This window comes from Acinetobacter sp. B-6, assembly GCF_056930735.1.
The window spans coordinates 1-101,031 of sequence record NZ_JBXPBY010000018.1; the positions used below are offsets into that span (position 1 = coordinate 1).

The window sequence follows — 101,031 nt, forward strand, 5'->3', positions numbered from 1 at the left end:
AACAGGTCAGAAAACCATTATTGAATACTTGCTGAAACCATTCAATAAAGCCAAAGAAGCATTAAGAGAGCGTTAATTTTTAGATCATCAAGCATGGGTTGAAATACATCAATGGAAATAAAAAACCAATCTACGGATTGGTTTTTTATTGGGGTTTATATTAGGCATTGGTGTTGAATAGCGTCGATTTTAGAAAGTTGAAACAAATAAAATTAGGTGTATTCCTTTAACACATTAAACTTTCCTTGTTGGAAAATTTAATGTGTTTGAGCCATGCTTTAAACTATTTCACATCTTTTAAATCAATGCCTTTGGATTCTTTTAGGCTTGCTACAGCAAGTACTGAAATGAATGAAACGATCGCGATATAAATTTCGATAGGCAATGTTGCATCATAAGTCTTAAATAAATATGCACAAATAATCGGTGCCATTGAACCTGCTAAGATTGATGCAAATTGATAAGAAAAAGATACACCTAAATAGCGCATTTTGGTTGGGAATAATTCCGCCAATGTTGCAGATTCAGGGGCGTATGCCATCGCTTGGAACAATAGACCAATACACATCATCACAAAAATCGTGCCGTAATTGCCTGTGCTAATTGCTGAGAAATAGAAGAATACCCAGATGATTAACCCGATATTTCCAGCCATCATGGTTGGCTTACGTCCAATTTTGTCAGATAAATAGCCACTGAAAAGCATGGTGAAGAAGTGGAAAACATTGGCTGCCAGCAGAATCATCAGCACTGTTTTATATTCAATACCGACTTTCAGGGTGAGGAAAGTGATGGTGAATACCACGATCATATAGTAAGAGGTATTTTCACCTAAACGGAGTAATAATCCAGACGCTAAACGTTTTGGATAAGTGGTGACCAATTCTTTAAAATTAGAAGAATTATCTTGTTTTTCCTCAGCTTGTTTCAGTGCTTCTTGGAAAATAGGGGCATCTTCCACACTACGACGAATCCAATAACCAATAAAAATAATAATGGTTGAAAGCCAAAACGCGACGCGCCATCCCCAGCTCAAGAAATCCTCATTGGAGAGAATCATCGATAGTGCCAAAATCACCAAGCTTGCTAAAATATTTCCAGCGCTTACGGCAGACTGTGGAAAGCTCGCCCAAAATCCACGTTGATGATTTGGACTATGCTCACCCACCAATAAGATTGCACCACCCCATTCTCCACCGACTGCAAAGCCTTGGATAAAACGTAGGACAATCAATAACACAGGTGCCATATAGCCAATGCTGTTATAACCAGGTAAGCATCCCATCAAAAATGTGGAAGCACCCACTAAAAATAGACTCAGTTGTAACAGCTTTTTACGTCCATATTTATCACCAAAATGACCAAATACCAGACCACCTAAAGGACGTGCAATAAAACCAATCGCATAGGTTGCAAAGGCAGCAATAATTCCATCTAGCGTGGTTCCTGCATTTGGGAAAAATAAATGACCAAACACTAAAGTACTGGCAATACCATAAATATAAAATTCATACCATTCAGCGACAGTCCCTGCCATGGAGGCACCGACCACCTTTTTAATATTCGGTGGAGCGCTGTCACTTGCAAGCGGTGTAGAAGTATTTCCTGATACTTGTTCCATTCCATCATGTCCTTATTTAATTAAAGTTAAGCTTTAAAATTACCCAAGCATAAATATTTCAATTCGGTATATTCATCCAAACCATGTTTCGAGCCTTCGCGTCCAAGCCCAGAAGCTTTAACTCCTCCAAAAGGGGCTTCTGTGGTAGAAATTAAACCAGTATTAATTCCAACCATGCCATATTGCAGCGCTTCGGCAACGCTAAATGTGCGTTGAAGATTTTCAGTAAAAATATAGGCAGCCAGACCAAATTCAGTGTTATTGGCACGCTGAATTACGTCTTGTTCATTTTCAAATTTAAAAATTGGAGCGAGAGGGGCAAAAGTCTCTTCCCTAAAACACAGCATGTTGTCTTGCGCATTGGCGATAATGGTTGGCTCAAAGTATTGCGCCCCTAATGCGGAAACTTGACCGCCATAAACCAGTTCACCACCTAAGCTGATTGCATCTTCAATATGTTGTTGAATTTTTTCTACCGCTTTTTGATTGATGAGTGGTCCTAGATCTGTATCAGAATCTAACCCATTACCAAGTTTTAACTGAGAGACTTTATCTTTGAGTTTGAGAATAAATTGATCGTAAATACTGCTATGTACAAAGATGCGATTACTACAAACACAGGTTTGCCCTGCATTTCGAAATTTACTGTCAATGGTTCCCTGTACGGCATTGTCTAAATCTGCATCTGCAAAGACGATGAGAGGTGCATTGCCACCTAATTCCAGTGAGAGTTTTTTAATGGTTGGTGCGCATTGTTCCATCAATAAAGCACCGACAGGGGTAGATCCTGTAAAACTTAATTTTTGTACAATTGGACTCTGTGTCAATGGGGCAACAATTTCTTTTGAATGACCTGTCACAACATTTAAAACACCTTTGGGAATACCAGCTTGCTCAGCAAGATAAGCGAGCGCAAGTGCAGTTAAAGGTGTTTCTTGAGCAGGTTTGACAATGATACTGCAACCCGCAGCCAATGCTGGTGCTACTTTACGTGTGATCATGGCAGCAGGGAAGTTCCATGGTGTAATGGCGACACATACCCCCACAGGTTCACGGAAAGTGAGTAAACGCTTGTCTTGACTAGGTGCAGGAATCGTTTCGCCATACATACGACGACCTTCTTCAGCAAACCATTCAATAAAACTCGCAGCATAAACAATCTCGCCTTCAGCTTCTTTGAGCGGCTTACCTTGCTCAAGCGTCATGATGCTGGCAAGTTCTTGTTTGTGTTCAATGATGAGTGCAAACCATTTTTTTAAGAGATCAGAACGGTATTTGACGGACTGCTTTTTCCAATCCAGATATGCTTCTTGAGCAAAAATAATCGTTTGCTCAACCTGTGCCACAGTAAGCGCAGGAATTTGTGCAATCACCTGACCTGTCGCTGGATTTTGTACATCGATATGACGTTGATCAGTTGAGTTGATCCAATCACCATTGACATAGGCCTGTTGTTTAAAGGTTGATAAAGAAGCAATATCCATATTGGTTTACTCTTGATAAAGTTGCTGATAACGCTGTCGTTTTTTAACCAATGTTGATTGGTCAATACCTAAAGCTTGGGCTGCCTTTTGTGTGGTTTTAAACACGGCAAGGGCGTGAGAAATAATCTTGAACTCAAAATCATCTACTTGTTTTTTAAGGGTTTCTGCTGAGTTCGAAAGGGGCGTATTGAACTGGGATTCACCATGTAAAGCGCACTGTATATCTTCAGGAATGTCTTGGGGCAAAATGGTGGACGACTCGCTCAGTACAACAGTTTGCTCAACAAAATTAGTCAGCTCTCGAATGTTTCCTGGCCATGAATAGGCTTTTACCAAGTCGATTACTTCTGCCGAGTAGCGTTTGTTGGTGTGATATTTCTTATTGAAATTTGCCAAATACAGTTCTAACAATGGTTCAATTTCAGAGATACGATTTTTTAAATCTTCTAATTTTAATGAGGTGACGCAAAGGCGGTAATAAAGATCTCGTCTAAATTTACCTTGCTCAACCAGTTTTAATAAATCGTGATGCGTTGCAGAGATAATACGAACATCAGTATAGACATATTCAAAACCACCAACTGGAATAAAACGATTATCTTCAATGACTTTGAGTAATTTTGCTTGCAGTGCTAAAGGCAAGTCGCCAACTTCATCCAAAAATAAAGTACCGCCGTTGACGACTTCAAATAAACCTTTTTTACCTTTTTGCAAGGCACCTGTAAAAGCACCAGGCACATAGCCAAATAATTCAGATTCCAGTAAACCATCTGGCATGGTGGCACAGTTAATTTCTAAGAAGGGCTGATCTTTTCGTGGGCTGTTTTTATGAATAAAACGTGCCAGTACAGTTTTCCCTGTACCTGTGTTGCCCTGAATGAGAATTTTAATATCTGAATGTGCGATACGTTTCGCTCGATTGAAGGTCTTATTGGTACTGTCGCTTAAGTTGGTCAGATAGTTGTCATTCAGCTTGCGTGTTGAATATTTCTTTTGTGTATTGCGAATATCTTCGAGTTCTTTTTGATCTTTTTGTGCTTGAAGTAGAACAGTAATATCACGAACCGATGTGATGACTGCAATGAGTTGATTTTCCTGATCAAATACAGGATGCCCTGTGACCAGCAGTTCAGTATGATTTTGTAAGGACTGTAAAATGGTGGTTTTTTGATGAGTTTGAATCACGTCCATAGAGACTGAACGTGAAAAAACCCCTTGATTGACCAAGTCTTGGATCGGATGATCGATTAAATCTTCTCGATTTAAATGTGTCAGCTTTAAATAAGCATCATTGACAAATAAAGTTGTGCCCAGATGATCGGTGATATATACACCGTCATCTAAGGCATTCATGATCGATGTTAATATTTGATAAGAAATATCCGCATCTTTAGAATTGTTTGCAAGAAGATTGACCCAAGTCATAGCAAGAAACTCATTCATTATTAATAAGCTTCATAATAAATGTTTTCGATTTCTTGCTGTGTTAAACGTCGAGGATTATTGCGGAGTAATCTTTCGACTTTAATCGCTTCCGCAGCCAGTTCTGGAATCACTGACTCAGGAATATTGAAATTTCGAAGACCTTTTGGAATATTGACTATCTCACAAATATTATGTAAACGGCTAATCACACGATCGGCAATTTGAAGATCATTCAGTCCTGTTGTCGGTTCATTAAAGCATTCAGCAATCACTTTAAATTTGTCCAAACAGGCGATGCGGTTGTATTCCATGACGAAAGGCAACAATAAGGCATTACTGACACCATGTGCCATATGGAAACGCCCACCTAAAGGATATGCGAGTGCATGCACTGCACCAACGCCAGCATTACCAAAGGACAAACCTGCCATTAAGCTGGCATTTGCCATATCTTCATGGGCTTGTAAGTCATCTGGATTGGCATATGCTTTGGGTAAGGCATTGATAATTAATTTCATTGCCTGAATCGCTAAAGCATCTGTTAAGGGTGAAGCATTGACAGAAATAAATGATTCAATTGCATGAACCAAAGCATCCACACCACTGGCAGCCGTAATATGTGCTGGACAGCTTAACGTCATTTCAGGTGCGACAATTGCAACATCTGGGAGTAAAAAGTCACTCACGATGCCTTTTTTAATTTGGTTTTTAGAGTCAGAAAGAATGGCAATATTCGTGACTTCTGAACCTGTTCCTGCGGTAGTCGGCAATACAATCAGAGGAAGACCTTTTTGACTGACTTTGTTTTCGCCAAAAAAGCTTTCCAAAGGCTCATGATTGTTGCCATAAATTGCAATACATTTTGCGGTATCAATAACACTTCCACCGCCAATTGCGATCACGCCATTATATTGATCTTGCTCAAAGAATTTTTTGGATTGCAAAACCACTTCAATTTCAGGCTCAGGCGTAATGTCCGCATAAATCGAAAATTCAATATGCTGTTGTTGTAAAAGATCGGTAATGGGTGTTAATGAACCTGAATTTAAGATGCCATGATCAGTCAGTATTAAAACTTTAGACATATTTAAATCATGGCAGTATTTGGCTAACTGTTTGGATGCATTAAAGCCAGTCACTAATTTATGCGCAGACTTGAATGTATGAATCGGCATCTTTATTCCATTAAGAAGTACAATTTTTGTGTTTTAAGCAATTGCTGTGCCAATTATTTTTAATTATATAAATCAATATCTTAAATTTTTTATAAAAGATTTTATATGATATTTTTCATTATTTATGAAAAATATCATAAATTGATCATCAATTTTTCTGTCATCGCATTTGTTGGGTAATTACATCGCTAGATGTAGACCAGAGTCTCCATCGAATTCGTAAAGAAAAAAATTTACCCAGATAACGCTGAATTAGTTTGACTAAATAAGTCGACGCTTGTCATACAGTTGCTGTAGTGCGCCCCTTGTTTCTTGCTGTAACTGTAACAATACATGCTCTCCGAGCAAAATGCGCAATTGGCTCTCACCTTTGAGCTAAAAGTAATTCTCGGTTTTTTGTATAAAAGAAAGGACATCGTTGACTGAGTGAACTATTGTCAAGTATTTGGTGTGACCAAAATTAGGTCGGTAAAATTGACGGCGAGACTAAGATTATTTGAGTACACTTAAAACAAAAGTTTTGGCAGCAAGAGGTCTAAAACTATTAACTATTGCAGGGAGAAATATAAAAAAGATTCCAACTCACATAGAACAAAAAACAATTTCTGAGTAAAAGAGGTTTGATTGAAACAGTGAATGATCAGTTAAAAACTCGCATCAGATTGAACATTCACAGTACAACTCTATGGTAAATATGCCGAACTCAAGTGAATCGGCTTAGCCTACAATCCATCATATTTGACACCAGGAAATACACACAGCATCTCAAATGCCAAATTAGCTGCCAGTACTGCCGTTGAACCAAATGGATCATAGGGAGGAGAGACTTCCACTAAATCAGCTCCAACCAGCTGGCAACCTTTCAAACCACGAATAATTTCCAATGATTGTGGAACGGTTAGTCCTGCAATTTCAACAGTTCCTGTACCTGGGGCATATGCAGGATCAATACCATCTATATCGAAGCTTAAATACAATGGACTATCACCAATTTTGGCACGAATCTTTTCCATTACTGGTGCTAATGATTTATACCAGCATTGATCAGCTGGAATAACAGTAAAGCCTTGATCAATAGACCACTTGAATTCATCAGCGCTATAGCCAGTGCCACGTAATCCAATCTGAAATACTTTGTCGTTGATTAACAAGCCTTCTTCCACGGCGCGCCTAAATGGTGTGCCATGTGCAATTTTTTCACCAAACATTTCGTCATTCACATCAGCATGTGCATCGATATGTACAACTGCCACTGGTCCATACTTTTTGCTAATAGCACGCAAGATAGGCAATACAATGGTATGATCACCACCCAAGGTAATTGGCTTACAGTCGTATTTTAAAATGTTTTCTTGATAAAATGACTCAATGATATCTATGCTTTTCAGCAGGTTAAACGTATTGATTGGCACATCACCAATATCTGCTACTTGTAAACTTTCAAAAGGTGCAGCAAAGGTATTAACGTTATAAGGACGCAACATTCGTGACTCATCACGAATTTGTCGTGGTCCTAGACGGGAGCCAGGACGATTAGAGGTGCCTATATCAAACGGAATACCGACGAAAGCCACATCTAGCCCTTCACCATTCACTTGCATAGGCAAACGCATCATTGTGGCTATCCCGCCACAACGCGGCATTTCATTGCCACTTAAGGGCTGGTTAAATGGTTTATTGCTCATTTTTTACTCCAATGATGATTTTTAATATGGTGGCAATGCTCAATGCTTTTGTTCTACTTTTATTGATTCTGTTGCATTCATTAGATCATCTGAAATAGCAATCTCTCGACCTGATAATCGGTCTTGCCATGTATTCAGCACCTCAGCAGGGGTAGGCTTGCTCATCAGGCTCACTACCACATAGGTCACTAAACTCGACAGCAGACCAAAATAGATGGGTTCATTGGCCAATATATTGGTAAAGATCATTGTCGCAAGTGTCACTACCGTACCTACAGCCATAGAAGCCAAGGCGCCAATCCCAGTCGCTCTTTGCCATATAAACCCACCAAGAATTGCAACGAGCAAACCACCCACAAGAATATCATAGGCAATGGTTAATGCAGTCACCACATCACTTACCATCATTGAAATAATAGTCGCAATCATGCCAAGTCCAATGATATATAACCGATTAGCACGTATATCATGTTCAGGATTAACTCTGCTAGAATCAGTTTTGCGGCCCATCAAATGACCAAAAAATGGCATCACATCGGCTCTAGATACTGTGGCACAGGCAATTAAGGCGCCAGAAGCTGTAGACATCATCGCAGCGAGAGCTGCAGCGAGTACAATTCCCGATAACCCTACAGGCAATACCTTCTCAGCAACAGCTGCAAAAACATCGCTCTTCGCGGAAATATCTGGCAACAAAACAGACGCTGCAACCCCAATCAAAGCCCCAGCAACCCCATACAATAAGCAATAAATCCCCGCTACAGTACCACCCCAACGAGCGACTTTAGGTGACTGGGCTGTGAACACACGCTGCCAAATATCCTGACCAATCAACATACCAAACGAATAAATCACAAAATATGTGATGATTGTGTCGATACCTATGGTACCTATATCAAAATGTGCCGCACCAGTTGTTGGACCTAGCTTTGCCATAATGCCATCGTAACCCCCAGCCTGAGTCCAAGCAAATGGCAGCAATAAAACAAATATGCCAATCGTCTTAAGTACGAACTGCACCATGTCAGTTAATGTGATTGACCACATCCCGCCAATCGAAGAGTAAAGCATGACAATGACTGCACCGATCATCACAGAAATCCACTGTGGTGTACCGAATAGCACATTAAAGATGGTTGCATATGCAATTGTTGAGGTGACTGTCAGCATTAGTGTGTATAACACCATCACAATACCAGATGCCGCAGTCCCATTAATGCCATATCGTAATTGTAGCATCTGGGCAACCGTAAACACGCGCAATCGTTGGATTGGGCTGGCAAAAAACAGGCTGAGCAAAATTATGCCAATAGCAATGGCGACCACGAGCCACATACCAGAAATACCAAACTTGTAACCAAGACCAACTCCACCCACGGTGGATGCACCGCCAAGTACGACCGCCGCCATAGTACCTGTATATAGCCCAAAACCAAGACGACGACCTGCGACCAAAAAATCACTACTGTTCTTGGTCCTTGCTTTTCCTAAAAAGCCAAATATCAGCATTACAACAAGATAAAAAACAACAATCGCAATATCAATACCCATAGAAATTTTCCTTTTCTTTTTTTATTCAAATATTTGCTGTAGATTTTCAACAGCAAGCATGACATAAGCTAGTTCAGTTTCTTTACTAAAAAAAGCTGAATGGGGTGTTACCACAATCCTTGGTTCATGCAGTACAGGGTCATCTGCTTCAGGAGGCTCCAGATCAACGACATCAAGAAATGCGCCACGCAGTTTTCCAGACTGAACAGCTGCAATGAGTGCTTGGGTATCCACCAATTCACCACGTGCAACATTGATGATCGACGCACCTTGAGGCATTAACTCAATCGTGCGCGTATTCACAAGATGATGATTCTCCAATGTAGCTGGCGCATGTAAGGTCAGCACATCTGCAATCTGAAAAAGATCATTGAGTGAATCAACACGTCCAACCGTTTTAGGCCATGCCTCAGTGGATATATATGGATCATAGGCAACAACACGTCCAAATAATGGCAGGGCAAGTGTGACCAATGCTCTAGCAATACGCCCCATACCGTAAACAGCAAGTGTGAGTTCACTGATTCGTGGAGGTGCTGGAATTTTTTTAAAATCCCAACACTTTGATGCCTCACGTGCAGCAGGAATTTCTCTCAACAACGTCAGTATGCCTGCCAATGCATGTGTTGCGACCTCCTCAGTGGCTGGACTAGGCAGTGAAAAAATAGCAATGCCCGCTGCTTTTGCAGCATGTATGTCAATTTGGTCTAGCCCTGTCGTGGTGGTCACAATTACTTTCAACAATGGGGCTGCTGCAATTACACTTGCATCAATACGGCAAAAACTGACAATCAGCCCTTCCAAATCAGCCAAGTGTGTAAGCAAACCTTCTCCTTCATGAAGCAAAATCGTGTCATGTCCAGCCGCATCCAACACAGCAATAGCTGGGCTAAAGTCAAGTCCCCCTGTATCGGTAATAGCAATTCTTGCCATGTTCGATTAATCCTTATATGACGGATCTATACGATCTAGTTTACGTAACCACGCCTGCCAAACAATTTGACGCTCATGTTCTACACCTTGAAATTGCTGACTCACATGTTGACATAAAGCAGGTTCGACCTGTCGCACCTGCCCAAGTATTGCCAATTGACTTGCGGCCAATTGTATTTCACAAGCACGGTTCAGGTAGTACATGATCTGAAAAGCATCAGCAACGGTTGCTCCAACTGATAACAAACCGTGACTACGTAGAATCAATGCACTATTATTGCCTAGTGATGTCTGGAGGCGACTACGCTCATGTAGATTAAAAGCGACGCCTTCATAATCGTGATAACCAACCCGATTGTAATATTCAAGACTGATCTGATTGAGTGGCAACAACCCCTGTTCACTGGCAGCCACTGCCATACCTGCTAATGTATGCGTATGGATAACACAATGTGCATCTTCTCTTGCCATGTGTACGGCACTATGAATAGTAAATCCTGCTGGATTATATGGAGAGTGTCCTGATATGACTTTACCTTGTAAATCAACCACAATCAGATCACTGGCACACACCTCATCAAACATTAGACCAAATGGATTAATCAGAAAGCGTGGTTCCCCTTCACCAGGGAGGCGGGCTGAAAAATGAGTATATAAAGTGTCCTCCCAACCAAACATGGCAGCCAAACGATAGGCAGCAGCCAAATTACGCCGTAACGTGCTTTCATCATCAATGATTTTAGCTGGGTCACTGATCATTTTTATTCCTTCAATTTGTCTTTATTTTTCGAACACTAGAGCGCTTTTGAAAGTAGTGTTGTGGTCATTCAGGCTTTATGCAATACCTTATAAATCCAAGCTTATCCGTGCTCAAATTTTAACCAATGCAAGAGGTCTAATATAAATATCACCTCTAATGTAATAACTACTGTGCCGGTTATATTAAATCCAGCTCGCGCTCTACACGAATTTCCTGTTTCTACTATGTCGCGTAGATGAATGACAAACGAGAGCCAATTTGATAAAACTCAAAGGAGCCAATCAGACTACTTGTTAAAAAATAATTATTGGCTTGCTTAGTCTGCATATGACAGTATTTAGAGAAAAAATAGAGCTTGAAAAATAAGACTAACATTGTTGATGCAGGTGACTGCAAAGATGTCATCTCAACATCTATCTGGTTGATTGACACTTGGAAACCAATCAACTTTGACAATGAAATGTAGTCAAACAGGTAAAATCTAAGACCTTAGGTTTTATACGTTATTCAGAACATTTTAGACGGACAGTTTTAGCCAAGTGTGATGGAAGTTTTTCTATTCGAGTCGTTGTTGCTTAATTTGAAATTCATAAAAAATACTATTTTAAGCTTGAGAAAACGTATTGGAATTAAAAACGTACATGTCCTCGTAGACCCCCAAAAATTCATGATCGAGCTTTAATTGAGATAGTCTTGATTTAAACCAATAGAGAATCGTAGATAAGGGTTAAACGTAAGCGTTGGGAATATTAGTAGATTCTATGGTTTGCTTATTTCAAATATTCTTTCATCGCTGTATGAGAAATTAAACGTTTTGACGATATAACTTTATAAACCTTGAATAGAATCAATAAAAAAGCCCCGATCTTTCGATCAGGGCTTTTTGAATTTGATAGAAAAAAACATGGATTGGGATAACGGGTGGTAAGAAATTTATAGATATAGATTGTATTGAAATCCTATTGTTAGATGTTAACTATTCATTTGAATTTTTTAGTGATTTTAATTTTATCTCCGCATCAAATGTTTTTAAAAGTGTTGACTTTGCTTTTTATTTAACCAACAATCATTACATAGTTCTGGAATGGATTCCAATATGTTGGAAAAATCAAAAACTCCTGGTTTGACACGGGCACTAGACATCTTAAATTTTATTTCTACACATGGCGCTTGTTCAGTACTTCAAATTCAAGACGCACTGAATATTCCTAAAAGCTCTATTTACAATATCCTAGAGGAATTATGTCGTCAGAATTATTTGATCAAAAGTAATGATGGTTCTTATTCCTTATGGTTAAAAGTAGTCGAGCTCTCTAATCAAGTTCTCGTACAAATGGATTTGCGTGCAATTGCAAAACCTTATTTGACTGACTTAATGCTAGCAACAGGTCTAATGTGTCATTTAGGCGTTTTAGATCAAAAAGCCGCTTATTATGTCTTAAAAATAGAAAGTAATTCTTCTATTCGCGTGCATTCTTATGAAGGTAAGCGTTTAGCTTTAGAACGCTCAGGAATTGGTAAATGCCTTTTAGCATTTCAGCCTGAGGATTTAATTCAACAAACCATACAAAATCTTAATTTTATTGCTAAGACCGAAAATTCTATTATGAGTATCGAGGCTTATATACAAGAATTAGATCTTATTAGAAAAAAAGGATGGAGCTTCGATAATAGCGAAGATGTTGAAGGAGTTCGTTGTATAGCAGCTCCAATTTTTAATTCACATAATACTTTAGAGGCGGCGATTTCAATCGTGGGTGCCTCAATACAAATCAATGAAAATAATCAGGAAGAATTAGTGAGATTAACTACGGAATGCGCTCGAAAAATTTCACTAAAAATCGGTGCAAAAATAAATCAATACTAAGGAGCTTAAAGATGACAAGGACGTTACCAAAAATAAAAGAGATTCGTGCTTATTTTATGGGTGGGGCGACTGCGGATAAGAGCAAAGGTGAAGGTGGTGCGGATTACCATGATCAAGGAGGAAGCCATTGGATTGATGATCATATTGCAACACCGATGAGTAAATATAAATCTTATGAGCAATCACGCCAATCTTTTGGAATTAATGTTTTAGGCACATTAATTGTTGAAGTTGAAGCAGATAACGGACAAATGGGATTTGCAGTATCTACTGGCGGTGAAATGGGATGTTTCATTGTAGAAAAACATCTTAACCGTTTTATTGAAGGGCGTTGTGTTTCAGATATCAAACTTATTCATGATCAAATGATGAATGCTACGATGTACTATAGTGGTTCAGGTGGTTTGGTGATGAATACCATTTCCTGTGTCGATTTAGCCCTATGGGATTTATTCGGTAAAGTGATTGATCTCCCAGTTTATAAGTTGCTGGGTGGAGCAGTTCGTGACGAAATCCAATTCTATGCAACAGGTGCGCGACCAGATTTAGCCAAAGAAATGGGCTTTATTGGTGGCAAAATGCCAACGCATTGGGGGCCACATGATGGCGATGTGGGAATTCGTAAAGATGCTGAGATGGTGAAACACTACCGTGAAAAATGTGGTGATGATTTCTGGTTGATGCTTGATTGTTGGATGAGTCAGGACGTTAATTACGCTGTAAAATTGGCATATGCATGTGCACCTTATAACTTGAAGTGGATCGAAGAATGTTTGCCACCACAACAATACGAAGGTTATCGTGAATTAAAACGCCAAGCTCCTCCAGGTATGATGGTAACGACAGGTGAACATCACGGTACAGTTCAATCATTCCGTACATTGTCAGAAACAGGCATTGATATCATGCAACCTGATGTAGGCTGGTGTGGCGGCTTAACGACTTTAATTGAAATTGCAGCAATTGCAAAATCACGTGGTCAATTGGTTGTACCACATGGTTCATCGGTATATTCACACCATGCAGTAGTTACCTTTACCAATACACCATTCAGCGAATTCTTAATGACTAGCCCAGACTGCTCAGATTTACGTCCACAATTTGACCCAGTCTTGGTGAATGAACCTGTACCTGTCAACGGTAAGATTCATAAATCAGTATTGGATAAACCAGGCTTTGGTGTGGAATTGAATAAAAATTTGGAATTAACCCGCCCTTATCTACATTAATCGCTCTATAACAAAACCTGCTCTTAAGGAAAAGGGTACGTATAAATAAAAACATGCAGGAGTACAAATAAATGAATCATATTTTGTGAGATCTAGGTGCAATTTTAAAAGCTAAATTTCGCTTAGTGCCATTGAGGTAGGGTTTATATGTCTTGGTTTTTTTAGACCGTACCAATATTGGTTTTGCTAAAAAATAGGCATATCAATTAGATACAGGTTTAAGAAATGAAGTTTTTACTTTTGGTGGTTTTCTTGCGCCAATCATATATATCAAAGCAGCAACGCTAATCAATCGTGATTTGCGGGTTTGATTTTACTTGGTAGCGTTGCGTTTGTTGGTGCAGTTGCAGCGTTCCTATTGGCAAATACGCATAAAAATAACTTTTCATTTCTCTCATTTAAACAAGGAAATTGAACTCAATGAACTTACCAAACAACTTTAAGAAGAATATTGCGGCTAAGCAAACCCAATATGGAATGTGGTTAAGTACAGCATCGCCATATGTGGCAGAGATTGCAGCTACATCGGAATACGATTGGTATTTAATTGACGGAGAACATGCTCCAAATACAATCCAAAGCTTACATGGACAATTGCAAGCTATCGCACCGTACAAAGGTCATCCTGTGGTACGTGTAGTAGAAGGGACCAAAGCCAATATCAAGCAAGCTTTAGATATTGGCGCACAAACTCTACTGATTCCAATGGTGGATACTGCTGAACAAGCACAAGAAGTTGTTGATGCAACACGCTATGCGCCACAAGGGACACGTGGTGTTGGGGCTGGTGTTGCACGTGCTGCACGCTGGGGGCGTGTAGAAAACTACATGGCAAAAGCCAATGAAGATATCTGCATACTTATTCAAGTTGAAAGTCAAACAGCTGTTGAAAACTTAAATGAAATTTTAAAAGTTGAAGGTATCGATGGCGTATTTATTGGTCCTGCAGACTTATCAGCATCGTTAGGCTATCCAGATCAAGCAGAACATGAAAATGTACAAGCGGTTATCAAAAATACGATTGATAAAATTCTTGCATCAGGCAAAGCAGTCGGCTTTTTAGCACCAGATCCTGCTGTGGCCAAACGAGCAATTGAATGGGGTGTGACCTTTATTGCAGTGGGTGTAGACACCATGCTGTATACCCAAGCACTTGATGACCGCCTAAATTTGTTTAAACAAAGCAATAGTAACCTTGAAGTGAAATCTAGTTACTAAAACAGATAATTCAAAACGTAAAAGGAATGACACGATGATATTAGAAAGCTATCAAAATTATATTAATGGTCAGTTTGTCACATCTACCGATCATTTTACCGTGGAAAATCCAGCTAATCAGGATGTATTGGCTTATATTCCAAGTGCGACCCAATCAGATATAGACGCAGCAATTGATGCAGCACGTCAAGCGCAAAAATCATGGGCAAAAAAAACAGCAATTGAACGTGCACAATATTTAAAAAAAATTGCCAATAAAATTCGTGAGAATGTGCCACGTTTAGCACGCATTATCGTAGAAGAGCAAAGTAAAGTCGCTTCACTTGCAGAAGTAGAAGTGAACTTCACAGCTGATTACTTAGATTATATGGCGGAATGGGCGCGTCGTTTAGAAGGTGAAATTATTCAAAGTGATCGTGCGAATGAACAGATCTTCTTGTTTCGTAAACCACTTGGTGTAGTTGCAGGGATTCTGCCTTGGAACTTCCCATTCTTCTTAATCGCACGCAAAATGGCACCAGCATTACTCACTGGTAATACTATAGTCATTAAACCAAGTGAAGAAACCCCAATTAACTGTTTTGAATTTGCAAAATTAGTTGCAGAAACTGATTTACCAGCAGGCGTATTTAATGTTTTGGGTGGAAAAGGCGAAGTGGGTGGTTTACTTTCTTCAAGTAGCGAAGTCGATATGATTAGCTTCACTGGGAGTATTGCAACAGGTAGTCGCATTCAGGCAGCCTCAGCACCCAATATCACTAAATTAAATCTAGAGCTCGGTGGTAAAGCACCTGCGATTGTATTGAATGATGCCAATCTTGATTTAGCAGCCAATGCTATTTGGAATTCTCGAGTCATTAACACCGGGCAAGTCTGTAACTGTATAGAACGTGTTTATGTACAACGTGATATTGCAGACCAATTTATTGAAAAAGTAACAGCGTTGATGCAAAGCACAAAATATGGCGATCCAAGTAAAATGAATGATCTACATATGGGTTCATTAATTAACCAGCAAGGCTTAAATAAGATTGATACACATGTTAAACAGGCGATTGAACAAGGTGCGAAAGTTGTAACAGGTGGAAATATTGCTGATCTTGGACAAGGGTATCACTACCAACCAACAGTACTGATTAACTGTAACAACAGCATGGATATCTTACATAAAGAAATCTTTGGGCCTGTGTTACCAATTGCGATTGTAGATGATTTAGATCAAGCAATTGAATACTCAAATGACTGTGAATACGGTTTAACGTCATCGATCTTTAGCCAAAACATTAACTCAGTAATGCAAGCATGCCGAGAATTGTCATTTGGTGAAACCTATGTAAATCGCGAGCACTTTGAGGCGATGCAAGGTTTTCATGCGGGTGTTAGAAAGTCAGGTGTAGGTGGTGCAGATGGGAAACATGGATTATATGAATATATGCATACCCACGTAGTTTATATGCAGAACTAATCAACTCAACCTAATCATCTAGACTAAAGGTTTATAGCGTAATTGACAGGGAAGTCAGCGCTATAAATTGATTAAAAAATACAACACCTTGCTGTGTTTACGGGATTGCTTTGCGATAAGGAAATCGAACATGCTTCAACCACATTATATTTTAGACAGTCATATTCATCTATTTGATGCTTCACGTGCTGAAGGTATCCCTTGGCCTGTTGCAGGCGATTTAATTTATCAAACTTACCTTGCTGATGACGTTGAAAAAGCTTTGACGCCTTTAATGATCAATAAAGCAATTGCAATCGAAGCAAGTGCTTGGTTTTCTGATAACCAATGGTTACTCAATCAAGTGAATCAATCAGATTTTTATGTAGGCTGTGTGGGCAATTTAGATATCAATAGCCCTGAGTTTATCAAGCAATTTGAACAGTTTAAATATCAAGAGAAATATCTTGGAATTCGTTACGGTAATTTGTGGGGGCGTAACTTAAAACACATTTGTACTCAGCAATCGGTATTACAGCATCTTAAACAATTGGCACAAGCGAATAAATCATTAGATGTTGCCAATCCTGATATTGAGTTACTTGAAGCAGTCCTGAGCATTAAGCAACAACTGCCTGAATTGAGTGTCATCATTGACCATTTACCGAATATTCAATTGATTGATAAGCAATCACAATACTTAAAGTTAATTCAACAACTCGCTCGGATGGAAAATACATACGTTAAATTTTCTGAAATTATTCAGCTGGAACATGCTCAACGACGCTTTGATGTGGAGTTATACCATCAAGGATTAGATCGAATTGTTGAGTGTTTTGGGGTATCGAGAATCATGTTTGGTAGTGATTACCCTAATAGTGAGTATTTAGGACCTGTCACTAGCATTATGCAATTGGTACAGGACTATTGTGAAGGAATGTCACAAACAGAAGTTGATCAATTGTTTTATCAAACAGCAATAAAAGCCTATTCATTAACAATTGAAGTAGAGGCGAAATAATGAAAATTATAGCGAATAGAATGCAAGTGAATGTGGGGCAGGAAGCCGAATATAAGCGACGTCATGATGAAATTTGGCCCGAATTATCGCAGTTATTAAAAGAACATGGCATTCATGAATATCGCATATTTTTAGATGAAGAAACATGTGCATTATTTGCCATATTAATGGTGGAAAATCCTGAGCGTTTAATTGATCTTCCATCGAATCCAATCATGCAAAAGTGGTGGGAATATATGAAAGATATCATGCCATCAAATTCAGACTTTTCACCTGTCAGTACCGAGTTAAAAGAAGTGTTTTACCTTCCATAAATTAATAAGGAGATTAACATGGAATTAATTGTTTTAGGTGTGTTCTTACACTTTGTTGGCGGCTTCGCATCAGGAAGTTTTTATATTCCGTATAATAAAGTTAGTGGGTGGAGTTGGGAAAGCTATTGGATCATGGGAGGGATATTCTCATGGCTAATCGTTCCTGCGATTGCTGCATACTTAACCGTTCCCCATTTTTTTGACATCATTTTAACAGCAAACTCTAAAACCTTATTTTGGACATATATTTTGGGGGTTCTATGGGGAATCGGTGGTTTAACATTTGGCTTAACTATGCGTTACTTAGGTTTATCACTTGGTATGACCATTGTTTTGGGACTATGTTCCGTATTTGGAGCAATTATCCCACCGATTTACAAAGATTTATTTACTACGCAAACAGAAAATACGTTCACTGCATTAATACATAGTAATGGCGGTAATTTGATTATCTTGGGTGTAATCATCACGATTATCGGGATTTCAATTTGTGGTAAAGCAGGCATGATCAAAGAACGAGAGGTGCCTGATGAAACTAAAAAAGAATCAGTAAAAGAGTTTTCATTACCTAAAGGTTTAACGGTTGCGATTATTTCTGGTGTGCTTAGTGCATGCTTCAGCTTTGGTATTTCAGCAGGTAAACCACTTGCAGATATGGCTTTAACGTATGGCGCGAATAGTTTATTCCAAAATAACGTTACGTTCATTTTAATTATGTGGGGTGGTTTAACGACCAATGCAATTTACTGCGTATTCTTGAACCTTAAAAATAAGAGCTATACCGATTATACCAATACATCTACCCCATTATTATTGAACTATATACTGGTCGCGCTTGCAGGAACATTGTGGTATCTACAATTTTTCTTCTACGGTATGGGGGAAAGTCGTTTAAATAATGAGGCAAGTTCATGGATTTTACATATGTCATTTATTATTTTGACATCGAATTTATGGGGCTTTTACTTTGGTGAGTGGAAAGGTACATCAAGCAAAAACCGTAAAGTGATTTATTTAGGAATACTTGTGATTCTGATTTCCGTATGTCTTGTTGGATACGGTAACTATCTTAATCATACCGAATAAGGAATAAAAAATGTTATTAAAAGATAAAGTTGTAGTGATTACAGGTGCATCACGTGGGATTGGACGTGCTGCGGCTTTAGAGTGTGCCAAACAAGGTGCCGATGTAGTGATTGCCCATAGCGGTCGTCCAACAGGTAACGATGCAGCCCAAAGTCTAATTATAGAAATCCAAGCTATTGGTCGTCGTGCGATTGATGTTGGTGCAGATTCAGCAAGTCTGGATACAGGCGAGCTGATTATTCATGAAGCAGTAAAAGTTTTTGATAAAATTAATGTTTTTGTAAATAATGCAGGTATTTGCCCATTTCATTCATTTTTAGATATGCCAAAAGATCTATATATGCAAACGGTAAATACTAATTTAAATGGTGCTTATTTCGCAGTACAAGCAGCGGCAAATCAAATGAAAAAGCAGGGTAACGGTGGTTCTATCATTGCTGTTAGTTCAATCAGTGCATTAGTTGGTGGAGGAATGCAAACACATTACACCCCAACCAAAGCGGGCTTGCTGTCTTTGATGCAATCATGTGCTGTGGCTTTAGGTCACTATGGCATTCGTTGTAATGCGATTTTGCCAGGAACAATTGCAACAGATATTAATAAAGAAGACTTAGCAGACAAAGAAAAATTTAACTACATGTCAAGTCGTACTTGCTTAGGGCGTTTAGGTGTTCCTGAAGATATTGCAGGTCCAATCGTATTTTTAGCCTCTGATATGGCGAGTTATGTTACTGGCGCATCATTATTGGTTGATGGCGGTTTATTCGTAAATCTACAGTAATTTTGAATTGGGAAGATACTGAAGCGCGCATTAACATCACAAAACGTGGTGGTAATGCATTGCAAAACGAATCTGATGCATTAAATGGTCAGATCTCGCAAGTACAAGAAATTCCTTTCAGGCGCTAGTATTGTTTTTTCTTTTGTAAAGCAATAATTTAAGGGGCTAAATATTTCAAATGATGTATCAGTAAAAATGCATAATAAAAATTATCTCTGATGATAGATAAGCTTTTTTATAAATAATTAAATCATAAGCTTATGATTGTTGTTGATGGAAGGCTTTTGATTCAGGTGTAATGGGGTTGGATAAGTTAAAAAAGAGAATGAGATTGAAAAGATGTCTAATGAATGTTGTCGAAAACCTGTAAACTGAAAAGTTTTTTAGGCAAAAAAAAGCCCCGATCTTTCGATCAGGGCTTTTTGAATTTGGAGCGGGAAAGGAGACTCGAACTCCCGACCCCAACCTTGGCAAGGTTATGCTCTACCAACTGAGCTATTCCCGCGGAGTCTGTCCAATTTTTTAAATAAAAAACTGAATAAAAAAATTTTGGAGCGGGAAAGGAGACTCGAACTCCCGACCCCAACCTTGGCAAGGTTATGCTCTACCAACTGAGCTATTCCCGCGGAGTCTGTCCAATTTTTTAAATAAAAAACTGAATAAAAAAAATTTGAGCGGGAAAGGAGACTCGAACTCCCGACCCCAACCTTGGCAAGGTTATGCTCTACCAACTGAGCTATTCCCGCATGCGGTGTATAATACATCAACAAATGATAGGGTCAAGATTTTTCTGCAAGGTTCAGGGTTAATTGCATAAAATAAAGACATTTTTATGAAAAAAATTCAAAATTCAATTTAAAACATTCTAATCTGGTTGTAAAAGTCTAGCTTTAGTCACGGAGAAGTATCAAGAATCCGTTATACTATGGAATCTACCCGTTGGCATCTCTAAAAGGAAAGCGCATGAGTTTAGAACAGCAATTGATTGAACAGTTAAATCAACTTGAGCCATCTCATTTAGAAGTGATCAATGAGTCTTCAGGTCATGGTGGATATTTTCCGGGTAAAGAATCACATTTTAAAGTGGTGATCGTCAGTGAGCAATTTGCTGGATTACGTTTGGTACAGCGACATCAAAAGGTCTATGCAGTCGCTCAAGAACTCCTTAGCCCTGGAAAAATTCATGCTTTGGCGATTCATGCCTACATCCCAAGTGAATGGCAAGGTCAAGCACCTGCAAGCCCTGAATGTGCACATGCACCTAAGTCATAACACTTAGGATGATTTAAGATGGATATACATCTATTAGTTAAAATTATTCACATGAGCAGTGTGGTCTTACTCATACTGGTTTTTGTGTTACGTGCAGTGACTTTATTTGTAGGTACGCAAGGTCAACAGCCAAGTCCAAAAGGACGTGTTGCCTTGGTTGCCTTACAGCATCTTTCATTGACAGTCATTGTGCTCACGGGTATCACTTTATTAATCATCAATGATTTCAAAGTACAGCCGTGGTTCTATGCCAAAGTCATGCTGTTTATTGTCTTTCTTTCCTCACAAATTAAAGCCTATAAAAAAGATGATTCGGTGCTTTTGGTTCAACGCCGTGCAGGTATGGTGATTGGAGCAGTAGCGTTGATTGCAACCTTAAGCTTGGTGATGATTAAACCAGTTTTTAGCTGATTGTCAGACATGAATTTCACACTTGGATAAGGTCTAGGTTAAACTGTATACACGTTTAAAAATAATGAGATATTGGGGGATTGATATGTTGACTCGTGTGGTGTTTAACCAAAAGGGCGGTGTAGGGAAATCAAGTATTACCGTAAATCTCGCAGCCATTAGTGCCTATCAAGGTTTTAAAACACTGGTGATCGACTTAGATCCTCAAGCAAACTCAAGCCAATATTTGTTAGGCGACGATGCAACCTATTCTGCGGAAAAGACAGCTTTAGAACCCAATATTGAAAACTTCTTTAATGATGTGCTGGGAAATAATCAGCAAAAAGGTCTGATTGGTAATGCATTGGGCACACTTCTCAAAACAAAGAATAAGGGCTTTGAACAATACATTCATCGCTCACCATTTAAAGATTTAGATGTATTGCCAGCGAGTCCGAGTTTGGGTGAATTAGAGCATGCTTTAGAATCAAAGCATAAGATTTATAAACTGCGTGATGCTATTCAAACTTTGTCTGATCAATATGAGCGTATTTATATTGATACACCTCCAGCATTTAACTTCTTTACCTTGTCTGCGTTGATTTCGGCAGATCGCGTATTGATTCCATTTGATTGTGATGTGTTCTCAAAACGAGCATTACAAACTTTGATTGAAAATGTTATTGAAACACAAGATGACCATAATGATCGCCTTGAAATTGAAGGTATTGTGGTGAATCAATATCAGGCACAAGCCAAATTACCGCGTGAAGTGGTCCAGCAACTCAAAGATGAAGGCTTGCCTGTTTTAGAAAATATGTTGCCACCATCCGTGTTAATGAAAGAGTCACATCATAAAAATCTACCATTAATTCATTTGGCTACAGATCATAAATTGACTCAAGCCTATCAATCATTGTTCAATGAGATTGATAAAAAATAATTTCGAGATTGTAATGAAATCATTGAAAATGACTTCTGCTAAATTAACCGTTGTTGCCTTAACGACGGTACTTGTATCTGCATGTGCGACGACGGTGAAGCCGACCTATGTGTCACCAACGCAGTATCAATCCATGAACTGTATGCAACTGGCAACAGAATTTAACCGCATTCAACAATATATCAATAATGGTGTTCAACCAGCAAAACGCACAGGTGTTGGAGTTGGTTTAGGTGTTGGTGGTGGTTGGGGCAGCGGTGGCTGGGGTTGGGGAATTGGTCCAAGTATCTCGGTGAATTTAGGACAATCTTCAAACACTAAGAACACTGAACTATCTCGCCTCTATGGTGAGCAAGATGCGCTTTCACAAGCAGCTCAATTTAAAAACTGTCCTTATGTACCTAAACGTCAGCAAGTAAAAAAATAAACACTTTAAACAGAAACAACACAGCCGATTTTAAAATCGGCTGTGTTGTTATATGAATCTTTTGCGAGTCATTTATTCATTGTCTGGCAGTTTATGTTTGTTAAAAAACTTATGACGGATATAGCCAATGATGCCAGGGAGTACGCTTAAAATAATAATACCAAATACTAAATGGGTGAAATTATCTTTCACGATTGGCATATTACCGAATAAATAACCTAAAATAATAAAAGAACCCACCCAGCAAATTCCACCTACCGCATTATAAGTGAGAAAGTATTTATAATTCATACTTCCTGCACCTGCCACAAAGGGCGCAAATGTACGGGCAAAAGGAATAAAACGAGCAAAAATAATCGTTTTTCCACCATGCTTTTCAAAAAACTGTGAGGTTTTAAGCAAATGTTCTTTATTGATAAATTTTGAATCAATTTCGAAAACACGTGGACCAATATACTTGCCAATATGGTAATTTAAAGTATCACCAAGAACGGCGGCAATAAATAACAGTACAATTAAAACGGTTGGATCCATTGCACCTGTAGATGCAGCTAAAGCACCCGCTGCAAAGAGTAAGCTGTCCCCAGGTAAAAAGGGCATGACCACTAGACCTGTTTCAACGAAAATAATCAGGAATAAGATTCCATATACCCAAACACCGTAATTTTTAATAAATTCAAAAAGGTGCTCATCTATATGCAAAATAAAATCAATCAGATCCATAAGGCAAAAACTATGCGAATTGGTGCACAAATCCTAGCAGTGTGAGTTATGAAAGTCAGTATTAAAAAGTAAATATTTAAATTTATCATTGTTCTTAATTTGAAACGATAAGTTTAAAATTTAGGTATCGATCTGAAAATTTTTACTGACTAATATATATCCATCTTCAAAACGAAATACAAATTTAGGTGTTCTCATGTTTAATCCAAATGTTGTAGTTAAAAATATTGTAAATCAGCCAAGTACGAATGCATTCATTGCATTGGTTGCTCGAATCTTAATGGCTTATATTTTCCTTGTGGCAGGTTGGGGAAAAATCACAGCATATAGTGCAACAGTCGGTTATATGGAATCTATGGGTGTACCGGGTGCAATGTTGCCTTTAACAATTTTGGTTGAGTTTGGTGGTGGTTTAGCGTTGTTATTTGGTTTTCAAGCACGATTTGCTGCATTTGGTTTAGGTGTTTTTAGTTTGATTACGGCTTTCTTATTCCACGGTGGTGAAACAGATGCAATTAACTTTATGAAAAACTTTGCAATGGCGGGTGGTCTATTTTTCTTAATGCTTCATGGAGCAGGGCGTTTCAGTATTGATCATGCCATTGAAAAATAAAACTGAACATGCAAACAAGCCAGATCAATCTCTGGCTTTTTTGTGTTTTGATTTTGGTTTATTCAAACAGATGAATCGGTTTATGCTATGTCAAAGACCTTATTTAAGCTTGCACAATGAAAAAAGAAATCTTAGAAAGAATACAGGCGCTTGGTGGTAATATTGACCAGATCAAAGGAGTATCGTGGATAGATGACTTATGCGCTATTCGTTTCAATAGCGTTTTATATGAACGACCTCAAGATACGCCTTGGGCAACAGCGGATGATCAAGAACCTATTTATGGTCTAGGTGAATATATCGATCAACATCAAGCCGAACTCGATAAAAATCCTGATGCCTTTTTCACTCAACTGATTCAAGAATATTATCAACTGACTGAAGAAGGACGAGGGCAAAGCTTTTGGCAACCCATACTCTTTACTCCTTATAAAGAAGGCACGGCTGATTTTAAAGAATGGAATGATGACTTTTTAGACGATGATGTTGATCTCAACGCAATCATCCAACTGACTCAAAATCCAAAACCTGAGCTTTTACAACTATTTTACCGCTATAGTTTTCCTGATCATTTATATATTTGTGCCTCAGATCCCTGTCCTGAAAATCCGACCCTATTTGGCACAGATCATGAGGTTTTTTTTAGAGAAGTGACGAATGAAGGTTGTTTAGAAAGTTTTTTAAATCGGTGTATGACACCAACCGAATTGATCGAAATCATTAAACAGAAAATGAATCTATAAGTTGATTATTTAAAATGATTTTTTAGAAAGATTGCGAACTTGCTTGAATGGAGTGCGTACAGCTTATAAAAATGATAGAATATGGCGCTTATATTCGTTTGCCTGCATAGTTGTTGACTCATGACTACCAATACTCAAATTACTGAAGATCGTATCCTTATCTTGGATTTCGGTTCTCAATATAGCCAGCTTATTGCACGCCGTGTACGTGAAGCTGGTGTATATTCTGAAATGTATGCTTTTGATATGTCTGAAGAAGACATTCGTGCCTTTAATCCAAATGGTATCATCTTGTCGGGTGGTCCAGAGAGTGTGCATGAGGAAGGTAGTCCACGTGCGCCAAAATGTGTATTCGAATTAGGCGTACCAGTATTGGGTATTTGCTATGGTTTACAAACCATGTCTGAACAGCTTGGCGGTAAAGTAGAACCAGGTACAGTACATGAGTTTGGTTATGCTGCCGTTGATGTCTTGGTTCGTGACCAACTGCTTGGCGATTTAAACGATGGCGAAGACAAACTCAATGTTTGGATGAGCCATGGCGATAAAGTTTCAGCAATCCCTGAAGGCTTTAAAGTGACTGCAAGTACACCAAGTTGCCCGTTTGCAGCAGTGAGTGATGAAACTCGTCGTTTTTATGGTGTGCAATTCCACCCAGAAGTTACTCATACCGCTAAAGGTGCAGAGTTATTGTCTAACTTCGTACATGGAATCTGTGGTTGCCGTAATCTTTGGAACTCTGAAAATATCATCGACTTACGTGTTGAACAATTACGTGAGCAAATTGGTGATCAAAAAGTTCTTTTAGGTCTTTCTGGTGGTGTGGATTCTTCAGTTGTTGCTGCATTGCTTCATAAAGCAATTGGTGATCAATTGACATGTGTATTTGTTGACAACGGTTTACTTCGTTTAAACGAAGGTCAGCAAGTGATGGATATGTTCGCGAAAAACATGGGTATTCGTGTGATTCGTGCGGATGCTGAAAATCGCTTCTTATCTGCACTTGCAGGTGAAGTTGATCCAGAGAAAAAACGTAAAATTATTGGTCGTGAATTCATCGAAGTATTTGCAGAAGAAGCACGTAAACTTGATGGTGTAAACTTCCTTGCGCAAGGTACGATTTACCCTGACGTGATTGAGTCTGCGGCAACTAAAAATGGTAAGGCGCATGTGATTAAATCACACCATAATGTGGGTGGTTTACCTGAAGATTTGGCATTCGAGTTGGTTGAGCCAATTCGTGATTTGTTTAAAGATGAAGTGCGTCGTTTAGGGACAACTTTAGGCTTACCACATGAAATGCTGTATCGTCACCCATTCCCAGGTCCAGGTTTAGGTGTTCGTATTTTGGGTGAAGTGAAGAAAGAATATGCTGATATTCTTCGCCTTGCAGATGACATCTTTATGCAAGAGCTTCGTGCAAGTGGTTGGTATGATAAAACTGCGCAAGCTTTCGCTGTATTCCAACCTGTCAAATCAGTGGGTGTGGTGGGTGACGGTCGTCGTTATGCTTGGGTCATTGCGCTGCGTGCGGTTGAAACTGTTGACTTTATGACGGCTCGTTTTGCTCACTTGCCGTATGAGTTGGTGGATAAAATCTCGACACGTATCATGAATGAAATTAAAGATGTTTCTCGTGTGGTATATGACGTATCTTCTAAGCCACCAGCAACAATTGAATGGGAGTAATTCAGGGGTTTCAAGAAGCGAAGCTTCTTGCCTGAATTACGCCAAGGGCTGTGCCCGCGGCAGCAGGAGCTTTCTAAAAGCAACGCTTCTTGCCTGAATTACGCCAAGGGCTGTGCCCGCGGCAGCAGGAGCTTTCTAAAAGCAACGCTTCTTGCCTGAATTACGCCAAGGGCTGTGCCCGCGGCAGTAGGAGCTTTCTAAAAGCAACGCTTCTTGCCTGAATTACGCCAAGGGCTGTGCCCGCGGCAGTGGGGGCTTTCTAAAAGCAACGCTTCTTGCTGATTTTACGCCAAGAGTTATGCTCACGGCAGCAGTAGTTTAGAAAAAATTAATGACTAAATTAAAGGACGCATAAGCGTCCTTTTTTAATGTATAGTTGAAAAATAGAATAATTAGAGATGCTTATGGATTTTTATCATTGGTTGATAGAAGAAAGAAGATTATCAACCGCAACAGCGTCCAAATATGTTTTGGTGATTCAAAATAGAATCGGTGAATGGCTTCCAAGTTATCAGTTGCCAAAAAATAGTATTGAGTTTGACGCTCTAAAAAAGATGATCTTCACTCTAGATATTTATAAAGAGCGCAATCATGTTGGGAATAATATGTACTCTTCTGCGCTCAACCATTATGGAAATTATTTAAAAGAATTTGATATTCGAGATCGAAATATATTCACGGCAAATCAAAATTTTACCTCAGAAGCTGAAAGATTGGTGATGATACGTCTTACGCAATACAAGTTTCGAAAAAAATTATTTGATTTGCATCCCTACTGTGCTGTAACTGGCTACAAGAATCCGCAGTTATTGACAGCATCTCATATAAAACCTTGGGCAAAATCTGAGGATGAAGAAAGAAGTGATGAATATAATGGATTATTGCTCGTCCCAAATTTTGACAGATTATTTGATCAAGGTTTAATTTCTTTTGATCAGAGCGGAAATACTTTATTGAGTTCTCAATTAACTGATGTCGATAAAGAATTTTTTAAAATACCTTCAAAAGCATATTTTGAATTTCATTCGAAACATCAATATTATTTAGAATTTCATCGAGATACAATTTTTGGTAAATAATTTACGCTGCAAAATTAGCGACATTATAAATTGTTATAAAAAACAAAAAAGCCAGTCAAGTGACTGGCTTTTAATGTCATCTTGGATTTTAACTTAGAAACGGTATCCAGCACGAACGCCATAAGTGTTGTAGTCATCACCGAAACCAACACGACCTTCTAAGCTTACGTTTTGATTGAAGAATTTCTTCGCAGAAATACCCCATTCATCACGTTTCGTAAGATCATTGTTATAGTAATCAGCACCAACACTTAAAGTTTTATCTAAATATAAGTCACCACGTACTTTATATTCGTCTAAATCACCGAATGCGCCAAATGCTTCAAAGTTAGCATCATATTGACCCACTTTAGTCACATATTTAGCACGTACAGTTGGGTCTGCGCCGTCATCACCGTTTTTAACGTCATAACCCGTTACACCCAAAGCAAGTAATAAACCTGGTGCAGGTAAATAACCCACTTCAGCACCGTAAGTTGTTACTTTATTGTCGATGTCTGTACGATCGACTTCATGTTCGTCACGACCAATACGACCACTTACATAGAAGTCAGAGTTTGGTACGAAGTATTCAAGACCAGCACCGTATTGGCTGTCTTTTACACCGCTGTTTTTTGCATATTCTACATTGGCTTTTACATTACTTGCACGATCTAAAAATGCAGCTTCATTCAACGGTGAGTTACGTGTTTGTACTGGTTTAAAGTAATAAGTACCATCTACACCGAAGTTATGAGTAGCATCAGAGTTGTCCCAATCATTATAAGTATAAGAACCACCTACTTCTGCTTGGTAAGCATGTGCAGTGCCAGTTAAAGCGGCTACGGAAAAGATTGCAGATGCAATTGCTAATTTTTTCATGGAATTTGCCCCCTATGAAGAAGAATTGATTTATACATGTTTAGTTACAATTTTGAGTTTAGGTGAAATTCAAAAATCGTCAACCATGTGATGGTAACGAGACTGTAACAATAGTGAGTATATGTAAATAATTAATATTAAATATATGATAAATATAATTTAAATATTGTGTTTTGTTTTATTAAAACTGTGTGGATAATGTGGATATTAGTAGGCTTTGGGTAAGTGATGGACATACTTTGTAATAAAAAAGTATGTAGGCGTTAACGAGCTCTTAATTAATTTATCAGTAGTATCATTTTTGAACACCATAATCGACGGTTACAAAGTGATTAAAGAGATTGTGAAGATTAATTTATTTCCCTCATGTTTGAAGAGCATTACTGAGCTTTATATGGAACTATAAAAAGCCATATCTCAACTTTTTGTACTCTGTGGTAGAATGCCTGCGAATTAAAAGACGTCAAATGTGAGATTAAAACTCGTGGAAATTAATCCTTATCTAGTTCAGCTAAAAGACTTAAATGACCGTGGTCTAACACTACGGGGGTATCTTTGACTACGATCTAAAGAAAGAGCGTTTAGAAGAGGTTCTCCGCGAGTTAGAAGATCCTGCGATCTGGAATGATCAAAGCCGTGCACAAGCTATGGCGAAAGAAAAAGGCGAGCTTGAAAACGTCATCAATGTATTAGAAGGTTTGGCAACGCAGTTAGATGACGCCCAAGCTATGCTTGATCTAGCAGTTGAAGCAGATGATGAAAGCTTATTGGCTGATGTACAAGCTGAATTGAGCTCGGCTGAAGAAGAGTTGGCAAAACTTGAATTCCGTCGTATGTTTAGTAATCCAATGGATCCGAATCCTTGCTATGTAGAAATCCAAGCAGGTTCTGGTGGTACCGAAGCGCAAGATTGGGCTTCTATGCTGTTACGTATGTATATGCGTTGGATTGAACGTCATGGCTTTAAAGCAGAGTTGATGGAAGAATCTGATGGTGATGTTGCGGGTATCAAATCTGCAACAATCCGTGTAGAAGGTGAGTATGCATATGGTTGGTTACGTACCGAATCAGGTGTGCACCGTTTAGTCCGTAAGTCACCCTTTGACTCTGGTAACCGCCGTCACACCTCATTCTCAGCGGTATTTGTTTCACCTGAAGTTGACGATAATATTGAAATTGATATTAATCCTGCTGACGTGCGTACAGATACCTACCGTGCATCAGGTGCGGGTGGTCAGCACATTAACAAAACAGACTCAGCCGTCCGTTTAACTCATGCACCAACAGGAATTGTGGTGGCTTGTCAGAACCAACGTTCACAACATGCCAACCGTGACCATGCTTGGAAACAATTACGTGCCAAATTATACGAATTGGAAATGAGTAAACGTAATGAGGCAGCTCAAGCGCTTGAAGATTCCAAATCGGATATCGGTTGGGGAAGTCAGATTCGTTCATATGTATTGGATGACTCTCGTATTAAAGACTTACGTACAGGCGTAGAAAACTCAAATACCGGTGCAGTATTGGATGGTGATCTGGATAAATTTATTGAAGCCAGTTTAAAACAAGGTCTTTAATTTAAAATTTTAACAAAAGCAAAGCTTTATCTGTATTTTTGCAATATATCTAAAAAAATCGATATTAAAATCGGGAAAATGCGATATATTAAATGCAAAGATGCTGAATGGAGCTTTGCTCTGAATTGAATGTGTCTAAGATGGATATTGATTTAATTTCTAAAGCATTGGCGAATCCGACTCGACGTCAGATTTTGGAGTGGCTTAAAAACCCACAACAATATTTGTCAGAAGAGCAGTGCGGTGGCTTTGGGCGTGGTGTGTGTGCAGGGAATATCGAAAGACTCGGTAATGTCTCTCAATCTACCATGTCAAATCATTTGTCTGTTTTACAACAGTCAGGATTAATTCAGGCAGAAAAATATGGTCAGTGGTCATACTTTTCACGCAATGAAGCGCTCATTCAGCAATATATTGATTATCTACAAAACTCGCTTTAAGGTCTCAAATTCGGGACAGCGAGTGATGAGGCAAATATGGCTGAACTCAATTCTCCCCTTGTACTTGGCGATTTACATCTCAAAAATCGTGTGGTGATGGCTCCATTAACGCGTAGCCGTGCCACCGCTGATCGTGTACCTACAGCAATGATGGTTGAATACTATGCACAACGTGCTAGTGCAGGTTTAATCATTTCTGAAGCTACTGTCATTTCAGAAGAAGCCAATGGCTATCTCAATACCCCTGGATTATTTACTGAAGCACAGGTAGCAGGATGGAAACCTGTGACTCAAGCAGTGCATGATCGAGGTGGGTTAATTGTGGCGCAGTTATGGCATGTTGGTCGTGTTTCACATCCAGATTTACTTAATGGTGAAACCCCTGTATCTGCGAGTTCGATTCAGCAAGCAGGTCAGGTCAGTCTACTACGTCCTAAACGTGACTATGTGATTCCACGTACTTTAGAAATTTCTGAAATTCACAGCATTACGGAACAATATAAACAAGCTGCAATCAAAGCCAAACAAGCAGGTTTTGATGGTGTGGAATTACATGCAGCCAATGGTTATTTGATCGATCAATTCTTACAAAGTTCAACCAATCATCGTGAGGATGAATATGGTGGTTCGGTAGAAAATCGCGTCCGCTTTTTACTCGAAGTAGTAGATGCTTTAATCGAAGTATGGGGCGCAGGTCGTGTTGGTGTACATCTCGCACCGCGTGGCGATGAACATGATATGGGTGACGCTGATCCACGTGAAACTTTTGGTTATGCACTTGAGCAACTTGGTCAGCGTAAAATTGCATTTTTCTTTACCCGTGAGTATTTGGCTGAAGACAGTATCAGTCAATATATGAAGCAGCGTTCAGGTGGCGTACCGTATATTGCCAATATGCGTTTAAGTCGTGAAGATGCGATTCAATTACTAGCATCTGGTCAGGCAGATGCTGTGTCATTTGGTAAGGCGTATATTGCCAATCCTGATTTGTTTGAGCGCCTGGTTCAGGATGCACCTTTGAATGAATTGGTGTTTGAAAATATGATTGGTTCGCAAACAGCAGAAGGCTATATTGATTATCCAGCTTTAGCTTAATCACATTGTTGTTTTATGAGCTAAAACGATTTTTTACTAGAGCGTATGTAGCTGACTTCATATAGCTAAAATATGCAAAGCTTTGCATCATAGGATCTCGTTCATATCGCAATCGCAAAAGATCAGATTGGGTTGTAGTATAAATATCTATGCTTCAACCCATAAAATTCCGATTAGATTTCATTTCTGATCAGCTAAACAAAGCATGCTTTTGTACTAATGGATTACATGTCTTGGCTTTAGTAAAAAGTTTTCCAGTGCCGTGACAACAAATCGTTAAATATTATTCATTAACAACTGAATAATGCTCTGTTATATTTGCCCATTGATTTGTATAGAGGCATTCTGTTTGGCTACTCCTTTCTGGTATAACGCAGCACTTGTAATCGTCAAACCTTTGTATCGTTGGCGAATTAAAAAACGTGCACAAAATATGGCGGAATACCAACAAGAATGTCTTGAACGTTTTGGTCCATTTCAATCAGTAAAAAATCAACATGCAATTTGGTTTCACTGTGTCTCTGTAGGTGAAACCAATGCAGCACAACCTTTAATTGAGCATTATCTAAAAGCAGGTCATGCTGTTTTAGTGACCAATACAACAAAAACAGGGCAAGCGCGCTCAAAATCATTATTTTTAAAAGCACCGTATCAGCCGCTTTTTCAAGCGGTATACTTGCCTGCGGATCAGAAGCATCTGATTGCTGATTTTTATCAAAAATACCAGCCAAAACTGCTGATTTTGGTTGAAACAGAACTTTGGCCTAATCTAATTGATCAAAGCCAACAATTTAAAGTGCCGTGTATTTTGGTCAATGCCAGACTTTCAGAAAAGTCAGCCAAAGGTTATGCCAAAGCACCCAGTCTGACTTTACCGATGCTACAAAAAATGGATTATTTATTGGCACAGGATCAAGCGACACAGCAGCGTTTTGTTGATTTAGGTATTCAGCAAGTTAAAACAGAAGTGGTTGGAAGTATTAAATTCGATATTTCTGCACCAGTGCAATTTTTACAGCAGGCTGAACAGCTTCAACATGATTGGCACTTGAGTGATCGAAAAATTATAACCATCGCCAGTACGCACGCACCTGAAGAAGAAAAACTACTGATGGCATTTAAGCCATACTTAGAACGTTATCCAGACTGGGTATTGATCGTTGTACCCCGTCATCCCGAACGCTTTGATGATGTTTTTTCGACAGCACAAAGCTTAGATTTAATCACTCATCGCCGTAGTTTAGAACAGACAATCCAAACGGATACGCAAGTTTATTTAGCCGATAGCATGGGCGAAATGTGGTTGTGGTATGCCTTGAGCCAAGCATGTTTTGTTGGTGGCTCATTAAATGAACCGGGGGGTGGTCATAATATTTTGGAACCAATCGTTTTAGATATTCCTACTGTGATTGGACCACGTTATTTTAATTTCCAAGCAATCGTAGATGAATTCTTACAGGCAGATGCTGTGAAAGTTGGACAAACAGTCGATGAGGTTATTGAGCTATTGGTTCGTTGCGTGGAAGATCAGGATTTTTCCCAACAGTTGAGTCAGCATGCAGTTGAAGTATTGAATCGTAATAAAGGTTCTTTACAGAAGCATATTGCCGTGATTGATCGCTATCTATAATTCGGTATTGTTGTGAAATCCGTTGTTGTAAAAAATTGCAATGCATCAAGCCAAATGAACCAGACTTTATTATGAATATTGTTCTTCTCGATCCTCGTCAAACGCAGTCCGATATTTGGAAAATCAGTTCCAATCGACAACTTGAACATTTACATCGTCATCTCGCGGTCAAGGTTGGCGATACATTGAAAGTAGGTGTCCGAGATGGAGATCGCTATTTAACGGAAATTATAGACGTTTCTGAACAAGAGATTTTAATTAGACCGATTCAAAAAGAAGTCATTCCTGCAAAACTACCCATGACTTTGATTGTCGCTCTACCACGTCCGAAAGTATTGCGGCGTTTGATCATGGATGCAGTCACAATGGGTGTGCAGCAGATTATACTTATACATAGTTATCGTGTTGATAAAAGCTATTGGCAAACGCCTTTTTTACAACAAATTGAACACTACATAACGTTGGGGTTGGAACAAGCTGGGGATACCATTGCCCCAAAAATAGAATTATATAAACGCTTTAAGCCCTTTGTGGAAGATGTTTTACCACAGTTGATTCACGCACACAGCCCAGCTTATGTGGCACATCCTTATATCGAACAACAGATGCCTTTTGCGATTGACCATGCATGTACTGTAATTATTGGTCCAGAGGGTGGTTTTATTCCTTATGAGATTGATTTGCTCATTAAAAACGGCTGCCAAGCTGTCAGCTTAGGCAACCGTATTCTACGCACTGAAACTGCGATTCCTTATGTAATTGGACGCTTATTTAGCACGAGCTGATTCAAGATCATCGCTAGATGGATCACCACGATATACTTTGACTTCCTGAACTGGGTAAGGGATGGAAATATTATTTTCTGCAAAGGCTTCAAGTACATTTTCTTGAATTTGACTGATCGATGCAGCAGTGACAACTTGAGTGGTATCTACCCACCAACGAACTGTTAAATTGACTGAGAAATCAGCTAAAGCAGTTACGTTTACAGTAAAGCCCGGTTGGCTCAGGATACGCTGATCTTTATCCAGTAATTTAAGGATAATATCCTTCGCCTTTTGTACATCATCTTCATAGCCAATACCAACTACAAATTCACATCGACGACGCTGATAAGCCGTATTGACCGTGACTGCGCTGGTATAAACCGTTGCGTTTGGAATCACAATACGGCGACCGTCAGGTGAACGTAAGAAGGTCGCACGGATTTGAATATCTTCAACCGTACCTTCCATGTTATTCACAATGATGTCATCACCAATTTTAAACGGTTCACCTAAAAGAATTAAAATACCTGAAAGTAGATTTTGGAAAATATCTTTAAAGGCAAAACCAATCGCAACCGAACCAATCCCCAAGGCACTCATCAATTGACCGGGCGTAAAACCTGGAATTGCAATGACCATCGCAATTAAAAAACCAAAAAATATAATCGCTGTACTGCCTACACGGTTCAATACTAAAACTAAATTTTGGCGTGTGTAGGTGCGATTTTCGAGTGTTCGACGAACAAAGAATTTAAACAGCTTAGACAATAACCAAAAAATAGTGATGACAATCAACGCAATACATAAATAAGGCATACGCTCCCAAAAACCATCTACAAATTTATCAATGGTTGTATATGCATCTTTATATTTTTCGGTATGTTGAATTACCGTTTGCGCAGTTTTTTCACCTGCAGAACTAATCAATTGAGTCGTGTCTTGCGCAACGGTACTCAATGCATTTGCATCTTCAGCCACAATGATGTCCAATAAAATAATTGGCATATTTTGCCTGAAATTTTAAAGAAGTTAAGCCTTGATTACAGTTTTTCGTATAACCGAAAAATAAAATAATATTGATGAGAATTTTACCAGCATTGATAAAGTTGATTGCGAAGTCAATCCGCTTTAAAAATATTCAGTACTCTTTTGAATGATCGTAGTGGGACTGCCAATTTCTCCTGTACCTACCATAAAAGACACGATACTGGTGGATGCAAATAATCCAATCACAAAACTAATGATCATCAACCAAGCGAGTAATTTTTCAATGAATGCAGATGGGCGGGGATGACCGAAACGGTTGGCTTTGCTGCAACCACGTGCAAAGAGCAAATAAAATGCCATAAAAAACTGCATGATTGGAATCAAACACAGCACTATCCACCAACCTGATTTATTGCGATCATGAAGTCGACGAATCACCACCACGAACATGAAATATAAATATGCGCAGCTCAATAAGATATAACTCATTTGACTGAGTGTAGAAAGAGAATGGATGGCATGTTGGCTGAAATGCATTGAATCCAAATTCAAAATTCCCAACATCACACTTAGACTCAACAGTGCAAAAGTAAAAAACAGCTGTAAGATCCCGAACCAAGCAATATAACTCAAACGATTAAAACGACCGTGTATCGATAGTGGATGATCAGTTTGTGGTATGACCTGTTTTGAGAAAAATGAAGAGGATTCTTGTGTTTGCATGATGATTGTGTCCAGTTGAAGAAATTCAGTAAGGAAATGTTTTTTTCTGAAAAAAACCATATGCACTTATCACCACAAATTATAAGATCAAAAAAGCGACATAGATATTGAAAATTCGAATGTTTTGGCAAATGACTTAACATTTTCCGATGGTTAAAGTGACCCCCGTGTCTACGACCAAAGCACAATTGTTAATCAAATTGCGCTATCGTAATACTGAACACATGCAGCAAATAAAATCAATAACGTAGGCATACATCTCGTGATGAGATGACAGATCAAGGAAGCAGAATATGAACGAAATATATCCAGTTCCAGAACAATTTGTAAAAACCGCAAGAACCAATGAACAAGAGTATTTTGACCGTTATCAACAGTCAGTGGAGCATCCAGACGAGTTTTGGGCAGAAGCAGCAAGAAAACTGGATTGGATCAAACCATTTACTCAAGTTAAAAATACCAATTTTGACAAAGATCATTTTAAGATTGAATGGTTTGCGGATGGTGAATTGAATGTCAGTGCCAACTGTTTAGATCGTCACCTCAAAGAGCATCCACTTAAACCTGCAATCATCTGGGAAGGTGACCATCCATCACGACATAAAATTATTTCTTTTGAAGAGCTGCATGATGAAGTCTGTCGTTTTGCCAATGTATTGAAAAAAAATGGGATAACCAAAGGTGATCGGGTCATTTTGTATATGCCGATGATTCCTGAAGCTGCAATCGCGATGTTGGCATGTGCACGTATAGGGGCGGTGCATTGTGTGGTTTTTGGAGGATTCTCTCCTGACTCTCTTGCCAGCCGAATTGATGACAGTCAAGCCAAATTAGTCATTACCGCTGATCAGGGAATGCGTGGCGGAAAAACTATTCCATTGAAAGAAAATGTGGATGCTGCATTGACTTTTGCGGGGACCAGTTCTGTTGAAAAAATGATTGTCGTCCATCGTACTGGGCACCCTATTCAGATGAAAGAGGGACGTGATTTGTGGTATCACATGGAAATTATGACGGTGACAGACATCTGCCCGCCAGAAACCATGAACGCCGAAGATCCTTTATTTATCTTATATACTTCAGGTTCCACAGGAAAACCGAAAGGTGTTTTACATACTACAGGGGGTTACCTGACTTATGTGAATTCAACCTTTAGAGAAGTATTTGATATTAAGCAAGATGATGTGTTTTGGTGCACTGCTGATGTTGGATGGATTACAGGGCATTCTTATGTGCTTTATGGACCACTCTCTAACGGTACTACCACAGTAATGTCTGAAGGGATTCCACAATATCCAACTTGGGCACGTACTGGACATATTGTCGATAAGCATAATATTACGATTCTTTATACAGCACCGACAGCAATTCGCGCCATGATGCGTGAGGGTGATGCATTCGTTCGTGAGAGTGACCGCAGTAGTTTGCGTTTATTGGGCTCAGTAGGTGAACCAATAAATCCTGAAGCTTGGAATTGGTATTATACCGTAGTGGGTGAAAGCCGTTGTCCGATTGTCGATACATGGTGGCAAACCGAAACAGGCGGAATTTTAATTTCACCATTGCCAGGCGCAACTGCACTAAAACCAGGTTCTGCAACACGTCCTTTATTTGGAATACAACCTGCGCTGGTTGATACAGAAGGTCAGGAACTGCAAGGAGAAGCTGAAGGGAACTTGATTATCAAGGATTCTTGGCCGGGGCAAATGCGCACCATTTGGGGAGATCCTGAGCGATTTATTGAAGCCTATTTCTCAACCTATCCTGGAAGTTATTTCACAGGTGATGGTGCACGACGGGATAAAGATGGTTATTACTGGATTACTGGGCGCGTCGATGATGTATTGAATGTTTCAGGTCATCGTTTAGGTACGGCTGAGATTGAAAGTGCATTGGTAGCGCATGAAAAAGTTGCTGAATCTGCCGTAGTGGGTATGCCTCATGAGATCAAGGGGCAAGGAATTGCAGCTTATGTCACCTTACAAGCGGGCGAGGCTGAAACAGAAGAATTGCGTAAAGAACTGGTCAATTGGGTTCGTAAAGTATTGGGACCTGTCGCAACACCAGATGCCATTTATTGGGCACCAGCTTTACCGAAGACCCGTTCAGGTAAGATTATGCGTCGGATTCTAAGAAAAATTGCTGCCAATGAATTAGACAGTTTAGGCGATACCTCGACTTTGGCTGATCCAAGTGTAGTGGATCAATTGATTGCAGAAGTGAAGGCAAATACCTAATGGTTTGACTAAAGTCGACTACCGCTGGCTAAATGCTGGCGGTATTTTTTTAAGCATTATTTGCAATGAATAGAATAAGTAACGCAAGCATTGTGATAAGGTCATCTTGCTTGATCTGCTAAGCTCGTTAGATTAGATACAAGAGTTAAAATGATGAATGCACCACAATCGACTTTGAGTTCCTCTGCTTTAACTGTTGCCAAAGAACTGGCAAAGCAATTTGCACAAACGGCAGCTGAGCGAGACAAAGCAGGAGGCAATCCGAAGTTTGAGCGTGATTTGATTCGGAAAAGCGGTTTATTGAGCCTGTCTATCCCACAACAATATGGCGGGCAAGGTGCAGATTGGAAGACGATTTTTCAGACGGTTCAAACCATCGCACAAGTCGATAGTTCCTTAGCACATGTCTATGCTTTTCATCATTTATTAATCGCCACCGTTCAACTCTTTGCCCAACCTGAGCAATATCAGCAATGGTTTGAGCAAACTGCGCAGCAGCATTTGTTTTGGGGTAACACGCTCAATCCTTTAGATAAACGAACCACTGTTCAACAAGTGTCTGAACAGGAATTTATTTTTCATGGTGATAAAAGTTTCTGTTCAGGTTCTATAGATTCAGATATTTTACTGTGTTCTGGTTTTAATGCTGCTGATCAGTTACTGATTGCTGTGATTCCAACCCAACGAGAAGGAGTAAGCTTTTTAGGGGATTGGAACAATATGGGACAACGTCAGACAGACAGTGGAACTAGCCATTTTGAACAAGTGAAAGTATATAAAGATGAGTTGCTTTTAAATCCTGGACCATTAAGTACGCCGTATTCAAGTTTACGCCCACTGATTGCTCAATTGATTTTTGTGCATCTTTTCCTAGGTGTCGCAGAAGGTGCATTTGAAGTCGCTCGACAATCGATACAAACACAAAAAGCATGGTCAAAATCTTTGGCTGAGCAAGCGATACATGATCCGTATATCCAAAAGCATTTTGCTGATTTTTATGTCCAGCTACAAAGCGTACGCTTACTGATAGAGCAGGCAGTTGAAGCATTGCAAGCGGCTTGGAATATTGGTGAAGATTTAACTGAACAGCAACGGGGTCAGGTGTCAATCGCGATTGCGACTGCAAAAATTGCTGCTACGAATAGCTCACTATTCGTGACCCAAAATATTTTTCAAGTTTTGGGTGCGCGTGCAACCACAGCACAATTGAATTTAGACCGTTTTTGGCGAAATGTACGCACACAAACTTTACATGATCCAATCGACTATAAATATCAAGAGGTTGGGGACTGGGTGTTGACAGGAAAAGTCCCTAATCCTAGTTTTTATTCTTGAGCAAGCTCAGCCATTTCATTTGTCTATGTGACCAAACTTAGATATAGTCAAACCACCTGATTATTCATACAAGTGATTTATCTTCAAACAAGCATATGCTTTTTATATGGATTTTTGAAAGTTTTGTATAAACAGTTTTTTGTATTTTTGATTCTCAGACAGTCTTGCTATCGTGAGGCGACATGGATGTCGCCATGTTGAGCGGGGGTATATGAGCAAAAACAAAGCACTGCTTTGTTTGCAGCGCAAGAACCCTTTTAAACGAAAGATTTTTGTCATCTTTTTATCTCTGAAAAGTGAAGCATCGCCTACGCAAACCGATTTAAACTATAGATCTAAAGCGTGGCATTGCAAGCTTTAGATTATCAAACAATATATTTATCATATTGAATTTATTGGTCTAAAAATTATATTTACTGTATTTTTTTTCAAAAAATTGACTACAGGTAAGAAGCTGAGACAGCATAAGCTTTGAATCGCTGAGAGGTACATGGCGTACCTCACTTCGACAATCAACAAAGGTTAAGGATGAGATGTCTGTTTCAAGGTATTCAATACTTCATAAGCGGCTTGAATACGTTCGGCATTTGCAATTCTTTTATTCATCAGCATGACCAAGCCAAATTTTTCCGCAGGAATATAAATCAGATAGGTTCCAAAACCATTTGTTGATCCTGTTTTATGGAATACTCTTGCCCCTGATTTGACCAGTGTTTTTTCAACTGGGTTTGATTGCATCACCACACGGTCAGAGTTGCTTTCTAATAATGTTTCTAAGCTTGCTGGATAGTCGAAAGTTTCCCATCCAAGTGCTTGGGTCATCCCTCCCATTTTAAAGTAACCGATATGCGTTCCTTGAATTGCAGGTCGAATGGATGCCTTCGCTTGATCTGGATTTAAGTTCAATTTTAAGAACTGTAGTAGATCAGGAAGGTTTGATTTCACCCCATAGGCTTGAGCATCGAAAGGTCCCGGATTAACTCGAATTGGGCGATTGTTTTGATCATAGCCAAAAGCATAATTAGTTTGCTGCGCTTTTGGGACGTTGACATAACTATGTTGGAGCTGAAGTTGAGGAAAGAGAACTCGCTCTAATAATGTGCTAAACGGCATGTTCATGGCTTTTGCTGTAGCTTCGCCAAATAGCCCTATACTGGGGTTTGAATATTGTCTAAATTGACCAACGGGTTGATTGACCTTCCAATCTTGAAAGTATTTAAGCGTTTGTGCATCGGTTTTGATTTGATCAGGAAATTGTAATGGCAGATTACCCGTGGTGTAGGTTGCCAACTGCAAAAGTGTGACTTTATTAATTTCTGAATTTTTTAATGCAGATAAATATTTTCCTGGATGGTCTTGAAGTGATAGTTTAGATAAACTTTGCGCATAACTGCCAGCCGTTGCAGTAAACAGTTTACTCACAGAGCCTAATTCAAACAGGGTACTTTTATTGACTGATTTCTTGTCAGCAAGTGATTGTACACCATAGTATTTTTCATAACTTTTGCCTTGGTACAGTACTCCAATTGCCATCCCGGGTACTGCATATTTTTGCATTAAGGGCTGAAATGCCTGAGTCATTGCATTTTCAACCTTCGCAGTGGTTATTTGCTGATTGGCATTTACATAAGTCGTCAGTCCCATGCTACTGATCAGGACGTAAAAGATCGTTTTTGTTTTCTTTAAAAGAGCCATAACCACTTATTCCAATCTATACAGGCAAAAAAAGATTATTTTAATGTGGATTAGAGATTTTCCAAGATCAAGCTTGTTGAGTATATGTATGTCGATATAGATACTTGAAGCAAAATAGATGATTAAAACAAATCAATCGGTGAAGAACGATATTTTATAGCTGATTGGGCTGTTCATACTGAACGACCATGAAACTTTAGCGATGTCAAAAAAAATCCCTCAAGCCGAGTCATGAGGGATAAGCTGCAAAAATTTGTTTTAGTTGTTTATTGTTGTTTTCTACGGCACAAACTCTGGCGCTAGAAATGATCAGGCTGATTTCGCAGTAATTTGCGCTTTTTGAGTTTCTTCTAGTTGACGTACCAAAGGTAGCACTTTTTCTCCAAAATATTCAACTTCCTCAATAAAATGTAAGAAGCCCGAAAGAACGAGGTCGACGCCCACACTTTTTAACTCAACGATTCGTTCAGCAATCTGTTGCGGTGTGCCAATCAAATTGGTCTTAAAGCCATCGTTATATTGCACCAAGTCTTCAAAAGTTGATTTTGCCCAGTTACCTTCGCCCTCTTTAGAGGCGGCACCTGCTTCACGTGTTGCATCACCAAAAGCATTGACTGCTTCAACATTGGCTTGATCAATAATTTCTTGTAACACTGCTTTGGCTTCTTGCTCTGTATCACGGGCAATAATAAAAGCATTCACCCCAATTTTTACTGAATGACCATTCAGCTTGGCTTTTTCTCGAATATCATCAATTTGCTTTTTTAATTCTTCAGGAGTATTGCCATTGGTAAAATACCAATCAGATACACGAGATGCCATATCACGTGCTGCACGAGAACTTCCTCCCTGAAACACTTCAATATGCGGTTTTTGCAAAGGTTTTGGTTTTAAAGTGTAGTCTTTAAACTGATAATATTTGCCATCGAAACTATAGTTATCTGTAGTCCATATTCCTTTTAAAGTTCGAATAAATTCTTCAGAACGGACATAGCGCTCATCATGTTCAGGCCATGGTTCACCGATGGCATCAAACTCACCACGAAACCAACCACTCACCACATTAATGGCAATACGACCATTGGTCAGATAGTCGATCGTTGCCAATTGTTTGGCCGCCAAAACAGGCTTCCAAGGACCAGGCAGGATGGCTGCAATCACTTTTAACTTATCTGTCTTCGCCAATAAAGCATGGCTAAAACTTACAGACTCATGTTGATTTTCAGCGCCATAGCCTGCGGTGAAACGAATTTGGGTGAGGGCATATTCGAAACCACTTTTTTCAGCCGCTTGTGCTAAGCGGACATTATAGTCATAGCTCCAGTCGGTACGTTGTTCAATATTACTGACCACTAAACCACCGCTGACATTGGGCACCCAATATGCAAACTTAATGGCTGGATTATGGTGTGATGAAAACTGTGACATAACATGACCCTCTATTTTTTATTATCTGCGACTACGAGGTTGCAATTAAGCAACCTGTGATTGTGGTGATTTGGATTTTGCATGAAGACGGTTTTCTGCTGCATCCAAGTTTGGGATTGCAGCTGAAGGCAGTACCTCATCTTGCTCGATTTGTTTGTTAATCCCTAAGTTTTGATTGGCTTGTTCCGTCTTAGCTTTGACAACCTCAGCACGTTGCCCTTTTGCAGGAGCCCATTCCAAAATTGGCAATGCGCGTGCAACAGCCAAAGTAATACGATCTTGAATATGTTCACTCTTGATGGTGTATTCAGGCGTGAAATCACGATCGGTTGCATAGACGCCAATCGGTAGGGTTTGGGCTTGGAAAAAGCTAAATAATGGACGAAGCTGATGTTCCAATACCAATGCATGGCGATCGCTTCCGCCTGAAGCAGCCAGTAATACCGGCACATCCACCAGTGCTGTTTGTTCAACAAAGTCAAAGAAATGTTTAAATAAACCTGTGAATGACGCACGGTATACAGGCGTACCCACGATCAAGGCATCTGCTGCTTCGACGGCTGCTAAATCATCTTGTACACGTTGTGGAAGCTGGTTACGGTAAATTGCACCACCCAGTAAATGACCAATTTCACTGAATTTAATAAAATGCACATTGATCGGAGTTGCTTGACCGAGCTCATCTAAAATGGCTTGAACTAAACTTTCTGTTTTTGAAGGGTTATTTAAGCCCCCTGATACAGCAACAATATTTAAGGGTTTTTGTTGAGTATAAATAGACATGTTGGCAACCTAATAAATTGAATCTCGGAATGCCATTTATTTATCTATATTCAGTGAGATTGGTAAAATAATGAAAAACAGATTGGTTATCAGTTTTTGAGATATACAGAAAAACGCTTCATTTTAAGGGGAAGATATAGTCTAAATTGCTGAACTTATTTGATATTATTTATTTGGATAAGCAATTCATTTTTAGATGTTTATTTTATATTTAAAAGTGATATTTAAATCTGTATTTTGAGAAATAACCGAAAAAGAGTAGGGAATTCTCATTAAAGCACACAAATAATTCAAAAATTCGTTAATATTAACGTATCTTAAATAGCAATAGTGCGGTTAGAATAAAAGAACTGTGCTAGAGATCTCTCACTTCGCTTATGAATATTTTAATCGTTGATGATCATCCACTGTTTCGCCATGCGTTAATTCAGGCGGTTCGTTATAGTTTGCCACAAGCTCAAATCAGTGAAACTGCGGCTGTTAATGAGTTCTACGAGCGTTTGGAAAATGGTCCTGAACCAGATTTAGTCTTATTGGATTTAAATTTACCTGGCGCATCGGGTTTCTCTGCATTGGTCCATGTTCGTGCACAGTATCCTGCGATTCCAATTATTGTGGTATCAGCCCACGAAGAAGCATCGATTATTCAGCGTGCGATTGCGCACGGTGCAATGGGTTATATTCCGAAGTCTGCGCATCCAAGCCATATTGGGGAAGCAATTCGCCAAGTATTAGAAGGCGAAATTTGGTTGCCGCCAAATTTACCGACTGCGAATATGAATTTTGACCCTCGTGCTGCAGATGAAACAGCTTTGGCAGAGCGTATCCAATCTCTAACGCCACAGCAATTCCGTGTCTTAATGATGGTTGCCGAAGGTTTGCTGAATAAACAAATCGCATATGAACTGGATGTTTCTGAAGCGACGATTAAAGCGCATGTGACTGCAATATTCCGTAAGTTGGGCGTACAAAATCGTACTCAAGCTGTCTTGGCAATCAATGCACTGAACATCGAAGAGAAAAAAGTTTAAGGTTGTTCTGATGATTCAGTGAACATTAGAAAAGTCTCTAAAATTATGAGAAGAGTGTATTAAAAATATGCTCTTTTTTATATTTTAAAATTCATTTTTAAGTTTTATTTTTATAAAATTTAGTTTGTTATAGGTATTTTATTCTTTGCTAAGCAAGGAATGAATCTCCGATAATTTTTTCACTTTTATCAATTATTCAAAATAGGCGTATACTGATCAGACATGAGGAAAAACTATGTCTGATGCATCTGAATCTACAGCGTATATTGAGTATGGCACTCGTCCCTTTCTGGCGATTTTGCTGTCACTATTTCTAGCAGGGTTTGCGGTATTTTCATCATTGTATTGTGTTCAGCCGATGATGCCTTTTTTGGCAAAATTCTTTCATGTGACCCCTACACATAGCAGTTTCCCACTTTCATTTTCCACCATTACATTGGCTTTGGGGCTTTTGTTTGCAGGGTTAATCTCAGATCGTTATGGTCGTAAACAGATCATGGCGATTTCTTTGTTTTCAACAGCCACTCTATTATTAATTAGCTCATTACTACCGTATTGGGAAATCTTCCTTGCCACACGAATGCTGATTGGTCTGGCGGTGAGTGGAGTTGCATCAGTAGCGATGACCTATATTGGCGAAGAAATCGCACAAAAAGATGTTGGCTTTGCAATGGGTTTGTATATTTCAGGTACTGCGATTGGTGGTATGAGTGGGCGCTTAATCGCAGGCGTTTTACTGGATTATATTTCATGGCAAACAGCTACTATGATTATTGGCATACTCAATTTATTGATCGCCATCACTTTCTATGTTGCACTCCCTGCGTCCAAACACTTTAAATCTTATCCGATTCAATTCTCTCGCTTTATCGAATCGTTCAAGAAAAACCTCTCTGATGCAAAATTAAGATTCCTATTTATCGAAGGTTTCATTTTGATGGGTTGCTTTGTCACTGTGTTTAATTACATGAGCTATCATCTTTTAGAAAAACCTTTTGAGTTGTCTCAGACGTGGATTGGCTTGATTTCGATCGCTTATTTATCAGGTATTTATAGCTCACCACGTGCAGCTGGCTGGAGCCGTCGATTTGGACGTGCAAAAGTTTTGATTGCCATGTTTTGTAGTATGGCGCTAGGTTTGTGGATAATGTTCATTCCATCTTTATGGACTGTGTTAATTGGGTTATTTATTTTCACCTTTTCATTTTTTGCGGCACATTCCACCTCAAGCAGTTGGGTATCTATACAGTCTTTACAATATCGTGCAGTCGGTTCTTCGCTGTATTTATTCTGCTACTATCTCGGTTCAAGCCTGTTGGGCAGTGGTAGTGGCTTGATTTGGGAAAAATATGGCTGGTCGGGTTTAACCGTAAGCATAACTGTTGTACTGGGTATTGGGTTATTGGTCGCGCTAAAATTAAATCAAATGCAGAAGCAAACTGACTCAGATTCGACAAAGCTTGAATCGAACTAAATTGCCCTGAGCTTTTATTGATTGATTCACGATCCTCATTTAAAACAGTTTATTCATTTCATTTCGACATTTGAATGAAATGAAAATAGAGAAATCACTGCTAAAAATAAAATGTTTACTTTTTAATCAAGCAACATGAGCAAAATTCATGGTAAAATGATTGGCTTTCATCTTAGATCTCTCCCGATCGCCAACCGCCAATCGAGAAAACTTACCATGTCGACCGCTTATACTGCTCAGACAGCGCCTGTTGCGTTGTTTGATTATGACAAATATTGGGCATCGTGCTTTGAACCAGCACCTTTTTTGCCTATGTCTCGCGAAGAAATGGATCAACTCGGTTGGGACAGTTGTGACTTTATTTTAGTGTGTGGGGATGCATATATTGACCATCCTTCATTCTGCTCAGGGATTATTGGTCGAACACTTGAAGCGCAAGGTTTCCGTGTTGGCATTATTGCTCAACCCGATTGGACATCTGCCGAAGCCTTTAAAGTTCTAGGTAAACCAAATATTGCTTGGGGTGTTACAGCAGGCAATATGGACTCGATGATCAATCGCTATACAGCAGATCGTAAGATTCGTTCAGATGATGCTTATTCTCCAGACAATGTGCCGAATAAACGTCCCGATCGTGCTGCAACGGTGTATTGCCAACGTTGTCGTGAAGCATTTCCGGATGTACCAGTATTATTGGGCGGCATCGAAGCGTCTTTACGCCGTATCGCCCATTATGATTATTGGTCAGACAAAGTCCGCCGTTCAGTGTTGATGGACTCCAAAGCGGATTTATTGATGTATGGTAATGGTGAACGCTCTATTGTTGAAGTGATGCATCGCCTTGCCAAAGGTCAAAAAATTCATGAAATTACCGATGTTCGTGGCACAGCATTCATCGTCAATAAGAGCAACCGTGCTTCAAAAGCCAAATTTGTTGAAATTGCATCCAATGATGTGGATTCAATTGGGCGAGTTGATCCGATCATCAACCCGTATGTGATGACCGAAGATTTGGATGGATGTGAGATTGAGCAGAATAAAGGCAATTCTTTAAGCCAATATCAAAATTTCCAAAAAGAATTGGTTGCCAATCCTGTGGTACGTGAAGGCGATCATCTGGATGAAAATACTCAAATTGTACGTTTACAGCCTGCTTCAAAGGCGATTAAACATAAATTACCGCCTCGTGAGTTGGCGGTAATTCGTTTACCTGCTTTTGAAGAGGTGGCAGAAGATCCTGTGTTGTATGCACACGCAAACCGTATTTTACACTTGGAAACCAATCCGGGAAATGCGCGAGCATTGGTGCAAAAACATGGTGAACGTGATGTTTGGCTGAATGCGCCACCTATTCCATTGACCACTGAAGAAATGGACTATGTGTTTGATTTGCCTTATGCACGTCTACCACATCCTGCTTATGGCAATGCACGCTTCCCAGCCTTCGACATGATTAAATTCTCCGTGAATATTATGCGTGGCTGTTTTGGCGGTTGTACTTTCTGTTCAATTACTGAGCATGAAGGGCGAATTATTCAAAACCGTTCAGAAGAATCAATTTTGCGTGAAGTCGAAAAGATTCGTGATACAGCACCTGGCTTCACAGGCATTATTTCTGATCTCGGTGGTCCAACGGCAAATATGTACCGTTTGCATTGTAAAGATCCAGAAATTGAAAAAAATTGCCGTAAACCTTCCTGTGTTTATCCGGGTGTATGTCAAAATTTACATACTGATCATGCGCCTCTAACACAGTTATATCGCAAAGCCCGTGCAATCAAAGGCATTAAAAAAATTCTGATTGGTTCAGGTTTACGCTATGATCTTGCTGTATTAAATCCTGAATATGTCAAAGAGCTGGTTCAACATCATGTGGGCGGGTATTTGAAAATTGCCCCTGAGCATACCGAAAAAGGTCCATTGTCGAAGATGATGAAACCCGGAATCGGAACTTATGACCGCTTTAAGCAGATGTTTGATCGTTTTAGTAAGGAAGCGGGTAAAGAACAATATCTTATTCCTTATTTTATTGCTGCGCATCCAGGAACTACAGATTATGACATGATGAATCTGGCGATCTGGCTCAAGAAAAATGGTTTCCGTGCCGATCAGGTTCAGACTTTCTATCCATCACCAATGGCAACAGCGACAACCATGTACCATACCAACAAAAATCCGTTGGCGAAGGTGGCGCGTTATACTGAAAATGTCGATATTGTCAAAGGTGAAAAGCGTCGTCGCTTACATAAAGCATTCTTACGTTATCATGATCCAAATAACTGGCCTTTATTACGTGATGCCTTACGTGAAATGGGGCGTGCTGATTTGATTGGCAACTCTAAACAGCATTTGATCCCAACCTATCAACCGCAAGGTACGGATGGTCAGTATCAATCTGCACGTAAGAAGAACTCAACATTGGCAGGTGATTCACAAAAGCGTACGGGTGAAAATACTGCACGTACTCAGTCACGACATGCCAATCAGCCAAATCGCCCACAAAAAGGGCAAGTGTTGACACAACATACAGGTTTGCCACCGCGTGAAACAGGGGATCGTAAAAAACCGTTTGGTGGTAACAGTAAAGGAAAATCTAAGCCGAAAAGTAGAGCTTAAGTTTTAGTGAGTGTTCAAGAGGGTGCGAAAGCACCCTCTTTTTATTGATTTAAATATAGGCAAAAGATATAGTAAAGGTTCCTTTCAAGGGTGTTTATGCTCTTAATTTTTAAAAATGAATCAAAATAAAGCAGATGACAAAGTCACAGAAGCTGAATATGTAATTAGACTTAAAGCATATGAGGAAAAAATTCAAAAAAAGATTACTGAATGGAAATTTACTCAAACAGATATAGATGCTTTAAATTCAATAAATCATAAAAAACTTGTAACAAAAGAGTTGAATAAAAGTGAAGTTTTTCATTGGTTAATAAAAAGTAATATTATCTGGGTACATGAGTTACAAGAGTATCTACAAAATCAAAAAATTGATCTCAACGAGCCATTTTGGGTTGCTGCACATAGTAGATTAGGTAGTTCTCATGTTTCTATTTTTAATAAAGACATAGATGTTATTGATATAGGCGGTAATACAGCAGCCCCTGATTGGAAGTGTTATGATTATAAAGATTATTATAATCCTGATTTTAAAATTTATAATGATGTTTGTATTAAAGCTGATGGTTTGAAAAAGATAGAGCTTTGGAACTATCCTGAAGAGCAATTTCCACCAGTATATGATCATGATACAGTCTATGATAAAAACAAGAATTTGGTATACATTACTGGTGGTCTTGGTTCAGGAGAGAGACAGAAAAAAAATATCACTGAAATTTATCAGCTGAATGTAAAAACGAAAGATATTGAATGTATAGATGCTTTGGGTGAATCGCCACCTTGTTTGCATAATCATCATACAAAAATGTGGAATCATGACCTAATTGAAATGAGAGACGGAAATATTCTCAAAAATGGTAAAGCGATTAAAAACTTATATGTTTGGTATTTTAATTTAAAAACAAAGACATGGTTGAAACAAAAACAAGAAATGTATCATCATTGGTTAATTACATCATCTGATAGTGGTGAATTATTTTTAGATATTTCTAAAAAAATTTTAAAAATGGAAGATGAAAAATTGTATTCGAGTGAATTTGTTGAAGAGTATAAGCAAGATATCTTCAAATATTATGGGTATGTGCCTGATTATAAGATATATCTAAATTTATATCGTCCAGTAAAAGACATGTATTTTTATGAATTTACTGGTTATATGGATCGATATCCTTCTTGTGCTTGTATCTTGAATCGTCAGGTCTATCATTGTTTTGAAGGTTATAATCGAATTGAGGTTGCTTTTCAGAACTCTACTTCAAATGAATTTCAAGAATTTATTATTAATGATTTAACATCAAAATTAAAACAACTTTCGGGTCTTGATGTAGTTGTAGAAAAAGTTACTTAATAGAAGCTAGTGTGTATACCACCCTCTTTAAATTCGAATTGAATAATTAAAATACAAAACTGTGGATAACTTTGCTTAAACTGTTGAAAAATTTTGTGTACGAAAAGTACACAAATTCTGGTTTTAATTGTCCTACAATCAAACTAAAGTTTTATCGGATTTAGTTGTATTCGTAATAGATACAAGGTATAAAAGCCATAAATCAATTCATTTATTTGTAGGAATAAATGAGGAAAATAAATAATAGTTCAACAAATATTTTAAAACTGTGATATGAGTTGTTATTTTTTAAATTAAGCAAATTTATATCTCATATGTGACGTTGAACTGAGAGTAAAAAAGTATCTTTAGATACACAAGAACTGGTCTTATTTGACCAAATTATAATAAAGAATTAGGAAATGAAATATGGACATATTGATTGTTGCGAGTTTGATACTATTTGCCGCTGTGATTGCGATTGCTTATAAAGGATTGAAAAATAAGCAGCAAGTTGATAGTGCTCTGCGTAGAAGAGCAGTATTTAATTCACATGAACAGATTACTTTTACTCGATTAAAAGAAATTTTACCTGAAGCTAATATTTTGGCTCATGTGTCTTTTGATGCATTGTTAACAACAAAATATTTACACACACGTCGTAAATATCAGCAAATGTTTGCAGATTTTGTTGTATTGGACAAAGACTGTAAAGTTTTGGCTGTGATTGCTTTAGAAGATATCAATGCAATTAAACGTGCTCACCAAAATACCTATAAAGATGCATTGTTACAATCTGCGGGCTACAGAGTGATTCGTTATCTCGGTATTCCTGAATATCAGGATTTGCGTGAAGATTTTTTAAGTGAGTTCGCTGAAATGAGTCATTCACACGTGCTCGAGGAACAACTGTTGGGGAAGTTTGATCTTTATTCTAATCGTGTATATGGTTAATAAAAAATGCATGTCTCAGCATGCATTTTTAAATGTTCAAATTAATTTCTACAATGGTTCAGGTTTTACCGCAACTACCGTCATCTCCACCAAAACATCAGGTCGATAAAGTTTTGCTTCCACACAAGTTCTTGGAAGTGCTTCAATATCAGAACACCAAGCATCCCAAACTTCATTCATTGCTGCATAATCATTTTCAATATCTTTCAAAAAGATCATCACAGACATGATGTGGCTTTTGTCTGTTCCTGCATCTGCAAGAAAACGGTCAATCATATCTAAAGTTTGCTGAGTCTGTCCTTTAATATCTAAGGTTAAATCTGTTGCCAATTGACCTGCCAAATGGACTAAATTGCCTGAAATCGCAATTTCAGAAAAGCGCTTTTCTACATGCAAACGTTGTACAGTCATGATCACTCTCAAATCTTGTTTATGGGCTAAATTTTACGTGATCAAGATGCATCTGCAAACCAACTTTGTTATGAGTGCGTAAATGCATCTATGCGAATTAAAGTTTTATGTTTAAAAACGATAAAACAATCGTATTCAGGGCAAATGATCAGGCTACCTAAGTTCAAAAACTGAATTTTTGCGATGCGTAATTGATTTAAGCAAAACGCAACTGAGGATTGTAAAGGGCAAAGTTGCTGTAGTTGTTCTGGCGCTTTTTGTTTAATAAAAAGATTCATGACCATCTCGATGAATTTAAAATGATGATTAAGCAGTGAATGAACAGACATTCACTGCATGGCAATTAAGATTGAGGAGGAATGTAGGATTTAAGCGCTCGCTCAGGCTTATTGTTGATTTGATACCAATCGATGTGACGTGTAAGGAACATGACGACCGCGAGTAATACAAATGAAATGATCGAACCGATCAAGAAGGTCTTGCCTGAGGACTGCAATAACAGATACATCACAGCGTAGAGTGAACTGAGGATCACACCGAATAAGGCAGCAGCTTTAAAACCTTTCATCACATAGAACAAATACCATGTCATGAGACCAACACAGGCAACTCCTGCGACAAAGTAAGCCCATGCAAAGGCATAGTATTCACTGATAGAAAGTAGTAGAACAAAGAAAAGACCTTGTGCGATTGCCACCAAAGAATATTGAATTGGATGAATACGAAGGCTTTTAAGCACCTCAAATAAGAAGAAACAACCAAAGGTAATGATGATAATCACGACACCATATTTAATTGCTCGATCTGTTTGAGTATAAACATTGACGGATTCTAAAAATTCGGTTGATAAGCCAATTCGTTGACTTTGCTCAACGTCATAGGCATTTTCTTGAGTGTAATAGCCTTGGCTGAATTGGCGAATGCAATCACTGGTGTCACATTCAATCAGTTTGCTGATGTTTTGCTGCCCCAGTGCAATGTTTTTCCATTGTGCTGTAAATTGTTGATGGGTACTGGTTTTAGCAAAGGGTAAATTTTGTCCTGAATACTTGATGTCCGCCCAGTTGCCTTTGGCTTGATAACTGACACTACGGCTGGTGGGAACCAAGCTAAATTTGCCAAGACCTGTGATATTGGTGGCTAAATCAAAAGAAAAACCATTTTGAATCGCATTGATTAATTCAGGATAATTTTTTGTAGAAATACGCATAAAGTCAAAACCAGAAGCATCACTGCCTTTGGGACTCATTTCAAAAATATAATTCTTATTGAGTATTTTTAACGAGGGTTGCGTGTCTAAACCTCGTGGATCATGCACAGGAAACATAATCTCAGCACGATTCCATTGATAGTCTTTATTCTCCAGTGTGGGCTTTTGAAAAGTGCCTTTAGCGGTTAAATTTGCAGTATAGCTAATTGCTCGGTAGATGGTGCGTTTATAGTCATCATCAGAAACCTTAAAATCAGCAGTCCATTGTGTGCTGTCTGCACTGATGTATACCCATTGTTCTTCTGTACAGGAATAAGTGACTTTTTTGTCGTCCAAACAGGTTTTGATTTCGGTATAGGGCACACGAATATAAGGTGAAATAACAGTTTGTGGGCTGATGTTGTTTTGTGAGATTTCTCTGAGAAAAGCTTGTTGGTATCCCTGTCGTTCTGACACCAAAGTGCTAATGAAGAGTAGACCTATCCAAAACAGCGCAATCAAAATGGCAATTGCAATAATTTTAAAGGTGAGAAAATTGGATCGCATCACGGTGTTCCTGAGCCGTTGTTTTTGTTAGGTTCAGTATGCGAAGCCGAAATGTGTTTTGTTTGAGCTGACTTTGTGTTTTATGTGAAGTTTAGGTGAATATTCAAATCTTTGTGGTTAAAGCAAAATCTTGACCAATACGCCTTGTTGATGAGATTGCAGAATTGGAATCTGATTTTCCTCGATATTTAAAATGTTAATCTGACCATGATGTTGTTCAATGACTTGCTGAACAATACTGAGTCCAATACCCGAACTACGTTGTTGGCTGATTGGTCGAGGAAGTGAAAAGTATGTATCAAACACCTGTGTAAGCGCATAGTCAGGAATCCATACACCTTCATTAAAGATATTTAATTCAATATGTTGATGTGCTTGCCGATGTAGTTGAATCAGAATCTTTGCCGAATCCTGAGAAAAATCCAAAGCATTGTCTAAAATATTGCCAAGCGTTTGTTGAAGCCAAAAACGATCTGCATGAATCATACAATTGGCTTCAATATCTAATAAACATTGAATTTTTTTAGCCTGCATTTGACTGGCGTGCCGATCTAAAGTCTGATGGATTAATTCAGACAAATTAAAATTTTGAATCTCAATTTGATGCCTCGATTTTTCCAAGCGAGTTAGTAACAGCATACGGTCAATCAAGCTCTGCAAACGCTGGCTTTGTTCATGAATATGTGTGGCAAAATTTTGTTGATCAGTTAAAGGCAAATCTTCTTTAAGCAACTCAGCACTGGCTTGGATCGCAGTTAAAGGGCTTTTTAGCTCATGTGTCAGGGTGTTGACGTAGTGCTCGACATAAGCGCGATCTTCCAGTTTTTCTCGCATATCTTCCACGGCTTGAGCAACTTGATTGAGTTCTTTGGCGGATCGAAAATGCGGAGTTCGGTTGACAGGTGCCAGCGCTTGAGCATACTTACGCACACGATCAATACTATGTTTAAGCCAATAAGCCACTAGGCTGGCTAAAAATAAACTCAACAACGTAATCCATATGGCTTGGCGGATCAGTTGATTTTCAGCACGTTGGATGTAAGGTTGTACGGATATATTGGGCTTTCCGATGCTGACCACTCCAATCAGCTTTTGTTGTTGATCAATTTGATAATAGATAGGTGCAGCAATAAACATGGTGCTACTGTTACTATCTTCCTCATAACTTCGGGTTGAACGAACACCATATTTGCCTCTTAATGTCAGGTAGACATCATTCCATTTTGAATAGTCTTGTCCTGTTGCAATGCCTTGTGAATCATAAATCACTATGCCTTTTTGATCAGTGATATAAATTTGTTGATTGATTTCATTCTTATTGTGTTGCCAAATATTGGCGTTGATTTTTCGATTGAGCGCATTTTGAATTTTCTCATCAAACTGGACAGTTCCAACCTTATTTTCATAAACATCTTCTGCAACCAGCATGGCAATAATATTGGCATTTTCCGCAAGTGTATCTTCGACAACCTGTCGTACATTGGGTTTTACTTGTTGATTAAAGGTATAAGACATAAACCATAAACCGAGCAAGATAATTAACCCGAAGAAGAACCAAATACGGATAAATATCGACATGCTTTAGTCCAGCCTTTTCAGGCTATAGCCGAAGCCACGGTGAGTTTCAATTGGATCTTGTTCAGCAGATATTTGTTTGAGTTTATTGCGTATACTCTTGATATGAGTGTCAACAGTTCGATCTAAGCTATGCTCCGGATGTTCCCAAACTTGATCCATCAATTGTTGTCGGCTAAATACTTGTTCAGGATGTTGAATCAACAGTTTGAGTAAACGATATTCATAACGTGTTAATTGCAGTATGGTGCCTAAGTATTGAATCTGGAAAGACTCATCATTGCATTGCCATGTTTGGGAATGTTTAGATATTAAATGTTGCGTTATTGGAGTATTTTGTTGGAGCTGATTTTGAATCTCCATTCTGCGCCAAATGGCTTTAATTCTGGAGACAATTTCTCTTGAGCTAAACGGTTTAGTGCAATAGTCATCTGCGCCAATCTCTAAACCAATAATTCGATCAATTTCGTCATCACGTGCTGTCAAAAACAACAGCGGTGTGTGGTTGAAATGGCGAATTCTTTTACACACATCAAAGCCATTTAAATCTGGTAAACCAATATCTAAAATAATAAAGTCGAAGGCTTGTTGTTGAATATAATCAATAGCTTGGAGACCAGAGTTTGCCCAAGTGACTTGCCACTCTTCACGCTCAAGTGCATAGCGTAATGGCATAAGTATCGCCGCATCATCTTCAACGCATAAAATCTGCTTTTTATGATTCATTGCAATTAAATATTTATCATCTCGTGTTGAGTGTACTGAAATTGAAATATTTAGGCGAATGAATTTTAAGTGAAGTTTAGATGAAGATTTTTTTATGAAAGAGAGGAATGATGATCGTTAGATAAGTTCATGAGAAAAATAGACGTTTACCCATGTTAAGCTCGGAGCGCCCTGTAATATTCGGATTTGATCGTCACGCCAACTACAGGACAGCAAATCAAAAGTATTGGTGACTTTTGATCTCTCTGCGGATACATGGGTAATGTATTGCGGGAGGTAGATTACTCTAATTTTGATCAACTTGGGTAAATATTTAGTCGAATTATATTTTTTTGAGTAAAAAATAGACGAATAATTTAAACAGATTGAATAGATAAAATTTGAATTTAAAAACAGAATGTCAATGCATCCTGTTTTTAATAAATAGCTTAGTTCAATGATAGAGAAAACAATTAACGTTTAACCACAATCGAATCTATTCCACTATGTTGTAAGGTTTGCTGAGCGATGACTGCGGCATTCTGTGATTCATATGGACCAGAAATCACACGATACCAAGTTTTGCCACCCTCAGTACTTTGTACAACATCAGCAGATAAACCATTTAAAATGATTTCGGCACGTCGAGCATCTGCGGCATCGGGATCATCATAACTACGAACTTGTAAGATGTATTCAGGTTGAGCAGGTGCTGTTCTTTCAGCGTTGACACCGACATCAACATTGTCAGTTTGAGTTTGAGAAGGTGCTTCAACAATAACGGGTTGCTGCTGATTTTTATTCTCTGGAACCGCTTGTTCAGGAATCGGCGTCACTTGTTGTTGTGGCAACAAATCATAAAAGCGATAGTCTTTGTTGGTATCTTCTTGATAATGTTCAGACGTAATTTCATTTCGAGGTTGAACAGGCGCCCACGGTTTCCAGAGCATCAGAGCGACACCAAAACTTAACACGATTAAAATGACCACAAGCATCCCTAACCATTTAGGAATCAATGGTTGTTTAGGTTTGGTTGGTCTTTCAGACACACCGCGTTGCGTTTTTCCAAACACGAGAAATCCTCTTATTATTTATTGTTTAACATCGCGTTCAAGCATAGTTTCGCTTGAGCGCGATGTAAAGTAATGATTTATTGCTGACTTACATGCTTTCAGGTGCAGAAACACCAAGCAGTTCTAAACCATTACGAAGAACTTGCTGAACATTGGCAGAAAGCAATAAACGTGCTTGCGTCAATTCAGCATCATCACCTAAAACTTTATTCTCGTTGTACCAACCATGAAATAAAGCTGCAAGTTCTTTCAAGTAGTTACCCACTTGATGCGGTTCATAATTGTTTGCTGCACGAATAATCACTTCAGGGTATGCCGCAAGTTTCGCTAAAATCTCAGCCTCTGCTTCAAGTTCTAATTTTGCAGCAAATTGACGCGCACTTTCAGGATCAAATTGAATATTTGTTGTTGCCGCTTTTTCTAACATACGGCAAATACGAGCATGTGCATATTGAATATAATACACCGCATTGTCTTTGCTTTGTGATACAGCCAAATCTAAGTCAAAATCAATGTGTTGTTCAGATTTGCGCATAACATAATAGAAACGTGCTGCATCATTTCCAACTTCTTTACGAAGATCTCGTAAAGTCACAAATTGACCAGAGCGAGATGACATTTGTACCATCTCACCACCGCGCCATAAGCTTACAAACTGGACCAATAACACGGTGAGTTTTGATGAGTCATAACCCATTGCATCAATGGCTGCTTTTACACGTGAAATGTAACCGTGGTGGTCTGAGCCCCAAATATCAATTAGGTCAGTATAACCACGTTGTAATTTATTCAAATGATAAGCAATGTCAGAGGCAAAATACGTGGTTTGCCCATTACGACGTTTTACAACACGATCTTTTTCATCACCAAATTCAGTCGATTTAAACCAGATGTTGCCATCTTTTTCATAAAGATAGCCACGTTGATCTAAAGTTTGTAGGGCTTCGTCAATTTTATCAGTCAACGATGCTTCACTAAACCACTGATTGAAAGTAACACCGAACTCACCAAGGTCATCTTTAATGTCATCTAAAATGGCATGTAATGCAGCTTGATGGAACACACGATAGCCTTCACCAACCAATGTTTGTGAGTTATGAATCAAGCCATCGATATGCTTTTCTTTATCGCCTGAAAGCACAACTTTATTGCCATCTGCATCCAACTCCTCAGCGTATTGAACGTCTTCTGGAACATCTTTATAGATATCAGCAACATCACGCACATAAGCATTACCGTCTTTATCGATAATGCTTTGAGCAATTTCTTTAACGTAATCGCCTTGATAGGCATTTTTTGGGAAAACTAAAGTTTGCCCAGTCAATTCTAAGTAACGTAAATAAGTAGAGGTCGCAAGGATGTCCATTTGACGTCCTGCATCGTTGACATAATATTCACGATCAACTTTAGCACCCGTTGCTTCGAGTAATGTAGCAACAGTCATCCCGTAAGCTGCACCACGACCATGACCCACATGCAGGCTAGACGTTGGGTTGGCAGAAACGAATTCAACTTGAATCTTTTTAGCTGCATTGGCTTGGGTTTTACCAAACAGATCTTTTTGTGCTTGAATTTGATCAAGTACAGCAAAGCGTTGATCTGCATTGAGGAAGAAGTTGATAAAACCAGGTCCTGCAATTTCAGCTTTTGCTATATCTACCACTTCTGGGAGCTTTGCTAAAATTTTCTCAGCAAGATCACGTGGTTTCATACCCGCAACTTTTGCACCCATCATGGCAATGTTTGATGCGAAATCACCGTGGCTTCGGTCCTTGGTTCGCGTTAAAACACTTGTGTTTTTCCAGTCAGATGGAAGAGTCCCTTCAGCTTGTAGGGATTGCACTGCATGATCAAGAGCTGCTTGTATGGCCGTATTCATAATCTATAGAGAAATAAATGTCGCAGAAAAACGCTAAATATAGCAAATTTTGAGCCTTTTAGGTGAATGCATTTGTATAGAATAAAACTTATTCAATCAGAAAGATCGTAGCCTGAGATATTTGATCTATTCTCGAGCTTTATATGATCAACTGACAGCCTAGATAGATCTTCTTTAAAAAAGGATAACAAAAGATGTTTGTGAGCTTTTTGGATCAATTTGATCATCAGAAAATGAAAAAAGAGCAAATTATTCGGTTGTTTAGTCAAGTCCAAGCGCAAAATCTTGAATTTTCAAACTCAGGCTATTTTGCTCTGGATATTCCAAATCAAGGACAAATCATTCTGTTATTTTGGTTTGTTGACAGCAAGCACTTAATCTTGCGCTATGACAAAAATATCCCTACCGCACAACAAGGCGAATCTTGGTTAACTTGTAATGAACAAATGAATTCGAAATTTTTTGATATTGGCGACGATACTTGGCTGCCTTTAAACACAATCATTTCTTTAGCGTCTGCTTTAAATAGCATAGCCATGTTCTACGATGGAGCGATGCGCTTACCTAATGAAACAAAGTGGCAAAATGTGTTGGATGTAATGTGGAATGATTGATTGTTTCACCCACCTGAAAAGCATAAAATTGTCATGTTTATTCAATTTTGAGTCCTCATGTCAAATATTCCTCCCACGATTATCGGAAATATTCCAAAACTCCCTGCAAAATTTGCTGCATGGATCATGCCTTTTTTCTTATCCTGTTTAATGAGTGGCATGGTGTCATTGATCAATATGTTCATTAATGTGGGTCTAGTGGATGGTTTTTTGACAAAATGGTTTTCGGCATGGATGGTTTCGTGGGCCGTGGCATATCCAGTGGTATTGGTTGTTTTGCCGTTAGTGCGTCGACTCACAGCTGTTTTTGTGGATATGCCTAAATAATTTAGTCGGATGCTTACATGCAACTAACAGGTTTGCTGAGCAATTCAGCATGACCATTGTTAAAGGTGTAAAGTTTAGAATTATTAAAAATCTTAATCACTTTAGCCTTACTGAGCGCAGCTTGGAAACTTGGCATTTTTTTCGCATTGACCAGATCAAAAGGATTGCCATAATTTTTATTGTCGATTAAAAACTGAACTTGTCCTGCTTGGGGATCATGTGCTTTAAGTAATTCCTTAGCATCTTTATCTTCAATACTAAATCCAGATTTTTGCGAAGGAATTTTGCAGTTTAGACGTAAATACAAAATATTGCCGTCAGCAGATTTGTTTTGTAGGGTATAAATTCCTTGTAAATCGTTTTCAATATAGACCCATTGTCCAGTGGGCATATTGAGTTTCATTTGTTCAAGCTTTTCTAAGGTTGCTTTACTGACATCGACTACGCCTTGTTTATCAACTTCAGGAACTTTTGCTTCGCCCAGACCAACCAAGCTTTTCACTTTTTCAGTGGTTTTGGAAACACCAGAAGATACTTTTTTGGCTGTTTGACAACCTGTGCAGATGACTGCAGTGCTTAGTAGAAGTATAAAAATATTTGTGTTCATTGTTATTGGTTTTGCTTCATTCAATTAAGGACAAAATAAATTGAAATACGAAAAAAATCAATCGTAGCTCAATGACATTGGAAATCGATAGATTTTAAAATTTGGATTAATTCTTTGTTATTGATATAAAAAACAATAGATTGTATTAAATATTTAAAGAATTTGTAAAAAATGAGAATAATTTATCATTCTGTAAAATACTTTGAATATCACTATCACGTATCTAAATACCCATTTAGCGAAAAATAGGCTTAAGCTTGTATGCGACCAAAGTCGTAGCTTAGCAAAAGATAGAAGCAGAATGACTGCTTCAATGAGAATGGAAATGCCAACGGAAACCTTGAAAAAATATCCTCTATATATTCATTACGCAGGCAATGCCTTACTAGAACTGCCATTACTCAACAAAGGTTCAGCTTTCACAGAGGAAGAAAGAACCCAGTTTAACTTACATGGTTTGATTCCTCATGTGATTGAAAGTATCGAGGAACAAAGTCAACGTTCTTATCAGCAGTATTGTTCTTTCAGTGAAGCAATCAATAAGCATATTTATTTACGAAATATCCAAGACACCAACGAAACACTTTTTTACCACCTGATTGAAAATCATTTAAGTGAAATGATGCCGATTATTTATACCCCAACAGTGGGTGAGGCATGTCAGCGTTTTTCGGATATTTATCGACGTCATCGTGGCGTATTTATTTCATACCCTGATCGTAAATATATTGATGAGATCATCCATAACGTTAATCGTAAGAATGTTAAAGTGATTGTGATAACAGATGGTGAACGTATTCTTGGTTTAGGTGACCAAGGTATTGGTGGTATGGGGATTCCAATCGGAAAATTATCACTTTATACCGCTTGTGGTGGTATTAGCCCTGCATATACTTTGCCAATCACAATAGATGTGGGAACCAATAATCAACAATTACTCAATGATCCAATCTATATGGGATGGTCACAACCACGTGTCAGTGGTGACGAATACTATGAGTTTGTCGATGAAGTCATTGCTGCGGTAAAACGTCGTTGGCCAAAAGCTTTGATTCAGTTTGAAGATTTTGCACAAAAAAATGCCATGCCTTTATTAGAAAAATATCGTGATAAGATTTGTTGCTTTAATGACGATATTCAAGGTACAGCAGCAGTATGTGTAGGAACACTGATTGCGGCAAGCCGTGCGGCAGGCAAACAATTGAAAGATCAAAAAGTGACTTTCTTGGGTGCAGGTTCAGCAGGTTGTGGTATTGCAGAACAGATCATTGCGCAAATGGTGGCGGAAGGTTTAACTGATGCTGAAGCGCGTGCACAAGTATTTATGGTCGATCGTTTTGGTCTCATCACAGAAAATCAGCCAAACCTACTTGATTTCCAGCGTAAGCTTGCACAAAAGCCTGATGATGTTGCACATTGGGGCAATCCAGAAGAAATTATTTCTCTACTGGATGTCGTTAAAAATGCCAAACCAACGGTATTGATTGGTGTATCAGGTCAACCGGGCTTATTTACAGAAGAAATCATTAAAACCATGGCTGAAAATTGTGAATATCCAATTGTGTTGCCTTTATCGAACCCAACTTCACGTGTAGAAGCTGTGCCTGCTGATATTATCCAATGGACAGAAGGTAAAGCATTAATTGCAACAGGTAGCCCGTTTGCGCCAGTGAATTATCATGGAGAAACCTTTAATATTTCACAATGCAATAACTCTTATATTTTCCCAGGTATTGGTTTAGGTGTTGTGGCTGTTCAAGCAACACGTGTGACAGACAATATGCTGATGGCATCAAGTTCCGCTTTGGCAGATTGCTCACCGAAGTTAAACGATATCCATGCGGACTTATTACCTGATTTAAACGAATTGCAGAAAGTTTCTAAAATTATTGCATTTAAAGTTGCTCAAGCAGCAATGCAAGATGGTGTTGCGACGGTAATGAGTGATGAGCAATTACTCGAAAGTATTGAACAGAACTTTTGGAAACCAACTTATCGTGATTATAAGCGCGTTCCTTTTTAAGTGTTTTTAATTTTTTATAGAAGGGGCAAATTGCCCCCTTTTGTAATAGGATAAACGGGTAAAATTGGAGATTTAGATTGATTTAAATATCTGTATTTTTCTCATTAAAAGAAGATGAATTTTGAGTATGTCAGTTACAAAAATAAAAATTTTAACAATTTCTGTATGTCTTTCTGTGAGTTTTTATTTACAATAAGCCAACATGTCATTGAATATCAATAACTAAAATGTTGAAAAATATTAATACTTTACTTGAAAGTTTTGGGTTAGGGTTGCAGACAAGAGCTGTCCATGTCCAATTCTCAAATCAAGCCTTAAATGGCAGTGTATTTCTACAGTGCATTCAGGGACAACAATATATTAATCAAGGATTGAAGGCAGAATTACTTTGCCTTTCAACCAATGCACATATTGCTTTAAAACAATTTATAGGTTGTCAGGTCGCTGTTGACCAAGTCACTGACTTTGGGGAACTCTATCGAACCACAGGAATCATTACTGGTGCAAGTCAAGGACAAAGTGACGGTGCATTAAGTATTTACAAGCTCACGCTTGAAGATGCGACCAGTCTTTGGCATAAACGCCGTAATAGTCGCGTTTTCATGAATAAAAGTATTTTGGAAATATCTGAAGTTTTATTCAAGGAATGGCAAACCAAAAGTGCATTATTTGCATCTAGTTTGAGTTTGGATAGTCGTGGTTTAAAAAAACAATATGATGTGCGTCCTTTTGTGATGCAGTCAAACGAAACAGATTACGAATTTTTAACAAGATTATGGCGCAGTGAGGGAATTAACTGGTTGGTTGATGAATCTGAACGCATAGTTCCAGTTTCTGCTGCACAAATTCAAACCCAGAAATTAAGATTGATTGATGACAATAGTCAATATGAAGCAATGCCTAGGCGCAGTATACGCTTCCATCGTAGTCATGCAACAGAACGATTTGATACCATTACCAGCTTAATTGCACAACGATTAATCCAATCTACAGCTGTACAAGTGCAACGCTGGCAAGCTGACAATCTCGCACAAGATCAGGGTGATAGTCAACTCAGCAATCATCAGCATAGCGAACAACAAGACAATGAAACGTTGAGTTTAGAACAGGCTTGGACCATTAGTCCAGCGTGGACCAGTGACCTCAAGGGTGAAGATCAAACCACAGCTTCTAGCTCAGCTCAAGTGGATAAACTCAATACTCAACTTTCACAATACCAAGAACTACAAGCCAAATATTTTACCGCAATCAGTTCAGTACGTGATGCACAAGTTGGTTATTGGTTTGAGTTGAGAGAGCATCCAGAAATTGATCAGCATGAAGGTTCAGATCGCGAGTTTTTGATTCTCGGTAAAACCTTCTACAATCAGAATAACTTACCGAAAGAACTGCAAGATCAACTTTCTAAACTGCTTAATTTAAACTATTGGAATCATTTAATTAAAGATCAGCGTCAAGCCAATGAGCTGTCATTGGTACGACGCAGAATTCCAGTCGTTCCAGAATACAATCCATTAACACACAGACCTTCTGCATTCCCGCAACGCGCTAAAGTGGTAGGTCCGCAAGGCGAAACAATTTATGTGGACCAATGGGGACGCATTAAAGTTCGTTTCTTGTTTACCCGTACCGATGATAATAGCCATGACGGTGGTGCAGGTTCCAATGATAACGATACTGATTCAGCATGGGTGGATGTATTAACCTCATGGGCAGGAGAAGGTTACGGTACACGTTTTCATCCTCGGATTGGTGAAATCGTGGTGATTGATTTCTTTGATGGTAATGTAGATCGTCCGTTTGTGATGGGGCGTTTACATGAAGCAGAACGTCATCAAACCATGTTTGATGTCAAAGGTCAGCTTCCTGATACCAAGAAACTCAGTGGTATCCGCTCATCTGAAGTCGGTGGTTCAGGCTTTAACCAACTCCGTTTTGATGACACGACTGGGCAAATCAGTGCCCAACTGCAAAGTAGTCACGCAGCCACTCAACTTAACTTGGGAAATTTAAGTCATCCGAAAGATAAAGAAACCAGCAATGGGCGTGGTGAAGGTTTTGAATTAAGAACAGATGCTTATGGGGCGGTACGTGCAGGAAAAGGCATGCTTATCACAACCTATGCCCAAGAAAATGCAATTGCAGATCATTTAGAAGCAGCCCAAGCACAGTCCTTGTTGAATCAAGGGGCTGAAAGTATGAAAGTGCTAAGTGAGATTGCTGTAAAGCAACAAACCGATGCATTGAATGTCATTAATCGTTTGCCTAAGTTCATTCAATCACTTGAGTTAAAAAGTGCAGGGCAGGCGCTCAACACAACTTTGAATCTATTTAAAGAAGGGGTGAGTAGTGATCCTTTGAATGCTTTAAAAGATTGTGGTGGATTTATTAAAGACATTGGTGCTTTAGGTGGCAATGCAAAAGGCATTGTAGATGAATTTAATGAATATTTTTCTGATGCAAAAGAAGCGGTTGAAAACTTAAAAGCGTTTATTGAAAATGTTGAAGAACACGGTACAGATATTATTAAAGGCAAGCTGGCAAGCTTAAAAGATAATATTAAATCTAATCCTTTTGAATCCATTAGTAATGTGGGTAAGGTTTTATCCAATGTCGAAATCAAAGATTTTGACATCATGAGTACTTGTGGAACATTCAATAAGGGGAACAAACTTGAAATTAAACCGTTGGAGGCTTTGAGTAGTTTGCAAGGCTTTATGGAGGGTTATACACAAGGTCTGGAAGATAGCAGCGACAACGCCAAACAAGAACAAGGTAAAATTTTCCGTCAAGCATTGATGTTATTGGCTTCGCCAAATGGGATTGCATTAACCACACCAGAAGACATTATTCTTCAAGCTTCTCAAGATATAGCTGAAAGTGCAAATGGTTCGATTAACATGAGCGCTCAGAAGAATATTGTGGGTCATGCACAAGATAAAATTAGTTTGTTTGCCGCACAGAAAGGTTTAAGTGCTTTTGCTGCAAAAGGACCGATAAAAGTACAGGCTCAGGATGATTTGATTGAAATCATTGCGAAGAAAGTCATTAAGTTGATTGCAACTGAAGATAAGATTGAGTTAACCAGCTCTAAAGAGATTGATCTAAAAGCGGGTGGTACTCAGCTGGTGGTTAATGGTAGTGGTGTCTTTATCAAGACGGGTGGGAAGTTTGAGGTGAAATCTGGACAACAGTTGTTTACCAGTGGGGCAACAGTGAATGCGCAGTTGCCGAAAATGCCTGAGAGTGGAATTTTTAGCCGACGTTTTGATTTTAGTAATATTTTTAGTAAAGATGAATTAAAACAGCAGGTCAGATTTAAGTTCGTAAATCATTCACGAAAAACTGAATTTATTGGTGTTTTGGATGAACTTGGACGCACACAACGGTTTTTCAGTGATAGTGCTGACGATGTCGAAGCAATTATTCTTGGGCATGATAGTGAAGATTTAAAAGAATTAATAGTTATAAAGAACGATATTGATGACACTTCAGATCATAGTAGTTGTGAGGGTGAGGGCTGTTGTGGCGCTGCAGATGATCATGATGCAATAGAAGATCACAATGAATCTTGTAGTGAAGATTTAGAAGCAGATTTTTGTAATTTTGGAAAGTAAGGCTTGATCATGAAAACAATATTTTCTTTCTTATTCATTTTATTATTTGTGACTTGGTGTAATGCAGAAGTTATCAAGGAATTTCCAAAACGGAACATTGATAATGAAGTCGTAAGCTTTAATTATATAGAGTCTGATAAATGTAGCTTTCAGCGTAAAGATATTAAAGATCCTGTCTCTAAGCTTTTAAAGCAAAATAAGATAGATCTAAATACAGGTCATTGGTTACATATTCCTGATGAGTGTTGGAATATCAAAAGTTCAGATCAAAATATTTTACTTATCTCATTAACAAATAAAAATAAACCTCAGAAATTTTATATTATTGATGACGGTAAGAGTTTAGGTGATGTAATGCTCAACCTAAATGAAGATCTGAGTTTCAATTTTGATAAAAATAAAATGAAATTTTCTAAAAATATGAGTGATAAAACAAAAAATAAAGTTCTAATTTTATTTAAACAAATTGATCAAGAATCTAAGGGGGCATTATGAGTTTTGTTTCTCCAGTAAACGGAAAGTCATTTGGTGAGGATAGGCAAGCATATATATATGCAGTATCTCGTCGAGAGTCTTCATCAGATTTGAGTTTATCTGACCTTGTCGATCCTAATTTGACTGCTAGAAAAGTACATAATGGTAAAACCGCAGGTTATGGATTTATTGGTTATTTTCAATTTGGCGAAAGTGCACTTTATGATTTGGGGTATTTTAAGCCACCATATACTTTTAGTAATGATCCTAATAGCCTTTTTCAGAAATCATTTTCGGTGAATGACTGGAGTGGAAGTTGGACGGGCTTAGATGATGTAACTTCGAAAAGTGTTTTTCTCAAAGATCGAACGGTTCAAATAAAAGCATTTAATAAATGGATCAATACACTCTGCACTCGGCTGAACAATCGAAATGTAAATGAATTTTATGGCGTTCGTATTAATGGGGTTGAAATTACAGAGTCAGGATGCATTGCAGGAGCACACTTAAAAGGTCCTAAATATGTTTTAGAGTTTGTACAGGGTTTAGGTAACCAAGCTGATGCTTTTGGAACAAAAGTGGGTGAATATATATCATTATTTGCTCATTATGATTTAGAAAGCTGTTGTAATCGTAAGATTTATATCAATGTTGTGGACGAACAAGGGAATGCTGTTTCAGGTAAAAAAATTATAGTAGAGTCCGAGTACAAAGAAGGAAAATATTATAGCAAAATTGGAAAGATTTCTAATGATTATAAAACAAGTGAAGAAGGAAAAATTCCTGTAATTGTTAGGCATCCTGGTACTAAAATAAAAATAATTGTTGATGGAAAAGCACTTGAGATTACGCAGCAAAAAGATAAGAAGGAAAGTTATACAATCAAATTAACCAAACAAATATCAGTGCCCGTTGTTTTAGAACAGAATAGTGCTCCTCAACCCAAACCACAGGCGAATAAAACGCCTCAAGAAGTTAGAAATGAGCAAGCTCCAAGTATTTCAGAAGAATCTAAAGCAGTTGAAACGAAAGATGTGAACTTCAATATACAGATTGTTGAAGCTGATACTGGAAAACCAATCTCAAATATGGGCTTTTTTCTTACCTATAAAAATAATATTAAAAAGCATTCTGCAGATGGGAGTGGCATAAAACATAATATTTCAGCAGAAGTCGGTCAAGATATAGAGGTTTCTGTTTCAGGGGATGGAAAATACCAAAAGATTCATCACTTCAAGGTTGAAGAATCACTCTCTAATCAGACAATAAAAGTGAGACTTCCTGTTCATAGCTTTCAGATGATTGTCAAAAAAGATGATCAAGTTGTTCCAAATACCGCTGTAACCATTTTTTATCGAGGGCGGCAAATTTCAAAAAAAACCAATGCTGCAGGTGTAATTAACTTAAAAATGTTAGTTGGTTTTGTATATGGTTTTGGTGTTGGTTCGAATTCATTGGTAAAAGCTCGGGTAATTAATGGAAGTCCGTATAGGATATTTAGAATAAATGAAGGTTTTATCAAGGAATCGAGACGATTAGAATCAGGGCAAAAAGTTCCACAACAAAACCCTGTTACTAATGCGCCGTCCCAAAGTAAGCCTAATCCACCAGCTCCTGCTAAAGTACCCGAAGTTAAACAAGAGCCACCCAAAGTGTCCCAACAAAATACTCATACAGAGAATGGGGGTAAACCTTTAACAACTGTTTCTAATCAAACACCTGCAACAAGTGATACGACGCGTTATCATATTTACTCTGATGGTAAAATCAAAAGAGAGAATGCGGCTGCAACAGGTTTTGCTGAATATATTTATTATGATAAAAATGGACAATCACATCATATTGGCAAAACTGAATTTATCGTTGCGCCTAAACGTAAAAAAGGTAACGGGGTCGTAGGTGGAAATGTTTATTTGGTAGACCAAAGGACGCTCAAATCCTACAAGAGTCCGGATGGTAAAGTCGGATATTTGTGGGATATTTATTTACCAGGTCGATCAAGATATTATCTTAAGGGAGATGCGTTTGCAGCAGTTATTGGTGCTATGTGCTCTTTAGGATACGGTTATTATCATGGTTCTGGATTTAGTGCTCGAGATGGTCGATCGGTAGGTAGTGATTCACACTTCAACGGGATTAATGGAGATTTTCGCTATCTAGGAATTAATGGTTGCCATAAAGATGGTCCGGTTCTTGTGAGCCACGTCGATAGATTTGACTGGGATGCGAATGTAAGATTTGTAAATGCACTATATCTTTTTGGTTATAAAGCATTTGGGTCACAAGTGATGAAGAGAAAAGGTCAGCCAAACAGAACTTTGCCCCATGTCACTTTTACAAATGGTGATCACGATAACCATTTACATTTACAGGGTTATCAACCAAATATTCAGGACATATAAGGGCATATTATGTACATTAAAAAATTTATCCCATTGTTGATTTTATTTTCACTTGTAGCCTGTCAAAAGGCAGAAAATAAGATGTTAAACTCAGATTCACCGAAGATGAGTGAGTCGAAAGTCAATAGTGGTCTTTTAATTAATGAATATAAACAAGTTAAATTACCATTTGATTCTAAAACGTTATTGATCAATGATAAGTTCATTCAATTAGATAAATACCCAGTTAATCAGAAGGATCTAAAGCTATTTTATTCTGGAGAAGATCCAGCTCGAATTTTGATGACAACTGTCAAGAAACTGGGAAATAAAGAATATTTATTAGGCTTAATTGCTGTGAATTTTAATAATTATGAAGGTTCCGGACCTGCGCAAGTAATATTTTTATCAGGTGGTGAAAACAACAAGAATAATTATAAAAATACTTTGTTTATAACGATGGGAGGTAAGTTTCCAATCTTGGATCATCAAGTTAAAAAAATTAATGATATAAATGAAAATGAATTGAAAAATTATTGTATCCAATCTTTTGTTATTAATGATGATTTTAGTAAAAGTGAAGAAATGAAATGTGTGGGAAATGAACCAAGTATTGAAAAAAAGAATTTCAGATTAAATATTAATCGACCTGGGTATGATGAGTTTTAAAACTGTGTTTTTATTGGCTGTAGATATTTCATGGTATCTATGGGTTGATAGAGAGTAAATATTATTGACAAAATTACTCTTTTAATCAACTTTAAATCATGTCTGTTCGTTATTAATAAAGCTAGATTGGATGAAATTAAACACTTAGATAAAGCTTATTTAGCTCAATAATTAAGCTTTACAAGGTATTTAAACTGAATAAATTAATAGATCTTTCTTTGGATTTAAAATATTGAATAAATATAAGGAATAGTCATATTTAACTATTCCTTAGCTATTTTAATCTTCCAAAATCTCTTCCAATACTTCTTCATTCGGTGCAAAGAAGTACGCACCATCGACAGGAGTCACAAAGTGCAATAAACGGTCATGAATTCCATCACCTTGAGTACCAAACATATTGACTAACATGCGATCAATACGGGTTAAATCTTTGGTATAAGCAATAAAAAATAAGCCTTGCTCACCTTGTCCATCGCCATAAGGAAGAGAGTGACGCAGAATTTCTAATTCCTCACCTTCATTATCTTCGATAACAACACGAGCAATATGGGCATTTTCAGGTTTGTGTTCATCGTCCATCTCAATACTTTCTAATTTAGAACGACCAATCACATTTTCCTGTGCATCTACTTTTAAGCGTTTCCATTTTTCAAGCTCATGCACATAACGCTGCGCAAAAATAAAAGATCCATCTTGGAAAATACCTGAATCTTCACCCAATAAAGCAGTCTCCGCACGATCATCTGGAAATTGAGGGTTTTCGGTACCATCAATAAATCCCGTTAGGTCACGACCATCGAGATAACGGAAACATACACGTTCATCTAAAACTTCAACTTGATCTTGAAGACCATCAAAAAAGGATTGGCTTAGTGCAAAACAAATGTCCGTGCGTGCAGAAGCAATGTGAATCAGAACATCCGCAGGAACAACAGGCATTTGAAATGCACCTTGAATCGGTTCTAACTGCTTAAACCCTTCAGGCGAAGTATGATAAAGCTTTGACCATAGTTCAGGACCAAAAGCGATTGCAGTTTTAATCTCAGCTTCGGGGTGTTGCGTGATCAGGCGATCACGAGTGCTCAATAAGGCATTGAGACGCTTTTTTAAGCCATCAATAGACAGATTTTTTAAATTTAAAACGATGAAGCGAGCATGGTCAGAGGGTAAAGGTAAAATTACAGATTGGGCTGTCATATCGAGATGGCTCCTCAATTTTTATTTATCAATCTAGCTATTGTGCATGAACTGGCAACAGCTGGGTAGTAAAGTCTTATACTTTTTACCAATTAAATTAATCGAAATGTGTCGTTTTAAAACCGCTATAATGCTTTGTTCAAAATATTTTATTTTTTGTTATGTCCTATCAAGTTTGGTTTGCATATATGTTGGCGTGTTGGGTGATTAGTATATCACCTGGTGCTGGCGCTATTGCGTCAATGTCGAGTGGTCTAAATTATGGTTTTCGCCGTGGTTACTGGAATGCTATTGGTTTACAGCTGGCTTTACTGGTGCAAATTATAATTGTTGCTGCTGGAGTAGGGGTATTATTTGCCACTACACCGATGGCTTTTCTTGCTGTGAAATGGTTTGGAGTTTGCTATTTACTCTACTTAGCCTATATGCAATGGACAGCTAAAACACAGTCTATAGATATCCCAACTGAACAACCGACTAAATCCATTCCCAAGTTGATTCTATACGGCTTTGTGGTGAATATCAGTAATCCAAAAGCGATCGTATTCTTACTTGCAGTATTGCCGCAATTTTTAGATCTGTCTAAACCACAATGGATTCAATATGTGATTATGGCGATCACGATGATTACGATCGATTTAATTGTGATGGCTGGCTACACAGGGTTGGCTGCAAAAGTCTTGAGATTGCTTAAATCTCCCAAGCAGCAAAAGTATATGAATCGTACTTTCGCAGTGTTATTTAGTTGTGCTGCTGGTTTGTTGAGTTTAGTACATCAGTAAAAGTTTCATGGTTTGAGTTATTGAACAATTAAAAATAAATCCAATAGAATATCTGTTAAGCCGAGGGTCATTTGAATTATTTAGAATTTTATCTGTATGCCATCAGTGTAATTATTATGATTGCAACACCAGGACCAGTCATGATTTTGGTGGCAAGTGCAGGCTTAAAAGGCGGTTATCGCAAATCATTACAAACCATCGTCGGAACAAATCTCGCATCTTTGGTACTGATTGCAATTTCCATTTTAATTTTAAAGGGAATGTTGAGTGTTAATGAAACACTTTTCCTGATCATCAAAATCCTTGGATGTCTTTATATTGCTTATTTAGGTTATGGCATTCTCAAAGAGGTGTGGTTTCAGCAAGACCAGCAGTTGACTACTGTACTTTCGCCAGTAGAGGGTGGTTTAACGAAAGGTTTTCTGGTCGGTATTTCAAACCCTAAAGATATTATTTTTTTCTCTTCGTTTTTTCCACAATTTATCCATGTTCATTCAGATCTGAATGTAAGTTTAGTTATCCTCGTGATCGCATGGATTATCTTGGATTTCCTCACCTTATCTATAGTTTATTTGTCTTTTAATCAGTTGTCTAAAAGTCAAATTTATCCCAAAATATTAGGACTTTGCGGTTTAATTTTAGTCACAATCGCGCTTTATGGCTTATACATTTCAGCTCAAAGCCTATTTTAAGTATTGGATGTTCAATGAACCCTATAAGCGATGCTAGGGTTTAATTGAAATCATCCTTTTTTAATTTTCATCGTGCAGAAGATCAGTGCAAACAATAAAGACATGGTCAAAACAATGCTTAGACCTGTTGAAATATTTAATGCTGCACTTGACCATAAGCCTACAGTGATACCAATTTGTGCAATCACAAAAGCACCGATCACCATTTGTTTAGGTGAGTGCGAAATCAAACGTGCAGCTAAAGCAGGAATAACCAGAAGAGCACCCATCAGCAACGAGCCGACCGCACGTAAAGCCAGTACTGTGAACAATGCCAATAACAACATAAAAATTAAACGTTGCCATTTGGCATTAACACCTTCACTGACTGCAATATCAGGATCAATCGCAATTTGAATTTGCGCCTGCCAGTGAGAATACAAAATTGCCAAAGCGCCAATAATGACAGCCGCGAAAACAGCTAAGTCAGACCATTCAATCGTCAGTAAGTCACCGAATAAATAGCTCAATAGTTCTGGGCGTAAAGCAGGTAAGTGCTGGATCAGCAATAAACCTGAACAGAGTAGGGTGGCTGCGCATAAAGCAAGTAGAGCATCATTTGGCAGGCGAGGGTCGTGTAGAACCCACAGCACAGCAACCAGAAGTACAGCGGTAAAAGTAACACCGACCCAAAGCGGTAAACTTAACACTGCTGCCAAAGCCACACCCAGCAAAGTACCATGAGCCATGGTATCTGCAAAGAAAGACATTCTGCGCCATAACATCAAACAGCCCAGTGGTGCAGTTAGAAACACCAACAGTGTGCCCATGATCCAAGCAGGTAAGAGTAATTCTAACCATTCCATCATGGTTTAAGCTTCCGGTTCAGGGTGAATGTGAGGATGTGAACCATGTTCACAGGTTTTGGCAGAGTCACCATGCGCACAATGATCATGGTGATGTTGATAAAAGGCATGTTGCTTGCCAAAAGTGTCACCAAATAAAGCCTGATATTCAGGATGTTGTTGAATGCTGTCTGGTAAGCCGCTGCAACATATATGCTTGTTTAAACATACAACACGTTGTGTTCCTTGCATCACCCATTGTAAATCATGAGAGACAATCAAGATGGCACAACCATACCGTTCAGGTAAACTTCGAACATAGCCATATAACTCTGCCTCAGACTGGATATCTAAACCTTGCATAGGCTCATCTAAGACTAAAATATCAGGTTGGCGTAATAATGCCCGTGCTAATAAAACGCGTTGACGTTCGCCACCGGAAAGTTGTTGTACTTTAGAGTTTTCGAGTTTGGCTATGCCTGTATCGCGAATGATTTCTGCTTTAATGGCTTTATCACATTTTTCCAGATCAAGAAGATCTTTTACTCTTAATGGAAGGCTATGAGAGGGGTTGAATTTTTGAGGTACATAGGCGAGTTTCAGTTTTGATGAACTGACAATACTCCCTGAATTGGGTTTTAAAATACCCAACAGTACTTTGATCAATGTGGATTTACCCGCACCATTGGGACCAATAAGCGTGACAATTTCTTGTTTTTGTAGCGAAAAATCTACATTTTTTAAAATGTCACGATCATCAATCTGGACATTGATCTGCTTTAGCTGAACAAGGGGGGTGTTCACGCTTTGCTTGAGCACTGCTGACATATTCCTGAAATCTCAATAATACTATGATGTGCTTTGAACTGGTCGGACTCTGCCAAATGATTCAATTGTTGAATCAAACCTATTGCTGAAGCTTCTTTCACTGTATGGCATTCAGTACAGATCAAAAAAGCAGCTTGATGTCCTTCACGTGGATGACAGCAAGGGATATAGGCATTAATAGAGGTTAAACGATGAATAAATCCTTTTTCTAAAAGGAAGTCGAGTGTTCTATATACCGTTGGAGGGGCTGCCGGTCGTTCCGCAGCACCTTTCATCTTGGCTAAAAGATCATATGCACCAACGGGTCCTGATGCATTCAAAATCAACTCCAGTACTTCTTTACGTAAGGGAGTAAGACGCGCGCCTGAGGTTGCACAAAGGTTTTCTGCTTCTGATAAACGCTCTTGTACATTGAGATGATCGTGTACACCATGCAAAGTATCATGGTGTTCGTGTGAACATAAGCTCATATCAGACCTCAAAACTTCTTATTTGAATGAAGAGAATCATAAATATTAACATGAAGCTCTATCAACTTACGAATGGCGTAGGTATTTTTTAACTTTTGTTATACTATAACATAAATTTTTTTTGGTAATACACTCCCATGAATCGCATGATCGCTTTTTGCTTATGTGCATTATTTGCTAGTGTCACTTGGGCTCAAGCGCCTTTGGTGGTCTCTACTCATCCTATTTATCTGATTGCAAAAGAAATCACCCAAGGAGTAGAAGAACCTGTTTTGCTGTTAGGGAATCAGACCGGGCATGATGTACAGTTAACACCCGATAATCGAAAGACGATTATGGATGCTTCATTGGTGGTTTGGTTGGGTAAAGCACACGAAGCACCTTTAGAAAAAGTTCTTGGAGACAATGCTAAAGCCATCTCGATTCTTGACTCAGGTATTATTCAGGCGCTTCCACTTAGAAATCCGAAAGGCATTGCACTTAAAGACACGATAGATACTCATGTTTGGTTAGATCCAAACAATGCAGTACGTATAGGCTTCTTTATTGCTGCCTTGAGATCACAACAGCATCCTGAAAATAAAACTGCTTATTGGAACAACGCGAAAAAATTTGCCAATGAAATGTTGCTCGCTTCACAAAAAATTACCACAGCGGGTGCCGCACGTCCTTATTGGGCATATCACGATGCTTACCAATATCTTGAGCGTTCACTCAATTTAAAATTTGCAGGTGCAATGACGGATGACCCACATGTGGCACCGACTGTTACACAAATCAAGTTTTTAAATGATACGCGTCCTTACAAAAAAATGTGTTTACTTGCAGAAGCCAGTGCGAGTCCAAGTCAATATCGAAAATTGGGAGAAATTTCTTTTCAATCCGTTGATGAGACTTTAGCAAAACAACAAGATTTTGTGGTTGCATGGCAAGCTTTGGCACAACAGACACAAGCCTGCGTACTTAATGCACGAAAATGATGCAAAAATTAATCAACAAATGCTCATATGAAAAGCAACCTGTATATCGAAAAAAACACGACTAAGGTCGGGAAAAGATTGCATGTTCAGGGGTGTAACTCTATAATGCCTGCGATTAAAAACGATCATCAGCTAAACTTGTCAAGCATTTATGCTGTGAGTGGATAAAAAATGAGCCAAACTAGTCGCTTGATTGACCGACGATTAGCAAAAGCTTTGGTCTATTTACAAGCATTAATGATACCTGTTTCAGCCTTGGTAGCGTGGGTCTTGAAAGACTCGACTGCGGCTTTAAGTGCAGCATTAGGTGCACTGTTATGTTGGCTTGCCAGTTGTTATTTTTCTTGGCAGTCGTTTCGAGCCGCTGGTGCACGTGCTTCAAAACAGGTTCTTTCGAACATGTATCGAGGCTTGATGGGCAAATTTGCAATTGTGATCGTTGGTTTCATTTTAATTTTAAGCAATGTTAAACCGTTATCCCCGGTAGCATTGTTTTGTGGTTTTATTCTCGTGCAGGCGATGTCGTGGGTTGCTCCATTTTGGGTAGCACGGCAACAAAAACGAGTATAAGCGCAGCAGAAATTGAAAATTTTTTTGGGGATTAACGAGATATCATGCAGCACGCGATATTCGTTAACCCTATTTATTATTTGACATTGACCAGGTGTGATTTATGGCTGCTGAAGAACATGCCCTGACTTCGACCGAGTATATCAAGCATCACTTGACCAATATGACCTATGGCAAAATGCCAGATGGTACTTGGAAATTGGCTGAGAATGGTGCAGAAGCTCAACAGATGGGGTTCACTGCTATTCACTTGGATTCAATGGGTTGGTCAATTGGCCTTGGTTTGATTTTCTGTTTGATATTCTGGTGTGTGGCGAAAGCTGCAAACTCTGGTGTTCCTACCAAGTTCCAGTCTGCAATCGAAATGATTATCGAGTTTGTTGACTCAAGTGTTCGTGATACGTTTCATGGTAAATCACGTTTAATTGCACCTTTAGCCTTGACCATTTTTGTGTGGATTTTCCTCATGAATGCGATGGACTTAATTCCTGTTGACTGGATTCCTTATCTAGCACAACAAATTGGTGCAAGTGTATTTGGCATGGACCCTCACCACGTTTACTTCAAGGTTGTTCCATCTACAGATCCTAACATTACCCTTGGTATGTCATTGTCTGTATTTGCGTTGATCTTGTTCTATAGTATCCGTGAAAAAGGCATCGGCGGTTTCGTTGGTGAATTAGCACTTAACCCATTTAATCCAAGTAACCCAGTTGCAAAAGCGTTATTGATTCCAGTGAACTTGATTCTAGAATTAGTAACATTCCTTGCACGTCCAATTTCATTGGCGCTCCGACTATTCGGTAACATGTATGCGGGTGAGTTGATCTTCATCTTGATCGCGTTGTTACCTTTCTGGATCCAATGGGCGTTGTCTGTGCCTTGGGCTATCTTCCACATTCTTGTTATTACGTTGCAAGCCTTCATTTTCATGATGCTAACAATCGTATACTTGAGCATGGCAAGCGAAAAACATTAATGGTATTGCCTAACTGTCATCAGGTGGTTAGGTATAATTTTTTTAATTTAATTTGGTATAAACCTAACCTCTGAGGAATTATCATGGAACTCACTTTAGGTCTAGTTGCAATTGCATCTGCTATCTTGATCGCTTTTGGTGCTTTAGGTACTGCGATTGGTTTTGGTCTTTTAGGCGGTCGCTTCCTTGAAGCTGTAGCTCGTCAACCAGAATTGGCTCCACAACTTCAAACTCGTATGTTCTTAATCGCGGGTCTTCTTGATGCTGTGCCTATGATCGGTGTTGGTATTGGCTTGTTCTTCATCTTCGCTAATCCATTTGTAGGTTAATCAGCTTAATTCCGAAATTCACTATTTGAGGAATTTGCAATGAATATCAACCTCACATTGTTTGGCCAAGCGATTGCATTTGCGATATTTGTCGCATTCTGCATGAAGTTTGTATGGCCACCACTAATCAATGCGATTAGTGAGCGTCAGCGTAAAATCGCTGATGGCTTAAACGCTGCGGAGAAAGCGAAAGCTGATCTTGCTGATGCACAAGCACAAGTTAAGCAAGAAATTGATGCGGCGAAAGCACAAGCGGCTCAATTGATCGAACAAGCGAACCGTCGTGCGGCACAATTGATCGAAGAAGCGCGTACTCAAGCATCTGCTGAAGGTGAGCGTATTCGTCAACAAGCGAAAGATGCTGTTGACCAAGACATCAATTCTGCTCGTGAAGAATTACGTCAACAAGTTGCTGCTCTTGCAGTTGCTGGTGCAGAGAAAATTCTGAACCAACAAGTTGACGCAGAAGCTCATAATGCCATGCTGAATCAGCTGGCTGCTAAACTTTAAGAGAGGCGAATATGGCTGAACTCTTGACGTTGGCACGCCCATACGCTAAAGCAGCATTTGCTTATGCATCTGAGCAAAATGCAACTGACGCTTGGTCAAATGCATTACAACTGCTCAGTGCTGCGGTGCAAGATGAAGCATTTTCCGCTTATTTAAATCGCCCTGAGTTGACACCTGCTGAGCAGGTTGGTCTTTTTGCGAAAGTTTTAGGTAATGAACAAACTGAAGCTGTGTCAAACTTTTTGACACTTCTTGCAGACAATGGCCGTTTAGCATTGTTACCTGAAATCGACACAGAATTTGAACAACTCAAATCGCAAAATAACAACACTGTAGATGTTGTGATTGAGTCAGCTTTCCCGCTGGACTCAGTGCAAGAACAGAAGTTGGCTCATGCGTTAGAAAAACGTTTGAACAGCGCTGTGAAAATTACAGTTGAAGTAAACCCAGCATTGATTGCTGGTGTTGTTATTCGTGCAGGCGACCAAGTGATAGATGATTCTGCGCTTAGCAAGCTTGAAAAAATGCGGACTCGTCTTCTAGCGTAATTGTTAAAAATAACTGCGAACAGAAGACTGAACTTTAAAAAGATTGAGGTATAGCGCAATGCAACAACTGAATCCATCCGAGATCAGTGCGCTCATTAAACAGCGTATCGGCGATCTGGACACCAGCGCGACCGCTAAGAACGAAGGGACCATTGTTATGGTTTCCGACGGTATTGTGCGTATTCACGGCCTTGCTGATGCAATGTACGGTGAAATGATCGAATTCGACGGCGGCTTATTTGGTATGGCACTGAACCTAGAACAGGATTCAGTGGGTGCCGTTGTCTTAGGTAACTACTTAAGCCTTCAAGAAGGTCAAAAAGCTCGTTGCACAGGTCGTGTATTAGAAGTTCCGGTTGGTCCAGAACTTTTAGGCCGTGTAGTAGATGCTTTGGGTAACCCAATTGATGGTAAAGGCCCTATTGATGCAAAACTTACTGATGCTGTTGAAAAAGTAGCACCAGGTGTTATTTGGCGTCAATCAGTGGATCAACCTGTACAAACTGGTTATAAATCAGTAGATACAATGATCCCTGTTGGTCGTGGTCAGCGTGAGTTGATCATCGGTGACCGTCAAACTGGTAAAACAGCAATGGCGATCGATGCGATCATTGCTCAAAAGCAGTCAGGCATTAAATGTGTATACGTTGCGATTGGTCAAAAACAATCAACAATTGCAAACGTAGTACGTAAGCTTGAAGAAACTGGCGCTATGGCGTACACGACTGTTGTAGCAGCAGCTGCTGCTGATCCTGCAGCGATGCAGTATCTAGCACCTTATGCTGGTTGTACAATGGGTGAGTACTTCCGTGACCGCGGTGAAGACGCGCTTATCATTTATGATGACTTGTCTAAACAAGCTGTTGCTTACCGTCAAATTTCATTGCTTCTTCGTCGTCCACCAGGTCGTGAAGCTTATCCAGGTGACGTGTTCTATCTTCATTCACGTCTACTTGAGCGTGCTTCTCGTGTATCTGCTGACTATGTTGAGAAATTCACGAATGGTGAAGTTAAAGGCCAAACTGGTTCATTAACTGCATTGCCAATTATTGAAACTCAAGCGGGTGACGTATCTGCATTCGTACCAACAAACGTAATTTCGATTACTGACGGTCAGATCTTCTTAGAAACATCATTATTCAACGCAGGTATTCGTCCTGCTGTGAACGCGGGTATCTCTGTATCACGTGTTGGTGGTTCTGCTCAAACTAAGATCATCAAAAAATTGTCAGGTGGTATCCGTACCGCTCTTGCACAATACCGTGAATTGGCTGCGTTTGCTCAGTTCGCTTCAGACCTTGACGAAGCAACTCGTAAGCAACTTGAACATGGTCAACGTGTAACTGAATTAATGAAGCAAAAACAATATGCTCCATATTCAATTGCTGACCAAGCAGTTTCAATTTATGCATCTAACGAAGGCTATATGGCTGACGTTGAAGTGAAGAAAATCGTAGACTTTGATACTGCGTTGATCTCTTACTTCCGTTCAGAGCATGCTGCGTTAATGCAAAACATCGATGCAACTGGTAACTACGACAAAGACATCGAAGCTGCAATTAAAGCAGGTATTGAAAGCTTTAAAGCGACTCAAACTTACTAAGATTCAACGATGTTGAATCTAGTTAAGGTTTGGTTCACGGATCAACCTTCGGAAGCTCGAAAGGGCTTTCGAATACTAGGTTAAGCGTATGGCAAATTTAAAAGAAATTCGCGCCAAAGTAGCTAGTATCAAAAGCACGCAGAAAATTACTCGCGCGATGCAAATGGTAGCAGCTTCTAAGATGCGTCGTGCGCAAGAGCGCATGGCTCAGGGCCGTCCGTATGCCGAAAATATGCACCGTGTAATTGCTCATTTGGTACAAGCGAATCCTGAATACAAACATCGTTATATGGTTGAACGCCCAGTAAAACGCGTTGGCTATATCATTGTTTCTTCAGATCGTGGTCTTGCTGGTGGTTTGAACATTAACTTGTTCAAAAAAGTGGTTAAACACGTTCAACAGCAACAAGAGCAGTCAATTGAAGTTCAATTTGCTTTGATTGGTCAAAAAGCGGTTTCGTTTTTTAAAAACTACGGCGGTAAAGTACTTGGAGCAACTACAAACGTAGGTGATGCACCAAGTCTTGAACAGTTAACTGGTTCTGTACAGGTGATGTTAGATGCATTCGATAAAGGCGAATTAGATCGTATTTATCTTGTGTCAAACGGCTTTGTCAATGCCATGACTCAAAACCAAAAAATCGAACAACTCGTTCCTTTGGCTGCGGCTGATACGAACGAAGATCTTAACCGTCAATATGGTTGGGATTACTTATATGAACCAGAAGCTGAAGAGCTTTTAAATGGTTTATTGGTTCGTTACATTGAGTCTATGGTTTATCAAGGTGTGATTGAAAACATCGCATGTGAGCAATCTGCACGTATGGTTGCAATGAAAGCTGCAACTGATAACGCAGGTGAGCTTATCAAGAGCCTACAACTCATTTATAACAAGCTGCGTCAAGCCGCGATTACTCAGGAAATTTCTGAGATCGTTGGTGGTGCCGCTGCCGTTTAACATTATTTTGAATTGAGGAGACAGCAATGAGTAGCGGTCGTATCATTCAGATCATCGGCGCGGTTATCGACGTCGAGTTTGAACGCAACAGCGTTCCTAAGATCTATGACGCTCTCCAAGTTGACGGTACTGAAACTACTTTAGAAGTTCAGCAACAACTTGGTGATGGTGTAGTTCGTACCATCGCAATGGGATCTACTGAAGGTCTTAAACGTGGTCTAAACGTGTCTAATACTGGTGCGCCAATTTCTGTACCAGTAGGTACTGCATGTTTAGGTCGTATCATGGACGTTCTTGGTCGCCCAATCGACGAAGCTGGTCCTGTAGCGACTGAAGAGCGTTTACCGATTCACCGTCAAGCACCTTCTTATGCTGAACAAGCAGCTTCTACTGACCTTTTAGAAACAGGTATTAAAGTCATTGACTTACTTTGCCCGTTTGCAAAAGGTGGTAAAGTTGGTTTATTCGGTGGTGCCGGTGTTGGTAAAACTGTAAACATGATGGAATTGATCAACAACATCGCGAAAGCACACTCAGGTTTATCTGTGTTTGCTGGTGTTGGTGAGCGTACTCGTGAAGGTAACGACTTCTATCACGAGATGAAAGATTCTAACGTTCTTGACAAAGTAGCAATGGTCTACGGTCAGATGAATGAGCCACCAGGTAACCGTTTACGCGTAGCGTTAACTGGTTTGACGATGGCGGAATACTTCCGTGATGAGAAAGATGAAAACGGTAAAGGCCGTGACGTATTGTTGTTCGTTGACAACATTTACCGTTACACATTGGCTGGTACTGAAGTATCTGCTCTTTTAGGTCGTATGCCATCTGCAGTAGGTTACCAACCGACGCTTGCAGAAGAGATGGGTGTTCTTCAAGAACGTATTACATCGACTAAGTCTGGTTCGATTACATCTATCCAAGCGGTATATGTACCTGCCGATGACTTAACAGATCCATCGCCTGCAACTACATTTGCTCACTTAGATGCAACTGTAGTATTGAGCCGTGACATCGCATCTTCTGGTATTTATCCAGCGATCGATCCACTTGACTCTACTTCACGCCAGTTAGATCCATTGGTTGTTGGTGCTGAGCATTATGAAATTGCACGTTCTGTACAGAACGTATTGCAACGTTATAAAGAGCTTAAAGACATCATTGCGATCTTGGGTATGGACGAGTTAGCTGAAGAAGACAAACTTACTGTGTACCGTGCACGTAAGATTCAACGTTTCTTCTCTCAACCGTTCCACGTAGCTGAAGTGTTTACTGGTGCTCCTGGTAAACTTGTACCACTTAAAGAAACAATTCGTGGCTTTAAAGGTCTTCTAGCTGGTGAATACGATCACATCCCAGAACAAGCGTTCTATATGGTTGGTGGTATTGACGAAGTGATCGCTAAAGCCGAGAAGCTTTAATTAGCAACTCTCATTTAGGAGATTCACATGTCGACTATGCAATGTGATGTTGTAAGTGTTAAAGAGTCTTTGTACTCAGGCACTGTGACAATGCTTATCGCAAAAGGTGCTGGCGGTGAATTGGGTATTATGCCTGGTCACGCGCCGTTAGTCACTTTGCTCAAGCCGGGCGCGATTCGCGTTCTGCTTGAAAACGGTACAGAAGAGTTAATCTATGTATCTGGTGGTGTTCTAGAAGTTCAACCGCATGTCGTTACGGTTCTTGCAGATACTGCAGTTCGTGCTGACAACTTAGATGAAGCTGCAATTCTTGAAGCACGTAAAAATGCTGAACAGTTGCTTGCAAATCAAAAGAGCGATTTGGACGCTGCTGCTGCTTTGGCTGCGCTTGCAGAAACTGCTGCTCAGTTGGAAACCATCCGCAAAATCAAAAACCGCGCTCAATAAGACGCAGTTGGCGATTGAAAAACCACCCGAGAGGGTGGTTTTTTTATGGTTAAAAATATATATTTACTAAATAAAATTATTTAGCGCAGTAATTTGTAAATGTTTAATTGTTACGAGATAGAAAGTGTAGAGAATATTAAATCTATACTTTAAGCAGAGAACACTTTTTTCGTATTTGATACGAATGTATTACTTAATCTATATTTTTATCAATCAGAAACATTAGAGAAGATTTTTTCTTCTATTGAACATGTAAAAGATAGAGCCTTCATTCCATTTCAAGTATGACTAGAATTTGAGAATAGAAGACTAAATATTATTTCAAATAATTTAAATAAATATAATAAACTAAAAAGTATTTTAAATGATGGAAAGGATTCGATATATAAAAGTATAGCTGATAAACAAGTATATAAAGATCAAATTAAATTTACTCAGTCAAAGGATTAATAGATCGAAAAGTTCATTAAAGTTAATAATGTACGAAGTATTAGATACAAAGTATATGCATTGTTATTAAAGTTCACCCACTTTTTTACTAATATTTGGAAGATACAGAGTTTCTTTAGGTAACAAAGCCGTTGCTTCATCCAATTTTCCATCAAAAACCAACTGATGTACATGTTGCGCTTCTTGGGTAATGTCTGTGATATTCACAATCCAATCCTGAATATAGTGTTGAACGGCTTCACCTGTTAACCCAATTTGAATTGCACGATAGTCCAAAGGTTCTAAGTATAGATTTCTTTCTGGATCCCATTGAATACGTACTGGATGTTGATCTTTAAAATGTTGCCAAGTTTCATTGTCCATGTGTTCAGCTTTATGGCTTGTACAACTATGTTCTAAAGCCCAATCGAAACCTTGTTTAGATATATCAATCGCAAGTATGCTTTTCTGTCCTTCATCTTTATAACCCCATCCACAGCGATACATCATCCATAAATAAGATGGTTTAATCCAAGTCATACGGCTTTCTTTAAAAAATGGATTATTTAAGAAACCATGTTTTACCGCATGTTGTGCAAGGGGAGGATTGTATGCTTGATAAACGCGTATGGTATTTTCGGCTTGAAATGCACGTATTTGTTTAAAATTATTCATTTTTCTCCAATAGAAATTGTGTTTTTATAAATTGTTTTTTTAGCAAGATGCTTAAGTTCTTTTGTTGTCTCTTGAATTATTCTATATGAAATTTTATTAATTGGCAATATGACACTTTAAAATTTATTATAAAGCTAAGTGATTTGATACATTTTTTGCTAAAGTCGAATTTTCAATTCATTGCTAAATTTATATGTTAAAACATTGTATTTAGAATAAATCACTATGCACCTCATTGACCAACAAGCACACTTTTGGGAACTCTACCAAGCCCAAGACCAATACTATCTCAGTATTGCTGTCGATATGAGCTCAGTTGTATCTTGTTGGGATATTGCACTCACTGAAGCAGATATTGCGCAATATCAGCACAAAGGACGAATTGCAATCGAAGATTTGGCAAATTCAATTGTGGCAGAAACCTATCGTGGTGATTTTTCCAATTTAGAACGCAATAAAGTCCCTGTACAAATTCAACAACAAATGCAAATGGCATTTAAAGTATGGAAAACAGCGCAAGACTAAATTTTTATAGATCAACAGGCTGAATTGCAAAACCATCGTTTGGAATGAGTTTTACTTTAAATAACGTATCAAAGCCTTCAGAAATTTTGGGAATTTCAAGTTTATAAAAGGTCGCTTTTACTCCCTTTTCGGGAATATTGGCTTTACCTGAGCGTTAAGCATTACGCTGTAAAGTACTGTCGAGGTCTGTTTCAAAATAATAAGAAATAACTTGAAAACCTAGAGCTTTGGCACGTTGAATATAACGGGCGCGATCTATCTGGCGCATGTTGGTATTGTCGATCACAATTTTGGTTTTTGAAGCCAACGCTGCTTCAAAGATCATATTCTCACGATGCCTTGTTTTCAGCATATCTAAATTGATACGTAAATGCGTATGGTAAAAATAGTGTTGATAAAATGTTGATTTACCAGAAGCTTGTACACCTGTGAATAGGATCAGTTGCATGAAACACTACAAAAATACGATGAATTCCGTATTAAACCATGTTTATAAATTTTGCTACAATTGATTCAATGTTGAGAACGCTTATAAATCTAAAATGAAAAAATATATTCAATTTCGCTCTATATTTTCCGTATTTATTTTCGGCAGTCTGAGTGCATGTCAAAGTCAGTTTGTCACCACACCGAACCTACCCACTGAAGCCAATTTGGTGGCAAATTCAGTCAATAATGGTTTGGAAACGGATTTGAATATTGATTATATTATTGCCTTTAAAAATTTAAAAATGGCATATGGTCAATGTGTTGCTTTTACTGGTGAACATGAGTTTGTATTTACTGACAATAAATTAGAACAAGATCTGGAAATGGGTACTTTATTCGCACGTACAGAGGGTGGAGCCTATTTATCAAAAACTCTGGTGGAATCTATTGGTAAGAATAGAACCCGATTAACACTATTCTTACCAGTAGGTTATAAATCTGCTCAAGCACGTTTTAAACTTGATGCAAAACGAGCATTAGGACAAGATCCGTCATGTAATGTTGCAAAGCCTATTTAAATGAATCAATCAGATATCGGATCAACTTTGTTCAGAAGAAGCTGTATCTTTTGAGTTGGGAATCATCATACTGGCAAGTTTAAGTATATCCATCTGAATATTATTCATTTGCTGTTCAATTTTCTTGAAATCAACTTTTGAAATATCCAAGTCGCCATTTAAAAGTGCAGAGTTAAGAAGTTGCTGATTACTCTGTAAAACTTGCTGGCGTAAGCCATCTATTTCCTGACTTTTTAGATCTAGGGAAATTAAAGCAGTGTTAAAGCCCTGTAGCTCTCGACTCAGATCTTTTACGGTTTGTTGTAATACGATGCTGTTTTTAGATTGAACAGCTTGTTGCAAATCAGACTGAGTCTGTTGCAGTTTCTCAATATAATCACCCGTTTTTAATTGAACATCGGCGACATCACGAGCGATATAAAACAAATTGCCAGATTTCAAATCCTCAGCGCTTTTATGGGACACTTCTGATTTTTGCTCAAGTGCTGAATCAGATGCTTGAGTTGATTCAGTCTGTTGAGTGTCTTGTTGTTGACGTGATTGTTCAGCGGCTTGATTACAGCCCAAAAGTAAAATGCCTGAAGTAAAAATAATAAAAGGTAAAACAGCACCTTGTAGTAACTTTTTCATTGAAATCCAAAATTCATTTGATGGGCTATGTAGTGAATATAGGATGCAAAAATGTAGAGATTGAGGATTGTTGCAAAGGGCATACAGACTGTAACGTGAACCATTCAATTCTTTAAAAAGAGTGAAATACGAGTGCAATGGTTGCACTCGTACGCTTATTTAATCGTGAGTATCGAATGTTCTATAAAATGAGGCTAAAGTTTTTAGAGCATCAATTTACGATGTTTAGTATCAAGTTGCGCTGTTATTTAAAGTTGTGTTGTTATTTAGCCAATTCAGCTTCGATTGCTGAAGTGATGCGTGGGTCATCAGCAGTAATATCTGGTGCAAAACGTGCCACAATTTCACCATTTTTTCCAATTAAGAACTTCTCAAAGTTCCAAAGTACTTCTGGTTTAGGATTTGGCGTTAAACCGTAATCGACTAAATCTTTCCACCATGGACCTTCACCAATTCGCTCTGGAATTGAATGAATTAAAGTATCATAGAGCGGGTGCTTGTCATCGCCAGCCACAGAAATTTTTGCAAAAAGTGGGAAGTCGACATTGTAGGTCAATGAACAAAATTGCTCGATCTCATCATTGCTACCGGGTTCTTGAGCAAGAAAGTTATTTGCAGGAAAGCCTAAAACTTCAAATCCTTGATCTTTTTTTTCGGTATAAAGTTTTTCAAGCCCCTCATATTGTGGTGTTAGCCCACATTTAGAAGCAACATTGACAATTAACAGGACTTTACCTTGATATTGATTCAAGGTAACTGGCTCACCTTTGATGGTATTGACTGGAATATCGTATACAGAATTGCTCATGGCTTTATCCTTAAACATTAAGTCTTCAAGTAGGAAAATATGTTTAATGTTTTAACGATATTGCATGATTTCGGCAAGTTGCATTTGTATCTAAGTGCAAATAAAAAAGCAGATCAATAGACCTGCTTTTGGCATGAATCAAATTGAATTGATTATGGTGCAGCATTGGCTTTCGTTTGAAGCGCTTGCATTTCAGTTAACAGGCTTTGCTGTAACTCAGTACCTTTCTTTTGAAGTTCCATAATTTTTTGTGGATCTGGTGAACTCGCTAAACCAGCTTCAGACATCTCAACGCCTAGGTTGTTTGATTCTTTCATTTTGTCACGTACTGATGCAACTTCAGTACTCTTAAGTGCTAAACCATCAAGGTCTTTGTTGAAGCCATCAACATAAGTTTTCATTTTATCAACAACGCCTTTCAGCGCATCTTTATCACCTTTTTGAGCAGCTTGCATAACTTCAGTTTGGAAGTTTAATGCTTCTTTTGCTTTCGCTGTAGACATTGTTTGAAGTGCAGTTAAGTCACTTTTGATATCCGCTGCATTGTTGGTGCTGAGTGAAACAGCCGCAGCAGCTGGTTTACTGTCTGTGCCAGACGCAGCATCTGCTGGTTTTTTGTCACACGCAGTTAAAGCCAATGTTGAAGCACATAGCGTAGCAAGTAGTAATTTTTTCATTATAAAACCCTTCATTATTTAAAATTCTTAAGAACCTGACCCTAAGTCTACATATTCATAAAGTTATATGCTTAATTTTGAGCATAAGATGCAAAATGCACAATTTTAAGGCAATTTTCTATAGTATTTTTGTACATAAGCTTAGCAATAAAGTGAAAATTGTCACTCAAAAGAGGTTCTAATCTAAATATTGCGCATCTGAGCAGGTGTCTGCTGTGTATAACGTTTAAAAAATTCAATAAAGCTAGAAGTGTGTTGGTATCCCAACTCTAGGCTGATTTTTTTCACTGAAAAACCTTGTTGAATCAGTGAAATAGCATGAATGATTTTGGCACGATTGCGCCATTCAGACAGAGACAGTTTTAGTGAATCTTGGCTGAGTCGAAGTGCGTGTCGTTCAGTAATCTGAAAGCTATCTAAGATTTCCTGTAAACCGCGGTTAAATTGTTGGGTATCTGAAAGCTGTTCAAGAATTGGCTTTAAAATGGGATGATTTGTTTGCGGTAAATAGTGTTCATAACAGGGGCTATTTTGAATTTGATCAACCAACAGTTGTAATAGGTGTTGATGATATGTTGGAGAAGGAATCCCTTGCTTTTGCTGATCCAAAATTTCTTCAATGGTATGGCGCAAAAATGGTCGAATACTTAATGTTTGTGTGTTGCTTGACAACTGTTGGCAAAGCTGCGGATGAAGACGGATACAAATATAATGTGTTAATAAATCATCGACCGCTGTACAGCAATGTTCAGTTTGCGGGGGAATCCATAAACCATAACTGGGCGGTGATAAATAAGTTTGATCTGCAACTGTCAGCTCTAAAGTACCATTTAGGCTTAAATTGAAGTCACCCCATAAATTACAATGAGGGGTGACGACATCATGTTTCTGATAGAAAAATTCTTCTACGGAAATCAGATTGGAATACATGGTTAAAAGTTTTAACTCTCACATTGCATAGCATTGGTTTCAGTTTTTGGATTATTTAAGCCTCGACTCAAAGTGAAAATTGAAATAAAGGCTAAAAGAATAAAGCTAAGTACACTATACAATAAAATGTTGGCATTAAAATGATCAACAATATAGCCGCCGATCAAAGCACCTGTTGCAATCATCACTTGGAAAAAACCAACAAATAAAGGCATGCCTTTTTCAACTGCATGAGGCGCATGTAAAAACATCCATATATTGGCTGTTGTTGGAAACGCACCAAATGCAAAACCCCACAGCGCAGTCAGAATAAATGCACCAATCGGTTGAATTGCCAAGAGTGGGAAGCCGAAGAACACAATTCCAAAACAAATTGCGACAAAGGCAAAAGTATAGCGAACATTTAAATTACCACTGTAACCAGCAAACGCATTCCCAAATACGCCAGCTACACCAAATAGTAACAAGAGTGAACTGATGGTTGCATTATCAAAACCTGCTGAATTTTTGAAAAATGGTGTGAGATAACTAAATGAAGAAAAGTGAGCTAAACCAATTAATAAGATAATAATTAAACCTTGTCTGGCTTTATTGATTCTTAATAGAGCAGGTAAATCTTTAAAATGGATGGCTGATTCTGGTTTTAGACTCGGGATAAATTTGACACCCAGCAACAACACAATAAATCCAATGACAGCGGTAATGGCAAATGATGTACGCCAACCATAAGCATCACTGAGCCATGTGCCAATTGGCACACCAAGTACAGTCGCTAAAGTTACACCAGCCATAACCGTCGCTGTTGCTTTGGCAATAGGCAGGTGTCTCGGAGCTAAACGACCACTTAAAGCAATGGCAGTTGCCCAGAAGCCACCAATGGCAAAACCAAGAATAAAACGGCTGATTAATAAAATTTCAAAATTCGGTGCAATTGCAGTAATGGCATTGGCAATAACCATGGTTGCAGCAAGGGCGAGTAGCAAATAACGTCGATCTAAATTTTTTACCAGTACGGGTAACAATGGAGCCGCTAAGGCTGCCATGATGCCTGGTAATGTAATCATTAACCCTGCTGTACCCACAGAGACATGCAAATCTGTAGAAATGCTATTCAGAACACCAATAGGAAGGAATTCGCTGGTGACCAAAGCGAAAGCAGTGATAGCAACGGTAAGCAGTGCTAGCCAACTGCCTTGATTACTGGGGGCAACCTCTGATGAAGGTTGTTGCGAAATTTCTGATTGCATCATGTTCATGAATATAGTCCTGATGAAAGCATGAGAATGGGATAGGGAGTTTTAATTGATTAGCGATCGTTATAAAAATAAAATATTTGATTAATTCTTAGCTGTCAATTAATTTAATAATGTTTGTTATAAAAATATGTGTGAAGATTATGGCGGATTCTGAAGAACATGATTTAGTCGCAGAAAAACAGGTGATTAAACGCGGACGTGGTCGCCCCAAATGTTTTGATGAGCAACAGGCATTGCACAAAGCGATGTTGTTGTTCTGGGAATTTGGTTATGAGGCGACATCGATGAGTGATTTAACCAAAGCACTCAATCTTACTGCACCGAGTATTTACAGTAGTTTTGGTGATAAATCACAGTTTTTTTATGCCTGTTTAGCCTATTACTTAAAACATGAGGCTTGTTCACTAGATATTATTTTTCAAGAAGCCAAGACCGCAAAAATTGCGATTGAACTTTATCTGCATGAAAATCTTAAAAAACTTGTTCAACAGAATAAACCAACAGGCTGTATGTTGGTGACAGCAACCATCAATTGTTCTCAAGAACATGCACCAATTCAACATGATTTATTACTCAAAAGACAACAAGTCAAAGAAAGAATTTATCAACGCTTAGAGCAAGGGATAAAAGATGGTGATCTAAATCCACAAGCTGATTTACAAGCGATGGCAGATTATTATTCTACGGTGATCCAAGGTTTAACCATGCAAGCTCGTGATGGTGTGGGGTTAAAACAGTTGCAAAATGTGGTGGCACTGGCAATAAAGACTTGGGACTTATTTTAGGTTTGAGAATTTTCAGTAATATCAATATCTCACAGTGATTTGTCTGAAAAACCCTATAGATGTCTGAAATGCCATATTTAAATTGATTCAGACTTCATTGATAATTCTTGCAAGTTCTCATGAATAGTGGAAGTTATGTACACCAACACGAAACCCATGTGGTGGGCAGTCAGTTTACCCATTATCGCTGTCTTGATCTGGTCACTCAATATTGCAGTGACACGTTATGTCACAGATTATATTTCACCTGTCAGTATTAGTTTTTATCGCTGGTTGGTGGCATTTATCCTTTTGACTCCTTTTATGTTGTCTAAGGTCTGGCAGCAACGGGATTTAATCCGTCAACACTTTGTTCAATTTGCCGTACTGAGTGCTTTTGGGATGTTCTTGTACCAAGGTTTGGCATATAGTGCGGCGCATTACACCACTGCAACGAATATGGGGATTATCAATGCCTTTATTCCAGTATTTACGATACTGGTATCGATGATGTTGTTGCGTGAAATTCCAAATCGCTATGCAGTGATCGGGAGCATATTGTCTTTTGCAGGATTAGTGTATGTGATCGGGCGTGGAGATTTTGCTAATTTGACTCAATTGGCAGGTCATTCTGGTGATCTGATCATGGTCTTAGCTGTGTTCTTTTATGCCTTTTATGGCGTATTTTTAAAGAAATGGCAATTAAAAGTGCCCTTACTCCTGAGTCTATATGTACAAATCGCATTTACTTTGATTTATCACTTACCTTTTGTATTTTATTTAGGGATCGATACGATAAATGCGAGTAATGTTGCCAGTGTGCTGTATGCAGGTGCATTCCCATCCCTGATCGCACCTTTACTTTGGATGATGGCGGTTCAATATTTGGGTCCAAATCGAACCAGTATTTTTATGAACTTAATGCCTGTATTTACCGCCATTATTGCTTATTTTTGGTTACATGAAGATTGGACGATTTATCATACAATTGGTGGGATCATCATTTTAGTCGGTATTGCTTTGGCACAAAAAAAGTCACATAGTGTCAAAAAAAGTAAATCTATTTCTGCGTCTTAAATTTAAAACGAGTGAAATTTATACGATTAATCAGCTATTTTGTGTTCTGATTCAGTATTAAATTCACTCAAAAATTATTTTTAATTAAGAATTTAGCGTTTAAAATCTTAAATAATAAAATAAATTTAACTACTTAAATATATTGCGAGTTTGTAGTCAATTGGTGATTATAAAGTATGATTAAAAAATAGGCGGAATAATATGTTTGTATTCGAAAAATATTTATAGGATAATATTTTTCATCGAGCCAATTAAGAATTTCTTAATGAAACTGGCTTACACTGTATTTATCAAATTCATCATACCCTCTGGATGTGATTAACCGCATCCTTTTTTATACTCAGCCAACCCTATATATGGCTGAGTTTTTTTTTGCTTTTTTTAATGTCAATTTTCACAAAAGATGACTTTTTGATTGAGATATTTCTGATTAATCACGAATGATTTGCCCAGTTGAGGCATCAATAATTTTGCTTGGCTCTCGGCTTAAACCTAAATCACCATTTAAATAATTCAATTCTGAGCCAAAATAGTGACTGGCTTCTTGTAGTGAGCGAGCTGGTGTTAAACTTGCAGGATTGGCGCTGGTTGAAACAATAAAACCATTAAATGCATTGCACAAAGCTGTACATAATGGGTGATTGGTGACTCGAACAGCGACTTGTGTATGTTGACCTTTGATCCATTGTGGAATCTGTTTGTCTGCTGGAAGTAACCATGTTGTCGCTCGTTCCGTGTGAGAACGTTGAGTCCAAGATTGTATAATTTGTTCACGAATACTTGAGTCTACATTTGTTAGTAGATGTTCAACTTGCGAAAGCTGACCTGCCAGTAAGATGACCCCTTTTTCAATAGGGCGTTGCTTGAGTCTAAGAATTTCTAAAAATGCGTGTTCATTAAATGGGTCGCAACCTAGACCCCATACCGCCTCTGTTGGATAAGCCAATACTTTACCTTGTTGAAGAATTTGTGCAGCTTCAGCAACTGAGGTTGTAATCATTGATGTTCACCTTGTCAGTTCGAAAAAATAAAAGGCTATTGTGAACCTTAATAGCTGACTCGGCAACGTAAGTATAGTCCAGATTGTTGAATGCACAGTCCCAACAGTTCTAATTCCATCAAATAACTGGTTAATTGTGCGGTGTTGAGTTTGGATTTTTGAGCCAATGTATCTAGGTCTTGCCCAATCCAATCTAGTAATTGGTAGAGTTGGAATAAATATTCAGGAATTTCAGGGGGCTGTGAGTTGGTTTCGGCTTGTTGTGTACATTGCCATTGGGTGGGTAGAGCTAAATCTTCCACAATTTGTTCAGGATGATCAACAAGGATTGCACCCTCACGAATGAGTTGATGGCAACCTTGGTGGTGTTCTCCATAAATATGCCCAGGAATGGCAAAAATAATTTTACCTTGTTCAGCCGCCGTTTGAGCGGTAATTAATGAGCCGCTACCCAATTGTGCTTCTGCGACAAGAACACCTAGACTTAAACCGCTCACAATACGATTTCGATAAGGAAAATTACGTGAAATAGGCTGAGTCTCTGGAAGATACTCACTGATGATGCTTCCAGAATTTTGTAGAATTTGCTCTTGTAACTTTCGATTTTGGCTTGGATAAACTAAATCTAACCCTGTACCAATCACAGCAATGGTTCGCTGGTTTTTGAGACCACCCATATGTGCAGCTTCATCAATTCCTTGCGCTAAACCGCTGGTAATAAAAAAGCCTTTTTCACTTAAATAATAAGCAAAATCATATGCCACTTGTTTTCCATGCGGACTGGCTTTTCGACTACCGACAATTGCAATCTGAGGTTGACTCAAGTTTTGTGAAGACCCTTTTCCAAATAAAATTGGAGGATGGTTTTGATAAGGAAGCAGTTGTTGTGGGTAATTTGAATCGGTATCTAACAGAATAAAATCACTATGTTGTTGGATTTTATCTAAGCATATTTTAAATTGGGATTGTCCTTGTGCTGTTACAAAGACATTGGCTCGCTCGATATGATTTTTATGAATTTTAAGTTCAGACCAACGGGGTAAGCTTTCTGGAGCTACCGCTTTTGCAATAGAACCAAAATAACTCTCTAGCTTACGGAAGGCGCTGGTTGAGTGTTGAACCAAATACCAAAGTTGAATGGCATTCAATTGATGATCGGGTATTTGATTCAACATATTTACATTACACTACTGAAAAATCACTGATCTGTAATCGCAGGTGGTTTGATCTCAGCACCTATTTTAATCGGTAAGTTGCTTTCTAAAATATAAGCATAACTCAGATGATCAAAGCTTTTAAAAATCATCAGTGTACCAATTTGCTGACTTGGTAATTTTACCGATTCCTTGGTTTTTGGATCACGAACAACTTCACCTTGTTGATAAATACTAAATACTTGTCCAGGTTTCGCACCTTGTAAGTTACCGCGATCAATAGTGACTACACTGTGTTGTGCTGCTGTACCAATCGAACCTTGGACACGCACCACTTTACCACCAGTACTCACTTCATTAGTGGTGGTTGGATAGAACAAGCTTGGTAGTTCTGCATCATAGCTAGGAAGAACATAATCACCTTTACGAACTTCTGCATTGTAGCTCTTGGTCAATTCAAGTGTAGTGACATCATTTTCACCCGCCGTTGCGATTGCTGAAGCAACTTCAGATAACTCCAGCCCCGCATTAAACTTTTTACCTTCCGCATTGAGGAACATATAAGGTTTACCTTCGCGGTAAATGCCATAACGCTGACCTACCACTAAGCCATTTCCGCGTGCATATACGGTTTGACCCGCACCCGTAATCACACGATTATCAGCAGCGCCAATGGTATAAGGAATATTTTGTAAAGACTCAGGACTGATGACAATGCTGTGTTCTAGCCACGGTTGAATATCAGATAGAGGAATCACCGAAATTGCACTGTTTAATGACTCTACACGTACTTGAGGGCGTAAAGATGTTCCACCTTGATGACGACGAATAATACCATCACAACCATCACCTTCATCCACGCCGATTAATGGACGACCATCTAAAGTACATAACAGTAATTTATCGCCAGGATAAATCCAGTGGGGATTTTTAACATGTTTATTGCTTGCCCAGATTTCAGGCCAACGCCACGGCTTACTTAAAAATTTCCCTGCGATATCCCATAAGGTATCACCACGTTTCACCACATAAACATTAGGTGCACTGGATTTGAGTGCAGGTGGATTAACATTTGGGCTTGCATGTGTCATTTCCATGTAAGTGAATCCTGCACTTAAACATAGTGTCACAGCAAGTAACTGTTTCTTGAACCCCTTGGCATGAAAACCTGTTATGCCAGTTAAAACCTTTTTCATTATCATAATTCCTAAAATTATGTCTCTATATGCGTTATAATACGCATATTACACACATTTTTTTAATGAAGCATATTCTTCATTTAGTTTTAAGATCAATGGCATAGCAACAGAGGATACAGTATGGCCTTATTACCAATTTTAAGTTTTCCTGATCCCCGTTTACGTACCATTGCAAAACCTGTCGATGCTGTAACTGATGAAATTCGTCAATTAGCAGCTGACATGTTTGAAACCATGTATGAAGCGCCAGGTATTGGTCTGGCTGCTACACAGGTCGATCAACATATTCAACTTATCGTCATGGATTTGTCTGAAAATAAAGACCAACCTATGGTGTTCATTAACCCCAAAATAACACCACTTACAGAAGAAACATTCTCTTATGAAGAGGGATGTCTTTCTGTTCCCCAAATATACGATAAAGTTGAGCGTCCGTCACGAGTTAAAATCGAAGCAATTGACCTTGATGGTAAAGCTTTTGAGCTTGAAGCGGATGAATTATTGGCTGTGTGTATTCAACATGAAATGGACCACTTAAACGGTAAGTTATTTGTTGATTATTTGTCTCCGTTGAAGCGTCAACGTGCACGTGAAAAAGTTGAAAAAGTCGTGCGTCAACGTGAAAAGCAGAAAGTTCCTGCAAAACGTTGATATAGAGAATTGAAAGTTAAAAGTTTCTTGAATTTTTCTTCAATACAAAGCCCAATTTTGTTTGGGCTTTGTTATACTCTGGCTCGAAAAATGTTGAGACGAACGTTTTGTTGAGAATAGGTTTACTGCTGGGTTTTACCGCAGTTTTTTTACAGATTGCTGTATTTTTACAGCCTTTGCTACCGAAGCAATATCAAATTGCGCCGGTCTGTGAAACTATTACTCAAGCTTTAGTGCAAAGTCACTTTTATGAGAAACATCAACAAAGTACTCATCATCAACATCATTCGGCTTCTTTGACGCAGGAGGCTTCGGGTCATCAGCATCTGATAACACATCATGAGTCTGCTGTACAAGAACAGACAAGCCATCATCATGATGCAGGTCACCAGTGCCAATACTGTACAGTCTATGGCAATCTGGTTTTACCTCCAGAACTTGAAGTCAAAGAAATATTAGATCGTATCCAAGTACGTCTGGTTGCATTTCAAAAAGCATTTCGACATGTTTATTTTGTCCTGCAACGCTTATTCTTACTTCCTCAAGGACGCGCTCCGCCCGTTTTCGCTTAAATCAAAACTTTTTTAGGATCTTTTTGTCGAGGTCCTGATGCTGCTTTGTCGCAGCTCATATTTATGATTTAAGAGAAAGAAAATGGCTCAACCTCAATTTTTTTTACAGCCCTTAGCGGCTGCGATTTCTATCGCTTGTTATTCAGTAACCACTTTTGCTCAAGATCAGCAGGAAACTGCTCAACTCACACCGATTGTTGTGACAGCTCAGCTCAATAATGACGCCAACGGATTGATTGTTCATGCTGATCCTAAACAGCCAATTCAGCCTGTACCTGCAACAGATGGTGCGGACTATCTACAAAGTATCGCGGGTTTTAACGCCATTAAAAGTGGTGGAACCAATGGTGATGTTACGTTCCGTGGCATGTTTGGTACACGAATCAAAATATTGACAGATGGTACAGAAAACTTAGGCGCATGCCCTGCACGAATGGATGCACCAACATCCTATATTCAACCTGAAAGCTTTGATCGAATTTCAGTCGTGAAAGGACCACAAACCGTTCAATATGCCAATACAGGTTCAGCAGCAACGGTTATTTTTGAGCGTCAGAAACCAACATTGACTGATGAGAAAAACTATCTCGGTCAAGCCAGTGTTTTGGTTGGATCTTTTGGGCGTTTGGACCACAACATTGAAGCTGCTGTTGGCGACAGCAAAAAATATTTACGTGTCAATGCCAACCGTTCTGAATCCAATAGCTATGAAGATGGTGATGGTCATAAAGTTCCATCTTCTTGGGAGCGCTGGAATACGGACTTGGCTCTGGGATGGACACCCAATGAGGATACTTGGGTTGAACTAACAGGCGGTAAAGCAGATGGTGAGGCTGAATATGCCGGTCGAACCATGGATGGCTCGCAGTTTGCTCGTGAAAGCCTTGGTCTACGTTTTGAGAAAAAAAATCTGAGCCCTGTGATTAAAAAACTCGAAGGGCAGGTTAATTATAGTTATAACGACCATATTATGGATAACTATACTTTACGTACTCCACCACTTGCTGAAATGACACATGATGGTATGAAAATGCTAATGCCAAATCCAATGGCGATGCAAGTCACACGCCGTACCCTAAATAGTCGTTTAGTCATGACCAGTGAATGGGATAAGTTAAGTTTAATGACTGGGATAGATTCTCAGTTAAATAAACATGGCGGCAGTATGTCATCGCCAACGATGCCATCAATGAATGTTGCATTTAAAGAAGATATGCGTTTTCAATCTTATGGTGCATTTGGCGAGTTAGGCTATCAATTTAATGATGCTTATAAGTTAGTGACAGGTGCTCGTGTCGATCAAGTTAAAATTGATGCACTTAAACTGAATGATCAACGCAAAGAAACATTGCCAAGTGCATTTATACGTTTAGAAAGCCAATATCCTGATCATAATGCCAAGTCTTATATTGGTTTAGGTTATGTGGAACGTGTTCCAGATTATTGGGAATTATTTAGCACAGCACATGGAAATACAGGCATGACTAAACCGACTTTTAATGATCTCAAGACGGAAAAAACATTGCAGCTTGATCTTGGTTATCAATACCAACATGGTCCATTGAGCGCATGGACATCAGCATATGCAGGGTTGATTAATGACTTTATTTTATTGAGTTATCATAATCATCCGAAAGCTGGAATGGATGGGCATAGTCATGGTTCATCATTTAGTGCGGGTGCAAAAAATGTCGATGCAACCATTGCAGGTGCAGAAGCTGGGGTAGGTTACCAATTTACTGATGCCATTCAAGCTGATCTTAGTGCAATGTATGCATGGGGTGAAAATACCGACACACATCAAGCATTACCACAAATTGCACCATTAGAAGGACGTTTAAACTTACGATATGTGCAAGATCAATATTCTTTTGGATTGTTGTGGCGTGCTGTGGCAAAACAAGATCGTATTAGCCTAAACCAAGGTAATATTGTGGGTTATGACACAGGTGAAAGCAAAGGCTTTACGACTTTGGCTCTAAATGCTTCTTACAACATTCAAAAAAATCTGAATTTGTCTGTTGGTGTCGATAATGTATTCGATAAAACCTATACCGAACATTTGAATAAGTTAGGTGTTGGCGCTGATGGTCAAGTCGGCACACAGCAATTTAATAATACTGGGCGTAACTATTGGGCGCGCGTGAGCATGAAATTTTAATTTTACCGAAATATGAGGATGTCATATGAGTAACGACAGTAATAAGTTATCGCCAGAAAAGTCATTTTGGGGATGGAAGTTGCTAGTCATCGCAATTATTTTAAGCTGCATTTTCATGGGAATCTTCTATTTGGCGATTACCAATGAACCTGACTATATGCCAAGTCAAAAACAGAAAGCGGCTGAACAGCACGACATGTCTAAGATGAGTCATGAAGATATGCAAAATATGCAGCACTCAGCTTCAGAGCCAATGCATAATCATTGATGATGTGAAAATCTTAAAATAAAAAGGAGGTCTGAGGACTTCCTTTTTGATTACAGATATTTAAAACAGGGTCAAACAGTAAAGATAATTAGAAATGAATGAAAAAATAGAAGCTTATCTTGATATTTTTAAACAATATGGCGAAGTTTCCATCGCGGATGAAGAGTGGACAACAGCGTTTGAACAAATATTTAGAGAACGACTAAAAATTGAAGGAATTGACGAAATTCGTATTTATCAGACCATTGTACAACCTGATCGAAAATTAATTTGTAGAGTTTTTCATCAACCCAGTATGAAAATTCTTCAGGAATATCCTGCAAGAACAGCATTTATTCGTTGGTTACCGTTGCTTTGTATTGTGCTTTGTTATTTTTTAATCATCTCACTGATTGCTTTAAGTTCAGAAAAAATGTTGACAGTGGCATTTCTACTATTCTTACCTTTTAGTCTGGGTGCGATCATGGAGTATGTGAAATCTTTAAAATCTCCAAATTCGTTAAAACAAACATTTCTTCAGCAAATTTATATTTTATTCGGGATCATTGTTGTTGGTGTAGTCATTTTAAGAGAGGGTGGCATTTGTCTGATCATGGCAGCGCCGATATTTTTCCTCTGTTCGACTTTAGGTGCGACATGCATGCATTTTTTATGTCGACGTTTATGGAAGCCATATAATAAAGTTTACTCTATTGTACTTTTACCTTTGCTAGGCTTGTTACTATTACCTGATTTCTCTCAGTATCATAATGGTGTAACACGCCAAGAAATTATTGTTAATGCACCTATTCAAGATGTTTTTGCATCAATTAATAATATCCAGCAGATTCAGTCCAGCGAAATAAAATTTAGTCCAATTTTTTTAATGGGTTTTCCAAAACCAATTTCTGGAATGACTGAGCAAACAGATAATGGTTTGATTCGTCAAATTTATTGGCAACGCGGTATTCATTTCCAAGAAAAAATCACTCAGTCTCATGCACCAACGCAGTTGGCTTGGACTTATGTTTTTAATCAGGAATCATTTCCCAAAGGATCTTTAGATGATCATTTGAAAATTGGTGGAGCATATTTCAATTTGTTAACAACAGACTATCAACTGGAAGCCATTAGTCCACAGCAAACGAAAATGGTATTAACGATCGATTATCGTTTATCAACTGAAGTGAATTGGTATGCGGATTTATGGACACGCTATGTGCTGAATGAATTTAGTGATGTTGTACTTAATATCTATAAACACCGCTTGGAAAAACAAAGTTAAGGCTGAACACCTTAACTTTTCAAATCATGACTGATGCATACTCGCGAGTTGTTTTCCTGCATTTTGATAGAGGCTTAGGGCATATTCTTGTTTGGCACGACCACTTTCTTGCAAATATTGATCAAGTTTAGGGATATGTTTTGCGCCACGATAAACCAATGTATTTTTAGCAATTAAATACAATGGATACCATGCCAGCGTACGCGGTTTCAGTCCTAGATTTTTCATTTTACGTTGCCCAATAAAAAACTGAGTAATGTCTAAATGGTTTTGATAAGCCTTTCTTTGTAAAAATCTATTGAAATATTTATAGTGCCGCTCAAAAGGTTCTTTGGATAAACTGACGGCTAAAGCTTTGCTGCTTTCATCAACTTTGGGATGTGCATAATTCATCCACTGTAATAATTTCCATGCTTCAGACTCTTTATTGACTAACCATTTTTCATCTATTCCCATTAACCAACCCGCGTACTTCCAAAAATGCATCAAGGCATCGCACTCAGCTTTGCTTGGAAAAATACCAATGGCTCTCACACCGATCAGAAGCACCGCACTAAAGGCAATATTGGTCATGGCTTGATCATATTGATTGATGGGTGTGCCCCAAATCTCGTGATCCCAATCTTTTGACTTATTCAACTGATAACGTACAAGAGAATGAATGAACCGAACATAAATCGTCGAGATAAAGCCATCGTTAAAACGTGAGAAGCTATTCAGTTGATTGACATCTAACCACCACTTATGCGTTTCTGCTAAACGTTTTCCTGCATATTTATGCAAAGCCCCAGTCTGAATAAGTGGTTGGTTAAAGCCAGGATATTGATAACCTGTCATTAAAGCGAGATCACGTAGGATAAAAGTTCCATTGGAACCTAAACGATGCGTGAATTTGATTGCTGTTTCAATTTTGGCTGAATCCAGCCAACTCGGTGCATGCTCGACAATTTTAAAAAAATCAGTGAGCACTGGAATATCATGAGGAAGTTTATCTAAACCTTGATACAACGCCGTTTCAAAAAGCTTGCGATTTTGTCTAGGGTTGGTCATAACCCAATCCATAACTTGATCCATTGCATTATCACCAGTTTGTAGCGCATCGTTTAAAGATAAATACTCGGCATAACTTGGCTGTAGCGGTTGTTCTGTAAAATAATGAAAAATTCTAGTCTTGAGATTAGTTCGTGACATTTTTTCATAGGGTGCAAGTCGTTGTGGCTTAACTAAGGTTTGCATTTTTCGTTTGACCTGATTATTGTTTAGTCAAACTCTAATATGAATAATTATTCGTATTCAATTCGCATTTCGGGATGAATATGCCAATGAGAAAACAACCCCAACAACAACGTGCTCGAAATGTTGTAGATAGCATTTTAGAAGCAACACAATTGTGTATTGCTGAACACGGTTTGCTAAATGTCACCACACCAAAAATTTCTGAAAAATCAGGTGTCAGTGTCGGGTCGATATATCAGTATTTTGGCAATAAAGAAGAAATCATTCAGGAGTTGCTACGCCGTAAAAGCGAGCAGCTCGGACTTGCACTTAAACAAATTGCCATCAGCCAAGAAGGTTTAAGTTTAAATGAAATCATACCGCTTAGTATTCAATTCGGTTTTGACATGATGAAAGCTGATGGTGGTTTCTTTATAGAGGTGTTGAAACATTGGCATGGTTATAACAATTCAGAAGCTGCAAAAGTTTTAGAAAAGCACTTCTATGAAGTCGGCTTATATGTATTCAGTCGCTTTTTTAAGGATTGGAGTTTTGAAGTGCTTAAGAATAAGTCTTTCGTCATTATTAACAGTACGCTTTTTACCATGATGCGCTATGTAAGCCATAATAACTTTCTAATTTCAGAGCAACAGCTTAAAAAAGAACTAACCTTAATGATCTTGGCTTATTTGGAACAAGACACCAACATCGTGCAATCTCAAAGCCAAGCCTAAAATAAAAGGCGATCCAAAACGTCAGTCCAAAATGTCAGTAGATGTGTGAAAGAACGGATTGTTTGGTTATTACCATTTCCACACGTGTCCTCATATGTAAGTAGAGTAAGTAGAGATAGTCATTCAGTAGATTATTGTGATCTTGATTCATAGGTAGGTATAGAACAGGAAATAATGAAGATAGAGATCAAAATTCGAGTGATGGTGCAGAACTGGAGAGGAGTGTTCAAAGAGACTAGCGAATTAAAATCATATTCAATGTGTATTTTTTAAGCCAAAAAAGCATTTTTTCAATAAAAAAGCCAGATTTAGGGGAATAAATAAGCAAACAAAGCGAAATTAAGAAAATA

94 protein-coding genes, 3 tRNA genes and 3 pseudogenes are annotated in these 101,031 nt (G+C 38.6%); 59 read left to right on the forward strand and 41 right to left on the reverse strand.

Annotated features, from left to right (window positions below; genetic code table 11):
- Window positions 1-76, forward strand: a pseudogene (locus tag AC1Z3T_RS18315) (hypothetical protein); the annotation flags it as partial.
- A gap of 207 nt (window positions 77-283) precedes the next feature.
- Here AC1Z3T_RS18315 and AC1Z3T_RS18320 read toward each other — a convergent pair.
- From AC1Z3T_RS18320 to AC1Z3T_RS18355, 8 genes are all read right to left on the reverse strand, one after another.
- The gene (locus AC1Z3T_RS18320) at window positions 284-1,621 is read right to left on the reverse strand and encodes an MFS transporter (RefSeq protein ID WP_005034674.1); all 1,338 of its coding nucleotides are present in this window, start codon (window positions 1,619-1,621) and stop codon (window positions 284-286) included.
- A 26-nt stretch (window positions 1,622-1,647) separates the two neighbouring features.
- Window positions 1,648-3,105 (reverse strand): NAD-dependent succinate-semialdehyde dehydrogenase, encoded by a 1,458-nt coding sequence (locus tag AC1Z3T_RS18325; RefSeq protein ID WP_058968618.1) that lies wholly within the window; start codon window positions 3,103-3,105, stop codon window positions 1,648-1,650.
- Window positions 3,106-3,111: 6 nt separating this feature from the next.
- Window positions 3,112-4,530: a sigma-54 interaction domain-containing protein gene (locus AC1Z3T_RS18330; RefSeq protein ID WP_139420648.1), complete on the reverse strand. Its 1,419-nt coding sequence runs from the start codon at window positions 4,528-4,530 to the stop codon at window positions 3,112-3,114.
- A 20-nt stretch (window positions 4,531-4,550) separates the two neighbouring features.
- Window positions 4,551-5,705 (reverse strand): iron-containing alcohol dehydrogenase, encoded by a 1,155-nt coding sequence (locus tag AC1Z3T_RS18335; RefSeq protein WP_483396839.1) that lies wholly within the window; start codon window positions 5,703-5,705, stop codon window positions 4,551-4,553.
- Between the two features lie 722 nt (window positions 5,706-6,427).
- A complete protein-coding gene (gene speB / locus AC1Z3T_RS18340) occupies window positions 6,428-7,390 on the reverse strand; it encodes an agmatinase (RefSeq protein ID WP_005034667.1) in 963 nt (320 codons plus the stop codon).
- Between the two features lie 39 nt (window positions 7,391-7,429).
- On the reverse strand, window positions 7,430-8,941 hold the full coding sequence (locus AC1Z3T_RS18345; protein ID WP_483396842.1) for a sodium:solute symporter family protein: 1,512 nt from the start codon (window positions 8,939-8,941) through the stop codon (window positions 7,430-7,432).
- A 21-nt stretch (window positions 8,942-8,962) separates the two neighbouring features.
- Window positions 8,963-9,874 (reverse strand): C-terminal binding protein, encoded by a 912-nt coding sequence (locus AC1Z3T_RS18350; protein ID WP_151797923.1) that lies wholly within the window; start codon window positions 9,872-9,874, stop codon window positions 8,963-8,965.
- Between the two features lie 6 nt (window positions 9,875-9,880).
- Window positions 9,881-10,633: a class II aldolase/adducin family protein gene (locus AC1Z3T_RS18355; RefSeq protein ID WP_483396843.1), complete on the reverse strand. Its 753-nt coding sequence runs from the start codon at window positions 10,631-10,633 to the stop codon at window positions 9,881-9,883.
- Window positions 10,634-11,730: 1,097 nt separating this feature from the next.
- Between AC1Z3T_RS18355 and AC1Z3T_RS18360 the strand changes: the two genes are divergently transcribed.
- The 8 genes from AC1Z3T_RS18360 to lra1 all read left to right on the forward strand — a co-directional run bounded on the left by AC1Z3T_RS18360 (window position 11,731) and on the right by lra1 (window position 19,594).
- Entirely contained in the window at window positions 11,731-12,501 is a 771-nt protein-coding gene (locus AC1Z3T_RS18360; protein WP_167387342.1) for an IclR family transcriptional regulator, read from the forward strand.
- A gap of 11 nt (window positions 12,502-12,512) precedes the next feature.
- The gene (gene rhmD, locus AC1Z3T_RS18365) at window positions 12,513-13,730 is read left to right on the forward strand and encodes an L-rhamnonate dehydratase (RefSeq protein ID WP_100884304.1); all 1,218 of its coding nucleotides are present in this window, start codon (window positions 12,513-12,515) and stop codon (window positions 13,728-13,730) included.
- Between the two features lie 420 nt (window positions 13,731-14,150).
- Window positions 14,151-14,948 carry an aldolase/citrate lyase family protein gene (locus AC1Z3T_RS18370; RefSeq protein ID WP_100884305.1) on the forward strand — a complete coding sequence of 266 codons (798 nt, stop codon included), beginning with the start codon at window positions 14,151-14,153 and terminating at the stop codon, window positions 14,946-14,948.
- Between the two features lie 34 nt (window positions 14,949-14,982).
- A complete protein-coding gene (gene aldA, locus AC1Z3T_RS18375; protein WP_100884306.1) occupies window positions 14,983-16,413 on the forward strand; it encodes an aldehyde dehydrogenase in 1,431 nt (476 codons plus the stop codon).
- A 130-nt stretch (window positions 16,414-16,543) separates the two neighbouring features.
- Window positions 16,544-17,413, forward strand: coding sequence for an amidohydrolase family protein (locus AC1Z3T_RS18380; protein WP_100884307.1), 870 nt, complete (start codon window positions 16,544-16,546; stop codon window positions 17,411-17,413).
- Window positions 17,413-17,727 carry an L-rhamnose mutarotase gene (gene rhaM / locus AC1Z3T_RS18385; RefSeq protein WP_100884308.1) on the forward strand — a complete coding sequence of 105 codons (315 nt, stop codon included), beginning with the start codon at window positions 17,413-17,415 and terminating at the stop codon, window positions 17,725-17,727. Before AC1Z3T_RS18380 ends, rhaM begins: the two co-directional genes overlap by 1 nt.
- Before the next feature lie 18 nt (window positions 17,728-17,745).
- Window positions 17,746-18,813 (forward strand): L-rhamnose/proton symporter RhaT, encoded by a 1,068-nt coding sequence (gene rhaT, locus AC1Z3T_RS18390; RefSeq protein ID WP_483396844.1) that lies wholly within the window; start codon window positions 17,746-17,748, stop codon window positions 18,811-18,813.
- A 10-nt stretch (window positions 18,814-18,823) separates the two neighbouring features.
- A complete protein-coding gene (gene lra1 / locus AC1Z3T_RS18395) occupies window positions 18,824-19,594 on the forward strand; it encodes an L-rhamnose 1-dehydrogenase Lra1 (protein WP_483396846.1) in 771 nt (256 codons plus the stop codon).
- Window positions 19,595-20,023: 429 nt separating this feature from the next.
- On the opposite strand, the gene AC1Z3T_RS18400 is transcribed toward lra1, so the two are convergent.
- From AC1Z3T_RS18400 to AC1Z3T_RS18410, 3 genes are all read right to left on the reverse strand, one after another.
- Window positions 20,024-20,099, reverse strand: a tRNA-Gly gene (locus tag AC1Z3T_RS18400).
- A gap of 45 nt (window positions 20,100-20,144) precedes the next feature.
- A tRNA-Gly gene (locus AC1Z3T_RS18405) sits at window positions 20,145-20,220 on the reverse strand.
- A gap of 47 nt (window positions 20,221-20,267) precedes the next feature.
- A tRNA-Gly gene (locus AC1Z3T_RS18410) sits at window positions 20,268-20,340 on the reverse strand.
- Window positions 20,341-20,557: 217 nt separating this feature from the next.
- Here AC1Z3T_RS18410 and AC1Z3T_RS18415 point away from each other — a divergent pair.
- The 4 genes from AC1Z3T_RS18415 to AC1Z3T_RS18430 all read left to right on the forward strand — a co-directional run bounded on the left by AC1Z3T_RS18415 (window position 20,558) and on the right by AC1Z3T_RS18430 (window position 22,626).
- Entirely contained in the window at window positions 20,558-20,866 is a 309-nt protein-coding gene (locus AC1Z3T_RS18415; RefSeq protein WP_004832071.1) for a BolA family protein, read from the forward strand.
- Between the two features lie 18 nt (window positions 20,867-20,884).
- Complete coding sequence (locus AC1Z3T_RS18420) at window positions 20,885-21,277, forward strand: SirB2 family protein (RefSeq protein WP_483396847.1); 393 nt, start codon at window positions 20,885-20,887, stop codon at window positions 21,275-21,277.
- A gap of 85 nt (window positions 21,278-21,362) precedes the next feature.
- On the forward strand, window positions 21,363-22,199 hold the full coding sequence (locus tag AC1Z3T_RS18425) for a ParA family protein (protein ID WP_005034655.1): 837 nt from the start codon (window positions 21,363-21,365) through the stop codon (window positions 22,197-22,199).
- A 13-nt stretch (window positions 22,200-22,212) separates the two neighbouring features.
- Window positions 22,213-22,626 carry a hypothetical protein gene (locus AC1Z3T_RS18430; RefSeq protein ID WP_004832065.1) on the forward strand — a complete coding sequence of 138 codons (414 nt, stop codon included), beginning with the start codon at window positions 22,213-22,215 and terminating at the stop codon, window positions 22,624-22,626.
- Between the two features lie 72 nt (window positions 22,627-22,698).
- Here the strand turns inward: AC1Z3T_RS18430 and AC1Z3T_RS18435 are convergent, their stop codons facing one another.
- Window positions 22,699-23,349, reverse strand: a complete 651-nt coding sequence (locus AC1Z3T_RS18435) for a DedA family protein (RefSeq protein ID WP_004832063.1) — start codon at window positions 23,347-23,349, stop codon at window positions 22,699-22,701.
- 196 nt (window positions 23,350-23,545) lie between these two features.
- Between AC1Z3T_RS18435 and AC1Z3T_RS18440 the strand changes: the two genes are divergently transcribed.
- The 4 genes from AC1Z3T_RS18440 (at window position 23,546) to AC1Z3T_RS18455 (ending at window position 27,473) form a co-directional block, all read left to right on the forward strand.
- Window positions 23,546-23,962: a DoxX family protein gene (locus AC1Z3T_RS18440; protein ID WP_009585111.1), complete on the forward strand. Its 417-nt coding sequence runs from the start codon at window positions 23,546-23,548 to the stop codon at window positions 23,960-23,962.
- A 116-nt stretch (window positions 23,963-24,078) separates the two neighbouring features.
- Window positions 24,079-24,705, forward strand: coding sequence for a hypothetical protein (locus AC1Z3T_RS18445; RefSeq protein WP_309803238.1), 627 nt, complete (start codon window positions 24,079-24,081; stop codon window positions 24,703-24,705).
- 120 nt (window positions 24,706-24,825) lie between these two features.
- Window positions 24,826-26,394, forward strand: coding sequence for a glutamine-hydrolyzing GMP synthase (gene guaA / locus AC1Z3T_RS18450; protein ID WP_004832057.1), 1,569 nt, complete (start codon window positions 24,826-24,828; stop codon window positions 26,392-26,394).
- 404 nt (window positions 26,395-26,798) lie between these two features.
- A complete protein-coding gene (locus tag AC1Z3T_RS18455; RefSeq protein ID WP_262540710.1) occupies window positions 26,799-27,473 on the forward strand; it encodes an HNH endonuclease in 675 nt (224 codons plus the stop codon).
- A gap of 93 nt (window positions 27,474-27,566) precedes the next feature.
- Here AC1Z3T_RS18455 and AC1Z3T_RS18460 read toward each other — a convergent pair whose 3' ends face one another.
- The gene (locus AC1Z3T_RS18460; RefSeq protein WP_009585116.1) at window positions 27,567-28,334 is read right to left on the reverse strand and encodes a putative porin; all 768 of its coding nucleotides are present in this window, start codon (window positions 28,332-28,334) and stop codon (window positions 27,567-27,569) included.
- A 484-nt stretch (window positions 28,335-28,818) separates the two neighbouring features.
- Between AC1Z3T_RS18460 and prfB the strand changes: the two genes are divergently transcribed.
- The 5 genes from prfB (at window position 28,819) to AC1Z3T_RS18485 (ending at window position 33,864) form a co-directional block, all read left to right on the forward strand.
- A protein-coding gene (prfB, locus tag AC1Z3T_RS18465; protein ID WP_100250478.1) for a peptide chain release factor 2 occupies window positions 28,819-29,914 on the forward strand; the annotation gives its coding sequence in 2 pieces (ribosomal slippage) (window positions 28,819-28,890 and window positions 28,892-29,914; 1,095 coding nt in all).
- A gap of 140 nt (window positions 29,915-30,054) precedes the next feature.
- Window positions 30,055-30,354 carry an ArsR/SmtB family transcription factor gene (locus AC1Z3T_RS18470; protein ID WP_009585144.1) on the forward strand — a complete coding sequence of 100 codons (300 nt, stop codon included), beginning with the start codon at window positions 30,055-30,057 and terminating at the stop codon, window positions 30,352-30,354.
- Between the two features lie 36 nt (window positions 30,355-30,390).
- Entirely contained in the window at window positions 30,391-31,449 is a 1,059-nt protein-coding gene (locus AC1Z3T_RS18475) for an alkene reductase (protein WP_151962140.1), read from the forward strand.
- A 349-nt stretch (window positions 31,450-31,798) separates the two neighbouring features.
- Entirely contained in the window at window positions 31,799-33,079 is a 1,281-nt protein-coding gene (locus tag AC1Z3T_RS18480) for a 3-deoxy-D-manno-octulosonic acid transferase (RefSeq protein WP_483396849.1), read from the forward strand.
- Window positions 33,080-33,150: 71 nt separating this feature from the next.
- Window positions 33,151-33,864 (forward strand): 16S rRNA (uracil(1498)-N(3))-methyltransferase, encoded by a 714-nt coding sequence (locus AC1Z3T_RS18485; protein WP_151804879.1) that lies wholly within the window; start codon window positions 33,151-33,153, stop codon window positions 33,862-33,864.
- Here AC1Z3T_RS18485 and AC1Z3T_RS18490 read toward each other — a convergent pair.
- Together AC1Z3T_RS18490 and AC1Z3T_RS18495 are read right to left on the reverse strand one after the other, a co-directional pair.
- On the reverse strand, window positions 33,847-34,851 hold the full coding sequence (locus AC1Z3T_RS18490) for a mechanosensitive ion channel family protein (protein WP_004832039.1): 1,005 nt from the start codon (window positions 34,849-34,851) through the stop codon (window positions 33,847-33,849). The two genes, AC1Z3T_RS18485 and AC1Z3T_RS18490, sit on opposite strands and share 18 nt — an antisense overlap.
- A gap of 123 nt (window positions 34,852-34,974) precedes the next feature.
- Complete coding sequence (locus tag AC1Z3T_RS18495; RefSeq protein WP_151779201.1) at window positions 34,975-35,556, reverse strand: DUF805 domain-containing protein; 582 nt, start codon at window positions 35,554-35,556, stop codon at window positions 34,975-34,977.
- A gap of 293 nt (window positions 35,557-35,849) precedes the next feature.
- Between AC1Z3T_RS18495 and acs the strand changes: the two genes are divergently transcribed.
- Together acs and AC1Z3T_RS18505 are read left to right on the forward strand one after the other, a co-directional pair.
- Window positions 35,850-37,793 (forward strand): acetate--CoA ligase, encoded by a 1,944-nt coding sequence (gene acs, locus AC1Z3T_RS18500; RefSeq protein WP_483396850.1) that lies wholly within the window; start codon window positions 35,850-35,852, stop codon window positions 37,791-37,793.
- Between the two features lie 150 nt (window positions 37,794-37,943).
- Window positions 37,944-39,128, forward strand: a complete 1,185-nt coding sequence (locus AC1Z3T_RS18505; RefSeq protein ID WP_151824133.1) for an acyl-CoA dehydrogenase family protein — start codon at window positions 37,944-37,946, stop codon at window positions 39,126-39,128.
- Window positions 39,129-39,650: 522 nt separating this feature from the next.
- Here the strand turns inward: AC1Z3T_RS18505 and ampC are convergent.
- The 3 genes from ampC to msuE form a co-directional block, all read right to left on the reverse strand.
- The gene (gene ampC, locus AC1Z3T_RS18510) at window positions 39,651-40,823 is read right to left on the reverse strand and encodes a class C beta-lactamase (RefSeq protein WP_151824134.1); all 1,173 of its coding nucleotides are present in this window, start codon (window positions 40,821-40,823) and stop codon (window positions 39,651-39,653) included.
- Window positions 40,824-41,132: 309 nt separating this feature from the next.
- Window positions 41,133-42,251 carry a dimethylsulfone monooxygenase SfnG gene (sfnG, locus tag AC1Z3T_RS18515; RefSeq protein ID WP_005034627.1) on the reverse strand — a complete coding sequence of 373 codons (1,119 nt, stop codon included), beginning with the start codon at window positions 42,249-42,251 and terminating at the stop codon, window positions 41,133-41,135.
- 45 nt (window positions 42,252-42,296) lie between these two features.
- Window positions 42,297-43,034, reverse strand: coding sequence for an FMN reductase (gene msuE, locus AC1Z3T_RS18520; RefSeq protein WP_004832030.1), 738 nt, complete (start codon window positions 43,032-43,034; stop codon window positions 42,297-42,299).
- A gap of 377 nt (window positions 43,035-43,411) precedes the next feature.
- On the opposite strand from msuE, the gene AC1Z3T_RS18525 reads away from it, so the two are divergent.
- The 5 genes from AC1Z3T_RS18525 to AC1Z3T_RS18545 all read left to right on the forward strand — a co-directional run bounded on the left by AC1Z3T_RS18525 (window position 43,412) and on the right by AC1Z3T_RS18545 (window position 50,433).
- Window positions 43,412-44,065, forward strand: a complete 654-nt coding sequence (locus tag AC1Z3T_RS18525) for a response regulator (RefSeq protein WP_004832028.1) — start codon at window positions 43,412-43,414, stop codon at window positions 44,063-44,065.
- 235 nt (window positions 44,066-44,300) lie between these two features.
- The gene (locus AC1Z3T_RS18530; protein ID WP_483396851.1) at window positions 44,301-45,539 is read left to right on the forward strand and encodes an MFS transporter; all 1,239 of its coding nucleotides are present in this window, start codon (window positions 44,301-44,303) and stop codon (window positions 45,537-45,539) included.
- A gap of 216 nt (window positions 45,540-45,755) precedes the next feature.
- Complete coding sequence (locus tag AC1Z3T_RS18535) at window positions 45,756-48,155, forward strand: YgiQ family radical SAM protein (RefSeq protein ID WP_005034622.1); 2,400 nt, start codon at window positions 45,756-45,758, stop codon at window positions 48,153-48,155.
- 115 nt (window positions 48,156-48,270) lie between these two features.
- The gene (locus AC1Z3T_RS18540; RefSeq protein ID WP_335957147.1) at window positions 48,271-49,500 is read left to right on the forward strand and encodes a hypothetical protein; all 1,230 of its coding nucleotides are present in this window, start codon (window positions 48,271-48,273) and stop codon (window positions 49,498-49,500) included.
- 408 nt (window positions 49,501-49,908) lie between these two features.
- Window positions 49,909-50,433 carry a DUF2726 domain-containing protein gene (locus AC1Z3T_RS18545; RefSeq protein WP_004832023.1) on the forward strand — a complete coding sequence of 175 codons (525 nt, stop codon included), beginning with the start codon at window positions 49,909-49,911 and terminating at the stop codon, window positions 50,431-50,433.
- Between the two features lie 48 nt (window positions 50,434-50,481).
- Here AC1Z3T_RS18545 and AC1Z3T_RS18550 read toward each other — a convergent pair whose 3' ends face one another.
- The 7 genes from AC1Z3T_RS18550 to argS form a co-directional block, all read right to left on the reverse strand.
- Window positions 50,482-50,844, reverse strand: coding sequence for a RidA family protein (locus tag AC1Z3T_RS18550; RefSeq protein ID WP_151714180.1), 363 nt, complete (start codon window positions 50,842-50,844; stop codon window positions 50,482-50,484).
- A gap of 68 nt (window positions 50,845-50,912) precedes the next feature.
- A complete protein-coding gene (locus AC1Z3T_RS18555; protein ID WP_004832020.1) occupies window positions 50,913-51,122 on the reverse strand; it encodes a hypothetical protein in 210 nt (69 codons plus the stop codon).
- 65 nt (window positions 51,123-51,187) lie between these two features.
- The gene (gene creD / locus AC1Z3T_RS18560) at window positions 51,188-52,600 is read right to left on the reverse strand and encodes a cell envelope integrity protein CreD (protein ID WP_483396853.1); all 1,413 of its coding nucleotides are present in this window, start codon (window positions 52,598-52,600) and stop codon (window positions 51,188-51,190) included.
- Window positions 52,601-52,717: 117 nt separating this feature from the next.
- A complete protein-coding gene (gene creC / locus AC1Z3T_RS18565) occupies window positions 52,718-54,178 on the reverse strand; it encodes a two-component system sensor histidine kinase CreC (RefSeq protein WP_483396854.1) in 1,461 nt (486 codons plus the stop codon).
- A 3-nt stretch (window positions 54,179-54,181) separates the two neighbouring features.
- Window positions 54,182-54,901 carry a two-component system response regulator CreB gene (gene creB, locus AC1Z3T_RS18570; RefSeq protein WP_483396855.1) on the reverse strand — a complete coding sequence of 240 codons (720 nt, stop codon included), beginning with the start codon at window positions 54,899-54,901 and terminating at the stop codon, window positions 54,182-54,184.
- Between the two features lie 452 nt (window positions 54,902-55,353).
- On the reverse strand, window positions 55,354-55,953 hold the full coding sequence (locus tag AC1Z3T_RS18575) for an SPOR domain-containing protein (RefSeq protein ID WP_046759693.1): 600 nt from the start codon (window positions 55,951-55,953) through the stop codon (window positions 55,354-55,356).
- 88 nt (window positions 55,954-56,041) lie between these two features.
- A complete protein-coding gene (gene argS / locus AC1Z3T_RS18580) occupies window positions 56,042-57,832 on the reverse strand; it encodes an arginine--tRNA ligase (RefSeq protein ID WP_200150050.1) in 1,791 nt (596 codons plus the stop codon).
- 194 nt (window positions 57,833-58,026) lie between these two features.
- Here argS and AC1Z3T_RS18585 point away from each other — a divergent pair, with 194 nt between their 5' ends.
- Window positions 58,027-58,446: a hypothetical protein gene (locus AC1Z3T_RS18585; protein WP_483396856.1), complete on the forward strand. Its 420-nt coding sequence runs from the start codon at window positions 58,027-58,029 to the stop codon at window positions 58,444-58,446.
- A gap of 57 nt (window positions 58,447-58,503) precedes the next feature.
- A complete protein-coding gene (locus AC1Z3T_RS18590; RefSeq protein ID WP_058968579.1) occupies window positions 58,504-58,773 on the forward strand; it encodes a DUF2798 domain-containing protein in 270 nt (89 codons plus the stop codon).
- Between the two features lie 13 nt (window positions 58,774-58,786).
- Here AC1Z3T_RS18590 and AC1Z3T_RS18595 read toward each other — a convergent pair whose 3' ends face one another.
- The gene (locus AC1Z3T_RS18595; protein ID WP_004832007.1) at window positions 58,787-59,380 is read right to left on the reverse strand and encodes a hypothetical protein; all 594 of its coding nucleotides are present in this window, start codon (window positions 59,378-59,380) and stop codon (window positions 58,787-58,789) included.
- A gap of 325 nt (window positions 59,381-59,705) precedes the next feature.
- Between AC1Z3T_RS18595 and AC1Z3T_RS18600 the strand changes: the two genes are divergently transcribed.
- The 5 genes from AC1Z3T_RS18600 to AC1Z3T_RS18620 all read left to right on the forward strand — a co-directional run bounded on the left by AC1Z3T_RS18600 (window position 59,706) and on the right by AC1Z3T_RS18620 (window position 68,544).
- Window positions 59,706-61,403 carry an NAD-dependent malic enzyme gene (locus tag AC1Z3T_RS18600; protein WP_005034606.1) on the forward strand — a complete coding sequence of 566 codons (1,698 nt, stop codon included), beginning with the start codon at window positions 59,706-59,708 and terminating at the stop codon, window positions 61,401-61,403.
- A 227-nt stretch (window positions 61,404-61,630) separates the two neighbouring features.
- The gene (locus AC1Z3T_RS18605) at window positions 61,631-65,020 is read left to right on the forward strand and encodes a type VI secretion system Vgr family protein (protein WP_483396857.1); all 3,390 of its coding nucleotides are present in this window, start codon (window positions 61,631-61,633) and stop codon (window positions 65,018-65,020) included.
- A 9-nt stretch (window positions 65,021-65,029) separates the two neighbouring features.
- On the forward strand, window positions 65,030-65,515 hold the full coding sequence (locus tag AC1Z3T_RS18610; protein WP_100884320.1) for a hypothetical protein: 486 nt from the start codon (window positions 65,030-65,032) through the stop codon (window positions 65,513-65,515).
- Window positions 65,512-67,896, forward strand: coding sequence for a hypothetical protein (locus AC1Z3T_RS18615; protein ID WP_100884321.1), 2,385 nt, complete (start codon window positions 65,512-65,514; stop codon window positions 67,894-67,896). The genes AC1Z3T_RS18610 and AC1Z3T_RS18615 overlap by 4 nt, the downstream gene beginning before the upstream one ends.
- Before the next feature lie 9 nt (window positions 67,897-67,905).
- A complete protein-coding gene (locus tag AC1Z3T_RS18620; RefSeq protein WP_100884322.1) occupies window positions 67,906-68,544 on the forward strand; it encodes a hypothetical protein in 639 nt (212 codons plus the stop codon).
- A gap of 279 nt (window positions 68,545-68,823) precedes the next feature.
- On the opposite strand, the gene AC1Z3T_RS18625 is transcribed toward AC1Z3T_RS18620, so the two are convergent.
- Entirely contained in the window at window positions 68,824-69,744 is a 921-nt protein-coding gene (locus AC1Z3T_RS18625; RefSeq protein ID WP_100884323.1) for a Dyp-type peroxidase, read from the reverse strand.
- Window positions 69,745-69,905: 161 nt separating this feature from the next.
- Between AC1Z3T_RS18625 and AC1Z3T_RS18630 the strand changes: the two genes are divergently transcribed.
- Together AC1Z3T_RS18630 and AC1Z3T_RS18635 are read left to right on the forward strand one after the other, a co-directional pair.
- Window positions 69,906-70,526, forward strand: coding sequence for a LysE family transporter (locus tag AC1Z3T_RS18630; RefSeq protein ID WP_035300734.1), 621 nt, complete (start codon window positions 69,906-69,908; stop codon window positions 70,524-70,526).
- A gap of 71 nt (window positions 70,527-70,597) precedes the next feature.
- A complete protein-coding gene (locus tag AC1Z3T_RS18635) occupies window positions 70,598-71,218 on the forward strand; it encodes a LysE family translocator (RefSeq protein WP_100884324.1) in 621 nt (206 codons plus the stop codon).
- Window positions 71,219-71,268: 50 nt separating this feature from the next.
- On the opposite strand, the gene znuB is transcribed toward AC1Z3T_RS18635, so the two are convergent.
- From znuB to AC1Z3T_RS18650, 3 genes are read right to left on the reverse strand one after another with little or no spacing between them, the layout of a single operon-like run.
- Entirely contained in the window at window positions 71,269-72,066 is a 798-nt protein-coding gene (znuB, locus tag AC1Z3T_RS18640; protein WP_100884325.1) for a zinc ABC transporter permease subunit ZnuB, read from the reverse strand.
- A 3-nt stretch (window positions 72,067-72,069) separates the two neighbouring features.
- The gene (gene znuC, locus AC1Z3T_RS18645; protein WP_151714170.1) at window positions 72,070-72,870 is read right to left on the reverse strand and encodes a zinc ABC transporter ATP-binding protein ZnuC; all 801 of its coding nucleotides are present in this window, start codon (window positions 72,868-72,870) and stop codon (window positions 72,070-72,072) included.
- Window positions 72,843-73,340, reverse strand: a complete 498-nt coding sequence (locus tag AC1Z3T_RS18650) for a transcriptional repressor (protein WP_004831994.1) — start codon at window positions 73,338-73,340, stop codon at window positions 72,843-72,845. Before AC1Z3T_RS18650 ends, znuC begins: the two co-directional genes overlap by 28 nt.
- 137 nt (window positions 73,341-73,477) lie before the next feature.
- Between AC1Z3T_RS18650 and AC1Z3T_RS18655 the strand changes: the two genes are divergently transcribed.
- The 11 genes and pseudogenes from AC1Z3T_RS18655 to AC1Z3T_RS18705 all read left to right on the forward strand — a co-directional run.
- On the forward strand, window positions 73,478-74,320 hold the full coding sequence (locus tag AC1Z3T_RS18655) for a metal ABC transporter substrate-binding protein (protein WP_004831993.1): 843 nt from the start codon (window positions 73,478-73,480) through the stop codon (window positions 74,318-74,320).
- A gap of 171 nt (window positions 74,321-74,491) precedes the next feature.
- A complete protein-coding gene (locus tag AC1Z3T_RS18660; protein WP_005034576.1) occupies window positions 74,492-74,890 on the forward strand; it encodes an ATP synthase subunit I in 399 nt (132 codons plus the stop codon).
- Between the two features lie 103 nt (window positions 74,891-74,993).
- Window positions 74,994-75,869, forward strand: coding sequence for a F0F1 ATP synthase subunit A (gene atpB / locus AC1Z3T_RS18665; RefSeq protein WP_004831991.1), 876 nt, complete (start codon window positions 74,994-74,996; stop codon window positions 75,867-75,869).
- Window positions 75,870-75,952: 83 nt separating this feature from the next.
- Window positions 75,953-76,198: a F0F1 ATP synthase subunit C gene (atpE, locus tag AC1Z3T_RS18670; protein ID WP_000424060.1), complete on the forward strand. Its 246-nt coding sequence runs from the start codon at window positions 75,953-75,955 to the stop codon at window positions 76,196-76,198.
- A 39-nt stretch (window positions 76,199-76,237) separates the two neighbouring features.
- Window positions 76,238-76,708 carry a F0F1 ATP synthase subunit B gene (locus AC1Z3T_RS18675; RefSeq protein WP_004831990.1) on the forward strand — a complete coding sequence of 157 codons (471 nt, stop codon included), beginning with the start codon at window positions 76,238-76,240 and terminating at the stop codon, window positions 76,706-76,708.
- Window positions 76,709-76,719: 11 nt separating this feature from the next.
- A complete protein-coding gene (locus AC1Z3T_RS18680) occupies window positions 76,720-77,256 on the forward strand; it encodes a F0F1 ATP synthase subunit delta (RefSeq protein WP_004831989.1) in 537 nt (178 codons plus the stop codon).
- A 58-nt stretch (window positions 77,257-77,314) separates the two neighbouring features.
- Window positions 77,315-78,859, forward strand: coding sequence for a F0F1 ATP synthase subunit alpha (atpA, locus tag AC1Z3T_RS18685; protein ID WP_004831988.1), 1,545 nt, complete (start codon window positions 77,315-77,317; stop codon window positions 78,857-78,859).
- Between the two features lie 88 nt (window positions 78,860-78,947).
- Entirely contained in the window at window positions 78,948-79,817 is an 870-nt protein-coding gene (atpG, locus tag AC1Z3T_RS18690; protein WP_004831987.1) for a F0F1 ATP synthase subunit gamma, read from the forward strand.
- Between the two features lie 26 nt (window positions 79,818-79,843).
- Window positions 79,844-81,238, forward strand: a complete 1,395-nt coding sequence (gene atpD, locus AC1Z3T_RS18695) for a F0F1 ATP synthase subunit beta (RefSeq protein ID WP_004831984.1) — start codon at window positions 79,844-79,846, stop codon at window positions 81,236-81,238.
- 27 nt (window positions 81,239-81,265) lie between these two features.
- A complete protein-coding gene (locus AC1Z3T_RS18700) occupies window positions 81,266-81,685 on the forward strand; it encodes a F0F1 ATP synthase subunit epsilon (protein WP_004831982.1) in 420 nt (139 codons plus the stop codon).
- Window positions 81,686-81,862: 177 nt separating this feature from the next.
- A pseudogene (locus tag AC1Z3T_RS18705) lies at window positions 81,863-81,973 on the forward strand (PIN-like domain-containing protein); the annotation flags it as partial.
- Between the two features lie 228 nt (window positions 81,974-82,201).
- On the opposite strand, the gene AC1Z3T_RS18710 reads toward AC1Z3T_RS18705, so the two are convergent.
- On the reverse strand, window positions 82,202-82,789 hold the full coding sequence (locus tag AC1Z3T_RS18710; protein ID WP_005034571.1) for a DUF4291 domain-containing protein: 588 nt from the start codon (window positions 82,787-82,789) through the stop codon (window positions 82,202-82,204).
- 225 nt (window positions 82,790-83,014) lie between these two features.
- Here AC1Z3T_RS18710 and AC1Z3T_RS18715 point away from each other — a divergent pair, with 225 nt between their 5' ends.
- Window positions 83,015-83,314 carry a hypothetical protein gene (locus AC1Z3T_RS18715; RefSeq protein ID WP_005034568.1) on the forward strand — a complete coding sequence of 100 codons (300 nt, stop codon included), beginning with the start codon at window positions 83,015-83,017 and terminating at the stop codon, window positions 83,312-83,314.
- Window positions 83,315-83,318: 4 nt separating this feature from the next.
- On the opposite strand, the pseudogene AC1Z3T_RS18720 reads toward AC1Z3T_RS18715, so the two are convergent.
- Window positions 83,319-83,762: pseudogene (locus AC1Z3T_RS18720) on the reverse strand (AAA family ATPase).
- A 94-nt stretch (window positions 83,763-83,856) separates the two neighbouring features.
- Between AC1Z3T_RS18720 and AC1Z3T_RS18725 the strand changes: the two are divergent.
- Window positions 83,857-84,321, forward strand: a complete 465-nt coding sequence (locus AC1Z3T_RS18725) for a hypothetical protein (protein WP_151714168.1) — start codon at window positions 83,857-83,859, stop codon at window positions 84,319-84,321.
- A 21-nt stretch (window positions 84,322-84,342) separates the two neighbouring features.
- Here AC1Z3T_RS18725 and AC1Z3T_RS18730 read toward each other — a convergent pair whose 3' ends face one another.
- The 5 genes from AC1Z3T_RS18730 to AC1Z3T_RS18750 form a co-directional block, all read right to left on the reverse strand.
- Entirely contained in the window at window positions 84,343-84,951 is a 609-nt protein-coding gene (locus AC1Z3T_RS18730; RefSeq protein ID WP_483396860.1) for a hypothetical protein, read from the reverse strand.
- Window positions 84,952-85,213: 262 nt separating this feature from the next.
- The gene (locus tag AC1Z3T_RS18735) at window positions 85,214-85,759 is read right to left on the reverse strand and encodes a glutathione peroxidase (protein WP_004831969.1); all 546 of its coding nucleotides are present in this window, start codon (window positions 85,757-85,759) and stop codon (window positions 85,214-85,216) included.
- Between the two features lie 152 nt (window positions 85,760-85,911).
- The gene (locus AC1Z3T_RS18740; RefSeq protein WP_151807362.1) at window positions 85,912-86,436 is read right to left on the reverse strand and encodes a hypothetical protein; all 525 of its coding nucleotides are present in this window, start codon (window positions 86,434-86,436) and stop codon (window positions 85,912-85,914) included.
- Window positions 86,437-86,619: 183 nt separating this feature from the next.
- On the reverse strand, window positions 86,620-87,366 hold the full coding sequence (locus AC1Z3T_RS18745) for a helix-turn-helix domain-containing protein (protein WP_005034555.1): 747 nt from the start codon (window positions 87,364-87,366) through the stop codon (window positions 86,620-86,622).
- Between the two features lie 11 nt (window positions 87,367-87,377).
- Window positions 87,378-88,622: an MFS transporter gene (locus tag AC1Z3T_RS18750; protein WP_004831963.1), complete on the reverse strand. Its 1,245-nt coding sequence runs from the start codon at window positions 88,620-88,622 to the stop codon at window positions 87,378-87,380.
- A gap of 140 nt (window positions 88,623-88,762) precedes the next feature.
- On the opposite strand from AC1Z3T_RS18750, the gene AC1Z3T_RS18755 reads away from it, so the two are divergent.
- Together AC1Z3T_RS18755 and AC1Z3T_RS18760 are read left to right on the forward strand one after the other, a co-directional pair.
- Complete coding sequence (locus AC1Z3T_RS18755; RefSeq protein ID WP_100884327.1) at window positions 88,763-89,407, forward strand: TetR/AcrR family transcriptional regulator; 645 nt, start codon at window positions 88,763-88,765, stop codon at window positions 89,405-89,407.
- A gap of 156 nt (window positions 89,408-89,563) precedes the next feature.
- Window positions 89,564-90,463 carry a DMT family transporter gene (locus AC1Z3T_RS18760; RefSeq protein ID WP_004831959.1) on the forward strand — a complete coding sequence of 300 codons (900 nt, stop codon included), beginning with the start codon at window positions 89,564-89,566 and terminating at the stop codon, window positions 90,461-90,463.
- A 430-nt stretch (window positions 90,464-90,893) separates the two neighbouring features.
- Here the strand turns inward: AC1Z3T_RS18760 and tsaC are convergent, their stop codons facing one another.
- The 3 genes from tsaC to AC1Z3T_RS18775 are packed head-to-tail and all read right to left on the reverse strand — an operon-like array spanning window position 90,894 to window position 93,813.
- Complete coding sequence (gene tsaC, locus AC1Z3T_RS18765) at window positions 90,894-91,463, reverse strand: L-threonylcarbamoyladenylate synthase type 1 TsaC (RefSeq protein ID WP_100884328.1); 570 nt, start codon at window positions 91,461-91,463, stop codon at window positions 90,894-90,896.
- A 47-nt stretch (window positions 91,464-91,510) separates the two neighbouring features.
- Entirely contained in the window at window positions 91,511-92,638 is a 1,128-nt protein-coding gene (gene dprA, locus AC1Z3T_RS18770; RefSeq protein ID WP_005034547.1) for a DNA-processing protein DprA, read from the reverse strand.
- Between the two features lie 23 nt (window positions 92,639-92,661).
- On the reverse strand, window positions 92,662-93,813 hold the full coding sequence (locus tag AC1Z3T_RS18775) for a LysM peptidoglycan-binding domain-containing protein (protein ID WP_004831953.1): 1,152 nt from the start codon (window positions 93,811-93,813) through the stop codon (window positions 92,662-92,664).
- A gap of 123 nt (window positions 93,814-93,936) precedes the next feature.
- Here AC1Z3T_RS18775 and def point away from each other — a divergent pair, with 123 nt between their 5' ends.
- The 5 genes from def to AC1Z3T_RS18800 all read left to right on the forward strand — a co-directional run bounded on the left by def (window position 93,937) and on the right by AC1Z3T_RS18800 (window position 98,732).
- A complete protein-coding gene (def, locus tag AC1Z3T_RS18780) occupies window positions 93,937-94,467 on the forward strand; it encodes a peptide deformylase (protein ID WP_004831951.1) in 531 nt (176 codons plus the stop codon).
- 68 nt (window positions 94,468-94,535) lie between these two features.
- The gene (locus AC1Z3T_RS18785) at window positions 94,536-95,039 is read left to right on the forward strand and encodes a DUF2946 family protein (RefSeq protein WP_373867684.1); all 504 of its coding nucleotides are present in this window, start codon (window positions 94,536-94,538) and stop codon (window positions 95,037-95,039) included.
- A gap of 82 nt (window positions 95,040-95,121) precedes the next feature.
- A complete protein-coding gene (locus AC1Z3T_RS18790) occupies window positions 95,122-97,200 on the forward strand; it encodes a TonB-dependent copper receptor (RefSeq protein WP_058968556.1) in 2,079 nt (692 codons plus the stop codon).
- 25 nt (window positions 97,201-97,225) lie between these two features.
- Window positions 97,226-97,468 (forward strand): DUF4199 domain-containing protein, encoded by a 243-nt coding sequence (locus tag AC1Z3T_RS18795; RefSeq protein ID WP_004831945.1) that lies wholly within the window; start codon window positions 97,226-97,228, stop codon window positions 97,466-97,468.
- Window positions 97,469-97,562: 94 nt separating this feature from the next.
- Window positions 97,563-98,732: a hypothetical protein gene (locus AC1Z3T_RS18800; protein WP_004831943.1), complete on the forward strand. Its 1,170-nt coding sequence runs from the start codon at window positions 97,563-97,565 to the stop codon at window positions 98,730-98,732.
- A gap of 24 nt (window positions 98,733-98,756) precedes the next feature.
- On the opposite strand, the gene AC1Z3T_RS18805 is transcribed toward AC1Z3T_RS18800, so the two are convergent.
- On the reverse strand, window positions 98,757-99,968 hold the full coding sequence (locus AC1Z3T_RS18805; RefSeq protein WP_100884330.1) for an oxygenase MpaB family protein: 1,212 nt from the start codon (window positions 99,966-99,968) through the stop codon (window positions 98,757-98,759).
- Window positions 99,969-100,054: 86 nt separating this feature from the next.
- On the opposite strand from AC1Z3T_RS18805, the gene AC1Z3T_RS18810 reads away from it, so the two are divergent.
- On the forward strand, window positions 100,055-100,681 hold the full coding sequence (locus tag AC1Z3T_RS18810) for a TetR/AcrR family transcriptional regulator (protein WP_026040263.1): 627 nt from the start codon (window positions 100,055-100,057) through the stop codon (window positions 100,679-100,681).
- Window positions 100,682-101,031 lie beyond the last annotated feature (350 nt).

What these genes read in the sequence shown, in the direction of transcription:
- creB (WP_483396855.1), bottom strand. Translation starts at nt 54,901, where the DNA reads ATGAATCATAAAAAGCAGATTTTATGCGTTGAAGATGATGCGGCGATA.
- atpE (WP_000424060.1), top strand. Translation starts at nt 75,953, where the DNA reads ATGGAACTCACTTTAGGTCTAGTTGCAATTGCATCTGCTATCTTGATC.
- znuC (WP_151714170.1), bottom strand. Translation starts at nt 72,870, where the DNA reads ATGTCAGCAGTGCTCAAGCAAAGCGTGAACACCCCCCTTGTTCAGCTA.
- AC1Z3T_RS18495 (WP_151779201.1), bottom strand. Translation starts at nt 35,556, where the DNA reads ATGCAAACACAAGAATCCTCTTCATTTTTCTCAAAACAGGTCATACCA.
- AC1Z3T_RS18370 (WP_100884305.1), top strand. Translation starts at nt 14,151, where the DNA reads ATGAACTTACCAAACAACTTTAAGAAGAATATTGCGGCTAAGCAAACC.
- guaA (WP_004832057.1), top strand. Translation starts at nt 24,826, where the DNA reads ATGACTACCAATACTCAAATTACTGAAGATCGTATCCTTATCTTGGAT.
- AC1Z3T_RS18445 (WP_309803238.1), top strand. Translation starts at nt 24,079, where the DNA reads ATGAAAAAAGAAATCTTAGAAAGAATACAGGCGCTTGGTGGTAATATT.
- AC1Z3T_RS18420 (WP_483396847.1), top strand. Translation starts at nt 20,885, where the DNA reads ATGGATATACATCTATTAGTTAAAATTATTCACATGAGCAGTGTGGTC.
- AC1Z3T_RS18740 (WP_151807362.1), bottom strand. Translation starts at nt 86,436, where the DNA reads ATGAAAAAATTACTACTTGCTACGCTATGTGCTTCAACATTGGCTTTA.
- AC1Z3T_RS18475 (WP_151962140.1), top strand. Translation starts at nt 30,391, where the DNA reads ATGGCTGAACTCAATTCTCCCCTTGTACTTGGCGATTTACATCTCAAA.
- AC1Z3T_RS18750 (WP_004831963.1), bottom strand. Translation starts at nt 88,622, where the DNA reads ATGAACATGATGCAATCAGAAATTTCGCAACAACCTTCATCAGAGGTT.
- rhmD (WP_100884304.1), top strand. Translation starts at nt 12,513, where the DNA reads ATGACAAGGACGTTACCAAAAATAAAAGAGATTCGTGCTTATTTTATG.
- aldA (WP_100884306.1), top strand. Translation starts at nt 14,983, where the DNA reads ATGATATTAGAAAGCTATCAAAATTATATTAATGGTCAGTTTGTCACA.
- AC1Z3T_RS18455 (WP_262540710.1), top strand. Translation starts at nt 26,799, where the DNA reads ATGGATTTTTATCATTGGTTGATAGAAGAAAGAAGATTATCAACCGCA.
- AC1Z3T_RS18805 (WP_100884330.1), bottom strand. Translation starts at nt 99,968, where the DNA reads ATGCAAACCTTAGTTAAGCCACAACGACTTGCACCCTATGAAAAAATG.
- AC1Z3T_RS18715 (WP_005034568.1), top strand. Translation starts at nt 83,015, where the DNA reads ATGCACCTCATTGACCAACAAGCACACTTTTGGGAACTCTACCAAGCC.
- AC1Z3T_RS18600 (WP_005034606.1), top strand. Translation starts at nt 59,706, where the DNA reads ATGCCAACGGAAACCTTGAAAAAATATCCTCTATATATTCATTACGCA.
- AC1Z3T_RS18745 (WP_005034555.1), bottom strand. Translation starts at nt 87,366, where the DNA reads ATGTATTCCAATCTGATTTCCGTAGAAGAATTTTTCTATCAGAAACAT.
- atpB (WP_004831991.1), top strand. Translation starts at nt 74,994, where the DNA reads ATGGCTGCTGAAGAACATGCCCTGACTTCGACCGAGTATATCAAGCAT.
- AC1Z3T_RS18590 (WP_058968579.1), top strand. Translation starts at nt 58,504, where the DNA reads ATGTCAAATATTCCTCCCACGATTATCGGAAATATTCCAAAACTCCCT.
- AC1Z3T_RS18530 (WP_483396851.1), top strand. Translation starts at nt 44,301, where the DNA reads ATGTCTGATGCATCTGAATCTACAGCGTATATTGAGTATGGCACTCGT.
- AC1Z3T_RS18435 (WP_004832063.1), bottom strand. Translation starts at nt 23,349, where the DNA reads ATGGATCTGATTGATTTTATTTTGCATATAGATGAGCACCTTTTTGAA.
- dprA (WP_005034547.1), bottom strand. Translation starts at nt 92,638, where the DNA reads ATGTTGAATCAAATACCCGATCATCAATTGAATGCCATTCAACTTTGG.
- AC1Z3T_RS18605 (WP_483396857.1), top strand. Translation starts at nt 61,631, where the DNA reads ATGTTGAAAAATATTAATACTTTACTTGAAAGTTTTGGGTTAGGGTTG.
- atpG (WP_004831987.1), top strand. Translation starts at nt 78,948, where the DNA reads ATGGCAAATTTAAAAGAAATTCGCGCCAAAGTAGCTAGTATCAAAAGC.
- AC1Z3T_RS18350 (WP_151797923.1), bottom strand. Translation starts at nt 9,874, where the DNA reads ATGGCAAGAATTGCTATTACCGATACAGGGGGACTTGACTTTAGCCCA.
- AC1Z3T_RS18505 (WP_151824133.1), top strand. Translation starts at nt 37,944, where the DNA reads ATGATGAATGCACCACAATCGACTTTGAGTTCCTCTGCTTTAACTGTT.
- AC1Z3T_RS18440 (WP_009585111.1), top strand. Translation starts at nt 23,546, where the DNA reads ATGTTTAATCCAAATGTTGTAGTTAAAAATATTGTAAATCAGCCAAGT.
- sfnG (WP_005034627.1), bottom strand. Translation starts at nt 42,251, where the DNA reads ATGTCACAGTTTTCATCACACCATAATCCAGCCATTAAGTTTGCATAT.
- AC1Z3T_RS18425 (WP_005034655.1), top strand. Translation starts at nt 21,363, where the DNA reads ATGTTGACTCGTGTGGTGTTTAACCAAAAGGGCGGTGTAGGGAAATCA.
- AC1Z3T_RS18795 (WP_004831945.1), top strand. Translation starts at nt 97,226, where the DNA reads ATGAGTAACGACAGTAATAAGTTATCGCCAGAAAAGTCATTTTGGGGA.
- AC1Z3T_RS18710 (WP_005034571.1), bottom strand. Translation starts at nt 82,789, where the DNA reads ATGAATAATTTTAAACAAATACGTGCATTTCAAGCCGAAAATACCATA.
- AC1Z3T_RS18675 (WP_004831990.1), top strand. Translation starts at nt 76,238, where the DNA reads ATGAATATCAACCTCACATTGTTTGGCCAAGCGATTGCATTTGCGATA.
- AC1Z3T_RS18490 (WP_004832039.1), bottom strand. Translation starts at nt 34,851, where the DNA reads ATGCCAATTATTTTATTGGACATCATTGTGGCTGAAGATGCAAATGCA.
- AC1Z3T_RS18615 (WP_100884321.1), top strand. Translation starts at nt 65,512, where the DNA reads ATGAGTTTTGTTTCTCCAGTAAACGGAAAGTCATTTGGTGAGGATAGG.
- rhaT (WP_483396844.1), top strand. Translation starts at nt 17,746, where the DNA reads ATGGAATTAATTGTTTTAGGTGTGTTCTTACACTTTGTTGGCGGCTTC.
- AC1Z3T_RS18610 (WP_100884320.1), top strand. Translation starts at nt 65,030, where the DNA reads ATGAAAACAATATTTTCTTTCTTATTCATTTTATTATTTGTGACTTGG.
- AC1Z3T_RS18730 (WP_483396860.1), bottom strand. Translation starts at nt 84,951, where the DNA reads ATGAAAAAGTTACTACAAGGTGCTGTTTTACCTTTTATTATTTTTACT.
- AC1Z3T_RS18800 (WP_004831943.1), top strand. Translation starts at nt 97,563, where the DNA reads ATGAATGAAAAAATAGAAGCTTATCTTGATATTTTTAAACAATATGGC.
- AC1Z3T_RS18550 (WP_151714180.1), bottom strand. Translation starts at nt 50,844, where the DNA reads ATGACTGTACAACGTTTGCATGTAGAAAAGCGCTTTTCTGAAATTGCG.
- znuB (WP_100884325.1), bottom strand. Translation starts at nt 72,066, where the DNA reads ATGATGGAATGGTTAGAATTACTCTTACCTGCTTGGATCATGGGCACA.
- AC1Z3T_RS18735 (WP_004831969.1), bottom strand. Translation starts at nt 85,759, where the DNA reads ATGAGCAATTCTGTATACGATATTCCAGTCAATACCATCAAAGGTGAG.
- AC1Z3T_RS18460 (WP_009585116.1), bottom strand. Translation starts at nt 28,334, where the DNA reads ATGAAAAAATTAGCAATTGCATCTGCAATCTTTTCCGTAGCCGCTTTA.
- tsaC (WP_100884328.1), bottom strand. Translation starts at nt 91,463, where the DNA reads ATGATTACAACCTCAGTTGCTGAAGCTGCACAAATTCTTCAACAAGGT.
- ampC (WP_151824134.1), bottom strand. Translation starts at nt 40,823, where the DNA reads ATGGCTCTTTTAAAGAAAACAAAAACGATCTTTTACGTCCTGATCAGT.
- AC1Z3T_RS18320 (WP_005034674.1), bottom strand. Translation starts at nt 1,621, where the DNA reads ATGGAACAAGTATCAGGAAATACTTCTACACCGCTTGCAAGTGACAGC.
- AC1Z3T_RS18650 (WP_004831994.1), bottom strand. Translation starts at nt 73,340, where the DNA reads ATGAGCTTATGTTCACACGAACACCATGATACTTTGCATGGTGTACAC.
- AC1Z3T_RS18660 (WP_005034576.1), top strand. Translation starts at nt 74,492, where the DNA reads ATGAGCCAAACTAGTCGCTTGATTGACCGACGATTAGCAAAAGCTTTG.
- AC1Z3T_RS18470 (WP_009585144.1), top strand. Translation starts at nt 30,055, where the DNA reads ATGGATATTGATTTAATTTCTAAAGCATTGGCGAATCCGACTCGACGT.
- AC1Z3T_RS18760 (WP_004831959.1), top strand. Translation starts at nt 89,564, where the DNA reads ATGTGGTGGGCAGTCAGTTTACCCATTATCGCTGTCTTGATCTGGTCA.
- atpA (WP_004831988.1), top strand. Translation starts at nt 77,315, where the DNA reads ATGCAACAACTGAATCCATCCGAGATCAGTGCGCTCATTAAACAGCGT.
- AC1Z3T_RS18360 (WP_167387342.1), top strand. Translation starts at nt 11,731, where the DNA reads ATGTTGGAAAAATCAAAAACTCCTGGTTTGACACGGGCACTAGACATC.
- AC1Z3T_RS18535 (WP_005034622.1), top strand. Translation starts at nt 45,756, where the DNA reads ATGTCGACCGCTTATACTGCTCAGACAGCGCCTGTTGCGTTGTTTGAT.
- AC1Z3T_RS18775 (WP_004831953.1), bottom strand. Translation starts at nt 93,813, where the DNA reads ATGAAAAAGGTTTTAACTGGCATAACAGGTTTTCATGCCAAGGGGTTC.
- lra1 (WP_483396846.1), top strand. Translation starts at nt 18,824, where the DNA reads ATGTTATTAAAAGATAAAGTTGTAGTGATTACAGGTGCATCACGTGGG.
- AC1Z3T_RS18335 (WP_483396839.1), bottom strand. Translation starts at nt 5,705, where the DNA reads ATGCCGATTCATACATTCAAGTCTGCGCATAAATTAGTGACTGGCTTT.
- speB (WP_005034667.1), bottom strand. Translation starts at nt 7,390, where the DNA reads ATGAGCAATAAACCATTTAACCAGCCCTTAAGTGGCAATGAAATGCCG.
- argS (WP_200150050.1), bottom strand. Translation starts at nt 57,832, where the DNA reads ATGAATACGGCCATACAAGCAGCTCTTGATCATGCAGTGCAATCCCTA.
- AC1Z3T_RS18755 (WP_100884327.1), top strand. Translation starts at nt 88,763, where the DNA reads ATGGCGGATTCTGAAGAACATGATTTAGTCGCAGAAAAACAGGTGATT.
- AC1Z3T_RS18325 (WP_058968618.1), bottom strand. Translation starts at nt 3,105, where the DNA reads ATGGATATTGCTTCTTTATCAACCTTTAAACAACAGGCCTATGTCAAT.
- AC1Z3T_RS18625 (WP_100884323.1), bottom strand. Translation starts at nt 69,744, where the DNA reads ATGACAGCCCAATCTGTAATTTTACCTTTACCCTCTGACCATGCTCGC.
- AC1Z3T_RS18330 (WP_139420648.1), bottom strand. Translation starts at nt 4,530, where the DNA reads ATGACTTGGGTCAATCTTCTTGCAAACAATTCTAAAGATGCGGATATT.
- acs (WP_483396850.1), top strand. Translation starts at nt 35,850, where the DNA reads ATGAACGAAATATATCCAGTTCCAGAACAATTTGTAAAAACCGCAAGA.
- msuE (WP_004832030.1), bottom strand. Translation starts at nt 43,034, where the DNA reads ATGTCTATTTATACTCAACAAAAACCCTTAAATATTGTTGCTGTATCA.
- AC1Z3T_RS18355 (WP_483396843.1), bottom strand. Translation starts at nt 10,633, where the DNA reads ATGATCAGTGACCCAGCTAAAATCATTGATGATGAAAGCACGTTACGG.
- AC1Z3T_RS18630 (WP_035300734.1), top strand. Translation starts at nt 69,906, where the DNA reads ATGTCCTATCAAGTTTGGTTTGCATATATGTTGGCGTGTTGGGTGATT.
- AC1Z3T_RS18525 (WP_004832028.1), top strand. Translation starts at nt 43,412, where the DNA reads ATGAATATTTTAATCGTTGATGATCATCCACTGTTTCGCCATGCGTTA.
- creD (WP_483396853.1), bottom strand. Translation starts at nt 52,600, where the DNA reads ATGCGATCCAATTTTCTCACCTTTAAAATTATTGCAATTGCCATTTTG.
- AC1Z3T_RS18485 (WP_151804879.1), top strand. Translation starts at nt 33,151, where the DNA reads ATGAATATTGTTCTTCTCGATCCTCGTCAAACGCAGTCCGATATTTGG.
- def (WP_004831951.1), top strand. Translation starts at nt 93,937, where the DNA reads ATGGCCTTATTACCAATTTTAAGTTTTCCTGATCCCCGTTTACGTACC.
- AC1Z3T_RS18700 (WP_004831982.1), top strand. Translation starts at nt 81,266, where the DNA reads ATGTCGACTATGCAATGTGATGTTGTAAGTGTTAAAGAGTCTTTGTAC.
- AC1Z3T_RS18620 (WP_100884322.1), top strand. Translation starts at nt 67,906, where the DNA reads ATGTACATTAAAAAATTTATCCCATTGTTGATTTTATTTTCACTTGTA.
- AC1Z3T_RS18345 (WP_483396842.1), bottom strand. Translation starts at nt 8,941, where the DNA reads ATGGGTATTGATATTGCGATTGTTGTTTTTTATCTTGTTGTAATGCTG.
- AC1Z3T_RS18595 (WP_004832007.1), bottom strand. Translation starts at nt 59,380, where the DNA reads ATGAACACAAATATTTTTATACTTCTACTAAGCACTGCAGTCATCTGC.
- AC1Z3T_RS18585 (WP_483396856.1), top strand. Translation starts at nt 58,027, where the DNA reads ATGTTTGTGAGCTTTTTGGATCAATTTGATCATCAGAAAATGAAAAAA.
- AC1Z3T_RS18810 (WP_026040263.1), top strand. Translation starts at nt 100,055, where the DNA reads ATGAGAAAACAACCCCAACAACAACGTGCTCGAAATGTTGTAGATAGC.
- rhaM (WP_100884308.1), top strand. Translation starts at nt 17,413, where the DNA reads ATGAAAATTATAGCGAATAGAATGCAAGTGAATGTGGGGCAGGAAGCC.
- AC1Z3T_RS18430 (WP_004832065.1), top strand. Translation starts at nt 22,213, where the DNA reads ATGAAATCATTGAAAATGACTTCTGCTAAATTAACCGTTGTTGCCTTA.
- AC1Z3T_RS18380 (WP_100884307.1), top strand. Translation starts at nt 16,544, where the DNA reads ATGCTTCAACCACATTATATTTTAGACAGTCATATTCATCTATTTGAT.
- AC1Z3T_RS18545 (WP_004832023.1), top strand. Translation starts at nt 49,909, where the DNA reads ATGGACATATTGATTGTTGCGAGTTTGATACTATTTGCCGCTGTGATT.
- AC1Z3T_RS18725 (WP_151714168.1), top strand. Translation starts at nt 83,857, where the DNA reads ATGAAAAAATATATTCAATTTCGCTCTATATTTTCCGTATTTATTTTC.
- atpD (WP_004831984.1), top strand. Translation starts at nt 79,844, where the DNA reads ATGAGTAGCGGTCGTATCATTCAGATCATCGGCGCGGTTATCGACGTC.
- AC1Z3T_RS18680 (WP_004831989.1), top strand. Translation starts at nt 76,720, where the DNA reads ATGGCTGAACTCTTGACGTTGGCACGCCCATACGCTAAAGCAGCATTT.
- AC1Z3T_RS18655 (WP_004831993.1), top strand. Translation starts at nt 73,478, where the DNA reads ATGAATCGCATGATCGCTTTTTGCTTATGTGCATTATTTGCTAGTGTC.
- AC1Z3T_RS18790 (WP_058968556.1), top strand. Translation starts at nt 95,122, where the DNA reads ATGGCTCAACCTCAATTTTTTTTACAGCCCTTAGCGGCTGCGATTTCT.
- AC1Z3T_RS18540 (WP_335957147.1), top strand. Translation starts at nt 48,271, where the DNA reads ATGAATCAAAATAAAGCAGATGACAAAGTCACAGAAGCTGAATATGTA.
- AC1Z3T_RS18415 (WP_004832071.1), top strand. Translation starts at nt 20,558, where the DNA reads ATGAGTTTAGAACAGCAATTGATTGAACAGTTAAATCAACTTGAGCCA.
- AC1Z3T_RS18555 (WP_004832020.1), bottom strand. Translation starts at nt 51,122, where the DNA reads ATGAATCTTTTTATTAAACAAAAAGCGCCAGAACAACTACAGCAACTT.
- creC (WP_483396854.1), bottom strand. Translation starts at nt 54,178, where the DNA reads ATGTCGATATTTATCCGTATTTGGTTCTTCTTCGGGTTAATTATCTTG.